The organism is Streptomyces sp. NBC_00154, from assembly GCF_026342835.1.
Lineage (GTDB): Bacteria > Actinomycetota > Actinomycetes > Streptomycetales > Streptomycetaceae > Streptomyces.
In genome coordinates, this window is sequence record NZ_JAPEMI010000001.1 from 4,848,522 (window position 1) to 4,963,389 (window position 114,868).

Genomic DNA, 114,868 nt, shown 5'->3' on the forward strand with positions numbered 1-114,868 from the left:
CGGCAATGCCGCGCAGCGACGGCTTCCGTGCGTGCTCGGCGGGCGGTGCGGGCGCCAGCCGCAGACAGAGGAGCACGGAGACGGTGAACGTGACCACGGTGACCGTGTACGCCGTGGCGTGCCCCGCATAGGCCACCACCAGACCCGCCACCGCCGGGCCGGTGATCGCGCCGAACTGCCAGCGCAGCGAGTTCAGGGCGGCGGCCGCGGTGAGCTGGTCGTGCGGCACGATCCGGGCGATCAGGGAGTCCAGTGCGGGCCGCTGGAGCCCGGCGAGCGCGGAGACGCCGCCCGCGACGAGATAGAGAGGCCAGAGCATCGGGTCGGGCAGCGCGGCGTTCACCAGGAGGACGAGCGCGAGCAGCCCCAGCCCCGCCTCGGTGCCCAGGATCACCTTGCGGCGGTCCGCGGAGTCGGCGAGCGCCCCGCCGTACAGACCGAAGACGACCAGCGGCACCAGCTCGACCGCACCCATCGCGCCGACGGCGAGCGGCGAACCGGTGAGCTCCTTGATCTGGAGCGGCAGCGCGATCAGCGCCATGAAGCTGCCGAAGTAGGTGACCAGGCCCTGGACCCACAGCAGTCGGAAGTCGGCCGAGGAACGCCAGGGCGAGAGGTCGGGCAGGAGCGCGGAGAGCCTGGCGGGCAGGGCGGTGGCAGAGGTCACGAGGGGTCATGGTCCGGCGCCGTACGTGCCCTGTGCAACCGGTTTTGCCGGGGCCTGCGGCGGCCTCGTCCTCGTCACCATCGCGCGGGCGGCGGCGCGGTCAGCTGGTCGGCGAGCCGGGACAGCCGGTCCCGGAAGCGATGGCGGCCGCGCGGTGCGGGGACGCTGTTCTCCCCGGCCGCCGCGCTCACCAGATGCTGCACGGTGTCCAGGTCCACATCGTCGCGGCAGGTCACCGCGAGCGTCTCATGGGCGAGCCCCCGCACCTCCGGGTCGCCGTTGTCCAGCGACAGCACCGTCGCCCCCGCCCGGCGCGCGTCGTGCACCCGCTCCAGCAGCCCGTCCCCGGGCCGCTCCGGAGCCACCAGGAACAGCGTCTCGCCCCGCCCGGCCGCCTCGATCCGGCCCAGCCCGACGGCCAGATGCGCCGGGTCGCCCGGCTCCACCCGGTGCCGTACGAGCGTGGGCGTCAGCTCCGGCAGCCCGGACCAGGTGGACTCGTCGACCAGATGGGCCGCCAGGTGCCACGGCTCGTACGCCGCCGTCCCCACCAGCAGCAGCCCGCCGCGGTGCGGAACGACGGACGACCGGAGGGCCCCCGCGAACCGGCGGGCCGCCGCGGGCCACTCGGTCCCGGCGAGCACTTCACGGAGCAGGGCGACGCGTACGGCATCCATGGCCCGGCATCATGCCGCAGGACCCGTCCCCCGCACCGGCGAACGGCACCGAACCAGCCGAACGGGGGCAGGTGCAGTGACGGATGTCGCAGGGGTGACACGCTGCGTTCCCCTCCATCGCGCGCAGTAGTGTCGGGACCATGACTACGAATGACAGCGGCAGCGCGCCCAAGCCCCCCGCCAAGGACCCCTGGGACCTTCCCGACGTATCCGGGCTGACCGTCGGCGTGCTCGGCGGCACCGGCCCGCAGGGCCGCGGTCTCGCCTACCGGCTCGCACGCTCCGGGCAGAAGGTGATCATCGGCTCCCGCGTCGCCGACCGCGCCCGGACCGCCGCCGACGGGCTGGGTCTCGGCGTCGAGGGCGCCGACAACGCCGAGTGCGCCCGCCGCAGCGACGTCGTGATCGTCGCCGTGCCGTGGGACGGCCACGCCAAGACGCTGGAGTCGCTGCGCGACGAGCTCGCCGGGAAGCTCGTCATCGACTGTGTCAACCCGCTCGGCTTCGACAAGCAGGGCGCGTACGCCCTGAAGCCCGAGGAGGGCAGCGCCGCCGAGCAGGCCGCCGCCCTGCTGCCCGAGTCCCGGGTCACCGCCGCCTTCCACCACCTCTCGGCGGTACTGCTCCAGGACGAGGCGATCGAGGAGATCGACACCGATGTGCTGGTGCTGGGCGACGCCCGCGCCGACACCGATCTCGTGCAGGCGCTCGCCGGCCGGATCCCCGGCATGCGCGGCATCTTCGCGGGTCGGCTGCGCAACGCCCACCAGGTCGAGTCGCTGGTCGCCAACCTGATCTCGGTCAACCGCCGCTACAAGGCGCACGCCGGGCTGCGTACCACCGACGTCTGAGCCCGAGGGCACCCGCGGCCGCACCCTGCGGAGAGCGGAACGGGGCATGAGGGACACTGGACGGGACCGTGCGCCACCCCGGACAGGAGCCGCCCCCCATGCCCCGCCTCGCTCTCTACGCCCTCGCCGTCTGCGTCCTGGCCGTCGGTGCGGCCGTGATCTCCTTCGTCCAGGGCACCTGGCTCGGGATCATCTGGGTGCTGCTGGCCGGACTCTCCTCCAACATGGCGTGGTACTACCTGCGCAAGCACCGCGCAGAGACCGCCGCCGGCTGACCGCGGCCGGACTCCCTAACCGGCGACGCAGGACGGATTCGACTGCTGCCAGAACTGGTAGGCGTCGAAGCCGCAGTACGTGTCGGACTCGCTGACGCCCAGCGACTGCAACAGGCTGTGGATCGCGTCGAAGAAGAAGATGTTGACCTCGGGGATCCACAGCAGCCCGAACACCGCGAACAGGCCGAACACCGCGAACGGCTCCACCTGACGGCGGATCCGGTGCGACAGCCACGGCTCGATCACCCCGTACCCGTCCAGCCCCGGGACCGGCAGGAAGTTCAGGATCGACGCGGTGACCTGGAGCAGCGCCAGGAACGCCAGCGCGTACCGGAACCCCAACGGGACACCGTCCAGCGCGTGCAGCCAGAACGGCGCCGTGCAGACGACCGCGAACAGTACGTTCGTCAGGGGGCCCGCCGCAGAGATCAGGCTGTGCTTCCAGCGGCCGCTGATCCGGCCCCGCTCGATGAAGACCGCGCCACCGGGCAGCCCGATCCCGCCCAGGATCACGAACAGCACCGGCAGCACGATGCTCAGCAGCGCATGCGTGTACTTGAGCGGGTTCAGCGTCAGATAGCCCTTCGCCCCGATCGAGATGTCCCCGCTGTGCAGTGCGGTGCGCGCGTGCGCGTACTCGTGCAGACAGAGCGAGACGACCCAGGCCGCCGTGACGAAGAGGAAGATCGCGAGCCCCGGCGGCTCGGCGAAGTCCGTCCACACGGCCCAGCCGGAGACCGCCATGACGGCGGCGATCCCGAGGAAGATGGGACTGATTCGCCGGTCGCTGCGGGCAACTGCGGTGGTCATCAGCGGACTCCAAGTGGCTCGGGGGGCAGGGGGCGAAGCGCGTCACGGGCAGGGCGAGTCCCGACCGTACAGTCGACACGGCGGAAACGACTCGCATCCGGGTGGTGGTTCCGGACAGGGTGGACACATGACGAGCAACACGGGGGAACCGTCGGGCAGCGCCGAGGACCGGAACGGACCGCCGCTGCCGGGCGCCTGTCCGATTCCCGATTCCGGTCACGGAGAATAGGCGCGTGCGCTACAGCATCCTCGGCACCACGCAGGCACTCCACGACGACGGCACGGCCGTCGCCATCGGTGGGGCGCGGCTGCGCGCCCTGCTGACCGTTCTGGCGCTGAGCCCCGGCCGTGCGGTCCCGGCCGCGGTGCTCGTCGACGAGGTGTGGGACGGCGAGCCGCCCGCCGACGCGGTGGGCGCTCTGCAGGCGCTCGTCGGCCGGCTCCGGCGGGTTCTCGGCCATGAGGCCATCACCTCCGCCGAGAGCGGCTACCGGCTTGCCGCCGATCCCGACGCGGTCGACCTGCACCGCTTCGACCGGCTCACGGGGGAGGGTGTGCGGGCCCTGGACTCGGGTGATCCGGCCAAGGCCGTCACGGTCCTCGACGATGCGCTCGCCCTGTGGCGGGGCCCGGTCCTCGCCGATCTGCCCGACCGCGGCGCCGTCGCCGCCCGCTGGACGGCCCGCCGACTGGACGCCCGCCGCACCCGGCTCGCCGCGGCGCTGGCGCTGGGCCGCGCCGACGAGGTCCTGCCGGAACTGGTCGCGCTCTGCGCCGACCACCCGATAGACGAACCGCTCCAGGCGTTGCGCCTGCGGGCGCTGCGGGACGCCGGACGTACGGCGCAGGCGCTGGCGGCGTACGAGGAGGTACGCACCGTACTCGCCGCCCGCCTCGGCACGGACCCGGGCCCCGAACTGCGTTCTCTGCACGCGGAGTTGCTCCACCAGGGACCGGTGCGGGCGCCGTCGAACCGAGGGGCCGGACGAGGCCGGGCGCCCGCGCCGGGTCGCACGCCCGGGCTCGATCGGACGCACGGACAGGGCCCGGCCACCGCGCCGCACCACGCGCCTGCGCCGAACCGGCCGCCGCTGGCGGACCCGGCCGCCGTGCCGAACCGGGCCCCCCGGCCGACCCGTACCCCCGCGCCGGCCCCCGCCCTCGACGGCCCGCCGGCCCCGTACGCTCCCGTCGCCGCCCACGGCAACCTGCGCGCCAGGCTCACCAGCTTTGTCGGGCGCGAGGCCGATATCGAGGCGCTCCGGGACGACCTCGCGCAGGCCCGGCTCGTCACCCTTCTCGGGCCCGGGGGCGCGGGCAAGACCCGGCTGTCCCAGGAGGCCGCCGAGTCCGCCGCGCCCGCCTGGCCGGACGGCGTCTGGCTGGCCGAGCTCGCCCCCGTGGACGACCCCGAGGCCGTGCCCGAAGCGGTACTGACCGCGCTCGGTGCGCGCGAGACCGTGCTGCGCGGGGCCGGCGCCGAGGAACTGCGGGCCGCCGAGCGGGGCACCGGGGATCCGCTCGTCCGGCTCACCGAGCACTGCTCCCGGCGCCGGATGCTGCTCCTCCTCGACAACTGCGAGCACGTCATCGAGGCCGCCGCGGCGCTCGCCGACCATCTGCTCGTCCACTGCCCGGACCTCACCGTCCTGGCGACCAGCCGTGAACCCCTCGGCGTGCCGGGCGAGTTCGTCCGCCCCGTCGACCCGTTGCCCGACCCGATGGCGCTGCGCCTGCTCGCCGACCGCGGCGCCGCCGCGCAGCCCGGCTTCCGGACGGACAGCGACGAGGAGACGGCGGCTGCCGCCGCCGAGATCTGCCGTCGCCTCGACGGCCTGCCGCTCGCCATCGAACTCGCCGCCGCCCGGCTGCGGATGCTCAGCCCGCGCCAGATCGCGGACCGGCTCGACGACCGGTTCCGGTTGCTGACCAGCGGCAGCCGTACCGTTCTGCCGCGCCAGCAGACCCTGCGTGCCGTTGTCGACTGGTCCTGGGACCTCCTCGACGCGCCCGAACGCGCCGTCCTGCGCCGCCTGTCCGTCTTCGCCGGCGGCTGCACGCTGGCCGCGGCGGAGTCGGTCTGCGCCCACCCCGCCCCGGACGCACCCGTCGTCGCCGACGATCCGGTCGAGCCCGTGGACCCGCGTGATGTCGCCGTCCTGCTCGGCTCGCTCGTCGACAAGTCCCTTGTCGTCGCCGCGCCCGCCGACGACGGCGAGATGCGCTACCGGCTCCTGGAGACCGTGGGCGAGTACGCCGCGGGACGGCTCGACGAGGCAGCGGAGCGAACCGCCGTCGAGCGGCAGCACCTGGTCTTCTACCGGGAGCTGGCCCGTACCACCGACCCCGAGCTCCGGGGCTCGGGACAGCGGGCCGCCATCGAGCTCCTGGAGCGCGAGTACGAGAACCTGCGCACGGCCCTGCGGCGCGCCGTCGCCGCCCGTGACGAGCAGGAGGTGCTCTGCCTGGTCCTCTCCCTCGCCTGGTACTGGCAGATGCGTGACCTGCGGACCGATGCACTCCAGTGGTCCGACGCGGCCGCCGAGCTCGGCCCCGACCCGTTCGCCCCGCCCGCCCGGCCCGCGCCCTCTCTCCACGAGCGGTGCACCGACGCACCGCCGCCCATGTCGCCCGAGCTGCTCGAAGAGGCGCGGCGCGGGGTGCGGCTGATCCAGCTGGTCAGCATGGACCATGCGATGGACGAGTGGACCACCGAGCAGAGCATGGAGCGGCTGCGCGTCATCGCGGGCACCTACCGGGCGGGTCAGCCGCAGACCTGCCGCGCCCCGGCGTCGCTCTGGTTCTTCGCGGTCCTGCTCACCGGGGACGTGGGCCGGCTGCGCGAGCTGCTGGACGAAACGGTCCGTTCCTGCCGGGAGTTCGGCTACGAATGGGAGCTCGCCGCCGCTCTCCAGATGCGCGCCAATGTGCTGGCCAATCGCCCCGACTGGGCGGGCGAGGCCCGAGGGGACGCCGACGAGAGCCTGGAGATCTTCAACCGGCTCGGCGATGCCTGGGGTGCCGCGGAAGCGCTCTCCTGCCGGGGCGAGGCCTATGAGAAGAAGGGCGAATACACCAGCGCGGCGGACGACTTCCTCGCTGCGATCGGCTGGGCCGAGCAGCTGGGGGCCCGCTCCCAGGTGTCGCTTCTGCGCACCCGGTACGCCTCCGTGCTGACCGAGCTCGACCGTGGCGCCGAGGCCGAGACGATCCTCCGTGAGGTGCTCACCGAGGGCCGTCAGGCGGGGCACGAGGCGATGCCGGCCGCCCGGCTCCATCTCGCCATGTGGCTGGGCCGCTCCGGGCGTACGGCCGAGGCCCGGGAGCAACTCATCGAACTGCGCGAGGAGTTCCGGTCCGAGACAGTGGCGATCTTCGACGGGTTCGTGCTGGGCGGCATGGCGTGGCTGGACAACGAGGACGGCCTGTACGCCGACGCCCTCGACCGGGGGCGGCAGGCTCTGGTCAGGTCCCAGGACCCGCTGTCGCAGATGGTGGCACCCCAGATGTCCGCCCTTCATCTCGTCACCGTGGCCTGGGCCCTCGGCGGACTCGGCGGCGAGCGCCGGGCGGCGGACGCGGCGCGGCTGCTGGGTGCCCGGGAGGGTCTGCTGCCGGCCGGTCATGTCGAGGCGTCGCTGGAGCGCGACAACCACGAGCGGGCGGTGGAAGTGGTCCGCGGCGTCCTCGGGGAGGCCGCCTACGCCGCCGCGTACGCCGAGGGCGGCGGCCTCACACTGGAGGAGGCCGCCGCCCTCGTGGACGCGTATCGGGACTGACCCAGGACGTCCCGTTCTCAGGTCTTCTTGCGGAACTTGGAGACCGCGAGCGGCGCCGTCACCAGGGTGATGGCCGCGGCCCAGCCGAGCGTCAGCCACACCGAGTGCGCCACCGGACCGCCGAGCATCAGCCCACGCGCCGCGTCCGCGAGATTGGACAGGGGGTTGTAGTCGGTGAACGACCGGAGCCAGCCGGGCATCGTCGTCGGCGGTGCGAAGATCGAGGAACCGAACTGCAGGGGCATCATCACCAGGAACCCCATTCCCTGAACCGCCTGGGCCGTCTTCAGGGACAGGCCCAGCAGCATGAAGATCCACATGATGGCGACGCCGAACGCCGCCGAGAGACCGACGGCCGCGAGCAGACCGAACACCGAGGTCTTGAGCTGCATGCCGATCAGGAAGCCCATGCCCAGCAGGATCACCGTGGCGACCATCATCCGGCCGAGCTCGACCACGATCTTCGCGATGAGGACCGAGGAACGGGCGATCGGCATCGTCCGGAACCGGTCCATGACGCCCTTGCGGAAGTCGTCATTGACACCTGTGCCGACCGCCATGGCGATGTTCATGCCCATCATCGCCATCAGCCCGGGGATCACGTAGTTGATGTACGTCTGCCGGTCCCCGCCCAGGCTCGCGCCGACGGAGCCGCCGAAGACGTACACGAACAGCAGCGTGAAGACGATCGGCATCAGGAGCGCGTCGAACATCGACTCCGGGTCCTGCTTGATCTGGAGCAGATTGCGCCGCACCAGCGCGCCGATGTGCCGCAGATTGCTGCGCAGCCCGATCCTGCCCTCGTCGTGGAGGACCTTCGCCGGGGCGGAGCCGGTCGGGGCGTCGGGGGTCAGAGTCGCCGTGCTCATGCCGGGACCTCCTCGGGGATCGTGTCGGTCACGGACGGCGAGGTCTTCTCACCGGTGATGGCAAGGAACACCTCGTCCAGGCTGGGCAGCGCGGTGGCGATGTGCGCGACGGAGAGACCCCGGCCGGCGAACAGGCCGATGACGGCGGTCAGTTGGTCGTCACTGAGGATCGGTACGTACAGCATTCCCTCGTCCGGGACGGCCTGCGAACCGGCGACCCCGTCGAGACCGGCCTCCGCGAGCGCCTGGACCATGCCGGGCAGCTGGGCCGGGTCCGTGGGCCGGATCTGCAGAGTGCGGCCGCCGACCTTCGCCTTGAGCTCGTCGACCCCGCCGTTGGCGATGATCCGGCCCTTGTCGATGACGGTGAGCTCGTTGGCGAGCTGCTCGGCCTCTTCCATGTACTGGGTGGTGAGCAGCACGGTCGCCCCCTCCGCGACCATCCGCTGCACCTCGTCCCAGACCTCGTTGCGGGTCCGGGGGTCGAGTCCCGTCGTCGGCTCGTCCAGATACAGCACGGCCGGGCTGCCGATCATCGAGGCGGCCAGGTCGAGCCGGCGCCGCATGCCGCCGGAGTAGTTCATCGCGGGCCGTTTGGCGGCTTCGGTGAGCGAGAACCGCTCCAGCAGCTCGTCGGCGCGGGTCCGCGCGGTCTTGCGGGGCAGGTCGAGGAGGCGCCCGATCATATAGAGGTTCTCCCAGCCGGAGAGCTTCTCGTCGACCGAGGCGTACTGGCCGGTCAGGCCGATGATGCGGCGCAGCTGGCGGGGCTGCTTCACCACGTCGTAGCCCGCGACGGTGGCGTGGCCGGCGTCCGGCACGATGAGGGTGGAGAGGCAGCGTACGAGGGTGGTCTTGCCGGCGCCGTTGGGGCCGAGCACACCGAGGACGGTGCCCTCGCGCACGTCGAGGTCCACGCCGTCCAGTGCCTTGGTCTCGCCGTAGTGCTTGACCAGCCCCCGCACCTCGACGGCGTTGCCGCCGGTCCTGGGGTTCTTGTCGATTCGCGTCATGCCCACTATGGGAACATCCGCCACCGACAGTCCACCGACATTCTGCCGACAGGGGCCTGCGGTCGCACCTGCAGGCCACCGATACGCGCCGACAGCCCGCCGATGGGGGAAGTCGGCGGGCTGTCGTGGTGCGGGCAGTGGTCAGTGATCCCCCGGAGGGGACAGGCCCTAGTGGAAGGTGTGTTCCGGCGCCGGGAACGTGCCGCCGACGACCTCGTCCGCGAACTCCTTGGCCGCGTCGCCGAGCACCTTGCGCATGTTCGCGTACTGCTTGGTGAAGCGCGGCACCTTGCCGCCGGTCAGCCCGACCATGTCGGTGTAGACCAGCACCTGGGCGTCGGTGTCCGGACCGGCGCCGATGCCGACGGTCGGGATCTGCAGACTGCGGGTGATCTCGGCGGCCACCTCGGCCGGTACGAGCTCCAGGACGACGGCGAACGCCCCCGCGTCCTGTGCCGCCTTGGCGTCCCGGATCAGTCGGTGCGCGGCCTCGTCGCTGCGGCCCTGCACCCGGTAGCCCATGGTGTTCACGGACTGCGGGGTCAGCCCGAGGTGCGACATGACCGGGATGCCGGCCGACACCAGCAGCTCGGTCTGCGCGAGCGAACGCTCGCCGCCCTCCAGCTTCACCGCACCCACGCCGGCCTCCTTGACCAGCCGGGTGGCGTTGCGCAGGGCCTGGACGGGCCCTTCCTGGTACGCCCCGAAGGGCAGGTCGCCGACGATGAGGGCGCGCTTGGTGCCCCGTACGACCGCGGCGGAGAGGATGGCGATCTCGTCCATCGTGACGGGCACGGTGGTCTCGTAGCCGAGATGACAGTTGCCCATGGAGTCGCCGACGAGCATGACCGGGATGCCGGCCTCATCGAAGACGGACGCGGTCATCGCGTCGTAGGCGGTCAGCATGGGCCACTTCTCGCCACGCTCGGTGGCGGCGGCGATGTCATGGACGGTGATGCGGCGGGTGCTCTTGCCTCCGTACAGCGCCTTGCTGCTGTCGGTGGGGGCCCCCGCGGGGGTTGCGGGCTGGTTCTGCGCAGCCTGAAGCGTCATTGCCAACGGCTCCTTCGTCATCTCGAGGCGCCCTGACGGCGTCCCCGGACCGGTTCCATGGTGGCATCCCGGGCCGTCCTCGGGAAGTGGGCCCTCTCGGCAAAGACTTTCCAATACGAGACGGTCTCGTATCGAAAAAGGACTAGGCTCCCTGCCATGTCGATACCGTCCGGTCCTCCCGCGGCCGCGTCCCAAGTTCCCGAAGAGATCCACCGTCGCCGCTGGGCGATCCTCGTCGTTCTGATGTTCAGCCTGCTCATCGTGGTGCTGGACAACTCGATCCTGAACGTCGCGGTCAAGACCATCGCATCCCCGGCGCCCACCGGGCTCGGAGCCACCCAGAGCGAGCTGGAGTGGGCGATCAACTCCTACACGCTCGTCTTCGCCGGACTGCTCTTCACCGCCGGTCTGCTCGGCGACCGCATCGGACGCAAGAAGGTCCTGCTCTTCGGCATCCTGCTGTTCGGTATCGGCTCGGCCCTCGCCGCGATGTCCGGCTCGCCCGGCGAACTCATCACCTGGCGCGCCGTGATGGGCTTCGGCGCCGCGTTCGTGATGCCCGCCACCCTCGCCATCCTGATGAACGTCTTCGAGCGCGACGAGCAGCCCAAGGCGATCGGCATCTGGGCCGGCAGCGTCGGCCTGGCCATCGCCATCGGCCCGATCACCGGCGGACTGCTGCTCGAACACTTCTGGTGGGGCTCGATCTTCCTGGTCAACGTGCCCGTGGTGATCGTCGCGCTGATCGCGATGGTGGTACTGGTACCGGACTCCCGGGACCCGAAGCCGGGCCGGATCGACCCGCTCGGCGTCGTACTCTCCATCGTCGGCCTGGTCCTGCTGGTGTTCGGCATCATCCGCGGCGGTGAACTCGCCGACTTCGCCGACCCCGTCGTGCTTCTGTCGATCATCGGCGGCCTGGCCGTCCTGGCCGGCTTCGTCTGGCACGAGAAGCGCAGCAGCCACCCGGCCATCGATGTCTCGTACTTCAGGAACGGGGCGTTCTCCGCCGCCGTCGCCGCCGTGGCGCTGGTCTTCTTCGCGCTGATGGGGGTGACCTTCTTCTCCGCCTTCTACCTGCAGAGCGTGCGCGGCTACAGCGCCCTGCAGTCCGGGCTGCTGATCGTGCCACTGGCGGCCGCACAGATGATCTTCGCGCCGCGCGCCCGGCTGGTCGTCCAGCGGTTCGGCGCCCGCGCGGTGTGTGCGGTCGGGATGCTGCTGGTCGCGGCCGGACTGCTGGCCTTCACACTGTTCGACGCCGATACCCCCGTCTGGGTGCTGTGCGTGGTCTTCTTCGTCCAGGGCACCGGTATGGCGCACGTCATGCCGCCCGTCACCGTCGCCGTGATGCAGGCGCTGCCGCGCGAGAAGGCCGGCTCCGGCTCGGCCATCAACAACACCTTCCGGCAGGTCGGTGGGGCGCTCGGGATCGCCGTCCTGGGCTCGGTGCTGTCCACCGTCTACCGCGGTGACATCGAGGGCCACCTCGGTACGCTGCCGGCCCCGGCCAGGGACGCGGCGGGGGAGTCGATCGAGGCGACGCTCGCCGTCGCGGAGAAGCTCGGCCCGGCGGGCCGCCCGCTGGTCGCCGCGGCGAACGACGCGTTCCTCGGCGCCATGCATGTCACCGCCGTCGGTTCGGCCTCCGTCGCCCTGCTCGGCGCGCTGGTGGTCGGCCTGTTCCTGCCGGGCAGGCCGCCCGCCGGGCAGCCGGCCGGCGAGGGCGAGGGTGACCGGACTGTGCCCGCGGGCGGGCCGATGACGACCACGGCCGCCGACAGCTGAGAACGGACGCCCCGGGCGGCCCAGGACACTCCGGGCGCCCGGGGCTTCGAGCAGGACACCTCCCGCGTCGGCGAGAATCGGGGTGGGGGAGGCGGACGGGTGCGGCGAGAGGTGGAACCACGTGCAGATGCAGGACGAGGAGCTGGAACCGCGGCGCGGCCGACCGCGCAGCGTGGCTGCCGAACGGGCCATCCTGGACGCCGTCGTCGAGCTGCTGGAGGCCGGTGAACCGCTGGCCGGCCTGTCCATCGAGCGCATCGCCCGGACCGCGAAGGTCGGCAAGGCCACCATCTACCGGCGCTGGAGCGGCAAGGAAGAGCTCTTCGTCGACGTACTGCGGGACATCGAACCCCCGGAACCGACAGTCTCCGGCACCGCCGGGCTCACCGATCTGCGGCTGATGCTGGAGTCGCTGCGCAGGCGCGGACTCGCCCAGCGCTCCTCGGTCTTCCTCCACAACGTTTTCGTGCAGATGAAGAGCCACCCCAAGCTGTGGTCCGAGTACCACTCCACGGTGATCGAACCCCGCCGCGTCGCGATGCGGGCCGCCGTACAGCGGGCGGTCGACGCGGGAGAGCTCCGGGCGGACCTGGATGTGGAGCTGATGGACGACCTGTTCGTCGGTCCCATGCTGGTACGGACCATTCACCGGCCCGATGCGCCACTGCCGGAGGATCTCGCCGACCGCATCATCGGGGCCCTGGTGGAGGGCCTGGCGCCACGGCCCGCCGCTGTCCCCGAACCCGCACGGGCCCCCGCCGCATCCGGCAAAAGCGCAGGCCACGGCTGACTCGCCCGGATCCGCCCGAGTGTGCGCGTTCTGTTACAAGGCCCCGCAGAGCCCTTCCGGCCGGAACCCGCCGGTCCACGTCCTTCGTCCTCGTGGCAGTACAGCCGTCGTCGACGGCAGGAAAGACATCGCTCATCCCCTAGGGTCAGGGGCGCGGCGATGTGCACGGCAAGGCAGTGAGGACAGCGCGATGGTGCAGGCGTACAGGGCGGACACCGAGAACGGCAGCGCGGAACCGCAGCGCACCGGATCCCGGTTCCAGGGCCTGCGCGACAGATGGACCGACGGCAGAGGCATGTGGCGGCGCGGCATCGTCCTCGCCGTCTGCGCGGTCCTGCTTACCCTCGTGATGATCTTCCACGCGGAGATCCCGAACACCATCGGCAACCTGGGCAGCCTCTCCGAGACGTTCCTGCCGTGGTTCGGCCTGTTCATTCCCGTGCTGCTGATCCTGGGCCTGGTGCGCCGCTCCGCGACCGCGCTGATCGCCCTGCTGCTGCCGGTCGTGGTCTGGCTCAATATCTTCGGCGGGCTGCTCACCGACAAGTCGGGCAGCGGTGGCGACCTCACAGTCGCCACCCACAACGTCAACGCGGGCAACCCCGACCCCGCGGGCACCGCCCGGCAGGTCGCGGGCTCCGGCGCGGACGTCATCGCCCTGCAGGAGCTGCCGCCCGGCCAGGTTCCGGCGTACGAGTCGGCGCTCGCCGCCCGCTATCCGTACCACTCGGTCGAGGGGACGGTCGGCCTGTGGAGCAAGTACCCGATGAGCGGCACCCGGCCCGTCGACATCCGGATGGGCTGGACCCGGGCGATGCGTTCCACGGTGACGACACCCGACGGCGAGGTCGCGGTCTATGTGGCCCATATGCCGTCCGTACGGGTCAAGCTGAACGCCGGATTCACCGCCAGCCAGCGGGACGAGAGTGCGGACGCGCTCGGTGAGGCCATCGCCGACGAACGGCTCGGCAGGGTGATCCTGCTCGGCGACCTCAACGGCACGATGAACGACCGCTCGCTGAACGCGGTCACCTCCCAGATGCGGTCCACCCAGGGCGCGGCGGGCGACGGCTTCGGCTTCAGCTGGCCGGCCTCGTTCCCGATGGCCCGGATCGACCAGATCATGGTCAAGGGCGTCGAGCCGATGTCGTCCTGGACCCTTCCGGCGACGGACAGTGACCACCTGCCGATCGCCGCCCGCGTCGCACTCTGACGAAACGGTCCGTTCACCTCGTGGCACAAACCGTCTGAGAGTATTTGTTCCAATCGGGAACAAGGACCGGCCGGCGAGAGAGCCGGTGGGCCGGGATCCCCTGCGGAAAGGTCTCTCCTCATGCCACTGGCTCTTCTAGCGCTGGCCATAAGCGCCTTTGGCATCGGCACCACGGAGTTCGTGATGATGGGCCTGCTGCCCAATGTCGCGGACGACCTGGGCACATCCGTGCCCACCGCGGGCTATCTCGTATCGGCGTACGCGCTCGGTGTCGTCCTCGGTGCCCCCCTGCTCACCGCCGTCGGCTCCCGGGTCCCGCGCAAGCGGATGCTCCTGCTGCTGATGGCGCTGTTCACCCTCGGCAACCTCGCCTCCGCGCTCGCCCCCGGCTTCGGCTGGCTGGTCGCCGGCCGGTTCCTCGCCGGGCTGCCGCACGGCGCGTTCTTCGGCGTCGGCGCGGTCGTCGCCGCGCGGCTGGTCGGCGAGGGGCGGCAGGCGAGGGGCGTCGCGACGATGTTCCTCGGCCTCACCGTCGCCAACATCGTCGGCGTACCGGCGGCCACGCTGCTCGGTCAGCACCTCGGCTGGCGCGCGACCTTCCTGGTCGTCGGGGTGATCGGGCTCGGCTCGATGGCCGCGCTCGGCCGGCTCGTTCCGCACATACCGGTCGACGCGCAGCAGGGCCTCGGCCGCGAACTGCGCGCCCTCGGCAACCGGCAGGTGCTGCTCGGCCTGCTCACCGCCGTCCTCGGCTTCGCCGGGGTCTTCGCCGTCTACTCGTACCTGTCGGCCATGACGACCGAGGCGATGGGCTTCGGCGAGTCCTCGGTGACGCTGGTGCTGGCGCTGTTCGGTATCGGCATGACACTCGGCGCACTCGCCGCCGGACCCCTGACCGACCGCGCGCTGCGGCCCACGCTGTACGGCTCCCTGACCGCACTTGCGGTGGTCCTGGTGGTCTTCCCGTTCGCCGTGCAGATGAAGTGGGCGGCGCTGGTGATGGTCGTCCTGCTCGGCGGAGTCGGGTTCATGACCACGACGCCGCTGCAGATGCTCGTCATGAAGAAGGCGAAGGACGCCCCGACGCTGGCCTCCGCCTCCAACCACTCGGCGTTCAACCTCGCCAATGCGGGCGGCGCCTGGCTGGGCGGCGCCGCGATCGCGGCGGGCTGGGGCTGGACGTCCCCGGCGCTGGTGGGCGCGGTCCTGACGGTGGCGGGCCTGGCAGTGGCGGTCACGGCGGGCGTGCTGGACCGTGGCGGGCCGGGCGAGTCCCGGGTGGTGGCCGGCGCGGGTACGCGGGGTGCGCGGGACGGGTGCCACGCGGACGTGGCCTGAGGGCGGCGCCCGGCCCGGGTCAAGTCCTTCGAGGGGGTCCCCCATGCCCTTCGGGCCATGGGGTGAGGACGAAACGGCTGCCGGGGCGGCCCGGCTCTCATCGAAACCGGCCCGCCCCGCTCCGTTCACCCCGACTCGCGCCACCGATTCGTGATCGGCAGCCGCCGGTCCTTGCCGAACCCCTTGGCCGAGATCTTCGTACCCGGCGGGTACTGCCGCCGCTTGTACTCCGCCGTGTCCACCAGCCGCAGCGTCTTCGTCACCAGCGCTTCGTCGAACCCGGCTGCCACGATGGTGTCCAGCCCCAGGTCCCGGTCGACGTACATCTCCAGGATCCGGTCCAGTACGTCGTAGTCGGGCAGCGAGTCCGTGTCGACCTGGTCCGGCCGCAGCTCGGCGCTGGGAGGCTTGGTGATGGAGGCCTCCGGGATCGGCGGCGTCCGGCCGCGTTCCTCCGCGGCCCGGTTGCGCCACTTCGCCAGGCGGAAGATCGACGTCTTGTAGACGTCCTTGATCGGCCCGTACGCGCCGACGGAGTCCCCGTACAGCGTCGAGTAGCCGACCGCCAGCTCCGACTTGTTGCCCGGCGCCAGGACGATCTGGCCCTCCTGGTTGGAGACGGCCATCAGCATCGTGCCGCGCAGCCGCGACTGCAGGTTCTCCTCGGCGAGACCGGTGAGCCCCAGCGACTCCATGTACGCGTCGAACATCGGCTCGATCGGCACGGTGCGGAAGTTCAGCCCGGTGCGCCGCGCCAGCTCCGCCGCGTCGCCCTTGGAGTGGTCCGAGGAGTACTTCGACGGCATCGAGATCCCGTACACGTTCTGCGCACCCAGCGCATCGCACGCGATGGCGGCGACGAGTGCCGAGTCGATCCCGCCGGAGAGCCCGATCAGCACACTGCTGAAACCGTTCTTCGCGGCGTACGCGCGCAATCCCACGACGAGTGCGGAGTACAGCTCCTCGTCGTCGTCGAGCCGCTCGGCATAGCCGCCGGTCAGCTCGGCCTCGTACGCCGGGACGGGCTTGTCGGAGAGGACGACATGGTCGATCCGCAGACCGTCGTTGACCACCCCGGACGGCGCCTCGGGCGCGGCAGCCGGCAGGTCCAGGTCGAGGACGACGCTGCCCTCGGCGAACTGCGGGGCCCGGGCGATCACCTCGCCGTTCTTGTCGACGACGATCGAGTCGCCGTCGAAGACCAGCTCGTCCTGGCCGCCGATCATCGCCAGATAGGCGGTGGTGCAGCCGGCCTCCTGGGCCCGCTTGCGGACCAGTGCCAGCCGGGTGTCGTCCTTGTCCCGCTCGTACGGCGAGGCGTTGATCGACAGCAGCAGCCCGGCCCCGGCGGCCCGGGCGGCCGGCACGCGGCCGCCGTCCTGCCAGAGGTCCTCGCAGATCGCGAGCGCCACATCGACACCGTGGACCCGCATGACGGGCATCGAGTCGCCCGGCACGAAGTACCGGAACTCGTCGAAGACGCCGTAGTTGGGCAGGTGGTGTTTGGCGAAGCTCAGGGCGACCTTCCCGCGGTGCAGCACCGCGGCGGCGTTCTGCGGCGCCCCGGCGGGCTGGCCGTAGCGCGGCTGGGCCTTCTCGGAACGGTCGAGATATCCGACCACGACGGGCAGCTCCCCGAAGCCCTCCGCGTCGAGACGGGCGGCGAGCGCACGCAGCGCTTCCCGCGACGCCTCGACGAAGGACGGCCGCAGGGCCAGGTCCTCGACGGGGTAACCGGTCAGCACCATCTCGGGGAATGCCACCAGATGGGCGCCCTGTTCGGCGGAGTGCCGGGTCCAGTGGACGATCGCCTCGGCATTGCCGGCGAGGTCACCGACGGTCGAGTCGATCTGATTGAGTGCGAGGCGTAGTTGAGGCACGCGGCTCAGTCTAATCGTCTTTCTGACGCGATGTCCTGGCGGGCCGCTCCACCGCAGCCGCGGCCCGCCGGGGCCGGGTCAGCGGCGGTAGCCGAGGACCGTCATCATGTTCGCGTTCGAGTGGTAGACGTTGTGGCAGTGGAGCATCCACAGCCCCGGGTTGTCCGCGTCGAACTCCACGGCCACCGAGCTGTTCGGCAGGACGACCGCCGTGTCCTTGCGCGCCCCGGGAGCCCTGTCGAGCACCGAACGCGGTCCCGCAGATCCCGCGAGCGCGAACGTGTGCCCGTGCAGGTGGATCGGGTGCCACATCTCCGTGATGTTGTAGAACTCCAGCCGGACCCGCTCGCCCGCCTTGACCGGATGGCGCCAATCGGGGTCGTACCTCCTGTGGTCGAAACCCCAGTCGAACGCCCTCATGCTGCCGGTCAGCTTGATCCGGATCGTCCGGTCGGGCTCCCGGGCGGCCAGTGCCACGGACTTGTCCGCCTTCAGCTCGGGGGCCGACACCAGCTGCCCGTTCAGCTCCTTCGGCCATACGGAGGCCTTCGGCGCCGCGCCACCGCCGGTACGGAGCAGGGCCAGCGCCGACATGTTCCTCCCCTCGGCGACCGCCGTCAGCGGGAACACCCCGTCCCCGGCGGTGACCAGCACGTCGTACCGCTCGCCCATGCCCAGCAGCAGTGCGTCCGTGGTGGTGTGCCGGACCGGGAAGCCGTCCGCGTGCGTGATGGTCATCCGGTGGCCGCCGAGCGCGACGCGGAAGGGGGTGTCGCCGCCCGCGTTGATGATGCGCACCCGGATCCGGTCGCCGGGCTTCGCGGTGAATGTGCTCGGGTCCTTCGGGATGCGGCCGTTGATCAGGTAGTGCGGGTAGGCGACATCGGTCGCGGCGCCGCGGAGCAGTTCGCTCCTGGCGTCCATCAGCACCCGCGAGGGCCCGGACCGGGAACCGGACTTGTCATCGGACCCGGAGGACCCGTGATTCATTCCCTCCATGCTGCCCATACCGTGGGAGAGCTCGTTGAGCACCGCGTCCGGCGTGGAACCCCCCACCCCGTCGACCCAGTCGTCGAGCATGACGACCCACTCCCTGTCGTACGACAGGGGCTCCTTCGGGTCCTCGACGATCAGCGGAGCGTACAGGCCACGGTCCTGCTGCACGCCCACGTGTGGATGGAACCAGTACGTCCCCGTCTGTCGCACCGCGAAGCGGTACGCGAACTCCGCGCCCGCCTTGACGCCCGGCTGTGTCAGACCGGGAACGCCGTCCATGTCGTTGCGCACATGGAGGCCGTGCCAGTGCAGCGTGGTCGACGTCGGCAGGTGGTTGGCGAGGGTGACGGCCAGAGTGTCGCCCGCGGTGATCCGAATCTCTTTGCCGGGCAGCCGGTCCCCGTACGCCCAGGAGGGGACGGTGAGACCGCCGCCCAGATCGAGGCGGGCCGGGGTGGCGGTGAGGTGGAACTTCCGTACGGGACCGGAGCCCCGCTTGGCCTCGACTGCCGCGACCTCCTCGCCGTTGGGCGAAACGTACTCACCGTGGCTCTTCACCGGGGACGACGGCTTCCGGGTCATGTCGTCGTGGTTCATGCCGCCGGGGTTCGCGAGGGGCTTGTCCACGTCCTTGCCGCTGGAGCAGGCAGCCAGAACTCCCGTTCCGGCCAGGGCGATTCCGGCGCCGAGCACGGCGCGTCGAGTGTGCTGAGTGCGCATGACTGGGTACACCTCATAGTGTCGTCGGGGTGCTGGGGAGGGATGCGGAGCGCGCCGCTCCTTATATCCGCAGCACCGACGACCTGCCGTGCGCAGTCATTGCGGGTGGGGAAAAAGACCACAGGAAGCGCAACAGCGGCGCCCCGGCGGCCCGGAGGAGATGATCCGCGGGCCGCAGCGCCATCAGCCAGACGGCCAGCAGGGTGACACCCCAGGCGCCCAGCACCGCGAGACAGACCCCCATGAGGTCCATGCCGTCGCCCGTCGGCGCGGGCAGGACGGAGGCGTGCCCGGGCGAGGGCTCAGCCACTGAGCGTGCCCCGTGAGGCCCGCTGTCCATCGACACCACGCTGTTCCGGCCGTGGTGTCCCGTCGGATGCCCGACGGTATGCATGGTGAAAATCCCGAACAGCAGCGCAGCGAACAGCAACAACTGTCCGTACGTCGCACTCCTCTTCGGGCCCATGTCGAGCACACTACCCCCGCCGGGTATACCCCGCACGGCGGCCCGACACCCCCCGTCGTACCGGGCGCCGGGCCGCCGGTCGGTCAGCTCGGGGCGTAGACCTTCTCGACCCAGAGCGCGATCTGGTCCTCGGAGAGGTGCTGCGCCAGATCCGCCTCGCTGATCATGCCGATCAGCTTCTTGTTCTCGACCACGGGAAGCCGGCGGATTCGATTGCTCTGCATTTCCTCCAGGACCTGGTCCACGCCCGCGTCGGCGTCGATCCAGCGGGGCGTGCCCTGGGCGAGGTCACCGGCCGTCACCTTCGACGGATCGTGGCCCACTGCCACGCAGTCGAGCACGATGTCGCGGTCCGTGAGGATGCCGATCATCCGGTCCTGCTCGCCGCTGGCCGAGATGGGCAGAGCACCGACGTTGTGCTCGCGCATCAGCTGGGCGGCCCGGTCGAGCGTTTCGTGCGCCGGGATCCACTGGGCCCCGGTGTGCATGATGTCCTTGGCGGTGGTCATGGGGATTCCTCCTGGTGCCGGTGGGCATGCCATTACGACCCCGAGAGAACCATCGTCATGCGGCCGTTCGGGTTACGCGACCGGTGTCACTCATTCGGGTGCATCCCCCGGCGCCACGGGCGCCGGGGGACCGGTGACTACCTGGGCTCGGCCCCGCGCGCCGACAGCATCTGCGCCATCGCGTCCAGCTCGGACTGCTGGGCCTCGACCATGCCCTGGGCGAGCCGTCTCTCCGTTTTCACCGTGCAGAGCTCGGCGCAGCCGCGCGCCATGGCGACGCCGCCCTTGTGGTGGTCGGTCATCAGCTGGAGGTAGAGGATCTCGGCCTGCTTGCCGTCGGCCTTCCTCAGCCGGTCGAGCTCCGTCCGGGTGGCCATGCCGGGCATCAGAGCCCCGTCGTGCGCCGTGAACCCACTGCCCGACCCGGCCGTCATGTCACCCATACCGGCCATGTCGTGGCCGTCGGCCGCGCTGTGCTCATCGTCACCGTGGGTCGCCATCCACGCCATCGGCTCCTGCCCGGCGTCGGCCACCTTCGGTAGTTCCCACAGATCCAGCCAGCCGAGCAGCATGCCCCGCTGATTGGCCTGCGTGTTGGCGATGTCGTACGCGAAGCGGCGTACCTCCTCGTCCTGCGTACGGTCACGCACGATGAAGGACATCTCCACCGCCTGCTGATGGTGGACCGCCATGTCGCGCGCGAACCCGGCGTCGGCCGAATCGGTGGCGGGCGCCCGGACCGCCGCCGAGGCGGCTTGCGGCTGCGTCCCGTCCGCCGTGTCGCCCCGCGCCGCGGCGACCGTCGCCACGGCCGCGAAGAGCAGCGCGAGCGCGACGGCGGAGCCCGCCGCCCACTGGGTGCGGCGGGCACCTCGCGCAGCGGTCACTGCGCCAGTCCGCCCGTGCACGCGGCACCCGGCTCAGGTGTCTGTGCCCCCTGCACGAACTTGGCGAAGAACTGGTCCACCCGCCGGTCGTCGGCGCTGTCCACGGTGACCTGGTTGCCCCAGGCGCTCAGTGTGATCGTGCCGGCCTGGTCCTGATACGGACTCATCAGCGAGTACGGCGTCTTCCCGACCCGCTCCGCGAGCGCGGCGACATCGGCGTCCGACGCCTTGTCCGTGTACGTCACCCACACCGAACCGTGCTCCAGCGCGTGCACGGCGCTCATGTCGGGGATCGCCTTTTTGTATACCTCGCCGTCGCAGTTCATCCAAACGGGGCTGTGGTCACCGCCGACCGGAGGCTTCATCGGGTACGTCACGGTCTTGGTGACGTGGTTACGGGTCAGCTTCTTCGCGTCCCACGTCTTCAGCCCCTTGATCGGCTCGGAGGCCAGCTTCTCCTTCTCCGTCGCGGCCGCCTTCGCGTCCTGCGCCGCGTCCGCCTGCTTCTTGTCCGCGGCCTCGGACTTGTCCAGCAGCACGGACGTACCGAAGCCGACCAGACCTGCGACGACGACGATGCTCAGCCCTATGGCCAGGACACGGTTGCGGCGGTCACGCGCCCGGTCGGCGTTGCGCATCTGCTCTATGCGGGTCCTGCGGTCGAAGCTCATGTCGTCAGGTCCTTCTGCGAAGGGGAGGGGGCAGGAACAGGTCAGGAATCCGGTACGCACGGGGCAGTTGCGAGGCCGCTCCACCCCTTCGGTTCCATGGGCGCAGATCGTAGTGGGTGGCCGAGTGCTCCATCTCACGTCGAGTGCGTAATCTGGGTGAAATCCCGGGTCGTGATACTGGAGTCTGTCCCCTACCCCGGGCGGTGGTGCACAGACCGTCTGAACTGCAAGGATGTGGCTATGGACAAGCAGCAGGAATTCGTCCTCAGGACACTCGAGGAGCGCGACATCCGCTTCGTGCGCCTGTGGTTCACCGATGTGCTCGGCTACCTCAAGTCCGTTGCCGTGGCGCCCGCCGAGCTGGAGCAGGCGTTCGACGAGGGCATCGGCTTCGACGGATCGGCCATCGAGGGCTTTGCCCGGGTCTACGAGTCCGACATGATCGCCAAGCCGGACCCCGGCACCTTCCAGATCCTGCCCTGGCGTGCGGAGGCCCCCGGCACCGCGCGGATGTTCTGCGACATCCTGATGCCCGACGGCTCGCCGTCCTTCGCCGACCCGCGCTATGTACTCAAGCGCATTCTCGCCAAGACCTCAGACCTGGGTTTCACCTTCTACACCCACCCGGAGATCGAGTTCTTCCTGCTCAAGAACAAGCCGGTCGACGGCAGCCGGCCCACCCCCGCCGACAGCTCCGGCTACTTCGACCACACCCCGCAGAACGTCGGCATGGACTTCCGCCGACAGGCGATCACCATGCTCGAATCCATGGGCATCTCGGTCGAGTTCAGCCACCACGAGGGCGCTCCCGGCCAGCAGGAGATCGACCTGCGGTACGCGGACGCGCTCTCCACCGCCGACAACATCATGACGTTCCGTCTGGTCATGAAGCAGGTCGCGCTGGAGCAGGGCGTGCAGGCGACCTTCATGCCGAAGCCGTTCTCGGAGTTCCCCGGCTCCGGTATGCACACCCACCTCTCCCTCTTCGAGGGCGACCGCAACGCGTTCTACGAGTCGGGCGCCGAGTACCAGCTGTCCAAGGTCGGCCGCTCCTTCATCGCGGGCCTGCTCAAGCACGCCGCGGAGATCTCCGCCGTGACGAACCAGTGGGTCAACTCGTACAAGCGCATCTGGGGCGGCTCGGCCCGCGCCGCGGGCGCCGGCGGCGAGGCCCCCTCGTACATCTGCTGGGGCCACAACAACCGCTCCGCCCTGATCCGCGTCCCGATGTACAAGCCCGGGAAGACCGGTTCGGCGCGCGTCGAGGTCCGTTCCATCGACTCCGGCGCCAACCCCTACCTGACCTACGCGGTGCTGCTCGCCGCGGGCCTCAAGGGCATCGAGGAGGGGTACGAACTCCCGGCCGGCGCCGACGACGACGTCTGGGCGCTGTCCGACGCCGAGCGCCGCGCGATGGGCATCGAGCCGCTGCCTCAGAACCTGGGCGAGGCGATCTCACTGATGGAGAAGAGCGAACTGGTCGCCGAGACGCTCGGTGAGCACGTCTTCGACTTCTTCCTGCGCAACAAGAAGCAGGAGTGGGAGGAGTACCGCAGCGAGGTCACGGCCTTCGAGCTGAAGGCACTGCTGCCGGTGCTGTAGGACCAGGTCAGCATTGGTTTGAAAACGTATGTGGCTTCGGGCCGACGGTCTCGTACCGTCGGCCCGAAGTCGTCTTGCTCGCCCTGGGCAGTCTGCGGGCCGTCCGTTGCGAAGCAGGCGGATCGGGCGGAAGCAGCCCGGCCGCTGCGGGAACGCGCGGGACCGGCCCGGGACCGGCCGGGGACTCTGGACGAGGTGTGTCCTGCGGGCGACAATGCGGCCAGGGCAGGGGTGTGGGCCCGGATCCGGGGGGATTCATGGCAAGCGTGTTGGTGCTGCTCGGTGGGCTGCTGGCGCTGATCGTCGCGCTCGTCGTCAGGCTGCAGCTGAAGGCGCGGCGCAGGACCGAGAACTTCGACGGGCAGGAGATCGAGCGGCAGGCCCGCGAAGCGATCCGGCACACCCGCGCGAACAACACCTCGGCGGCGGTCCACAACCGGTTCCTCGACGGCGGTGGCGGCCGCCGTTCATGACCGGCCGTCCAGGCGTCCGGCCCGTGGCAGGCACCGGGACTCGATTCCGGTAGTGTTGCCGACCCCAGCACGGGGACATACCGAGGAGGTGAGACCCATTACCGCTGTATCAGGCTGGGTGCTCACCTCTCGCGATTGCGTGGTCGGACCGGTATAGGCGGACCGCGGAGCACCCATCGGCATCCCGAAAGGCTCCGCTCCATGTCGCTTTCCTCGACACCGCTCCCTTACTCCGTCATCGTCACCAGACTTCGCGCCGCCGGCTGTGTATTCGCCGAGGACGAGGCGGAGTTGATCCTCTCCACGGCCGCGGACCCGGCCGAGCTCGCCGTCATGGTGGACCGGCGGGCAGCCGGACTTCCCCTCGAACACGTCCTCGGCTGGGCCGAGTTCCGCGGTCTGCGGATCGCTGTGGACCCCGGTGTCTTCGTTCCCCGGCGCCGTACCGAATTCCTCGTCGACCAGGCCATCGGCCTCACCCGTCCCGCGGACGGACCCGCCGTCGTCGTCGATCTGTGCTGCGGTTCGGGTGCGCTGGGCGCCGCGCTCGCCGCCGCCCTGGACCGGGTCGAGCTGCACTCCAGCGATGTCGAACCCGCCGCGGTGCGGTGCGCGCGTCGCAATGTCGCCGGTGCGGGAGAGGTGTACGAGGGCGACCTCTTCGAACCGCTGCCCGCCTCGCTGCGCGGGCGCGTCGGGATTCTGCTCGCCAATGTGCCGTACGTCCCCAGCGAGGACGTCGAACTCCTGCCCGCGGAGGCCCGGGTCCATGAACCGAGGGTGGCGCTCGACGGTGGAGGCGACGGGCTCGATGTACTGCGCAGAGTGACCGCCGAAGCGCCTCAGTGGCTGGCGCCGGGCGGACATCTGCTGGTCGAGACGAGCGAACGGCAGGCGGCACGGGCCGAGGAGACCGTCGCCCGGAGCGGACTGAGTGCGCGGGTGGTCACCTCCGACGAGCTGTACGCGACCGTCGTCATCGGCACCAGGCCCGGTACCGGGGACGGCAGGTAGTCCGCCCGGGGCGGCTGAGCGGCCCCCGCTCAGCCGCAGTGCGGATCCGCGTCGGCAGGCTTCGCGGGGGCGGCGGTGGTACGGGCCCGGCACACCGCACCGGACACCGTTCAGCCGAAGCGCCAGCGGGTCTGGCTGTACGGTTCGCCCTTGCCGAAGCCGAACGCCGTGCGCGGGACCACCTCGAACACCTCCGCGCGGTCCCCCGCAGCGCTGGCGAACGCGCCCGCGCGGACCTCGAAGTGCCAGTCCGCGCGGTACTTCGCCTCCCAGAGTTCGGCCAGCCGGGTCAGCCGCGCCTCGTCCGTCGGCGACGGGCTGGTGTACGGACACGGTGACCTCCTCCTGAGCGGGTCCTGAAAGCGATCGTGTCTGCGAAGTGTGGACCGCGCACCCGCTCCGAATTCATCGGCGCGGGGCTAGGCTCGGAAAGCTGGAAAGTGATCGGGCGGCGAGCAGGAGAGCACGGAATGACGACGGTGCCGGGGCGCAGAAGCAGTACGTTCACCAGGCTGCTGCGGCACGGTTTCACCGACCCGTCCGCCGCCGAACGGCTGCTGGACCTGCCGGCTCTGTCGACCGTACGCACCGACTCGGTCCTGCTCGACGCGCTCGGGGCGACCGCCGACCCCGATCTGGCGCTGAAAGGGCTCGTCCGGCTGGTGGAGGCCGTGGAGGCCGACGAGCGGCGGGTCCTGCTGGACACGCTCATCACCGCCAAGCCGCTGCGGGACCGGCTGCTCGGGGTGCTCGGGGCGTCCGAGGCGCTCGGCGACCATCTGGCGCGCCACCCCCGCGACTGGCACGCGCTCGTCACGTACGAGGCCACCGATCTGCACCCCGGGGTGGCCGAGTTCGAGCACGAGCTCGCCCGGGCCGGCGATCCTGACTCGCTGCGCGTCGCCTACCGCCGGTGCCTGCTGGCCATAGCGGCCCGTGATGTGTGCGGTACGACGGATGTCGCCGAGACCGCCGCCGAACTCGCCGATCTGGCGACCGCGACGCTGCGCGCGGCGCTCGCCATCGCCCGCACGGCGGCCCCCGAGGACGCCGCCGTGTGCCGCCTGGCGGTCATCGCGATGGGCAAGTGCGGCGGCCACGAACTGAACTACGTCTCCGACGTCGACGTGATCTTCGTGGCGGAACCGTTCGACGGCGCCGAGGAGAGCAGGGCCGTGCAGGGCGCCACCCGACTGGCGGCGCACATGATGCGGATCTGTTCGGACACGACCGTCGAGGGCACCATCTGGCCGGTCGACGCCAACCTCCGCCCGGAGGGGCGCAACGGGCCGCTCGTACGGACACTGTCCTCGCATCTCGCCTACTACCAGCGCTGGGCCAAGACGTGGGAGTTCCAGGCGCTGCTCAAGGCCCGGCCGGTGGCCGGCGACCCGGAGCTGGGCGCGGAGTACGTCGACGCCGTCTCGCCGCTGGTGTGGCAGGCCGCGGACCGGGAGAACTTCGTCGGCGACGTACAGAAGATGCGCCGCCGCGTCGTCGACAATATCCCCGCCGACCGTGTCGACCGGGAGATCAAGCTGGGACCCGGTGGACTGCGGGATGTCGAGTTCGCCGTACAGCTGCTCCAGCTCGTGCACGGCCGCAGCGACGCCTCCCTGCACAGCGGCTCGACCCTGGAGGCCCTGCGGGCGCTCGCCCAGGGCGGTTACGTCGGGCGGGTGGACGCCGCGCAGCTCGACGACGCGTACCGCTTCCTGCGCGCCATGGAGCACCGCATCCAGCTGTACCGGCTGCGCCGCACCCACCTCGTCCCCGAGGACGAGGCGGATCTGCGCCGGCTCGGGCGCTCCCTCGGGATGCGTACGGACCCCCTCACGGAGCTCAACCAGGAGTGGAAGCGGCACGCGTCCGTGGTGCGGCGGCTGCACGAGAAGCTGTTCTACCGGCCGCTGCTGGACGCGGTCGCCCAGCTCGCGCCCGGCGAGACCCGGCTCAGCGCGAAGGCCGCCGGGCACCGGCTGGAAGCGCTCGGGTACGCCGATCCGGCCGCCGCGCTCCGGCACCTGGAGGCGCTGTCGTCCGGGGTCTCCCGCAAGGCCGCCATCCAGCGCACCCTGCTGCCGGTGCTGCTCGGCTGGTTCGCGGACTCCGCCGACCCGGACGCCGGGCTCCTCGGCTTCCGCAAGGTGTCCGACGCGCTCGGCAAGACCCCCTGGTACCTGCGGCTGCTGCGCGACGAGGGCGCGGCCGCGGAGAACCTCGCCCGCGTCCTGTCGGCCGGCCGGCTCGCCCCCGACCTGCTGCTGCGGGCCCCCGAGGCGGTGGCGATCCTCGGCGATCCGCAGGGGCTGAAGCCGCGCAGCCGCACCCATCTGGAGCAGGAGGTGCTCGCCGCGGTGGGGCGGGCGGACGGCGCCGAGTCCGCGGTCGCGGTGGTCCGCGGGGTGCGCCGGCGCGAACTGTTCCGTACGACGGCCGCGGACCTCATCGGCTCGTACGGCACGGAGGAGAACCCCGCCGAACCCGACCCCGGCGCACTCGTCGACCGGGTCGGCAACGCGGTCACCGATCTGAACGCCGTCACACTCGCGGGCGCGCTGCGGGCCGCCGTACGCGAACAGTGGGGCGACACCCTCCCCACCCGGTTCGCGGTCATCGGTATGGGGCGGTTCGGCGGCCACGAACTCGGTTACGGCTCCGACGCCGACGTCCTGTTCGTGCACGCGCCGCGCGAGGGCGTCGACGAACAGGAGGCCGCCCGGGCCGCCAACACCGTCGTCGGCGAGATGCGCAGGCTGTTGCAGCTGCCCACCGCCGATCCGCCGCTGATGATCGACGTGGATCTGCGGCCGGAGGGCAAGAGCGGCCCGCTGGTCCGGACGCTGAAGTCGTACGAGGCGTACTACCGGCGGTGGTCGCTGGTCTGGGAGAGCCAGGCCCTGCTGCGCGCCGAACCGATGGCGGGCGACGAGGACCTCGGCAGCGAATTCATCGAGCTGATCGCCCCGCTGCGCTACCCGATGGAGGGGCTGGGGGAGGACGCGGTCCGCGAGATCCGCCGCCTCAAGGCCCGGATGGAGTCCGAGCGGATGCCACGCGGCGCCGACCCGACGCTCCACACGAAACTGGGGCGCGGCGGGCTGAGCGACGTCGAGTGGACGGTCCAGCTGATGCAGATGCAGCACGGCTGGGTGGAACCCGGCCTGCGCACGACCCGCACCCGCGAGGCGCTGGCAGCCGCGTGTGCGGCCGAACTGATCTCGGCCGAGGACGCGCAGACCCTGGACGAGGCCTGGGTGCTCGCCACGCGGGTCCGCAACGCGGTGATGCTGGTACGCGGCCGCCCCGGGGACACCTTCCCGTCCGGCCCGCGCGAGCTGACGGCCGTGGGGCGCTATCTCGGATACGAACCGGGTCATGTCGGCGACATGCTCGACGACTACCGGCGGATCACCCGGCGGGCGCGGGCGGTGGTGGATGAGCTGTTCTACGGGGCGTGAGGGCGTCGACGAACCACGGCAGGCGGCAATTTCGAGGCCGGGCGGCCATGTCTGCCCGTCCGGTGATTCGAGGGAGAAAGCCGGTTACCGGCGCACCGGTGCCTCCGCGGCCGGCTGCCCGACCCTGATCGGCGCTCCCGGGCCGAGCGCCGAGAGTCTGGCCCCGGCAGGGCGCGTGACCCGCTTCTGAAGGTGGTGCGGCAGCGCCCCGTACCAGGCGAACGACACCGCGTAACCGAACGCCAGGCAGGTCATGCCGCCCACCGCGTCCAGCCAGAAGTGGTTGGCGGTCGACACGATCACGATCAGTGTGGTCGCCGGGTACAGCAGGCCCGCGATGCGTGCCCACGGCGCCGACGCCAGCGCGTAGATGGTCAGGCCGCACCACAGCGACCAGCCGATATGCATCGACGGCATCGCCGCGTACTGGTTCGACATGTTCTTGAAGTTGCCCGAGGCCATCGAGCCCCAGGTGTGGTGCACCAGCACGGTGTCGATGAAGTGGCCGCCGTTCATCAGGCGCGGTGGCGCCAGCGGATACAGGTAGTACCCGAGCAGCGCGACGCCCGTGGTCGCGAACAGCACCAGGCGCGCTGCCGCGTAACGTCCGGGATGGCGACGGAACAGCCACATCAGCACACCGATGGTGACGACGAAGTGCAGCGTCGCGTAGTAGTAGTTCATCGAGACGATCAGCCATGTCACGGAGTTCACCGTGTGGTTGACCGACTGCTCGACGGCGATGCCCAGGTACTTCTCCACCGACCAGAGCCAGTCCGCGTTGCTGAGTGCCGCGGCCTTCTGCTCGGGGACGGCGTTGCGCACCAGCGAGTAGACCCAGTAACTCACCGCGATCAGCAGGACTTCGAAATAGATGCGCGGCCGACGTGGGTACCGCAGCGAACGCAGCCGTGCCAGCCTGTCGTTCCGCTGCACCTCGGGAGCCGCCTCGTCCGCGATGGGTGACGGGGTGGCCGCCGGTCGGCCGTCCTGTGACTTCACGCTCACTTCACCCATAGGCGTCGATTCTTTCAGTTGCGTCCCACTTCCCGATCATCCTCCGGTCGGGTTCCGGTTGCACATCATGCCCGCTACAGGCGCGCGTGCGCCCCTGACTCCGTTCCGGAAGCAGAGGCCGGATGGGGGCCGGGGCCCGCGGCCGTCGAACCGCGGACGACCAACTCCGGCATGAAGACGAACTCGCTGTGCGGGGCCGGTGTGCCGCCGATCTCCTCGAGCAGGGTGCGCACGGCGGCCTGGCCCATCGCCGTCACCGGCTGACGGATCGTGGTCAGCGGCGGATCGGTGAACGCTATGAGCGGCGAATCGTCGTAGCCGACGACCGACAGGTCGCGCGGCACCTCCATCGACAGCCGGCGCGCGGCCCGGATCGCACCCAGCGCCATCATGTCGCTCGCGCACACCACCGCCGTGCACCCGCGCTCTATCAGCGCCGAGGCGGCCGCCTGGCCGCCCTCCAGCGTGAACAGCGAGTGCTGGATCAGCGCCTCCACCTCGTCCGAGGTGAGGTTCAACTGCTCCTGCACGGTGGAACGGAACCCCTCGATCTTGCGGAGCACCGGAACGAAACGCTTGGGCCCGACCGCAAGGCCGATCCGCTGATGGCCGAGCGAGACCAGATGCGTCACCGCGAGCCGCATCGCCGCCCGGTCGTCGGGCGAGATGAACGGTGCCTGCACCTTCGGCGAGAAGCCGTTGACCAGCACGAAGGGCACACCCTGGGCGCGCAGTTGCTCATATCGCTGCATATCGGCCGACGTGTCGGCATGCAGCCCGGAGACGAAGATGATGCCGGAGACGCCACGGTCGACGAGCATCTCGGTGAGCTCGTCCTCGGTGGAACCGCCGGGGGTCTGCGTCGCCAGCACCGGCGTGTAGCCCTGCCGCGTCAGCGCCTGGCCGATGACCTGGGCGAGCGCCGGGAAGATGGGGTTCTCCAGCTCGGGCGTGATCAGCCCGACCAGTCCCGCGCTGCGCCTGCGCAGCCGTACCGGCCGTTCGTAGCCGAGGACGTCGAGCGCGGCGAGGACGGATTCGCGGGTGGCTGCAGCAACACCTGGCTTGCCGTTCAGTACACGGCTGACCGTAGCCTCGCTGACCCCCGCCTGAATTGCGATATCGGCAAGCCGTGCGGTCATGGGAGTGGACTGTACCGGGCGCGTGTCGGATTGCCCACCATGCGCGGGAATCGGGCGACTGCGGTGCTGTCCGGAGGGTGGCGGTGACCGACGGTACCGGCGGCGGTACGTACCGCCGTGGACCGATCGGCAGTGCCGCCGCAACATCTTGCAAGGTCTTGCGAGGCCGAGCTGCGGGCTGCAATCGGATCGTCGCACTGCGAATTCACGACCGGCCCCTTCTCCTGTCAGGGGCGAGACGCTCCCGTCAAGAGGCTTGACGGCAACCGTGAGGACACGCGAATGTAACGATCGTCGAAGCTTGCAGAAATCTTCCGCAAACTCTTTCGGCCATCTTTCATCCTTGTTACGTTCCTCGTCGACCCGGCGCCGCGATGGAGCGGTACGGCAGTTGAAGGAGTTCAGATGCGACGTGGCATAACGGCCACCGCCCTGGTCGCGGCCCTGGCGCTTGCGGCGACCGCCTGCGGCAGCGATGACAAGTCCGACGGCTCGAGCAAGAGCTCCGGCGAGCTCTCCGGGACCGTTACATGGTGGGACACCTCCACCGTGGGCAGCGAGGACAAGGTCTTCAAGAAGATTGCCGAAGACTTTGAGAAGCAGCACCCGAAGGTCGACGTCAAGTACGTCAACGTGCCCTTCGGCGAGGCGCAGAACAAGTTCAAGAACGCTGCCCAGTCCGGCTCCGGTGCGCCCGACGTGATCCGCTCCGAGGTCGCCTGGACCCCCGAGTTCGCGGACCTCGGCTACCTCGCCCCGCTGGACGGCACCCCCGCCCTGCAGAAGGCGGACGACTTCCTCAAGCAGGCCGCCGCCTCCACCAAGTACAACGGCAAGACGTACGCGGTGCCGCAGGTCATCGACTCCATGGGCATCTTCTACAACAAGAAGATCTTCAAGGAGGCCGGCGTCGAGGTTCCCACCACTGTCGCCCAGCTGAAGACCGTCTCCAAGAAGATCAAGGAGAAGACCGGCAAGACCGGCCTGTACCTGCGCGGTGACGACGCGTACTGGTTCCTGTCCTTCCTGTACGGCGAGGGCGGCGACCTCGTCGACGCGTCCACCAAGTCCGTCACCGTCGACAACCCCGAGGGCGTCAAGGCGATGAAGGTCGTCAAGGACCTCGTCGACTCCGGTGCGGCCAAGACCGACGCGACGGACGGCTGGGAGAACATGCAGTCGTCCTTCAAGGACGGCAAGGTCGCCATGATCATCAACGGCCCGTGGGCCGTAGCCGACACGTACGCCGGCGCGGAGTTCAAGGACAAGGCCAACCTGGGCGTCGCTCCGGTCCCGGCCGGCTCCGCCGGGCAGGGCGCCCCGCAGGGCGGTCACAACCTGGCCGTCTACGCGGGCTCCAAGAACCTCGACGCCTCCTACGCCTTCGTCGACTACATGACGTCCACGAAGACCCAGGCCCAGGTCACCAAGGAGCTGAACCTCCTGCCGACCCGTACCTCCGCCTACTCGCAGGAAGCCGTCGTCGACAACGAGATCGTCGGCTTCTTCAAGCCGGTCGTCGAGACCGCCGTCGAGCGCCCCTGGATCCCGGAGACCGGCAGCCTCTTCGCCCCGCTCGTCACCGAGTACACCAAGGTCCTGACCGGCCAGACCACGCCGGAGAAGGCCGCCAAGGCCACCGGTGACTCCTACCGCAAGCTCCTCAAGGGCTGGAAGTAGCCAGAGAAAGGCAGGCCGACTGATGGCTGTCCACACCAGCCAGTCGGTGGCAACGGCCGCGGGCGACAATGTCGCCCGCGGCCGGAGCCGCGGTACTGGTACCCCACCGCCGAGCAGGTTCCGGCGGGCTCTGTCGACCCACTGGTACGCCTGGACGATGGTCGCCCCGGTCGTCGCCGTGATCGGCGTGATCATCGGCTACCCGCTGGTCCGCGGCATCTACCTGTCGCTGACCGACGCCAATGAGCGCAACGTCGAACGGTCCATCGGCGTCAACCACATGCCGGCGACGTACAAGTTCGTCGGCCTGGACAACTACGCCGACGCGCTCACGGGCAACCAGTTCCTCGGCACGCTCGGGTGGACCCTGGTGTGGACGGTCTCCTGCGTGAGCATCACGTTCGTCCTCGGCATGGCCCTGGCCAACATCCTCAACCGCCGGATCGCCGGCCGCTCGGTCTACCGGATGGCGCTGATCCTGCCCTGGGCCATCCCCGGCTTCGTCTCCGTCTTCGCCTGGCGCTTCCTCTACAACGAGGACCGCGGGCTGCTCAACAAGATCCTCTCCGGTGCCGGCGTCGACGGTATTCCGTGGCTCAACGACCCCACCTGGGCGAAGTTCTCCGTCATCGCCGTCAATGTGTGGCTCGGCGTGCCGTTCATGATGGTCGCCCTGCTCGGCGGTCTGCAGTCCATCCCCAGCGAGCAGTACGAGGCCGCCGAGATGGACGGTGCCACCGCCTGGCAGCGGTTCCGCCACATCACCCTGCCGGGGCTCCGGCCGGTCTCCACCACCGTGATCCTGCTGTCGACCATCTGGACGTTCAACATGTTCCCGGTGATCTTCCTGCTGACCCGCGGCGGACCGGGCGAGGCCACCCAGATCCTGGTCACCCAGGCGTACAAGTTCTCCTTCGAGATCAGCCCGCGCGACTTCGCGCAGTCCTCCACCTGGGGCGTGCTGATCCTCGTCCTCCTGATGCTCTTCGCCGCGGTCTACCGGCGAGTCCTCCGCACGCAGGGAGATAACTGGTGACCACCGCCCCCGCAACCACCGTCCGCCGCGCCGCCCCGGCCGCGCGCCACTCGGCCCGCAAGGTCCGGCCGCGCGGCGAGCGCTCGCCGCTCGCCTCCGTCGGACTGCACCTCACGCTGATCGTGGCGTCCGTGATCGCCGTGTTCCCCGTGCTGTGGGTCCTGCTGACCTCGCTGAAGCCCGCCGCGTACGCGACGACGACGGACTTCTTCAAGGACACGACCTTCGAGAACTACACCGGCCTGATCAAGGACACCGAGTTCCTGACCTGGTTCGGCAACTCGCTGGTCATCGCCGGGCTCACCACCGTCCTCGGTGTCTTCGTCTCCGCCACCACCGGCTACGCCGTCAGCCGCTTCCGGTTCCCCGGCAAGCGCGGGCTGATGTGGACGCTGCTCATCACCCAGATGTTCCCGGTCGCCGTCCTCATCGTGCCGATCTACAACATCATGTCGAGCCTGGGCCTGCTCAATCAGCCCGCCGGCCTCGTCATCACGTACCTCACCATCGCGGTGCCGTTCTGCGCCTGGATGATGAAGGGCTTCTTCGACACCATCCCGCGCGAGATCGACGAGTCGGGGCAGGTCGACGGCCTCACCCCGTTCGGCACGTTCTGGCGGCTGATCCTGCCGCTCGCCAAGCCCGGCCTCGCCGTCACCGCGTTCTACTCCTTCATCACCGCCTGGGGCGAAGTTGCATACGCCTCGGCCTTCATGGTCGGCGACGAGAACCTCACGCTCGCCGGCGGGCTGCAGAAGTTCGTCAACCAGTACGGAGCCCAGTGGGGGCCGATGACCGCCGCGTCCGTGCTCATCGCGATACCCGCGGCCCTGGTCTTCCTCTTCGCCCAGCGCCACCTGGTGACCGGCATGTCCGCCGGGGCCGTCAAGGGCTGACGCACCCAGCAGCACGACCCGCACGCACCAAGGAACGGCGGCGCCGGATCCCCGACCCGGTCCCGGCGCCGCTCCCCACCCAGACACCTCAGGGACGACATGACCCAGCACCTCGCTGCCCCCTCCACCGGCACGTCCGACGCTGCTCCGGGCCACCGCACCGGCTGGTGGCAGGACGCGGTGATCTACCAGGTCTATCCGCGGAGCTTCGCCGACGGCAACGGCGACGGCATGGGCGATCTCGCAGGCGTACGGGACAGACTTCCGTACCTCAAGGACCTCGGCGTCGACGCGGTCTGGCTCAGCCCGTTCTACGCGTCGCCGCAGGCCGACGCGGGCTACGACGTCTCCGACTACCGCGCCATCGACCCGATGTTCGGCACGCTGCTGGACGCCGACGCGCTGATCCGGGACGCCCACGACCTCGGCCTGCGGATCATTGTCGACCTGGTGCCCAACCACTCCTCCGACCAGCACGAGTGGTTCAAGCGCGCCCTCGCCGAGGGCCCCGGCTCCGCACTGCGCGAGCGCTACCACTTCCGCCCGGGCAAGGGCGCGGACGGCGAACTGCCGCCCAACGACTGGGAGTCCATCTTCGGCGGCCCCGCCTGGACCCGGACCACCGACCCGGACGGCACCCCCGGCGACTGGTACCTCCACCTGTTCGCGCCCGAGCAGCCCGACTTCAACTGGGAACACCCGGCCGTCGCCGACGAGTTCCGCTCGATCCTGCGGTTCTGGCTCGACATGGGCGTCGACGGTTTCCGCGTCGATGTCGCCCACGGCCTGGTCAAGGCCGAGGGCCTGCCCGACCTCGGCACCCACGACCAGCTCAAGCTGCTCGGAAACGATGTCATGCCGTTCTTCGACCAGGACGGCGTGCACGAGATCTACCGCTCCTGGCGCACCATCCTCGACGAGTACCCCGGCGACCGCATCGCCGTCGCCGAGGCCTGGACCCCGACCGTCGAGCGCACCGCCAACTATGTGCGCCACGACGAGATGCACCAGGCGTTCAACTTCCAGTACCTGTCCACCGACTGGGACGCCGCCGAGCTGCGCAAGGTCATCGACGTCTCGCTCGACGCGATGCGCCCGGTCGGCGCCCCCACCACCTGGGTGCTCTCCAACCACGACGTCACCCGGCACGCCACCCGGTTCGCCAACCCGCCCGGCCTCGGCACCCAGATCCGCACCGCGGGCGACCGCGGGATGGGCCTGCGCCGGGCCCGCGCCGCCAGCCTGCTGATGCTGGCGCTGCCCGGCTCCGCGTACGTCTACCAGGGCGAGGAACTCGGCCTGCCCGACGTCACCGACCTGCCCGACGAGGCCCGCCAGGACCCGTCGTTCTTCCGCGCCGACGGCCAGGACGGATTCCGCGACGGCTGCCGGGTGCCGATCCCGTGGACCCGCGAAGGCAGCTCCTACGGCTTCGGCAGCGGCGGCAGCTGGCTGCCCCAGCCGGCCAGCTGGGGTGAGCTGAGCATCGAGGCCCAGACCGGCAGGGCCGGCTCGACACTGGAGCTGTACCGGGCCGCGCTCGCCGCCCGCCGGGTGCACCCGGGGCTCGGCGCCGGGACCGCAGTGGAGTGGCTGGACGCACCCGAAGGGCTGCTGGCCTTCGCCCGCCCCGGCTTCGTCTGCACCGTCAACACGACCGGCCGGCCGGTTCGCATCCCGGTCCGCGGCCAGGTGCTGCTGTCCAGCAGCCCCGTCGTCACCGACGGCGCCGAGATCGAGCTGCCCGCGGACACCACGGTGTGGTGGACGGTGTGACCGTCCCTCTGCCCAGGACCGGCGGTGCGCTGAGGCTCTCGGACATCGCCGGTCAGGCCTCGGTCAGCGAGGCAACCGTCAGCCGGGTCCTCAACGGCAAGCCGGGCGTCGCCGACACCACGCGTCAGCGGGTGCTCGCGGCGCTCGACATCCTGGGCTACGAGCGTCCGGTACGGCTGCGGCAGCGCAGTGCCGGGCTGATCGGACTGGTGACCCCCGAGCTCACCAACCCGATCTTCCCGGCGTTCGCGCAGTCCGTCGAGCAGGTCCTGGCCGGGCACGGCTACACCCCGGTGCTCTGCACCCAACTGCCCGGCGGCGCCACCGAGGACGAGCTCGTCGAGCAGCTCGTCGAACGCGGCGTCGGCGGCATCGTCTTCCTCTCCGGGCTGCACGCCGACCTGTCGGCCGACCCCTCCCGGTACGCCGCGCTCACCGACCGTGGCGTGCCGTTCGTCCTGATCAACGGCTACAACGAGCGGATCAGCGCCCCCTTCGTCTCGCCCGACGACTCCGCCGCCGTGCGGATGGCCGTCGGACATCTCGCCGAACTCGGCCACCGCAAGGTCGGCTTGGCCATCGGGCCGCAGCGCTATGTGCCGTCCCGCCGCAAACGGGACGGCTTCGTCGACGCCGCCGTCAAGCTGCTGGGCCTGCCCCGCGCCGAGGCGGAACTCCTCGTCTGCTCCACGTTGTTCAGCGTCGAGGGCGGCCAGGTGGCGGCCGGGGCGCTGCTCGACCAGGGGTGCACGGGCATCGTCTGCGGCAGCGACCTGATGGCCCTGGGCGTGGTGCGTGCCGCCCGGGACCGCGGGCTCGACGTGCCGCGCGACGTGTCGGTGGTCGGCTTCGACGACTCGCAGCTCATCGCGTTCACCGATCCGCCGCTGACGACGGTGCGGCAGCCCGTGCAGGCGATGGCGGCGGCCGCGGTCGGCGCGCTGCTGGAGGAGATCGGCGGCAGTCCCGTGCAGCGCACGGAGTACGTGTTCCAGCCGGAGCTGGTGGTACGGGGGTCCACCGCCGCGGTCCGTCCCGCGTGACGGCCTGACCGAACGCACAGCGGCACGCACAGGAGAGGCACCGGGAGTCGGCCCTGGACAGGGCCGGCGGGGAGTGAGCGACTCCGGGTGCCTCTCTTGCCGTGACCGGCCCGGCCGGCCGGGCGCGTGGGACCCCTGGGGTGCCGGGGCCCCCGGCCGACCGGGCCGGAGTCGGGATGAACTTAACAGTGCCGCAATATTTTGCGTAAGTCCTTGCAGGAAGAAAAATGCAAGATTTCGTCGATGTGAGCGGGATGTAAGCGGGTCGTGTCCAGGGGGTTGACCCGGATGGGGTGGGCTCGTACGGTCAGCTCCGCGGCAAGCTTTGCATTCTTGCAGCAAGAACCTTCAGGAGCCTTGAGGGCAGGGCGCGTTGCCACGTGAGGCTGCACCGTCATCCCCGCATTTCCCCCCACCGCAGGAGGAAAGACATGGCACGCAGACCACTGTCTGCAGCGCTCGCTCTGATAGCCGGCGCCGCCGCCCTCATCCCCACCGCCACTCCCGCCCAGGCGTCCGCACCCGGCAACAAGGACGTCACCGCCGTGATGTTCGAGTGGAAATTCGACTCCGTCGCCAAGGCCTGCACGGACTCCCTCGGCCCGGCCGGCTACGGCTACGTCCAGGTCTCGCCGCCCCAGGAGCACATCCAGGGGAGCCAGTGGTGGACCTCGTACCAGCCGGTCAGCTACAAGATCGCCGGACGGCTCGGCGACCGTACCGCCTTCGCCGCCATGGTCAGCACCTGCCACAGCGCGGGCGTCAAGGTCGTCGCCGACTCCGTCATCAACCACATGTCGGCCGGCTCGGGCACCGGCACCGGCGGCTCCTCGTACACGAAGTACAACTACCCCGGCCTGTACTCCTCGTTCGACATGGACGACTGCACCGCACAGATCAGCAACTACCAGGACCGGGCCAACGTCCAGAACTGCGAACTCGTCGGGCTCGCCGACCTCGACACCGGTGAGGACTACGTCCGCGGCAAGATCGCCGGATACCTCAACGACCTGCGCTCGCTCGGCGTCGACGGCTTCCGCATCGACGCCGCCAAACACATGCCCGCGAGCGACCTCGCCAACATCAAGTCGCGGCTGACCGACCCCGGCGTCTACTGGAAGCAGGAGGCGATCTACGGGTCGGGCGAAGCCGTCTCGCCCGACGAGTACACCGGCACCGGGGACGTCCAGGAGTTCCGTTACGCCCGCAGCCTCAAGCAGGTCTTCAACAACGAGAACCTCGCCGAGCTGAAGAACTTCGGCGAGGGCTGGGGCTTCATGCCGTCCTCGAAGGCCGGGGTCTTCGTCGACAACCACGACACCGAGCGCGGCGGCGACACCCTGAACTACAAGGACGGCGCCAACTACACCCTCGCCAACGTCTTCATGCTGGCCTGGCCGTACGGCTCGCCCGACGTCCACTCCGGCTACGAGTGGTCCGACAAGGACGCGGGACCGCCCAACGGCGGCACGGTGAACGCCTGTTACAGCGACGGCTGGAAGTGTCAGCACGCCTGGCCGCAGATCTCCTCCATGGTCGGCTTCCGCAACACCGCGCGAGGCGAGGCCGTCACCGACTGGTGGGACAACGGCGGGGACCAGATCGCGTTCGGCCGCGGGTCGAAGGCGTACGTCGCCATCAACCACGAGGGCTCGTCGCTGACCCGTACGTTCCAGACGTCGCTGCCCGCCGGCAACTACTGCGACGTCCAGTCCGGCAACGGGGTGACCGTCAACGGCTCCGGACAGTTCACCGCGACGCTCGGCGCGAACACGGCTGTCGCACTGCAGGTGAACGCGCGTACCTGCACCGGCAGTGGCACCACCGACCCGGGTACGGGTACCTCCGGCGCCTCCTTCGGTGTCAACGCGACCACCCAGCTCGGCCAGAACATCTACGTCACCGGGAACCAGTCCGCGCTCGGCAACTGGAACACGGACAGCGCGCTCAAGCTCGACCCGGCGACGTACCCGGTCTGGAAGCTGGACGTGAGCATGCCCGCCGGTACGTCGTTCGAGTACAAGTACGTCCGCAAGGACGCGAGCGGCGTCGTCACGTGGGAGAGCGGCGCCAACCGCACGGCGACGGTGCCGTCGTCGGGCAAGGTGTCGCTGACGAGCGACGTCTGGCGAAGCTGAACCCGGCGTCCGGGCCGGGGCGGCTGACCATGTCGTCCCGGTCCGGGGGCTGAACCGGGGGGCGGTGCGCCTGGGGCGTCTCCTCGGGTGCCGCAGACCCGACACCGTGCGCAAACCGTCCATTTACTGCGTCACCCTGCGGGGATCGCCCCGATACGTCCCCTCCCGGCGTACCGCCGCCGACTCGGGGGCGTCCAGTGCCGGAGGCCCCTGGTTCCCCGGGGCGGGGTGTACCAGGGCGATCCCCGCAGGACGACGCAGTAAGGGCGCGGCTTCCCCGCGGTGTCGGGGAGTCTGCGGCGTCCGAGGAGACGCCCTGGTGGACCCCGACCCCCCGGCCCACCCCACGAGTCCGTCCGCCCCGAGAACCCCTGCAACACCGATCAAGGAGACCTCACCCGTGTCCCGTACCTCCCTCAGACGGGGAGCCGTCGCCGCTCTGTGCGCGGCGCTCATACCCGTCGTCCCGGCGGCAGCCACCTCCGCTGCGCCGAGGCCCCCGGGCCCGCCGTCGGACGCGGCGCTCGCCGCCGAGTCCGCCCGGCACGATCTGACCCGCGAGCAGTTCTACTTCGTCATGCCCGACCGGTTCGCGAACGGAGACACCTCCAACGACCGCGGCGGGCTCACCGGTTCACGGCTGGAGACCGGCTACGACCCCACGGACAAGGGGTTCTACCAGGGCGGCGATCTCAAGGGCCTGACGGACCGGCTCGACTACATCAAGGGCCTCGGCACCACTGCCATCTGGCTCGCCCCGATCTTCAAGAACCGCCCCGTGCAGGGCACCGGCAAGGACGCATCGGCCGGGTACCACGGCTACTGGATCACCGACTTCACCCAGGTCGACCCGCACTTCGGCACCAACGCCGACCTGTCGAAACTGATCGACAGGGCCCACGGCAAGGGCATGAAGGTCTTCTTCGACGTCATCACCAACCACACCGCGGACACCGTCGACTACGCCGAGAAGAAGTACGGGTACAGGCCGAAGGGCGCCTACCCGTACCTCGACCGGGACGGCCGCCCGTTCGACGACAGCAAGGGCCTGGCGAAGGTCGACGCGGACTCCTTCCCGTACACGCCGAAGAACACCGGGGAGAAGGTCCCGGCCTGGCTCAACGACCCGACGATGTACCACAACCGCGGTGACTCGACCTACGCCGGCGAGTCCACCACGTACGGTGACTTCTCCGGCCTCGACGACCTGTGGACCGAGCGTCCCGAGGTCGTCTCCGGCATGGAGAAGATCTACGAGAAGTGGGTCCGCGACTTCGATATCGACGGGTTCCGGATCGACACGGTCAAACACGTCGACCTGGACTTCTGGACCCAGTGGGCGACCGCCCTCGACACCTACGCAGCGCGGCACGGCCGCGACGACTTCTTCATGTTCGGCGAGGTCTACTCCGCCGACACCGCCCTCACCTCCCCGTACGTCACCCAGGGCCGGCTCGACGCGACGCTCGACTTCCCGTTCCAGGAGGCGGCCCGGCAGTACGCCTCGCAGGGCGCCCCGGCCTCGAAGCTCGCCGCCGTCTTCGGCGACGACTACCGGTACACCACCGACAAGGCCAACGCCTATGAGCAGGTGACCTTCCTCGGCAACCACGACATGGGCCGCATCGGCGCGTTCCTGAAGCAGGACAACCCGAAGGCCGACGACGCCGAGCTGGTCGACCGGGCCCGCCTCGCCAACGAGGTGATGTTCCTCAGCCGCGGCAACCCCGTCGTCTACTACGGCGACGAGCAGGGCTTCACCGGCGCGGGCGGCGACAAGGACGCCCGCCAGACGATGTTCGCCTCGAAGACCGCCGACTACCTCGACGACGACCAGCTGGGCACCGACCGTACGCACGCCTCCGACGCGTACGACACCGGCCACCCGTTGTACCGGAACATCGCCGCGCTCTCCGAGCTGACCAGGAAGAACCCGGCCCTGCGTGACGGCGTCCAGACCGAGCGGTACGCGGAAGGATCCGTCCTCGCCTTCTCGCGGACGGACCCCGAGCGGTCGAACGAGTACGTCGTGGCCACCAACAACGGCACCGCTGCCAGGACGGTCGAGCTGCCCACCGCGTCGGCCGCCATGAACTTCCGTACGCTGTACGGCGGTTCCGGTACGGTCCGCAGCGGCGCCGACAAGAAGATCACCGTCACCGTGCCCGCCCTCTCCAGCATCGTGCTGCGCGCCGAGAAGCGCCTGGGCGCCCCGGCCGCCAAGCCCTCGATCACGCTGACGGCACCCGCCGCCGGAGCCACCGGCACCGTGGAGATCTCCGCGGATGTCGACGGCGGATCCCTCAACCGGGTCGTCTTCGCCGCCCAGACCGGCAACGGCACATGGGTCACCCTCGGCTCCGCCGACCACGCCCCGTACAAGGTGACCCAGCACCTGGACAGCAAGGTGGCGGCGGGAACACCGCTTCGCTACAAGGCCGTTGTCGTCGACCGCACCGGACGCACCGCGAGCGCCCTCGCCTCGACGACCGCGGGACAGGCCCCGGCGGACGGAAAGCCCGTCGCCGTCGAGCGCGACTACGCCGTCGTCCACTACAAGCGCGCGGACGGCGACTACGACGGCTGGCAGATCGAGTCGGGCGACAGGTCCGCCGAGTTCACCGGACGCGACGCCTACGGCGCGTTCGCCTGGATCAAGCTCGACGAGGGCGTGTCCTCCGTCCCGTACACCGTCGAGAAGGACGGCACCGCCGACGGGCCGCAGCGCACCGTCGACCTCGCGAGGACCGGGCAGGTCTGGATCGAGCAGGGCAAGGACGGCCAGGCCGACGAGGCCCCCGAGGGCGCCTACCCCGCGCAGGACCCGACGAAGGCCGTCCTGCACTACCACCGGGCCGACGGCGACTACGACGGCTGGGGACTGCACACCTGGACCGGCGCCAAGGAACCCACGGACTGGTCCAAGCCGCTCCAGCCGGTGAAGAAGGACGCCTACGGCGTCACCTTCGAGGTGCCGCTCACCGACGGCGCCACCTCGCTCAGCTACATCCTTCACAAGGGCGACGAGAAGGACCTCCCCAGCGACCAGTCGCTCGACATCGCCACGTACGACCATGAGGTGTGGATGATCGCCGGCCAGCCCGGCTATCTGCTGCCGCAGACCGGCGGTGTGCCCACCCCCGACCTCACCAAGGCCGAGGCACAGTGGATCGACTCCGACACCGTCGTGTGGAAGGTGAAGGCCGGCGACGCCACCAGCCAGCAACTCGTCTACGCGAAGGACGGCGGGATCTCCGTCGTCGACGGGGCGCTCTCCGACGAGGGCCGGTGGCTGCGGCTCACCCCGTCCGCGCTGACCGACGTCCAGAAGGCGAAGTACCCGCACCTCAAGGACTACCCGGCGTTCACCGTCGACCCGCGTGACCGGGACAGGGTCCGCGAGGCGCTGCGCGGCCAGCTGATCGCCACCCAGCGCGCCGCCAACGGCGCTCTGCTCGCCGCCACCGGCGTACAGAGCGCAGGCGTGCTCGACGACCTGTACGGGAAGAACGCGAGCACCACGGCGCTCGGCCCGGTCTTCGGCCACGGCCGTCCCACCCTCTCCGTCTGGGCTCCCACCGCGCAGACCGTCGCCCTGGAGCTCGACGGGAAGAACATCCCGATGCGGCGCGACGACCGCACCGGAGTCTGGTCCGTCACCGGCACCGCGCAGTGGACCGGCAAGCCGTACCGCTACGTGGTGAAGGTGTGGGCGCCCACCGTCCAGAAGATCGTCACCAACAAGGTCACCGACCCGTACTCCACCGCCCTGACCACCGACTCGGCCCGCAGCCTCGTCGTCGACCTCGACGCCCCGGGTCTCGCGCCGAAGGGCTGGACCGGCCTGAAGAAGCCCGCCGCCGTCCCGCTGCGGGACGCCCAGATCCAGGAGCTGCAGATCCGCGACTTCTCGATCGCGGACCCCACGTCCAGGCACCCGGGCGAGTATCTCGCCTTCACCGACACCCGCTCGGACGGGATGAAGCACCTCAAGGAGCTCGCCGACTCCGGCACGAGCTACGTCCACCTGCTGCCCGCCTTCGACATCGGCACCATCCCCGAGAAGAAGTCGGCCCAGCAGAAGCCGGCCTGCGACCTGTCCGTGTACGCCCCCGACTCCGAGGAGCAGCAGGCGTGCGTGGCGAAGGCCGCCGCGAACGACGGGTTCAACTGGGGCTACGACCCGCTGCACTACACGGTCCCCGAGGGCTCGTACGCCTCCGACCCCAACGGCACCGGGCGCACCGTGGAGTTCCGGCAGATGGTGCAGGGACTGAACGGCGCCGGGCTGCGGACCGTCATGGACGTCGTCTACAACCACACCGTCGCCTCCGGCCAGGACGACAAGTCCGTCCTCGACCGGATCGTGCCCGGCTACTACCAGCGGCTCCTGGACGACGGCACCGTCGCCACCTCCACCTGCTGCGCCAACACCGCGCCCGAGAACACCATGATGGGCAAGCTCGTCGTGGACTCGATCGTCACCTGGGCCAAGGAGTACAAGGTCGACGGCTTCCGCTTCGACCTGATGGGCCACCACCCGAAGGCGAACATCCTCGCCGTCCGCAAGGCGCTCGACGCGCTGACCGTGGCCAAGGACGGCGTCGACGGGAAGAAGATCATCCTGTACGGGGAGGGCTGGAACTTCGGTGAGATCGCCGACGACGCCCGTTTCGTCCAGGCCACCCAGAAGAACATGGCCGGCACCGGCGTCGCCACCTTCTCCGACCGGGCTCGCGACGCCGTCCGCGGCGGCGGCCCGTTCGATGAGGACCCCGGCGTCCAGGGCTTCGCCAGCGGCCTCTACACCGACCCCAACACCTCGACCGCCAACGGCACCCGCGCCGAACAGAAGGCCCGGCTGCTCCACTACCAGGACCTGATCAAGGTGGGCCTGACCGGCAACCTCGCCGACTACACCTTCACCGACTCCTCGGGCCGTACGGTCAAGGGTTCGGGTGTCGACTACAACGGGGCCCCCGCCGGATACGCCGCGGTCCCCGGCGACGCCCTCGCCTACGCCGACGCCCACGACAACGAGTCGCTGTACGACGCGCTCGCCTTCAAACTCCCGGCAGCCACCTCGGCGGCCGACCGCGCCAGGATGCAGGTCCTGGCGATGGCGACCGCCACCCTCTCGCAGGGCCCGTCGCTCTCCCAGGCGGGCTCGGACCTGCTGCGCTCCAAGTCCCTGGACCGCAACTCGTACGACAGCGGTGACTGGTTCAACGCACTGCACTGGGACTGCCGGGACGGCAACGGCTTCGGCCGCGGACTTCCCCCGGCAGCCGACAACAAGTCCAAGTGGTCGTATGCCAAGCCACTGCTGACCGCCGCAGCGCTCAGCCCCGGCTGCGCGCAGATCAACGGTGCGTCCGCCGCGTACCAGGACCTGCTCACCATCCGCACGACGGAGAAGGAGTTCGACCTCTCCACCACGGAGCAGGTGCAGTCCGCCCTGTCGTTCCCGCTCTCCGGGAAGGACGAGACGCCCGGCGTGATCACGATGCGGCTCGGAAAACTGGTGATCGTCCTCAACGCGACCCCCGGCACCGAGCACCAGCAGATCGCGGAGCTGGCCGGGAAGGACTACGCCCTGCACCCCGTCCAGGCCACGGGGGCGGATTCTACTGTCAAGAAGGCTTCGTACGAGAGGAGTTCGGGAAGCTTCACCGTCCCGGGACGCACGGTGGCCGTGTTCTCCCTGAGGTGACCTGGACAGGACTACGTTGAGGGCAGCCGTCGGGGAGTGAGCCACATCCCACACTCCCGGGCGCGCCCCTCCCACCACATGGACCGGTCACGGCCCGCTGTCCCGTACGCACAGGCGATGGGCGCATGCCCGCGCCGTACGGGCCGGCGGGCCGGTTCAGCCCGCCCCGGCCGCCCGGGGGGAAGGAGCAGGGCGCCCCGGCACTCCACCGGCGGAGCAGGTTTCGATCGTGCCGCGTGCCGGACAGTGACAGTGACGGTGACCATGGTGGGAAACATTCCCGAGGAGACAACGAGCTTTGTCGGACGCAAGGCGGAACTCGCCCGGCTCGAACACATGCTTGGTGCCTGTCGGCTGACCACACTCGTCGGCGCCGGAGGCGTCGGCAAGACCAGACTCGCGGTCCGCGCCGCCCGGCAGGCCGCACCCGCCCATCGCGACGGAGCCTGGTGGGCGGATCTCTCCCCGCTCCAGGGCGACGGACCACTCGTCGCGACCGTGTGCGACGCCGTCGGGCTCCCCGACCACACCCTGCGCATGCCCATCGACGCCCTGTGTGAATGGCTGACCGACAAACAGCTGTTGCTCATCCTCGACTCCTGCGAACATCTGCGCCCCTCCTGCGGTCATCTGCTCGGCGAGATCCTTACCACGTCGCCCGGCCTCACCGTGCTCGCCACCAGCAGACAGCCCCTCGACATCAAGGGCGAGCAGCTCATCGAGGTGGCACCGCTGCCGGTCGAAGGGGCGGCCGACGCACTCACCCTGTTCCGGGACCGGGCCCGCGCCGCGGACCCCGACGTCACCTTCGACGCACCGGGCGACGCCGAGGCCGCCGCCGAGATCTGCCGCCGCCTGGAAGGCATTCCGCTCGCCATCGAACTGGCCGCCGGAGGCATCGGCCGGCACACCGTCGAGCAGGTCGCCGCACGGATCGGCTCCCGCTTCGACGTACTCACCGACTCCTCGCTGTGGCCGCCGCGCCACCGCACCCTGCGCACCACGATCGGCTGGAGCCACGAACTCTGCACCCCGCTGGAACGGCTGCTCTGGGCCCGGCTGACCGTCCTGCGCGGCGACTTCGATGAAGCGGCCGCCCGTGAGGTCTGCGCCGAAGGACCGCTCACCGAGGACGGCGTGGTCACCGCGCTGAGGGGACTGGTCGCCAAGTCCGTCGTCAAACGGGACGGAGGGCGGCACCGGATGCTCGACACCATCCGTGAGTACGGGCGGATGTGGCTCGCCGAGCTCGGCGAGGAACCTTCGACGCCTCGCGACGCGCCTCACCGTACGCCGTAACCTGTCCGACCCTGACCTTTCGGACACCGCGCGGCCCCAGGTGCCGTCGAGGACACCCGCAGCAGCGGCTCGGGCCAGGTGCCGTCGAGCGTCCCTTGCAGGAGGTTGCCCGGCGGTGATGCGAGCCCCGAGGAGTCCGGGGCGGGTAGTGAATTCCCTTGTGTGGTCGCGCTGATCACCGTAAAGGTGGGTCTGACAACGGTCCGTACCGCACCCCGGAGCCTCAGATGCCACAGATCACCGTCGACTACTCCGCCGAGCTCGACGACGCCTTCGACCGCCGCGGCTTCGCGCAAGCCCTGCACCCGCTGGTTGCCGAGACGGTCACCACGAAGATTGCCGCCTGCAAGACCCGCTTCCGCCGGGTCGACGAGTCCGTCGTGGCCGACGCCGCCACCGGCGACGCGATCCTGCACATCTCGATCGGCCTGCTGCCCGGCCGCACCGACGAGATCAAGGCACAGCTCACCGAGTCCGTACTGGAGCTGCTGACCGCCCACCTCAAGGACGCCGAGGGCCTCACGGTCCACGCCTCCGCCGAGACCCGCGACCTGGACCCGTCCTACCGCAAGCGTTGACCCGTACGGTCGTCAGGACAACCGCTGCGAGGGCACAGCCGGCACGGCGGGCGCGAAGGCGGAGAGCCGCGCCAGCAGATCTCCGAACGGCCCGTCGACCGGCTCCTCGGCGAGGACCCGCAGCACGATGGCCGCCATCTCCGTGTCGTACGCCGCACTCACCGCGGCCAGCGCCGCGAAGTCGTGCACCAGCTGCATCTCCAGCTCGGCGCGGGGAATCCGCCGCCCGTCCAGCCAGATCAACGCCGTCGACTCGGCGAGCGAAACCCACGACCGCACGACCAACTCCAGTCGCGCCGGCGAATCCGTCACCCCAAGGTGGGCGATGATCTGCTCGTACGCCGCCTGCCGCACTCCGTCGATCATCGCGTTCGCCGTCGACGACCCGACCGCGGGCCCGCCCCGCATCAGCGCGGAGAACCCGGGTCCGTGCTCGTCGACGAAGTCGAAGAACCGCCCCATGACCCGCAACAGCCGTGCTCCCAGGGGTCCTTCACGCGGCTCCAGGAATCGCCCCGCCAACTCGTCGGCCGCCCGCCGCAGAGCCGCCTCGTACAGGCTCTGCTTCCCCGGGAAGTAGTGGTAGACGAGAGGCCGGGAGATCCCGGCGGCGGCAGCGATCTCATCGATGGACACCTCGTCGGGGGCGCGGTGGCTGAACAACTCCAGCGCGACACCGATCAGCTGCTGCCTGCGCTCATCGACGCCCATCCTGCGCCGCACCCCGGTCGTCATGCCACCAGCGTACCGACCGGGCCGGGAAGGGGGCTCGGTGGTGTCCGGGCGGCCCTGCGCCCGCACCTCCCTACAGATCCAGTACCAGCCGCTCCCCCCGGCACCGCGACACGCAGATCAGCATCGAGTCGTCGCGTTCCGTGTCCGTCAGGAGTTCGTCGCGATGGTCTATCTCGCCCTCAAGTACGCGCTGTTGGCACGTTCCGCAGAAGCCCTGTTCACAGGAGTACGAGACATACGGGAGTTCCTCGCGGACCGCGGCCAGGATCGACTGGCCGGCTGCGACCCGGACCGTACGGCCGGTGCGGTGCAGTTCCACGTCGAAGGAGCCGGAGCCGGCCGGTGATGTGGCCGCTGCCGTGAAGCGTTCCAGGTGCAGGGCGCAGTCCGCCGGGAGTGCGGCCGCGACCGCGTCCATCAGCGGTTCCGGGCCGCAGCAGTAGACCGCCGTGCCGGGCGCGAGGTCCATGAGGGCTGCCGCCGCGTTCGGGTGGCCGGATTCGTCCTCCGGTACGACCGTGACGCGGTTGCCTTCCGCGCCGAGCTTCTCGATCTCGTCCAGGAACGGCATCGAGGTGCGCGTACGGCCTCCGTACAGCAGTCGCCAGTCGGCGCCGGAGGCGGCAACCGCCCGCAGCATCGGGAGGATCGGGGTGATGCCGATGCCGCCCGCGACGAAGACGTACGCGGGCGCTTCGGCGACGAGCGGGAAGCGGTTGCGGGGGCCGCGGACCTCGACCTCCACGCCCTCGTACAGCTGGGCGTGGACCTCTCGCGAACCGCCGCGGCCGTCCTCGACCAGTCGGGTCGCGACCGTGTACGTGTCAGGCGCGGCCGGGTCACCACAGAGCGAGTACTGACGTACCAGGCCCGAGGGGAGGACGAGGTCCAGGTGGGCTCCGGGCTGCCAGGCGGGGAGATCCGGGCCCTCCAGCCGGAGTTGGACCACGCCGTCCGCGGGCGTGGTCCGCTCGGTGATCAGGAGACGGCGGGTGGTGGGGGAACGGCGGCCGGAGTGACCCGAGACCGGTTCCTCCAGGGCAGGCAGCGGCCACAGCGGGGACTTCTCGATGCGGCGGTGCAGGGCGCGCTTGGCGAGCAGCGCGGCGCCGGTCACGAGAAGGACGGTGCGCAGGCGGGGCAGGGCCATGGGTCAGTGGGTTCCCGTCATACGGGCCTCGGCGGCCAGAGCCGCGGGCGAGTGGGCGAGATAGTCGATGGCCTGCGCCGTACTGCCCTCCTGGGAGGGGTGGTAGGAGTGGCTCAGATAGCGCGGGATGGAGCGCAGCAGGGCAGGCGTGGAGGGCAGGGTGCCGCGCTTGCCGCTGTCGTAGAACGCCTTGAACGACGCCTTGCCGTCCAGCAGGCTGGGGTCGTTCTCCATGAAGAAGCGGACACCGCGCTGCCAGAGGAAGACCAGGGCGGAGAAGGCCAGTCCCCAGGTGCGCACCCGGCGCCGGTAGCCGCCGTCGACATGCATGAAGACCTCGAAGGCCACCGAGCGGTGTTCCACCTCCTCCGCGCCGTGCCAGCGCAGCAGGTCCAGCATGGTGGGGTCGGCTCCCTTGCGGTCCAGGGCCTCGGAGTTCAGGATCCAGTCGCCGAGAAACGCCGTGTAGTGCTCGATCGCCGCGATGATCGCCACCCGCTCCATCAGCCACCACCTGCGGGCGCGGCCCGGCGGCAGCGTCCGGTCGCCGAGCAGCTTCTCGAAGAACCAGTCGACCTGTGCGGTGTACGGGGTCGGGTCGAGCCCGAGCTTCTTGAGGTGGGGGAGCACGTCGTCGTGGGCCTGGGAGTGCACGGCCTCCTGGCCGATGAACCCGATCACGTCGCGTCGCAGCTGCTCGTCATGGATGTACGGAAGCACCTGCCGGTACACGTGGATGAACCAGCGCTCCCCGGCCGGGAGCAGCAGATGGAGCACATTCATCGTGTGCGTGCTGAAGGGGTCGCCCGGCACCCAGTGGAGAGGAGTCTTCTCCCAGGCGAACGAGACCTTGCGGGCCTTCAGCTCGGTTCGCTCCGACGCGACCGCCGCTGGCTGCGTGTTAGACATGTTGTCAATGTACTGACGGGTACGCAGAGGGAACAGGGGCGTGCAGCGAATTCCTGCAGTCGCTGATCGGTGGGTGACAAGGGGTGCTGTCCTTGCGTTCGTCCCGGCGACTGCCGGCACAGACCGCGCCCGGTCGGCGGCGCGGCCGAGCCGGGGCGCACGCGTCGGGCCCGTGGCGGTCCTCCTCGGTGGAGGGCGCCACGGGCCCAGTTCAAACTGCGGTTCGGATCGGATCAGCGGGAACGGTACTCCCGGTACCAGTCCTGGTCGTAGCCCCAGCCTCCGCGGTCACGGTAGTCGTGGCCCCAGCGGCCGTGCTTGCGGTGGTCGTGGCCCCAGCGGCCGTGCTTGCGGTGGTGGCCCCAGCGTCCGTGGTCGCCGCGGTCGTGGCCCCAGCGGCCGTCGTCCCGGCGGTCCTGGCCCCAGCGGCCGTCGTCCCGACGGTCGCCATCCCCGTGCCGACCGTCCTTGACCTGCACGGAGTGGGCAACGCCGACGGCGCTGGGGGCGGCGGCCTGAGCTGCGCCGGCACCGCCCAGCACGACGACGGCGGCCACACAGACGGCGGCAGCGAAGCGTGGAACATGCATAGAAATCTCCTGTCGCAGCAGGCGGCGAAGCGCCTGCTCGGATTGGACATCGCAACCGTCGCCCCCCGACGACCGTTAACGACCGCGCCACGCGCTCCAAGACACCCGATCTGCTGCAATGCCGCCGATCTTGGAACCGAGTCCTGTAGGCAATCCGTGGAGGTCCGTCCGTCCCCCCGTCCCCTCCGGCGTCCGTCGCCATCCACCTCTCAACACCCCGCCTGACCTGCTGGTTCTTGCCGAGGTATCGGGGCTCGCCCGTCCGGCAGCGACTCCGTGTACGGCTCCGCGGGCCCGCCGGACGGTCCGCCGCCGGGCGCCATTCGGCCGAGCAGAGGATCACGGCGGGCAACACGGGAAGGGGCGCGGCGGCATGGTCAGCGCAGGGCGCCCACCCGCCTCCCGTCCGCCAGCCGCCCGCTCAGCTGCGCCCGGTCGCCCGCCCGTGCCCGTACCGCGAGCAGATGCCCCTGCGCCCGGCCCCCCACCCCGCCGGACGTCGTCAGCGACGCGAACTCCTCGCTGCCCGCCGCCAGTACGTACCACCGGCCGCCGCGTGACTTCCACAGCACGCCCGCCAGCACCCGCGGATCCCGCACCCCGCAGGCCGGTGAATCCTCGGCGCGCGCCGCGATGGCTCCCGGCGACACCACCCCGCCCGCGGTGGGCGGCGTGGACGGGGCCTGGAACTGGGCGAGGACCCTGCTCCCCCTGCCCCGCCAGGTCTCCGCCCGGGTGCACAGCCACTGCGCGTAGCCGTCGCCCTCGGGCAGCCATTGCCGGGCGTACGGCCAGGAGTTCACCGATCGCACGCCGCGCGACCGGACCGCCGTCAGCAGACAGGCGGTCCGCGCCCAGCTCTGCCGCTCGGCCCGCCCGGACACGTCGTGCGGCGCCGACGGCGATCCCGAGGTCAGCCGGGCCGGGGCAAGTTCGCCGAGGTCCGTCAGCAGCCGGGTCGAGGTACCGGCGTGCATCTCGACGGCGGACCAGGAGCGGCAGCGCGAGGCCGTTGCCGGGCTCGGCAGGGCATCGGTGACGCCGTCGCGGTCGCGGTGCAGTGCCCGTGCTGCCCGGCCGGGGGCGAGCAGATCCCGTACGGACACCCCGCGCACCCAGGGTGCCGTCAGATAGCGGACCGTGCGGGTCCCACGGCTCACGATCAGGGCGTCGGCCGAGGTCGAGTCCGCGCTGTCGACCCGCGCGAAGTCGAGCGCCGCGCCCTGCGCCGGATCGGCGTTGCGTGCCTCCGCGTACCGCACGATGCGCAGCCCGTCGTAGAACAGCACGACCGCGGCCGTCCCCACCTCGCCCGCGTACAGCAGCTGCGGGGAGCCCATCGGCGGCCCGACCGGCGTCCCCGGCGTCGTCGACGACCGCACCGCTGCACCGGGGCGCGCCCAGACGGCGAGTGCGCGCCGCAGCAGCCGGGCGTCGTCGGTGCGGTCGCCGCGGGTGGGCCAGGCGGTGAAGTCGATACGAGGCGAGCGCCGCCAGAAGGCCGGCTCCACGCGCCGTAACGCGGTTGGTTCCAGGGCCTGTTCGGCCGCCGGGTTACGGGCGTACAGAGGCGCGGACGTCAGGTCCCGGCCCCAGCCGTTGCCGGGCAGCCCCAGCAGCGCCCCGCACACCAGCAGTGCGGCGACCGCCGCCAGCGCAGCCTTCGCGTGCTGGCGGCGGCGCAGCAGATCAGGCGGGCGGGCCTGCAGCGAACAGGGGTCGAACTCCGTGGAGGCCAGCAGCCCGTACGGCGCCGCCACCGCGTCGGCCTCCATCAGCGCCGCATGCGGGTCCGCCACCCCGGCGGCGGCGAGCACCCGCCGCACTTCGCCGTCCGCGAGACCCTCCAGGCCGCGCAGGACGTGTGCCGCGCGCGCCGGGCCGGACAGTGCCGACAGGGCTTGGTCCAGGGCGAGTTCGTCCGCGCCACCGGAGTGCGGGAACAGGCGCAGTCCCCAGACCAGCGGGAGCAGCGGCGGCAGTTGGGCCCGTCGCGGCCACGCCGGCCGGCGCAGGGGACGGCCCGCCTGCAGTGCGGTACGCAGCACCCGCTGCCGGATGAGCGCATAGCCCGGGTCGACCCCGGTCGCACCGACGGGCCGGCGGGGGAGCGGGACACCGTCCCCGGCGGCGAACGCCCTCCGGCGTCCCAGCGGCAGGGACCGCTGGGCGAGCGAGTGGGCGGTCAGCACACGGCGGTTGCGGCCGAGGGAGGGCGGCAGTACGAGATAGCCGAGCCGGACCAGCCGCGGATAGTGCTCGACGAGCGCCGCTTCGGCCTGCTCCACATCGACCTGCTCCCCATCCACCGGGTCGGCGGCGGTAGGTACTTCTGGCAGTGGGCGCACGTTCAGCAGAACGAGCGAATCGTGCGATGGTCACTCCGGCCTACGGTCGCTGCTGTCCGATCGGGCCGTTCGGCCGCGCCGATGGGGGTGAAGGGGCACGATGGCCGGATGGTGACGCAGTTGGAGATGCGACGAGGACGTGGTTCCGGGGCCGGTGGGTTCAAGGCCGGTCGGTTCGGGGCCGGCAGGCTCGGGGTCCGGGCAGCCGCGGCCGCCCTCGCAGGCCTGACCCTTCTCACGGGCTGTTCAGCCGGCGGGGACGGCGACAACAAGCCGGACGTCCCGCCGACCGCGACCGGCAGCCTGGAGCAGCTGGCCTCGAAGGCGCAGTGCAAGCCGAACATCCAGACCGACGCTCAGGAACTGCGCCAGGCCAACTGCACGACGGACGACGGACGTTATGTGCTGGCCACCTTCGCGACCGACCGCGGGCAGCGCGAGTGGATCAATGAGGCGAACGACTACGGCGGCTCGTATCTCGTCGGCCGGAAGTGGGTCGCCGTCGGCGAGCCCGACGTGGTCGCAGCGCTGCGCGGCCGGCTCGGGGGGACGGTGGAGACCGCCTCGCCGCACCACTCGGGGAGTAGTGGCAGTGGGGGGAGCGAGGGAGGGCACTCCGGTCACCACGGGAGCTGACCGCGCAGGTAGGGGGGTGGGGTGCTGCGGAGGGGGGATCAGCGGCACTTGCGCCCGCCGTTGATGCAGCTCACCACCTTCTTCATCAGGTTGTCGTCGAAGACATTGATGAAGTCACCGTGATCGGTGACGGGCTTGTGCAGCTGCTCCGGGAAGGAGTCGACGGCGAAGCCGGGGCCCGGCGGCACGTCGTACACAATGCGCTGGACCAGCTGCGGAATGGCTCTGAAGCCGTTCGGGCACCGGCCGTTGTCCTGGGCCAAGGCGACATGGGTGCGGTGATTGGCGGAGTCGGTGTTCTGCCCGTCCCAGCAGCTCTGGAATGCGAACGAGCGGACCACCTGGCTGCCGTCCGGGCAGATCGGGTATTTGTCCTTGAGCTGTCGGTTCTCGAATCCGGTGCAACTCCATGAGGCATTGGCGTTGGCGTCGCCGTTGGTGAATGCCTTGGCGTCCCCGGTGATGATCCGCAGGAAGCGCGGCATCGCCGTGACCTTCCCGGTGGGATTGCCGACGAATTTCAGCGTGACCTGGGACGGAGTCTGGATCTCTCCGATGTTCTGGTCCTTGCCACCGCCATCCGCGTCCGCGTCGTTCTCCGCCGTCCCGTTCTGCAGACGCAGGACAGGCCAGTAGTACGTGGACTTGTCACCCTGGTTCCGGCAACTGGTATCGGCATTGGCCAGATCGTCATCGCTGGCGAAGGCGTCGTTGGCCTGATTGCCGACGTAATCGTGCATATGGTGAGCGCCGTTGCTCACGCCCGGCGCGACGATGACATTGTCCGGGTTGAATTTGCCGTTCTCGTTACGCCCGCAGTTGGTGGTGAACGTACCGCGCGAGGCGCCGCGGCGTTGGCGTGGCCTGTCGACATTGGGCTGCACGGACTGGATGTCGACGAAGTCGGACGCCTCGGGGCCGTTGCCCTGCTGGCCCTGGTCCTGGTCCTGACCTTGATCCTGACCCTGATCCTGGCCGTCATCGGCGCCCTGGTTCGCGCCGTTGTCCTGGCCGCCGTCCTGACCGTTGTTCTGGCCGTCGTCCTGACCCTGGCCGGCGCCCTGATCGCCCATGTCATTGCTGTCGTCGGCGCGCAGACTGCACGGGGCCAGCCCGTCCAGCCCACCCGGACGGTCCGCATTGCGCCCGACGGCGGTGGCGATACGGTCGATGCTCGCCGTCCGCTTGGCTTTCAGTGGACCGAGTACGGCATTCTCGGCAAGTCCGGGGTCGCGGGAGATCTCGTCCTTCCGGTCGGCGAATTGCTGATAGGCATCGGTGATCTGGGTATCCATGGCTGCCAGTTCGCGGTCGACCTCCCAGCGCGCCTGATCGGGCACGTCGGGAAGTTCGTTACCCACGTCGGGGCAGTCGATGGTGGACATCTGGGTGCCCGCATTCCATGTCCGGCCGGGCGGCGAGCCGGAAGATCCTTCTCCCGCCGATGCGTAGACATTGACCGCGATCAAGCCACCTCCGCCCAGAATCAATGCGGCCGAGGCGACAATCGCCCGGTTGGCCAGCGTCGAACGTTTGCGTGATGTGCGTCCCATGGAACTCCTCATGCTTCGAGGGAGAAGCGTGACGTTCCATACGGGTGTGGTTCGGGGTGTGTTCAGTGAAAGGGGAAGTTCGTAGAAATCTCCATTCGCAAAACGGGTCACATGGGGGCGGGAGCGAACTCTGCGAGCTGTGGGTCGACGGGTGCCCCGGTCATCCGGTTCGCCAGCGTCGACATCGTGTACGCGCCGATGCCCAGGACCACTTCGAGGGCGTTCTGCGGGGTGTAGCCGTGCGCCAGGAAGTCCTGCAGTGCGGCGTCGTCGACCGCGCCCGCCGTCGCGATGACGGCAAGGGTGAACTGCCTTACCGCCTCGGGCCGTTCGGCCGGCAGCGGCCGCTCCGTGCGCAGTGCGGCGATCAGGTCGGCGTCCGCACCGAGTGCGGTGAGCTTCGCGGTGTGCATCGCGACGCAGACGTGGCAGTCGTTCCGGGTGGCGATCGTCATGATCAGGACCTCGCGGGAGAGCGGGTCCAGGGTGGTCGACTCGAAGATCGCGCTGATCTTCAGGAAGCCGTCGAGCAGCTGCGGCGACGTGGCCAACCGACCGACGGCGGCGGGCAGATGGCCCTGCTTGTTCACCACTGCCTCCATGGAGCGACGGGCGGCGCCAGGGGCGGATTCGAGGGTGTGGTCGGGAAACGCGGGCGCGGGCATGGGAGGACCTCTCGCGATAAACTCGACAACGTGATTGACGAAAACGTAAATCAGGTTGTCGAGTTTTGCAATGGCTGAGCCAGCGGGGCGAGTTGAAGGCGTGGCGCCCGACGGTGACGGCGCGGGCTTCGAGCTGCCCCTGCTCCTGTTCGCCGGGTTCCGGTCGATCATCGACGAGCTCCATCGCGAACTGGCCGAGTGCGGGCATCCCGAAGTCCGTCCCGCCTACGGTTTCGCGCTCCAGGCCATCGGCCGCGACGGTGCTACCGCCAGTGAGATCGGCCGACGGCTGGGCGTCTCCAAACAGGCCGCCGGCAAGACCGTCGACAGGCTGGAGAGCCTCGGCTACGTCGAGCGGGTCGACGATCCGCAGGACGGACGCCGCAAGCTGGTCCGGGTGACCCCGCGCGGTGTCGACGTGCTGGTCCGCTCCGCCGAGGGGTTCGACCGGCTGCGTGCCGAGTGGGCCCGGGTGCTCGGCGCCGAGCGGCTGTGGGCGCTGGAGTCCGATCTGCGCACGATGGCGCCCGCCGACGGGTTCCGACTGGACGCTGCGGCGTGGTTCAACGGCTGAGGCGCTTCCCCAGATGTCCGTAGCAATAGATGGGACGTATTTCGTAGACACCCTTCCCGTGGGCCTCATTGTGCGGCAGCATGCGCAAGTCGACACCCTAGAGATCCGACCAATGAGGTCGAGAATGAGAGGGAACCATGGCACGACGCACCCGGGTGCTCAGTGCGCTCGCACTGGCTGCCGCGGCCGCGCTCGTTCCCGTGCAGGCCACTGCTCAGCAAGCCGCGCAGGCGACCGGACAGGAGCCCGGACATCGGGCCGCCGCACCACCGGGCACCCCGTGCGCCGCGCCTGTGAAGCCCGCTTCGCAGATGGCCGTCGAGTCCTGTGACAGCCCTGAGCGGATCATCGAGAAGGCCGCGAACATCGTCCCCACCCCCGGTCAACTCGCCTGGCAGCAGCGGGAAGTCACCGCCTTCACCCACTTCGGCATGAACACCTTCACGGGCCGCGAATGGGGATCGGGCACCGAGGACGAAAAGCTCTTCGCCCCGAAGAGCATCGACGCCGACCAGTGGATGCGTGCCTACAAGGCGGCCGGTGCCGAGCAGGTCATGCTCACCGCCAAGCACCACGACGGGTTCGTCCTGTACCCGTCCCGCTACACCGACCACTCGGTCGAACTCAGCCCCGGCAGCCCCGATGTCGTCGGCGCCTACGTGAAGGCCGCCCGCAAGGCGGGCCTGAAGGTCGGCCTCTATCTCTCGCCCTCCGACGGCGCCGAACTCCCGCACGCCTGGCACGCCCAGTGGGTCGAGTCGATCCGAAAGAAGCAGGCGGAGGGCAAGCCACTGAGCCTGCCGGAACAGATGGCGCTGGAGGACGGCGACCGGGCACCCGCGGGCGAGGGCAGGTTCGGCAACGGCAGCGCCGTCACCGAGCGCACCATCCCCACCCTCGTCCCCGGGGACGACCGCGCCGCGGCAGTCAAGCGTCACAAGCTCCCCACCTTCACGGTGATGGCCGACGACTACGACGCGTACTACCTCAACCAGCTCTACGAAATCTTCACCCAGTACGGGCCGATCGAGGAGCTCTGGCTGGACGGCGCCAACCCCTGGTCCGGCTCCGGCATCACCCAGAAGTACAACGTCAAGCAGTGGTTCGACATGGTCAAGGCGCTGTCGCCGAACACCGTCGTCTTCCAGGGCCCGCAGGGTGTGCGCTGGGTCGGGAACGAGGGCGGCACCGCCCGTGAGACCGAGTGGAGCGTCACCCCGCACGCCACCGACCCGTGGACCGGACTCGGTAGCCTGCCCGACGACTCGACCGACGCCGACATCGGCTCCCGCGCCAGGATCCTCGACCCGACGACCAAGTACCTGCAGTGGTACCCGGCCGAGGCGGACGTCTCCATCCGGCCCGGCTGGTTCTACCACCCGGAGCAACAGCCCAAGTCTCCGGCGCAGTTGATGAACCTGTACGAGAAGAGCGTCGGCCGGAACGCCGCACTGCTGCTGAACGTGCCGCCCAACCGGGACGGCCGGATCGCCGACGCGGACGTCGCGTCACTGACGGCCTTCGGCAAGGCGGTACGCAGCACCTACGGCACCGATGTGCGGCGCACGCAGGCTCCTGGGCCGTACACCTTCGACCGGGTCGCCGTCCGCGAGGACATCCGGCACGGGCAGCGGGTCGAGAAGTTCGCCGTGGAGGCCAGGATCGACGGCAGCTGGCAGCGGATCGCCGAGGGCACCACCATCGGCAACCGGCGCATCCTGCCGCTCGCCTCGCCCGTCACCGCGACGGCGGTACGGGTCGAGGTCCTGGAGTCCCGGGCCGCACCGCACCTCGGGGCGACCACGCTGCACCTGAGTTCGACCGGATGAGCCGTCGGCCGGGGGATCGGGGTCACCCCCGGTCGAGATAGGCCAGCACCGCAAGAACGCGGCGGTTGTCGTCGTCGGACGGCGGCAGGCCGAGCTTCCCGAAGATATTCGAGGCGTGCTTGGCCACCGCCCGCTCCGTGATCACCATCTTCGAGGCGATCGCCGCGTTCGAACGGCCCTGGGCCATCAGTTCCATGACCTCCAGCTCGCGCGGCGTCAGACCACCCATCGCCCCCTCCTGGCAGGCCGCGGTCCCAGGACAGTCCCACCCGGCGGTCAGGCGCGACGCCAGCCGTTTCGCCACCCGGGAGGGGTTGCGAGCTGCTGTCGGGTTTACTGCATTGAAGTGAGTGATGGTGAGCGGGAGTGAGTCCTGTGGGTGGGTTTGTGGGGGTGGGAACGGGAGTTCTGGGGCCGAATGGGTGACCTTGGCGGTTGCGGCTCGTTGGGCTGGGTGGCAGGGGTGCGGCCTTGAGGGGGTGATGTGGTGGGTGGTGTGCGGGAGCTGGCGGCCTCGTTCGTGGTGCCCGGGCCTTGCGGGGTGGCGGTCCGGGACCGCCTCAAACACCTGACCGCCCAGGACGAGAGGGTGCTGCGGGCGGTCGGTGAGCATCAGGGTGCGCTTGCTTCCCGGGATCTCAAGGCCCGCTGTGCGGATGGTCTGGAGCACGGTGCTCAGACGTGGGCTGCGCGTAAGCGGGACCTGACGAAGGAGTCGTCGTCGCGGATCGCGGGTGCGATCACGAAGGCCACGCACGATCAGTGGGCGCTCGCACGCCGCTGCCAGGCCGCGCACGTCCAGAACCTGGCAGCCGGGATCAAGACGCTGCGGCACCGCCTGTCCCTCCCACTCGGGGAGCCCGGAACGAAGCGCGCGGCGGGTGGCTACCGCTCCCGGGGCGAGTGGTTCCGCAAGTCCCGGCGCCTCGTGATGCTGGAGGCGCGGCACGCTGCGGCGGTTCGTGACTGGCAAGCGGGACGGGTCCGGGTGGTTCGGGGCGGTAGACGTCTCCTGAACACCCGCCACCACCTCGCCGAGGCCGAGCTCACCGAAGACGAGTGGCAGCAACGGTGGGAGGCGGAACGCTGGTTCCTCGCTGCTGATGGTGAGTCGGGGAAGCGGTTCGGGAACGAGACGATCCGCGTCACCCCGGACGGCGAAGTGTCGGTCAAGCTGCCCGTTCCGCTCGCGGACCTGGCCAACACCCGGCACGGCCGGTACATCCTCACCGCCCGTATCGGGTTCGCGCACCGGGGTGCGGAGTGGGCTGACCGCATCGAAGCCAACCGGGCCGTGGCCTACCGCATCCACCTCGACACGGGCCGTGGCCGCTGGTACCTGACCGCATCCTGGCAGCGCCCCGTCGTGCAGACCATCCCGTTGGAGACCGCCCGCGCCCGGGGCATGGTCGGCGTCGACACCAACTCCGACCACTTCGCCGCCTACCGGCTCGACCGGCACGGCAACCCGGTCGGCGGGCCGCACCGCTTCGGCTACGACCTGTCCGGGACCGCCGGTCACCGCGACGCACAGATCCGCCACGCCCTGACACGGTTGATCAACTGGGCGGGGCGGGTCGGTGTCGCCGCGATCGGCATCGAAGACCTCGACTTCACGCCTGAGAAGACCCGCGAGAAGCACGGCCGCCACAAGCGGTTCCGGCAGCTCATCTCCGGCATGCCCACCGGCAAGCTCAAGGCTCGGCTCGTCTCGATGGCCGCTGAACAGGGTATTGCGGTCGTCGCGGTCGACCCCGCCTACACCTCCCAGTGGGGTGGCCAGCACTGGCAGAAACCGCTGTCCACCCCACGTCGCATCATGTCCCGTCACGATGCCGCCGGTATCGCGATCGGGAGACGCGCCCTCGGTCACCCGGTCCGGCGTCGGACGGCACCGCCCCCGCACGACCGGAGTGATCGTGCGGGGCATCGGACCGCCCAGGCCGAACCAGGTGACCGGGGGCGTGAGGGAACCCGCCCACCCACCACGGACCGGCCCCCTGGAGAGCCGTCACCGAGCGGGAAGCGAAAGCGGGAACCCAGCGCATCCAACACCGTTCGGGATGCGCCCAGTACACAGCAGTGGGTCCAAGACTCACTTACACGCACTGGCTAGGAACGGTGTACCCAGCACCACCATCGGGACCTCGCCCTACGCCTCGGGGGGAATCCGGTCGGTTCGGAGCGGCGCGGACGACACCGTACGAAGAAGCCCCGGCCGACCGGGTACGCAACCGGTCGGCCAGGGCCTCCTTGGGTGACTGCCCCGTCAGGGGGCGTACTTGTAACCGACGCGTCGCACCGTCTGGATCGCCCGGCGGTGCTCGACGCCCAGCTTGCGGCGCAGCCGCGCGATGTGGACGTCGACGGTGCGCCCGTCGCCCACATGCCCGTAACCCCAGACGGTCGTCACCAACTGGTCGCGGGTGTGCACCCGGTGCGGGTGCGCCACCAAATGCGCGAGCAGTTCGAACTCGAGGAACGTGAGGTCGAGCGTGTTCCCGTCCACCGCCGCGGTGCGCTGCACCGTGTCGATGCGCACCGGACCGGCCGAGGCCGGGGTCTCCACCGGCTGCGGCGCGATCCGCTGGGCGGCGGCCGCGGCCGCCGCTGCAACGGCGGGCTGCTGATCGGCCGGCACGAGCACCAGGTAGCCGATCATCGGCGGCCGGCCCGGCAGTGCCGGAAGGGTGTGCTGGGGTGCCGGCAGCCAGGTGGCGCCCGGCGGGAGGAAGTCGGCCACATCGGCCAGCTGGACGACCTCGTCGGGGTCGACGGCGCGCAGCCGGTGGCGGTTGGGGGAGACGGAGCGGGCGGAGGGTGGGGCCGCAGCGGTCGCCGACGATGCTGCGGTGACAGCGGTGGCGGCGGAGAAGGTACGAGTGTTCGCCATGAGGGTCAGCTCTTTCGCGCGAAGGAGTCGTCGAGGGACGGACTTGCGTCGTGCGCGCGGACCGAAGACCGGGGTGAGCGGCTTTAGAGGGCCTGCGCGTTCCACGCGCGACAACACACCCGGTCGAAGTCATGATGCTGACGGGAAGGCCAGAACGGCTCGAGGTCGCTGCGACCCGGCGCGGTGTGCTGGAGGCTGGCCATGCCCCTATTAGACCAGACAAGGCGGCGCCGCTGCAGGCCTCTCTCACCCGTCGATACGGACCCTTTGCGTTACGTTCCTCACCTCGCACTTCACCTCGTGGGCCGCCGCCTGTGCTGCCTCGACCGCCCCGGCGGCAGGTGACATGTTTCCCGGTACGGGCCGGGCACGCCGAAGGGGCACCCACCGTTTCCGGCAGGTGCCCCTTCGTACGGAATCAGATACGGATCAGACCTGGTCGGCCTTCTCCAGCGCCGTGCAGCAGGTGTCGACGATCAGCCGCGTGACGACGTACGGGTCGACGTTGGCGTTCGGGCGACGGTCCTCGATGTAGCCCTTCTGGTCCTGCTCGACCTGCCACGGGATACGGACCGAGGCGCCGCGGTTGGAGACGCCGTAGCTGTACTCGTTCCACGGGGCGGTCTCGTGCAGACCGGTCAGGCGGTCGTCGATGCCGGCGCCGTAGTTCTTGACGTGGTCCATCGGCTTCGAGCCCTCGCCCAGCGACTCGCACGCGGTGATGATCGCGTCGTAACCCTCGCGCATCGCCTTGGTGGAGAAGTTGGTGTGCGCACCCGCGCCGTTCCAGTCGCCCTTGACCGGCTTCGGGTCCAGGGTCGCGGAGACGTTGAAGTCCTCGGCGGTGCGGTAGAGCAGCCAGCGGGCGATCCACAGCTGGTCGGAGACCTCCAGCGGGGAGAGCGGGCCCACCTGGAACTCCCACTGACCGGGCATGACCTCGGCGTTGATGCCGGAGATGCCCAGACCCGCCGTCAGGCAGTTCTCGAGGTGCTTCTCGACGATCTCGCGGCCGAAGATCTCGTCGGCGCCGACACCGCAGTAGTAGCCGCCCTGTGCGGCCGGGAAGCCGCCCACGGGGAAGCCGAGCGGCCGGTGACCGTCGAAGAAGGTGTACTCCTGCTCGATGCCGAAGATCGGCTCCTGGCCGGCGAACTGCTCGGCGACCGGACGCAGGGCGGACCGCGTGTTGGACTCGTGCGGAGTCATGTCGATGTTGAAGACCTCGCACAGCACGAGCACGTCGTTGCCGCCACGGATCGGGTCCGGACAGGAGAAGACCGGCTTCAGTACGCGGTCGGAGGCGTGACCCTCGGCCTGGTTGGTGCTGGACCCGTCGAAGCCCCAGATGGGCAGCTCAGCGACACCCTGGGAGGCATCCCCTGCCATGATCTTCGTCTTCGAACGAAGCTTGGCGGTCGGCTCGGTGCCATCGATCCAGATGTACTCAGCCTTGAACGTCACGGAAGCCATCCTTTGCGGGTGTTGCGATGCTGCGGTCTGCGGTGCGGGCTCTGCAGCGCAGCTTCGCAAGACGCGATTTCCCGTCCGTTGCCCAAATGTGAACCCCGTGTTACCGAGGTTTCCTGCGTTATACCTGGGCGTTGAGGGGGTTGTACGCACGCTTGTACGCGGACCTTGAGAAGCGCCTCGAAACCGGCCGCGCGGATCCGCCGTACCAGCTCGTCCGTGATGATGCCCAGCGCCGCCGCAGCCGCCGCGAGTTGCCGGTCGGCATCGGCGAGCGTGTGCAGCGGACGGCCGCGCCGCACCTGTGCGTCGGACAGCCTGAACGTCTTCAGGTAATGCAGTGCGAGACAGCCCTCCAGGGTGACCCCGCACGTGCCCCTGACCAGTTCGCGACCAGACCGTGCGGGATGTACGAGGTGCAGTGCGACCGTGGTCCGACATCGACGACGCTGCTACCGAAGCCCGGGCCGATAGGTGTGCGCCCAAGGGCGCACCAGAAGCGGATCGTCGCCGCCCGAGGTCCACAGCGGGGTATACGAACCGGGCGGGAACGGGGGCGCGATCAGCGAAATCACTGCTTTATAGGCAAGTCCCGGAAGTCGCAGCCGGAGTCCCGTGGCCGGCTCCGCCGACGCAGCCGTGGGCCTTTGTGCGCCGCCACCCGATATGCGGACCGGGCAGACTGGTACCCATGACGACACCACCCGCTGTCCCTCTGCGTATCGGCCTTTTCGGTACGGGCCCCTGGGCCCGGAACACCCAGGCACCCGCCCTCGCCTCCCACCCCGGCGTCGTACTCAGCGGTGTGTGGGGGCGCCGACCCGAGGCGGCGAACGCGCTCGCCGCCGCCCACGGCACCAAGGCGTACACCGGTGACGCGGGCGTCGACGAACTCCTCGCCGCGAGCGACGCCGTCGCGTTCGCCCTGCCGCCGGACGTCCAGGCCCCGCTCGCCGCCCGCGCCGCGGCGGCCGGATGCCACCTGCTGATGGACAAGCCGGTCGCGACGACGGTGGCCGGGGCCCGCGAGGTCGCCGAGGCCGCCGACCGGGCGCAGGTCGCGTCCGTCGTCTTCTGCACGCTGCGGTTCGCCGAGCCGACCGCCGCGTGGATCGCCGAGCAGGCCGCCAGGGGCGGCTGGTTCACCGCCCGCGCCGCGTGGATCGGCGCGCTGTACGCCCCCGGAGCGGAGAGCGATTACGCGGCCTCGCCGTGGCGCCGCGACAAGGGAGGCCTGTGGGACGTCGGGCCGCACGCGCTGTCGATCCTGCTCCCGGTGCTCGGCGATGTGACGGAACTGACCGCCGCCCGTGGCCCCGCAGACGCCACCCATCTGATCCTCCGCCACACCTCGGGTGCGTCCAGCACGGTGACGCTCGCACTGGACGCACCCCTCGGAGCGGCGGGCACGGAGGTCGAGCTCAGGGGCGAGGCAGGAGTCGCCACGCTGCCGGGCGGGGGTGACGCGGTGGGTTCGTTCCGCGCGGCGGTGGACGCGCTGCTCGATGCGGCACGTACGGGGGTGCCGCACCCCTGCGACGTACGGTTCGGGCTGCGGCTGACCGAGCTGCTGGCCGAGGCGGAGGCCGCTGTGCGTTCCTGAACCACGAGGAATGCCGGGCGTTGCCGTGTCCCGTACCGCACGGCACCGCCCGGCCCGGGCTCGTCAACCCACGCGCTCGATGCGGGCGCGACGGATCAGGAACTTGCCCGGTTCGCGCACCTGCTCGAACGCGGCGTTGTTCAGCAGGGCGCAGCTTCCGGACGGTGAAGTGACCTGCACCGTGGTGGACTTGTCGTTGTCGAGATTGGTCACCTTGAGCCGGGTGCCGACGGGGAACTGATTGCTGGACGCGGCGGGGGCACCTCCCTCGCCGGACAGCGTCACGGTGGATCCGGCACAGACGACCTCACCGGTGGTCTGCCCCCCTCCGCCGGGCGGCGCCGGGGCCGCGGTCCCTGGCGCGGGCGCGGATGCGGAGGCCGGTGCGGAAGCGGCTGCGGACGCGGCAGGATCCACGACCGCCGATCCCTCGCCACCGCATCCCGAGGCGGCCTGTTGGCGCCGGATCTCCGCGATCACGGCTTCCCGGTTGGCGATCCGCGCAGCCGACTGGGCATCCGGATTGGCCCGCTGACCGGCGATGAACCGCTCGTTGTTGCCGAGCGCCGTGGTGAGTCCGGTGCAGACGACCGACGAGGCCCGGTCAGCCGGTGGCGACTGTGCGGCCTGGCTGGTTCCGGCCAGCACGGCAGCCGTCCCACCGGCGAGTGCGGCGGCCCCGACCAGCAGGGCGAGCTTCTTGTTGCGACTGAGGGTCTTCTTGCGTGACACGTAGGGCTCCTGTCCCCGGCCGGAACACCTGATGCACTCGGGCCGGATGTGGTGCGTGTGTCCCTACGTACGAGTAACAGGCGCGTTCGTTTCAACCGTCAGGCGGACGTAACCCTCTGTCGCCGCCCTGCCGGTCAGGGAACGGTGGTGGCCGCCCGGTGCGCGGCGGACAGGAAGCGCCGCACGGCGGCCGTCTCACTCTCGTCGAAGTCGCGCAGCACCGCGACCGTGTTGTCGATCAGCGGCCCGAAGAAGGACCGGCCCAGCTCTACCGCCCGCGGGTCCACCGTCAGCAGCACCCGACGCCGGTCGCGCGGGTCACGGGTGCGGGTGAGATGACCGAGCCGTTCCAGCCGGTCGATGACGGCGGTGGTGCCCGCGGAGTTGAGTCCGAGCTGCCCACCGAGCCATCCGGCGGTCGCGTCCGTGCCCGCCCGTTCGGCGTCGAGCAGGCAGATCAGGGCACGTACGTCGGTGGGGTGCATGCCGTGGCGGCTTGCGAATTCGGCCTGGCGCAGGCCGAATTCGACAGTCACCTTGCGCAGCAGATGGACGATCTCCATCTCGGGACTCTGCTCGCTCATCGGTCCTCCTCCCCTTATTATCTCGTCGAGCGAGATAATATCCAAGGGCACCCATCTGGGAGGCACCCCATGACGCCTACGTCATCCGGATCATCCGCGGTGGCCGCCACCGAGTCGTTCCTCGCCGCGTACGACGAGGTCCTGGCGGTCAAGTGGCCCACTGGAACGACCCACTCCGAGGCTCTCACCCCGTACGGCACCACCCGTGTCAACAGTTACGGCCCCGAGGGCGCTCCGCCCCTGATGCTGCTGGCAGGCGGCGGCTCCACCTCCACCGTCTGGTACGCCCAGGCCGCCCACCTGGGCCGCAGCCACCGCGTCCACGCCGTCGACCTCATGGGCGACCCGGGTCGCAGCGTGGTGGGGGAGCGACGGATCCGTACGGTGCCGGACCTGACGGCCTGGCTGGACGCAGTGCTGGACGCCCTGAACATCGCATCGGCAGCACTCTGCGGTCATTCCTACGGAGCCTGGATCGCGCTCCACTACGCCCTGCACGCACCCGGCCGCGTCCGGAAGCTGATCCTTGTGGACCCGACCCAGTGCTTCGCCGGGTACCGCCCCGGCTATCTGCTGCACGCGCTACCGATGCTGCTCCGCCCCAACGCACGACGCACGCGCACCTTCATGAACTGGGAGACCTCCGACGCACCGCTCGACCCGGTCTGGCTGCACCTGCGCGACACGGCTGCCGGCTTCCCGTCCGCCCGGCCGGTCACCGGCCCCCGCCCCACCCCCGAGGCGTTGGGCGCCCTGGACGTACCGACCCTGATGCTGCTGGCCGAGAACAGCCGGGCGCACGACGTCGCAGCGGTCGCCGCCACCGCGGCCCGGCTGCTCCCGAACGTGCGGACGGCGACGATCCCCGGCGCCACGCACCACACACTGCCGCTGCACGCCCCGGACGCCGCCGAACTCAATTGCAGAATCGAGGAGTTCCTGGCGGCGGGGTGCTGAGCGACTCCGCCCGGCTCAGCGCCCCAAGGCGTCCCGCACCGCTTCCTCCGTGCGCGCCACCACCGCCGTGCCGTCCTCCGCGGTGATGATCGGCCGCTGGATCAGCTTCGGATGCTCGGCGAGCGCCGTGATCCACCGCTCCCGCGAACCGGCCTCGCGCGGCCACTCCTTGAGTCCGAGCTCCTTCGCGTCCGCCTCCTGCGTCCGTGTGATGTCCCACGGCTCCAGCCCGAGCCGGTCGAGCACGGCCCGGATCTCGTCCGGCGACGGCACATCCTCCAGATAGCGGCGGACGGTGTATTCGGCTCCCTCCGCATCGAGCAACTGCACCGCGCTGCGGCACTTGGAACACGCGGGATTGATCCAGATCTCCATGGGGCCAACGATACGGGACGGAGGCCACGAAAACCCCTCTGGCCAGGGGCGATTGTCAGTGGTGGGCCGTAAAATAGAGGTAGTTCGTGAGAGTTTCACGACCGTGCCAGGAGGTTGCCCATGGCCGTTGCCGCAGTCACGACCAAGCCGCTCCACAAGCCCCTGCAGAAGAGGCCGCTCCCCGCGGGCCGGCCCCGCGAGTGGTACATCTCGCACAACCGCCGCCTGAAGGCCATGCGCCTGGCGATCGCCCTGCTCGACACGGGCGTCTACTACCCGTCCAGCGCGGACAACGCCAAGATACGCACGACTGCCGAGTACATCGGCATCCATCCGCCGTCCGACACGACCTGCCGCATGGTCCGCGCCCTGATCCGCTACGGGCGCTGACGGCCGACGATCGACAGTTGACGCACCCGAAGCCTGTGCCCCCGGACCTCGCCCGGGGGCACAGGCACGTACCCGCCCGCGACGCCGGCGCAGCCATCGACACCGTCCGCGTGCACGCAGGCCGCCTGCCGTCACTCGATCGACGTGCGCGGCATGCGGGCCGCCGCGCCTGCGTCTTGACTGGGACGGATCCGTGAGTGCTGGGAGGCGCGATGACAAGGCGATCCGTACGAGGCGTGTGGGCCGTGCTGCTGACGTCGGTCGTGGCATCGGCTGCCGCCGCCTGCACGGACGATGGCGGTAGCCCGTCCGGCACGGTGTCCAAGGCCGCGTCCGCGGTGGCGTCCGCCGCGTCCAGAGGGGGCGACGTGGCGGCCTCGGCATCAGCTGCCGCGCAGAAGAAACTCCAAAACTTCAAGAACGGCGTGAACGCGGGCAAGGACGTCAAGGCGGGCGCGGTGACCCAGCAGGGCGGCCGCGCCACCACGAAGATCACCGTGACGAACAGCACCGACTCGGCCAAGTCGTACATCGTCCAGATCAACTTCCGCGACCCCGGCGGCAATCTGCTGGACTCGACCGTGGTGACGGTCGACGACGTACAGCCGGGCACCCCCAAGGACGCGACGGCCCGCAGCAACCGCACCCTCGCCGGCGACGTCACCGCCGAGGTGGGCAGGGCGCTGCGCCACTGACAACGAGCAACGGGAGCGGCGGCCACTGAGTGCCGTCGCTCCCGTTGCTCGTCCCGCATGGCCAGGGGGACTCGACCAGGTGGCGGAATGTGGGGGCGGGATGCCGGGACGACGGGTCGCCCTCCCTCAGGAGCCCGGGGTTGCGATCTCGCGCTTGAGGATCTTGCCGGTGGCGCCCTTGGGGAGCGCGTCGAGCAGCCAGACCTCGCGGGGGTACTTGTAGGGGGCGACCTGCGCCCGTACGAACTCCCGCAGGTCGTCGGGGGTGACCTCGGCGCCCGGGAGCAGAGCCACGGCGGCGGCGACCTCCTGGCCGAGAGCCGGGTGGGGGATGCCGATCACCGCGGCCTCGGCGACCGCAGGGTGCTCGTGGAGGACCTCTTCGATCTCGCGGGGGTAGACGTTGAAGCCGCCGCGGATGATCAGGTCCTTCTTGCGGTCGACGATGAAGTAGTAGCCGTCCTCGTCGACGGTGGCGAGGTCGCCGGTGCGCAGCCAGCCGTCGAGGATGGTTTCGGCGGTGGCCTCGGGGCGGCCCCAGTAACCCTTCATGACGTTGTGGCCGCGGACGCAGAGTTCGCCGACGCCGTCCTTCTCGTCGATCAGGCACAGCTCGACGCCCTCGATCGGCGTGCCGATGGAGCCTGCCTTGCGCGGGCGGTCAGGGTGGTTGAAGGAGGCGACCGGTGAGGTCTCGGACATGCCGAAGCCCTCCAGTACGGGACAGTTGAAGGCGGCCTCGAAGCCGTGCAGGACCTCGACGGGCAGCGAGGCGCCGCCGGACGCGCACAGCCGCAGCGAGGAGGCGTCGTAGCTGCCCGGCTGCTGCGCGTGTGCGCCGAGCATGGCCGCGTACATCGTCGGCACGCCCTGGAAGACGGTGACCTGTCGCTGCTGGATGGTCTGCAGGGCCAGGGCGGGGTCGAAGCGGGGCATCAGGGTGAGGTGGGCGCCGGCGGTCACGGCGGCGTTCATGGCGCAGGTCTGGCCGAAGGTGTGGAACAGCGGCAGGCAGCCCAGCAGGATGTCCTCCGGGCTGAGCCGGAACAGCGACTTCGTGATCTCGGAGTTGCGGACCAGGTTGGCGTGGGTGAGCTCGGCACCCTTGGGCACTCCGGTGGTGCCGGAGGTGTAGAGGATGACCGCGGTGTCGTGCTCCTCGCGGATCGCGGCCGGGGCCGGGTCCGGGTGGGCAGCCAGGAGGTCCGTCAGCGAACCGGGGCCGATCGGGACCACGGTGGCGGCGGAGCCCGCTGCCCCGGCGGTCGCCGCGGCCACGGCCGACTCGTGGGCGAACAGCAGCACCGCGCCCGAGTCGCGCAGACAGTGGGCGATCTCGCGTTCCTTGAAGAGCGGGTTCATCGGCACGACGACGGCGCCGGCCCGCAGCGTGCCGTAGTACAGGGCGGGGAACTCGAGCAGGTTCGGCAGCATCACGGCGATCCGGTCGCCGGGGGTGACGCCGCGCGCGGTGAGCAGGGCGGCCACCCGGCCGGCGAGCGTGTCGAGTTCGGTGTAGGTCAGCGACCGGTCGCCGAGTTCGACGGCGATACGCGCGCCGTGGGTGGCGGCGGTGCGGCTGAGGAGGTCGGCGAGGTTCACCTGAGGCCTTTCGTTTCTGGTGCCGTGCACGGCCCGGTCGCCCGCCTCGGGCGGTGGCGCCCCGGGGGCGGGCGGCGAGCCGGGCCGTGTCCGGCGGGTGCGGAATGCGGGACGGTCAGCCGCGCAGTGCGGAGGCGAAGATGGCGGGGAGTTTGGTGATGCCGGGCGCGGTGGTGAAGCGGGTGACGCGTTCGATGGTGGTCCGGGCGGTGCGGTTGGTGACGAAGTACGGCGGGCGCGGGGAGAGCGACGGGGAGCCGGTGAACAGACCGCGCGGGGTGGGGGCGAAGGGCGCGCGCAGCACGGTCTTCTCGATGTCCTCGAGCATGAAGGCGTTGTGGACGAAACCGATGCCGCTGCCGATGTCCTGGCGGGTGTGGCCGGGGTGGGCGCCCCAGGGGGTGTAGCCGAGCAGGAAGCCGATCGCGGACCAGCAGTTGACGCCGAGGGTTCCGTAGCGCAGCCCGGCGACGGCCGCCTCGACCGCGGTGCGGTGGGTCTTCTCGGTCCTGGGGTGGACGATGAGGGTCGCGCCGAGGGTGCCGGGAAGTTCGTCGTTGGCGAAGTCGACGGCGTGGCGCAGGAATTCGGCCGGGGTGTCGCCCGGGAGTCGTACCACTCCGAGGGCGCTGCCGAAGACCTCGCCGTTGATCAGCATGTCGTCGTGGTCGGTGATGTCGGGGACCAGGATGCGGCAGTCACCGTCGCCGTGGGTCTCGGCCTGCGGGTGGGCCTCGAGCACCGAGGCGAGACGCCGGCCGGCGCCGGGGTAGTAGTCGGTGCGGGGCGGCAGTTCGCGCAGCACCTTCCGGATCTCCTCGAGCAGCCGCTCGGTGCCGTCCCAGGCCCGGGGCACCACCAGGATCTGGCTGGCGATGCAGTTGTGGCCGGAGTTGTTCATCTTGCTGGTGACGATGTGTTCGGCCTGGAAGCGGAAGTCCGCCGCGCTCCAGGGGCCGGGGGTCACGATGCAGGGGCTGACCCCGCCCAGCTCGCTGCTGAACGGCTTGCCGATCAGCGGCCTGTCGTCGCGGCGGCGCTCGCCCGCCTGCTCGTCGGTCCCCCACACGATGGCGTCGTGGGTGCGGTCGCTGCCGGTGACGTGGATGGCGTCGACGCCCTCGTGTGCGGCGAGGTAGCCGCCCTCGGCCGCACCGCCGTCGATGAAGCGCACCCAGCCGCGCGCGACGAACTCGGCGAAGACGTGCTCGAAGTGCGGGCGGAGATAGGCGTTGACCGGGTTCATCTTCGCGACGACGACCTGGCCCTCGGCGTAGAGCTTGTGGAGGATGTCGAGCGCGGTGATGGCCGCGACGTTGCCCGCACCCAGGACCAGGGCGACGGCCGGGCGTCCGGGCCGGCCGCGGTACTCGCCGGCGGCCCGGTCCCGTACCCGCTGCGCGGTGATGCCTGAGCGCATCCACACCTGGGCGGTGAACCCGTTGAGCAGCAGGGTGTCCCAGCCGGTGGCGGGGAAGACGTCGACCCGGGTGCGGCCGTCTCGCACGTGCACTGCCCCGGCCTCGACCGGATCCTTGCCCGCCGCGATCCGGCGCAGCACATGCAGGCAGGCACTGACGTTCTGGACGAGCGCCCACGGGGCGCCGATCCAGTCCTCGGCCGCCCACGGGGAGTCGGGTCCGTATCCCTTGGCGCGGGCGCCGGCTGCGGCCATCTCCGCGGCGCTGTCGACGATCCGCGGCATCAACCGCTCCAGCAGCGCGATCCGTTCGGCGATCGGGGTGGTGGTCCACGACGCGGCGCCTTCGCGCAGCTCGGCGAGGGCCTGGTCCAGCGGTTCGGTGTCGATGGCAGGGGCGGTCACAGGTGCGCTCCTAGGGCAGCAGGGGTGGTCGGGCGGGTGCCGGCGGATCAGGCGTTCAGACGAGCGGCGTCGCGAGCCGGGTCGATCAGGGTGACGGCGGCGAGCGCGCCCAGCAGCAGCAAGGCGCCCGAGAGCACGACGGCGGTCTGGTATCCCGCCGCGCCGTGGCTGTCGACCAGAGATCCCACGACGGCGGGGGCGATGAGGCCCGCGGTGGTCACGGTGGCGTTCATCGTGCCGAGGGCGCCACCACGCCGAGCGGGCGGGGCCAACTCGGCGACGGTGGTGACCGCGACGGTCGGGAACGCTCCGCCCAGGCCGAAGCCCACCACCAGCAGCGCGGTCTTCGCCCCGGCACCGTCCACCAGGGGCAGGGCCAGGCAAGCGGCCGCACCGAGCAACAGCACGCTGCCGCCGACCCGGCCACGCGCCCACCGGCTGCTGACTCCGCGGCGCATCAGCCAGCCGGTGAGCCCGGCCTGGACGAGCAGTACCAGGGCGCCCATGGCCCAGGGCAGGGCGACGAGCTTTCCGGAGGCCGCAGCGGAGTGGCCGAGACCGTTGCGCAGGTAGGAGGGCATCCAGACGAGCATCAGCGCCACGCACCAGTAGCTGGTGAAGTACGCAGCGGTGGTGCCGATCCAGGTACGGCTGCCGAAGATCCGACGGTAGGCGGGCTTCGCCGCGGACTCGACGGACGGCGTCTCCGAGGTGTCGGTACGGTACGTGCCGTCGGCACCGAGCACCGCCCACAGCAGGGCCCACAGCGCACCGGCGGCCGCGACCACCCAGAGGGCGGCGCGCCAGCCGTGGTGGTGGATGACCCAGGTCAGGCCGGGGGCGGCGGTGATCACGCCGAGGGTGACGCCGAGGGTGACCAGCGCCCCGGGGAGGTTGCGCCGGTGGTTGGGGAACCAGGACAGTGCGGCCTGCTGGGCGATGGGGAAGGCGGGACCTTCCGCCGCTCCCAGCAGGATCCGTGAGCCGATCAGTACGGCCAGGCCGCCGCCCAGGGCCGCGGGCGTCTGCGCCACCGACCAGAGCACCGCCATGGTGAGCAGCAGCCACTTGGGCCGCACCCGGTCGGACAGCAGACCCACGGCGGCTGCAGCCACCGAGAACAGCAGGAAGAAGGCGCTGTTGGCGAGCCCGAACTCGGTGGCGGACAGACCCATGTCCGCACGGATCTCGTCGGCCGCGAGGCCGAACACGGACTTGTCCGCGAAATTGACCATCATGAAGACCACGAGCAGGCCGGTGACGATCCAGGCGCGGGTGCCGGAGCTGCGGCCCGTCGGGGGCTCTGTCTTTCTGGGTGCGGTGTCGGCGGCGGTCACGGGGGTCCTCCGGAAATGGGGCGCTGACGAGGGGGTGGGCACGCGAGGAGGCGGGGCGGCGCCGCGGCCCGTGAGCGGGCCCGCCGGGGCGGGTCGCGGTGCACGGGGCCTCAGGAGAGCGGTACTCCCGCGATGGCGATCCGCTCCATGACACGCCGCTGCGGGTAGTAGTCGTTGATCGCGTAGTGCTGGACCGCGATGTTGTCCCAGATGGCGACGGAGTCCGGCTGCCAGTGGAAACGCACCTGGAACTCGGGGATACGGGCCTGGAGGACGAGCTCGGCGAGCAGCTCGAGGCTTTCGGTGTCGGACAGGCCGACAATCCGCGTGGTGAAGGGCTCGTTGACGTAGAGCACCTTGCGTCCGGAGTGCGGGTGGCGGACGACCACCGGGTGCTCCACGGGCGGCAGGGTCTCCCGGAACCGGGCGATCTGTTCCTCGGTCATCAGCGCACCCCAGCTGGGCACCCAGTCGTGCACCGCCGTGAGTCCGTCGATCCTGTCCTTCATCGACTCGGAGAGGTTGTCGTAGGCGACCGCCATGTCCGCCCACATCGTGTCGCCGCCGGCCGACGGCACCTCGACGGCGCGCAGCACCGAACCCAGGGCGGGCGCGGTCATGAAGGAGTGGTCGCTGTGCCAGATGTTCTCGCTGCCGACGGTCATGGCGTCCTTGGCCAGACGGGAGACGCCGACGGTGTCCCCCTTGGGGAAGAACGGGTTCTCCTCCGGCTCGCCCCACACCGCTGCGAGCGCGACATGGTGCTCCACCGCGAAGCGGTGCTGGTCACGGAAGAAGATCACCTTCCATTCCAGCAGGGCCTGCCGCAGCTCCTCGGCGAGGTCGTCACCGATCGGCTGCGAGAGGTCGACACCGCTGGCCTCGGCACCGATGTGGGGAGTGAGCGGGGAGATGCCCAGAATCCGGTACTCCGTCTCGGCGCTGCCCGGAGTGGTGCGGTCCAGAACGCGGCGCCCGTAGTGCATCAGGGGCTTGTCGAGGGCGGGCTTGGGGGTGGCGACGACTGCGGCCATGGGTGCTTCCTCCACGGTGAGGATTAATTCGATACCGCGAGTATCGATATTGGGGCATGCCATGGCAAGGGTCTTCGTCCACCGATTTCAAGACCGTGGAGAGAACCGGATCCCGGTCAGCGCTGCACTCCGACTGCGCGGCCGACGAGCTCGACCACCGACTCCACCAGGTGGCTGTCCGGCAGCTCCTGCTCCGCCACCAGGCGGAACACCAACGGCGCCGCCACCATGGTGGCGGCGGCCCGGACGTCGGTGTCCGGCCGCACATCCCCGCGCACGATGCCGCGCTCCAGGATGCGGCCGGTCTCGCCCATGACCCGGTTGACGTACGCCCGGTACGCGCTGCGCCCGGCTCCCGCGTCGGCCGCAGCGCTGAAGACCTCTGCGATCAGGCGGTCCATCCCGGGCGTCCGGTACACCTCGACACGAGCGGTGAGCACGACCCGCAGCTCGGCGCGGAAGTCTCCCAGATCCGGAATGGACAGGGGGCCGACGCGCGACTCGGCGGCCGCGATGATCAGGTCCTGTTTGGTCGGCCAGCGCCGGTAGATGGCGGGCTTGCTCACCTCCGCCCGCACGGCCACGGCGTCCATCGTGAGCGCGTTCATCCCCTTCTCCGCGACCAGTGCGAGCACCGCGTCGAGCACCGCGCGGGTGACCCGCTCCTCCCGGGGGCGCCCCGGCCCTCGTGCTGCGTCCCGAGTCTGCTTTTCGACCATGCCTCGACCCTATGATTTCGCCCCGCACGCCAACCAGGCCGGTCCCCGATCGCGTCCGGGGACGGAGCCGGACCCGACGTTCACCTGTTCGGGCTAGCGGGCATCGCGGCGCACGCCATGCGTTCCTACGATCGGAAGGAACGTGGTGCGGTCATCCGTTCGGGACACACCCGGCAGACCGGGCCCGCGGGAGGCAGCCATGCGCCTCATCGGAATGCCCGCCGTCGCGGGGTGCGTTGCACTGGCACTGTCGGCCCCCGCTGCGATGGCCACTGCCGGCGCCGACCCCATCGCCACCGTCAGCCCGAACACCGTACAGCCAGGCCAAACCGTGCATCTGACCTTGCGCAACTGCGAGAACCCTGGGGAGGGCGGGCTTGCCGAGGGTTCGCTCATCGGGGGCGAGACCACGGCGAGATCCCCCATCGGCATCACGGAGCTCAAGGCCGACGCCGACGGAACGCTCGTCGGCACAGCCACCATCGAGAATTCCGAGCGCGGAACCACGGGGACCGTCTACCTCGCCTGCAACTCGAACCCGGACAAGGTCGTCGAGACCACCGTCACCATCACGCGCTGACTGATGCGTCGGCTTGGTCCCTGAAATGCTGGGCAGCGTTTCCTCGTGGGCTGTGGGACTTCAGCTGTTGGCCGGTCGGCAAGGAACTGGGCCGCGCAAAGGAAGGCATTCGGTCGTCGTTTTGTCGGAATCCGAAACGCAATCAGATGCAGTCCTGTGCATTAAGTTCGGTGTACTTGGTTACGTAGGGCGAGGAATTATCGAAGCAGAGCTGCTTACAGTCGTCCGTACTGTGGCGTCCGGGTGAATTTACTTCTCCGCCCATCTCAATGGCAGGGTCCTGCCTCTCGCCGCCTCCCCGCATTGCCGGCCGCGAGAGACAGATCCTGAATCTCCCTGCCGGCGGCGCCGCAGAGCCGGGAGATCGCCGTCGAGTTGAACATCACCGAAAACACAGTACATTCGTATCTGGACCGGCTGCGGAGAAAGAGCGGATCTCACCGAAGGGCCAGATCCGGCCCGGCTCACGCTGCGCCACGGCCTGACTGGTGACTGTTTGAGCGAAAACGTTTTGCCCACACATAAGACCGGCCATTCTTCCCCTTGTATCTTCTGAGTTAACTAGACAAGCCTTGTTTATTGATCACGGGAAGAAGTAACGCCAACGGCACGTCGCCGCGTCTCAAAGCGCCCGCGGTCAGTGCGCTCAGGTGCAAGCTTCACGTCACCGGTCCTCGGGGTAATGGCCACGAAATCGTGCACGACTTCCACATCGAGATCACCCAAACTTCTCGCGAGGCTGATCATGAAGAAGCAGATATGGCAGAGCATCGGTGTCACGACAGCCGCTTGCTCGACGGTAGGCGGGTACGGCATCACAAGCGCCCGATCCAGTGGCGCGTCCGCACAGGCAGTGCAGAACCATGCCCGCGGTGCAGCCACCTACCCGAATCTGGTTCCGGACCGGGAATGCCATGCAGCCGCCTGACGTCAGGGATCCGGGCGAGGAGCTGCCGGACCCCGCGGCGGACGGACAAGCTCCGGGAGGTGCGGGTGAGAGGGCGGGGTCGCCGGCGGATCATGTCGGCAGACCGGGCGGGATGTCCGCTCTCTCACCGGTATCGGTGATCATCATCGTGCTCTCGGTGGTGGGCGTCGCGGTCGCAGCTGTCGTGCACTCGGTGATGCTCTTCCTCAATATCGCCCCTTTGAACACCCTCTCCCAGAAGCACGCCGCAGGCCTCAACAACTACATCTACCCCGAGTTCGCGCAGGACTGGAAGCTCTTCGCCCCCAACCCGACGTCGGCAAATACACATGTGCAGGCTCGCGTGAAGGTCCTGATGCCCGACGGGGCCCTCAAAACTACGGGCTGGATGGACTTGACCGCGATGGACGAGGCGTGGATCGTGCACAATCCTCTACCCAGCCAAGCGAACCAGAACCAACTTCGCGGCGCCTGGAGCAACTACGTCTCCACACTCGATGACAAGGGCCGCCCGGTCGGCTTGTTCGGAAACCTGATGCAGCAGTACCTGTTGCGCATCGCCGCCCAGCGTTTTGGACCGCACTACGACGGCGGCACCGTGCAACTCGTCCAGCTGCGCTCGGCGAGTACGCCAATCGCGGCGCCTTCGTGGAGCAATCAGTACATCGACACCACGACCGGTTATTTGGTGGAGCCGTGGTGGACCGTCAAGGCGGAGGACTTCAAGTGACCGCATACTCTCCGGCCACGTCCGGCCGCGAATCCGTACCGCCCCCTCGCGCCCGGCTGTGGCGCCGTATCGGCGCCATTATCGAGCGGGGCTTTACGCGTATCACCAGCGGTGTCATCGCGCCGTACCAGTCGGCCGTCATCCGGATCGGCTTCTCGCTCACCTGGCTCGCCCTGCTGTTGCGCGAGTGGGTGCACCGCAACCAGCTCTACGGGGCGGACAGCCCTTGGAGCTGGACCATGGCCCGTGAATGGAATGCCACAAACCACGGCTTCACCATACTCTTGTGGCATGACGGTCGGCTGTGGTTCGAGATCGTCTACCTGGCGGCGATCGCCGCGTCGGTGATGCTGCTCCTCGGCTGGCGGACCCGTACCGCCTCGCTGCTGTTCATGATTGGTGTGCTGGCGCTCCAGAACCGCAACGCCTTCGTGGGGAACGGCGGCGACAACGTCATCCACATCATGGCGATCTACATGGTGTTCACGCGCTGCGGCCAAGTCTGGTCCTTGGACGCGCGGCGCTCTGCGGACGGCCGCGATGACGGCCGGGATGTGGTCGGGATCGTCATGTGGGCGTTCTTCACTGCCGTGCTCACCCTGGTCACCGGACTGGGCAAGCTGAGCACGGGCTGGGCGTTGCTGCTCTGGGGCTTCGTCTTCGCGCAGATGGCGTGGTGGTTGGTGCGGAGCTACGCGCCCGGGGAGCCCCGCACCGTAATGGGGATGGTCGGCAACGTGGTGCACGCGGGTGCGATGCTCGTGATCGCGGTCCAGGTCTGCCTGATCTACTCGAGCTCCGGCTGGTACAAGATTCAGGGCTCCCTTTGGCAGGATGGCACGGCGATCTACTACGCGTTGCACCTCGGCAACGTCACCCCGTGGCCCGCTTTGTCCCACGCCGTCGCGAGTAGCAGCCTGATCGTCCTGCTACTGAGCTACGGCACGGTGATCGTCGAAGTCGCCTTCCCCTTCACGCTTTTCAACAGCCGTGTGAGGACCGTGATGGTCGCGATCATGATGTCCATGCACTTGGGCATCGGGATTCTGCTCGGCCTGCCTTTCTTCACGATGGCGATGATTGCGGCGGATTCGCTCTTCCTCCCGACCGCTGTTCTGCGCTGGCTGAGCGACCGCATGGCGCGCGCAGTGCAGTGGACGCGAGGCGTGGTGCCCACACCACTGGTACCCCAAGAACAGACCGAGCCCGTCCACCGCGCGTGATGGGGGAGTGAAGGACAGGTTCGATCGGCGGCCCGAAGAACTCCCATCCCAGCTCGACCGCTTGCGCGTCCACTGCCAGCAGTACCCGCCGCCGGTCGCGCGGGTGCGGGTGAGGTGGTCGAGCCGCTCCAGGCGGTCGATGATGGTGTGCAATGGCATGGCGGCTCGCGAAGTCGGGCTGCCGTGCCAGTTGCCCGTGGCCGTTGCTGCAGTCACGACCAAGCCGCTCCACAAGCCCCTGCAGAAGAGGCTGCTCCCCGCGGGCCGGCCCCGCGAGTGGTACATCTCGCACAACCGCCGCCTGAAGGCCATGCGCCTGGCGATCGCCCTGCTCGACACGGGCGTCTACTACCCGTCCAGCGCGGACAACGCCAAGATACGCACGACTGCCGAGCGCATCGGCATCCATCCGCCGTCCGACACGACCTGCCGCATGGTCCGCGCCCTGATCCGCTACGGGCGCTGACGACCGTGTGCTGCTGATCGTGGTGCTCCTGCCGGCCGATGTCGTCGCCGCGGCCGTCGGGGTGGTCGCCGGTGAGTTCGCCCCTCAAGTCCCTGCCTCGGTCCGGACAGCTGAAGTCCGTGGCTTCATGAACGGCGGATCCTTGGCCGTCACCCTCGGGAAGTCGGGTGGCGAGGTCGCCTGCGTACACGCCTGCGCCCCCGGGGCTCCGGGGGCGCAGGCTTCGGGTCCGCGGGTTGTGGGAAGCCATCAGGGTCAGAAGTGGTTGGTCCGCTGTTCCCCTGAACTCGGCTTTCGAAGCACGTGCCACGACGGATCTTGCACTTGGTGGGACTGCCAGGAAAGCGCCGTCAGCTTTTTCTCGGTGCCGGTGCCGGGTTGCGGAATCTCGAGAATGACCCGCCGGCCTGAGCGGTCGTCGACAACGAGCACGCTCTCTTCCAGCACCATGCGGCCGACAGAGGGATGCTCCACTTCCCGGGTGGTGACGTGGTGCCTTTCGATTTCGTGCTGCCGCCACCATCTGCGGAAGTCCGTGCTGTTCTGGCCCAGTTCGCGGACCAGTGTGGTGAACCACGGTTCGTGGACGTATAGTCCGGTGGCCGCGCGGAACTCGGCCAGCACGGATCGGGCGCTCGGTTCCCAGTTCTGAATCAGCTCTCGCATATGACCGCCGAAGAAGAGCCACAGCATATGGCGGTGCGCGGGTGGGATTTTGGCCAGATCGCCATAAACATCGGTTCTGGCCTGGTTCCAGGCGAGAATGTTGAAACGGGGACCGAGGGCGAATGCCGGATGTGGATGCTGGCTGTCCAGGATGCGCTGGAGAGCCGGAGGTACGCCGTCCGCGGGTACGTTCGCGCTGGAACGGGCATCCTCGTTCGCCAAAGCCAGGAGGTAGTCGCGCTCTTCGGCGTTGAGGCGAAGGGCTTCGGCCAGCGAGTTGAGGACGTGGTCGGATACCCGGATGTTCCGAGCCTGTTCAAGTTGGGAGTACCAGCAGGCGCTGATGCCCGCCAAGTCGGCGACGTCTTCCCGTCGCAGGCCCGGGGTTCGCCGTGATGTTCGTGTGGGAAGGCCGACCTCTTCCGGCTGAAGGGCCAGCCGTCGTGTTTTGAGGAAGTCCGCGAGCTCCGCTCGCCGTTGGTCGTAAGTCATCCGTTGTTCCCTCTGCTGGGCGACTATTGCGGATGGTTATTACCGGAGACCTCTACTCCTAGGATAGTCGGTTTCTTGATGCGCGCTCTGCCGAGTGTGAAGCTCCTGCTGGGAGCGGCGTTCGGTCCTACGAGGTGCTGAGAGGGGACACCGTTTGTGAACGAGCGCCTGTCTTTCGCTCCGGCAGTCGAAGGGAGAAAGTCATGCGTGGCAAGCGGTACCTCATCCGGCTCAGCCCACTGCTCATCGCTTCTCTGGCGTTCCCAGCAGGTTTCGCCGCGGAAACGGCCGGTGCCTCACCCCCAGCAGCCGTGGCGGCATCGGCCCCCGCGAAGGCAGCGCCCACGACCATCGACCAACCGCGTTTCCCGGGTCAGCAGCAACAGCAGCAGGGCGGCCGGCAGCAGCAGCAGGGCGGCCTGCCGTGCTTCTTTGCGCAGCAACAGCAGCAGGGCGGCCGGCAGCAGCAGCAGGGCGGCCTGCCGTGCTTCTTTGCGCAGCAGCAGCAGCAGGGCGGCCTGCCGGGCTTGTTTGCGCAGCAACAGCAGCAGGGCGGCGGGCAGCAGCAGCAGCAGGGATAGGTCGCGTCAGGGCTGTCCCGTAATCCCTGGTGGATCAGCGCGCGGCGTCAGATGCGGTGCATCGCAAGGCGGAGACGTCCTCGTACTGGGCGCATTCGGGCGTTCCGGCAACGCAGCGAGGTGCCGTAGCTGTCGTCGCGCGCCCGCCAGGGATTACGGGACAGCCCTTAGCCAGGTTGTCTGGCGGACGCCTTGCCGCCTGGAGGCGCGTAACCCGCGATACGGGTTACGCGTCACACGCCCCTGCTCAGCCGGTTCTCAGCGGCAGCATGACAAGGGCTGTCCCGAGGTGTGGGGAAGCGGCCTTCGTCGTTGTTTGTGAGTTCAAGTTGTGAGATCAGGTCAGGGGGCCGGCCCGGCGGTGCTCAAGTGCAGAGGGAGTGGACGCGTGCCGGAGTGGTGAGCCACGGTTCGTGGACTTACACTCCGGTGGCCGCGCGGAACTCGGCCGGCACGGATCGGGCGCTCGGCTCCCAATTCTGAATCAGCGCATATGCCCGCCGAAGAAGAGCCAGCATATGCCGGTGCTCAGAGGGATTTTATTCAGATCGCCTTGGACGTCGGTTCTGTCCTGGTTCCAAACCGGAATGCTGAAGCAGGGACCGAGGGGGGAATTCCGGATGCGGATGCCCGCTGTCCAGGAGGCGCTGGAGCGCTGGAGGTACAGCTCTGCAGAAGTACCGGTGCTGAAACGGGCGTTCTCATTCGTCGGGGCCAGAAGTGGCCGCGCTCTTGGGTGTTGAGGTGAAGGGCCTCGGTCGACGAATTCAGGACGTGGTCAATGCCCGGATGTTCCGGGCCTGTTCAAGACGGGAGTGCCAGTAGTTGCCGATGTCCGCCACGGGCCGTCGGTCCGCTGTGATGCGCGTGGTGGAAGACCGACCTCTTCCGCAAGGAAGTCTGCCATCTCCGCTCGCCGTTGATCGTAATTCATCCGTCCTTGCCTCTGCTGGGCGACCATTGCGGATGGCTATTACCGGAGACCTCTACTCCTAGGATAGTCGGTTTCTTGATGCGTGTTGTGCCGCGTGTGATCCTGCTGCTGGAAGCGGCGTTCGACCGTTACGTGGTGCTGAGAACGGGCACCGTTCGTGAACGAGCGCCTGTCTTTCGCTCCGGTGGTCGAAGGGAGAAAGTCATGCGTAACAAGCGGTACCTCGTCCCCCCAGTGCTCATCGCGTCTCTGGCGTTCCCAGCGAGTTTCGCCGGGGAGACGATCGGCGCCTCACCCCCAGCCGCTGTGGCGGCATCGGCATCGACGCCGGCGAAGGCAGCGCCCGCCGCCTTCAACCAACCCTGTTTCCCGGGTCAGCAACAGCAACAGCAGCAGCAGGGCGGCCGGCAGGGCGGCCGGCAGCAGCAACAGCAACAGCAGGGCGGTCGGCAGGGCGGCCGGCAGCAGCAACAGCAGCAACAGCAGGGCGGCCGGCAGGGCGGCCAGCAGCAGCAGCAACAACAGCAGCAACAGCAGCAGCAACAGCAACAACAGCAGCAGCAACAGCAGCAGCAGCAACAGCAGCAGCAGCAGCAACAGCAACAGCAACAGCAGCAACAGCAGCAGCAGCAGCAACAGCAGCAGCAGCAGCAGCAACAGCAACAGCAACAGCAGCAACAGCAGCAGCAACAGCAACAGGGTGGCCAGCAGGGCGGCCAGCAGCAGCAGCAACAGCAGCAACAGCAGCAACAGCAGCAGCAGCAACAACAGCAGCAGCAGCAGCAGCAGCAGCAGCAGCAACAACAGCAGCAGCAGCAACAACAGCAGCAGCAGGGCCAGCAGGGTGGCCAGGGTGGCCAGCAGCAGCAGCAACAGCAGCAGCAGGGCGGCGGCCTGCTATAGGTCGCCTAGTCAGGTTGTCTGGCTGATGCCATGCCGCCTGGGGGCTCGTAACCCGCGGTACACGCGGGTTACGCGTCATACGCCCCCGCTCAGCCGGTTCTCACCGGCAGCATGACGAGGGCCGCTGTCCCGAGGTGTGGGGCAGCGGCCCTCGCTGCTGTTTGTGAGTTCAAGTCGTGAGATCAAGCCAGGGAGCCGGCCCGGCGGTGCTCAAGTGCACAGGGAGTGGAGGACAGGCGTGGGCAACGACCCTCAAGCTCGACATGCGCGAGTCCGTCTTCCTCGGATACTGGGTCCTGGCCGAGCCCCCACCGCTCGGGCAGGGGCTCGGGGGCCCGCAGTGCGGCGGTCATTACTCGCCTCACAGCCACTGAGGCGAGAGGATGACGACATGCTCACCCCCCAAGGGATCGCGTTTGCCACCCCGGACGACCTCGGCGACCTGGAGAACTACCGCAGCTTCTGCCTGGCCGCCGGTCTCGATCCCGTGCCCGACGGCTACGGTCTCCTCCTCGTCACCGACGAGGTGGGCGACAAGAAGACGCTCGTCACCGGCGACGTCGAATACGTGCGGGCGATCGTCGGGGCCACACCCGAAGTGCTCAGTGGACTGGAACTCCCCGAGGACAAGTTCCTCGTCCGCGACGGCTGGCCCGACAGCTGGGCCTGACCCTGTAGCTGCACCGGCCCACAGCCGCTGACGAGAGGATGCCTCTCCGCGCTTCATGGCACACCGGGGCTGGCCCCCAGGAGGCAGAGCGGGGATCCGACTCATCAACTCTGGACCGGGCCCAGCTGTCATCATCGGCAGCACCGGACCCCGGCTTCACGCTCCGCACGTACCCGCACCTGATGCCGAACAGTCGGGACCGCGCGCGGAAGGCCATCGACTCCGCCTTCGGTTCGGCGGGCGCTGACGAGGATGGCGACGGCGGAGCGGTGCCTGTGGCGGCCTGTTCGGCGCCCCGCAGAAAAGGCCGTCGGCCGTGCCTTCCGAGAGCGGAAGAACACGGCCGACGGCCCACAGGCGGCCCAGGGGAGCGGAAACCCGCTCTGACCTGTGGCGTTCCTAGATGTCGAAGTACAGTTCGAACTCGTGCGGGTGCGGGCGCAGCTGGATCGGGGCGATCTCGTGAGTCCGCTTGTAGTCGATCCACGTCTCGATCAGGTCGGACGTGAAGACACCGCCGGCGAGCAGGTACTCGTGGTCCGCCTCGAGCGCGTCCAGGACGGCCGGGAGCGAGGTCGGGACCTGCTGGACGTTCGCGTGCTCCTCGGGAGCCAGCTCGTAGAGGTCCTTGTCGATCGGCTCGGCCGGCTCGATCTTGTTCTTCACGCCGTCGAGGCCGGCCATCAGCAGTGCCGAGAAGGCCAGGTACGGGTTGGACGACGGGTCCGGGGCGCGGAACTCGACGCGCTTGGCCTTCGGGTTCGAGCCCGTGATCGGGATACGCATCGCGGCCGAGCGGTTGCGCTGCGAGTAGACCATGTTGACCGGGGCCTCGAAGCCGGGGACCAGGCGGTGGTAGGAGTTCACCGTCGGGTTCGTGAAGGCGAGGAGCGAGGGGGCGTGCTTGAGGATGCCGCCGATGTAGTAGCGGGCGATGTCCGAGAGGCCCGCGTAGCCCTGCTCGTCGTAGAACAGCGGGTCGCCGCCGGCCCACAGGGACTGGTGGACGTGCATGCCCGAGCCGTTGTCGCCGAAGATCGGCTTCGGCATGAAGGTCGCGGTCTTGTTGTTGCGCCAGGCGACGTTCTTCACGATGTACTTGAAGAGCATCAGGTCGTCGGCCGCGGCGAGCAGCGTGTTGAACTTGTAGTTGATCTCGGCCTGGCCGGCGGTGCCGACCTCGTGGTGCTGGCGCTCGACCTGGAGGCCGTTCTTGTCCAGCTCCAGCGAGATCTCGGCACGCAGGTCGGCGAAGTGGTCGACCGGCGGGGTCGGGAAGTACCCGCCCTTGTAGCGGACCTTGTAACCACGGTTGTTCTCTTCCGAACCGGTGTTCCAGGCGCCGGCTTCGGAGTCGATGTGGTAAAAGCTCTCGTTCGCCGACGTCTGGAAGCGGACGTTGTCGAAGACGTAGAACTCCGCCTCGGGACCGAAGTACGCGGTGTCGGCGATGCCGGTGGAGGCGAGGTACGCCTCGGCCTTCTTGGCCACGTTGCGCGGGTCACGGCTGTACTGCTCGCCGGTGATCGGGTCGTGGATGAAGAAGTTGATGTTGACGGTCTTGTCGCGGCGGAAGGGGTCGATACGGGCGGTCGACAAGTCCGCGCGAAGCGCCATGTCGGACTCGTGGATGGCCTGGAAGCCGCGGATCGACGAGCCGTCGAAGGCCAGTTCCTCGGTCGGGTCGAAGGCCGCTGCCGGGATGGTGAAGTGCTGCATCACACCGGGCAGGTCACAGAACCGGACATCGATGAACTTGACGTCTTCGTCGGCGATGTACTTCTTCACGTCGTCGGCGTTCTGGAACATCCAACTCCTCCTACTCCCGACCCGGGAGGGGCGGGGTTGCAGCTCGTTGTGCGGCCAGTGCGGTGGCACACGCTGGACCCGACCATAGGCAGACCGGATTTCTCAAGCATGACCCATTTGTTTCGCCGAAGTTAACCGAGCCGGGTGCGGGTGGCATCTCGGAGTCGCATCCAGGTCCGGTAGCGGTCCGGTCGGGGCGGTGCAGACGCCCGGGGCCCGGGGCGGCCATGGCCCCCGGGCGGCAGGGCGCGGAGGCGGGCGCAGTACCGTGGTCGGGTGGACAATAGGCAAGCAATCGGATCGTGGCTCTCCGGGCCGCGCGCGGCAGCCGAGGAAATGGGCGTCGACTTCGGTTACCGGGGCAAGCGGCTCGGTCTGCCCGAGGAAGGCCCGGGGTCCGTCGCCCCGCTCGGCCGGCGCTTCGGCGCCCTCTTCATCGACTGGGCGCTCTGCATGCTGATCGCATACGGGCTGTTCGCTCGCGGTGACCAGCAGGCGGCCGGAAACTGGGCGCTCGGCATCTTCCTCGTACTGAGTGTGCTCACCGTCGGAACCATCGGCTGTACGCCGGGCAAGCGCATCCTGGGCATCCGGGTCGTCGCCGAGGGCGGTGGCCGGCTCGGTCTCGGGCGGGTCGTCGTGCGGAGCGTGCTGCTGTGCCTGGCGATCCCGGCCCTGGTCTGGGACCGCGACGGCCGGGGGCTGCACGACCGGCTCGCCCGCGCCGTCCAGGTGCGGATCTGAGTGTGATGTGACCGAGCGGACATGACAGAGCAGAAGAGGGCGGGTCCCTGAACCGGATTGGTTCGGGACCCGCCCTCTTGCTTGTTGTGTCCTGTGCGGTGACTGCGTCAGCGCATCTTGCCGCCGCGCGGCATCCGCATACCCTTCGGCATCGGGCCCTTCGGCAGCGGCATGTTGCTCATCAGGTCGCCCATGGCCCGGAGCCGGTCGTTGGCCGCCGTCACCTGCGGGCCGGTCAGGACCCGCGGCAGCTTCAGCATCTTGGTGCGGACCTTCTTCAGCGGCACCTGGCCCTCGCCGTTGCCGACGATGATGTCGTGCACGGGTACGTCCACGACGATGCGGGCCATCTTCTTCTTCTCGGCCGCCAGCAGGACCTTGACCCGGTTCGGGTTGCCCTCGCCGACCAGTACGATGCCCGCCTTGCCGACGGCCCGGTGGACGACGTCCTGGCTGCGGTTCATCGCGACCGCGGGCGTCGTGGTCCAGCCACGGCCCACGCGGTCCAGCACCGCCGCCGCAGCGCCCGGCTGTCCCTCCATCTGCCCGAAGGCCGCCCGCTCGGCACGCCGTCCGAAGACGATCGCCATCGCGAGGAGGGCCAGCACGAAGCCCAGGATGCCCAGGTAGACCGGGTGCTTGATCAAGAAGCCGACGGCGAGGATGACACCGAAGGTGACGATTCCCACACCCGCGACGACAAGACCGATCTTGGAGTCGGTCCGCCGGGTCATCTTGTAGGTCAGGGCGATCTGCTTGAGTCGCCCCGCGTTCTCGGCGCTGTCCGCGCCGTCAGTGTTTGCCTTCCTCGCCATGTACTGAAGTTTACGTGGCCTAGGAGCGATGGTCGGCCACGGCCTCCAGTACGTATGCGGTCTCGACCCGGTCCTTGGCCCGGCGGCGGTCCTCGAGGACCGCTGTCCAGGCGTTTCGCCGGGCTGTGCGCTGGCCGCTGCTCAGCAGCAGCGACTCGACGGCACGGAGAGCATCGGTGACGGACGGGATGGCGGTTGCGCGTACCGGCACGGCCTGCATCGTGGAAGTCCCCTCGGAACGGATGCGCGAAGTGAGTCTGTTACGAAAGCGGATTGCGCGGCTGGACACGGGGAGCAGCGACGGCGGCAGCTGTGAAAGCCACTGCGCTGCGTGAATCCAGGGTCACTGCTCGGTGTTACCAGCGCATGACCTGTCGGTCAAACACCAATGAAACCTTGATATGGGCGTCGCGCACGTCGAAGCGGCCCATACGCGTCCCCGACCTGCGGGGAGCGTATGGGCCGCGTCGTATCAGCCACTACCGCTCGGTAGCTTCTTGTGCTCGGTTTCACACAGTCCGGGTCATGCCGCGGGCGTCGGGGCGACGGCGCCACGACGCTCGATCGCCTGCTGGAAAAGCCGGCCCGCGCGGTACGAGGAACGGACCAGCGGCCCGGACATCACACCGGAGTAGCCGATCTCGTCGGCCTCCTCCTTGAGCTCCACGAACTCGTGCGGCTTCACCCAGCGCTCGACCGGGTGGTGGCGCACGGAGGGCCGCAGGTACTGCGTGATCGTGATGAGCTCGCACCCGGCGTCGTGCAGATCCTGGAGTGCCTCGCTCACTTCCTCGCGGGTCTCGCCCATGCCGAGGATGAGGTTGGACTTGGTCACCAGACCCGCCTCGCGGGCCCGCGTGATGACCTCGAGCGAGCGCTCGTAACGGAAGCCGGGGCGGATCCGCTTGAAGATCCGCGGCACCGTCTCGACGTTGTGCGCGAGCACCTCGGGGCGCGAGGAGAAGACCTCGGCGAGCTGCTCGGGCTCCGCGTTGAAGTCGGGGATCAGCAGCTCGACCTTGGTGGCGCCGGCTTCGCGCTCCGCCGTCAGTGCGTGGATCTGGCGCACGGTCTCCGCGTAGAGCCAGGCGCCGCCGTCCTCCAGGTCGTCGCGGGCGACGCCGGTGATGGTGGCGTAGTTCAGGTCCATCGTGACGACCGACTCGCCGACGCGGCGGGGTTCGTCCCGGTCCAGCGCCTGCGGCTTGCCCGTGTCGATCTGACAGAAGTCACAGCGGCGGGTGCACTGGTCGCCACCGATGAGGAATGTGGCCTCCCGGTCCTCCCAGCACTCGAAGATGTTGGGGCAGCCGGCCTCCTGGCACACCGTGTGCAGACCCTCGCTCTTCACGAGCTTCTGCAGCTGGTTGTACTCGGGGCCCATCTTCGCCCGGGTTTTGATCCACTCGGGCTTGCGCTCGATGGGGGTCTGGCTGTTCCGGACCTCCAGGCGCAACATCTTGCGCCCGTCGGGTGCGACAGCGGACACGTCCGGCTCCCTACGACTTCGATTCTTCGGCGAACACCAGGGTACGCCCGCTATTTGTACGGTCGGGGTGTGGCCCTCACCCCTGGGCAACCAGGGGACGGGTCGGGCCATTCCCGGGGCGGCCGGTCCGTGGGCATCGGGCGGGGCGGTTCCGGCCCCGGGCCCCCGCTCCTCGAACGCCGCAGGGGCCGGGTTTCGCGGATCAGGCCGAGGCGCGGTCGATCTCGCGTGGAGCGAGTTCCGCGTTCTCCAGGACGTCCTTCAGTTGCTTCTCGGCGACCGGGAGCACCTCGGCGATCGTGATGTCGCGCCCCAGCTCGTACGCGAGCGAGGTGACGCCCGCGTCGCGGATGCCGCACGGCACGATCCGGTCGAACCAGGTGTTGTCCGGGTTCACATTCAGTGCGAAGCCGTGCATGGTCACACCCTTGGCGACCCGGATGCCGATCGCCGCCAGCTTGCGGTCCTCGCGGCGCTGGCCGGCGTTGGACGGGGCGTACTCGGGGCCGTTCAGCCGCGGGTCGAACTCCTCGTCGTGCAGCCGCGGATCGAAGTCGAGCGACAGGCCGCCGAGCGACGGACGCTCCTCGACCGGGTCGCCCAGCACCCAGACCCCGCTGCGGCCCTCGACCCGGGTGGTCTCCAGACCGAACTCGGCGGCCGTACGGATCAGCGCGTCCTCCAGCCGGCGGACATGCGCCACGACGTCCACCGGCCGCGGCAGCTTCTGGATCGGGTAGCCGACGAGCTGCCCGGGGCCGTGCCAGGTGATCTTGCCGCCGCGGTCCACATCGACGACCGGAGTGCCGTCCAGGGGGCGCTCACTGTCGGTCGTACGCCGTCCGGCCGTGTAGACGGGCGGGTGCTCCAGCAGCAGACAGGTGTCGGGAACCGTGTCCTCGAACCGGGCCGCGTGCACCTCGCGCTGCTTCTGCCAGGCCTCCTGGTAGTCGACGGCCGACTCGCCGAATCCCAGCCGGACGAACCGAAGCTCACTCACGACAGATGCCTTCCTACTTGCGGTGCCGGGATCCGGGGGTGTCCCCGGAGCCACGTCACCATGCAGTGATTCGCGCCCCGGGCCACTGTACGACCGCCCCGGGAGCGGCGGCCCGGCAGGTCTTTCCCGTCAGCACCACCCCCAATCCTCACACGATCGGATGAATGTGAAGCGAAGGAGGCTTCGGCCGCCGTGGGCCCCGCTAAATTCGCGCCGTTCCATAAGGGCTGCCCGCCCGGCCCCGAAGGCAGGAGACCGTACAGCTGATGTCGGAACGACCTCCGCAGCGCACCCCCAACCGCCGGCTCGCCTCGCTCATCACAGAAGCCGGATTCTCGAACGCAGGTCTCGCCCGCCGGGTGGACCAGCTCGGCCTCGAGCACGGTCTCGATCTGCGGTACGACAAGACGTCCGTGACTCGCTGGCTGCGGGGCCAGCAGCCGCGCGGGACCACCCCCGCCCTGATCGCCGAGGTCTTCACCCGGCGGCTCGGACGCCGGCTCTCGGCGCAGGACCTGGGTCTCGACGCATGCGCGCCCGTCTACGCCGGTCTGGAGTTCGCCGCCACACCCGGCGAGGCGGTGGACATCGTCAGCGGGCTCTGGCGGAAGGACTCGGGCAGCCATGCGGAGCTGCGGAAGATCGCCTTCACCCCGGCCGGGCTGGTGGTGCCCAGCCGGGACTGGCTGATCGGACGGGCCGACGAGTGGGTGGCCCGGGGGAACGGTGAGGCCGCTGCGTCCAGCGGGGGGACCGGTGGGGTGCGCGGGACGCCGGGGGAGTCCATGGTCGGCGGGGCCCGCGGGGTGGCAGGGATCAACGGGACCCGTGGTGCCCACGGCACGCATGGATTACATGGTGTGAACGGGCAGAACGGGTCCGCGGGGCCCGGTGGCAGGTCCGGCGCCCGTGGGCCCGCACCGGTCAGGCCCCCCTCCGGACCGCTCTCCTCACCCGCACCGTCATCCGCACCTCCGGCGCACCTCGCACCCCCGGCACCAGGCGCCCCCGGGCTCCCCCGGCAGCGCCAGACCGACCGCCGCCCCGGCCAGAAGGTCAACAGCGGCGATGTCGCCGCTCTGCGTTCCGTCGGGGAGCTCTTCCGCACCCTCGACCACACCTACGGCGGTGGCCACGCCCGCCAGGCCCTCGTCCGCTACCTGGAGCACGAGGCCGAGCCGATGCTCCGCGGGACGTACGGGGAGGCGATCGGGCGGCGGCTCTTCTCGGCGGCCGCCGACCTGACCCGCCTGGCGGGCTGGACCTCGTACGACATCGCGGCACACGGACTCGCCCAGCGCTACTTCGTCCAGGCACTGCGGCTCGCACAGGCAGCGGGGGACCGGGTGTACGGCAGCTATGTCCTGATCACCATGAGCCGGCAGGCGGTGTATCTCGGGCACGGCAGGGAAGCCGTCCAGCTGGCGCGCGTCGCCCAGCAGGGCGTCGGCTCCTCGGCGCCGCCCGTCGTCATGGCCCTCCTGCACGCGGTCGAGGCGCGTGGCCACGGGGTGCTCGGTGAGGCCAGGACGTGTGCGGCCTCGCTGGCGCGGGCGGAACACGCGCTGGAGGCTGCCCGGCCCGGCGACGACGTACCGCACTGGGGACGCTACTTCGACGAGGCGCAGCTCGCCGACGAGTTCGGGCACTGCCACCGCGATCTGCAGCAGTACCGGGCCGCCGCGCAGCATGCGGAGCGCTCTCTCCAGCTGCGTGCCCCGGTGTACGCCCGGAGCAGGCTGTTCTGCCAGGTGGTGCTGGCGTCCGCCCGGCTCGGGCTCGGCGAGCTCGACCAGGCGTGCCTGCTCGGCGCGGAGGCGGCCCAACAGGCGGCGGAGATGCGGTCGATGCGCGCGACGGAGTACGTGAGGGAGTTCGAGCGTCGTCTTGAGCCGTACCGGGACGCGGCGGCGGTACGCGGCTACCGAGAGCGGGTCGCGGCCCTCGGGTGATCCCTCCCGCGCGACCGCGGGTGACACTTCGGCATGACTCCTCCGCGCGACAGAACGGGTGGCGGCCCGGACCGGAAGCGATCGGTTCGGGCCACCACCCGTTCGGGCAGGGCTCGCTCAGTGCCCGCGCACCTCGACCTCGGCGGGGGCTCGTTGGCCACTGCGACGGGAGATATAGATCCGATGACTAAGGCTACAAGGAGCGACAGACGGGCATGGCTCGGCGCACTACGGCCTCCTGAAGTCCGGTTTCGCCGGGACCGTAGTGGTAGATATGCCGCGCGACAAGGGTGTTTACGGGAGTGGTGTGGACCACTTCTGAAAACGGGAGGTGAGGTGAGAGATCCGATCTGTAAGGAGTCTTGAGGGTTGGGACCGGCCGGACCGGGGCAGGCAGTGTGCGGGCGGACTCAGGCCGCTTCGCGCAGCTCGTCCTCCACGTCGCTCCCGGACCGGATGCCCAGATCGCTCAGGATGGCGTGTGCGGCGCGGCGACCGGAGAACAGGGCGCCCTGGACCGTGCTGGTGTCCCGGTGGTCGCCGCACACGTACAGCCCGGCGAGCAGCCGCACCGAGCGGCGCAGATCGTGCGGGGGCGGCATCGCCGGGACCGCCTCCGGATCGTGGTGGGCGGCCAGCAGCTCCCAGTCGTCCGTGGAGGTGCCGTACAGCGCGGCGAGATGGGCACGGGCCGAGCGGTCGAGATCGGGAGGCGGGGTGCCGAGCACCGTCGACGTGATCAGGGTCCGGCCGTTCGGGGCGCGCGACGGGTCGACCTCGCTCATCACGCAGGTGTGCGCGACCGGACCCGATCGGTCGGCGTCCAGCAGCAGCGCGGCGCCGGTCGGCGGGGGAGCGGGAGCCGTGTGGTGCAGGACGGTCACCGGATGGAAGGACGGCACGCGCAGACCGGGCAGCAGCTCGGCGGCTGCGCCCGCGCCGGTGGCCAACAGCAGCGAGCGGCAGCCCAGTTCGCCGTGCTCCTTGGTGCGGACCGAGGTGATGTCGGCGGCGGTTACATGCACTCCGGTCCGTACGGTGCCGGGCGGCAGCGCCGCCGCCAGCAGGTCGGGGAGCGTGGCCGAACCACCGGACGGTACACACGGCCGGCCGCGTGCGTAGCCGCGCAGGACGAGATCGGCGCAGCGGCTCGATGTGGTGAGCGCGGGGTCGCTGAGCAGCGCGGTGAGCAGCGGGCGCAGAAAGCCGTTGACCGTACGGGACGGCAGGCCGCGGCCGGACAGGGCGGCGAGCGCCGTCTGTTCCGGCCGGGCCAGGATGCGGGACGCCGGGGTGGTGGCGAGCCTGGCCAGGGCGGCACCGAGCCGGGCCTGGTCGATCGGCCCGCCCATCGGCGGCCGGGGGGCGCTCGCCAGGGCGCGCGCCGCCTTGAGTGCGCCCCTTGCGCTCCGTGTGTGCCGCACGGCGCCGGTCCGGTACTGGCGGCCCTCGCTGTGGACGAGCACCCCCGGCGCGAAGTTCCGCAGCACGAGTCCTTCGAGGCCGGGCGTCGTGCGCAGTTCCGGATACGAGGTGCTGAGAAGCGGGCCGAGGTGGTCGAGCCGGAATCCGTCCACTTCCTCGGTGGCCATCCGGCCGCCGGCCCGTGGACCGGCCTCCAGGACGCTGACGCTTACCCCCGCACTGGTCAGTTGATGAGCTGCTGAGAGGCCGGCGATCCCGGCCCCGATGATGACGACGTCCGCGTGGTGTGCCGTGCTGAGCACGTGCCCCTCCCCGAGTCGGCGCGACTGCTGGGAGGGTCTTGCCCCCAACAGGCCCCCGGAATGCCCGAGTTCGCGATGAGGCTAGGAGGCGACGGGTTCGGGCACAGTCGCGCGCGGCCCGGGGCACCGTTGCACGGGGTCGCACATCCGTGTGATTCGCCCGGTCGTGGTCAGCGCAGCGCCGCGCGGATCGAGGCGTCGATGCCGGGGAAGGCGAACGAGAACCCCGACTCCAGCAGCCGTCTCGGCAGGACCCGCTGACTGCCCAGCACGTCCTCCGCGAAGTCCCCCAGGGCGATCCGAAGGGCGGGCGCCGGGACGGCGAACAGCGTCGGACGGCGCAGCACCCGCCCCATGGCGGCCGTCACCTCACCATTGGTCACGGGGGCCGGCCCGGTCAGATTCACCGGTCCCGACAGCGACGGCGTATCGAGGATGTGCCGCAGGGCGGCGATGTGGTCGTGCAGCGCGATGAAACTCCAGTACTGGTGCCCGTTGCCGAGCCGCCCGCCGAGTCCCGCCCGGAACAACGGGAACAGCCGGCCCCAGGCCCCGCCTTCCCGGCCGACCACCAGACCTGTGCGCGCGAACACCGTCCGTACGCCCGCCTCCTCCGCCGGGGCCGCAGCGGCCTCCCACTCCACGCACACGGACGGCAGGAACCCCTCGCCGTGCGGCGCGCTCTCATCGACCGCGCGGTCCCCGGTGTCGCCGTAGTAGCCGATCGCCGACCCGGACAGCAGGACCCTCGGCGGTACGTCGAGGGAGGCCACCGCCTGCGCGATCGCTTCCGTCCCCAGCACCCGGCTGTCCCGGATCTCCTGCTTGTACGCCTCCGTCCAGCGGTGGTCGCCGACCCCGGCACCGGCGAGATGGACGACGGCGTCGCAGCCGACCAGGCCCGCCCCGTCGACGTAACCCCGCTGCGGGTCCCACTCGACCTCGTCCCCGGCCCGCGCCGGGCGCCGGACCAGGCGTACGACGTCGTGTCCGTCGGCCCGCAACGAGCGCACCAGCGCCGTTCCGATGAGTCCGGTGGATCCGGTGACAGCAATACGGGAGTGCACCATGGATCCATCCTGCCGCAGCGGAGGACGCGGCGCCTCGACCGTGCCGCCCGGCGGGCCCCGGCTGTCGGCCCGGGGCCCGGCGGATATGCGGTGACGGGGCCGGGCGCGCCGTGGCACAGTGGCGCGCATGCCTGAACTCCGAACGCGCCCCGTCCGCCCCGCGGATCTCGGCGACGACACCGCACTAGGGGAGCTCGACCGGGCCACCTGGTCGACCCTGCACTCGGTGCAGTCGCGGCCGCAGCCGCCGTACGAGCCGTTCTTCAGCGAGCGCGACCGGCCCGAACACCTGCTCGTCGCCGAGGCGCAGGACGCGACGGGCGAGGTGCGCATCGCCGGGTACATCAGGGTCGTCCCGCCGACCGCACTGGCCTGCAACACGCATGTGCGCCAGATACAGGGCCTGGCGGTGGCCGACTGGGCGCGCGGCCGCGGTGTCGCCAGGGGGCTGCTGCGGGCCGCGCTCGCGGCGGCACGGGGCGAGGGCGCGAGCCGGATGACACTGCGGGTGCTCGGGCACAACGCGCCCGCGCGTGCGCTGTACGAGTCGGAGGGATTCGTCGTCGAGGGCGTGCTGCCCGGTGAGTTCTTCCTGGCCGGGCGTTACGTGGACGACGTACTGATGGGCCGTTCGCTCACCCCGTGAGGAATCCCGGACGGCCCGGTACCGGACAGCGCAGCGCGGGGCGGGAAGGGGTGGGTCAGCCGGCGCCGAACCGCTCCCAGAGCAGCGGGAAGCGCGCGGCCAGGGCCGCGTCGTCCTCGAAGCCGAACGGGGTGCCCTCCGGCTCGGCCGACTGCGGCGGAAGGCCGAGATCCGGGGTGACGATCCCGGTGAGCTGCTCGTACGCCTCGTCGGCGGCGTAGCCGAGGTCCTCGGCGTCCCCGTCGATCTCATCGTCGAAGTCGTCGAGGAATTCGGCGAGACTGTCCGGATCGTGCACCGCCGCCTCGAAGATCTCCCGACCCTGGCCGATCAGCCAGCAGCGGAAGAAGTCGAATGCGTCGTCGCTCGCACCGCCGAGCAGCACGGCGGCGGCGCCCCACACGTCCCATCGGTACGCGCGGTTGAAGCGGGCCTCGAAGTGCCGGGCGAAGTCCAGCACGGATTCGGGATCGAGCTGCACCAGCCGTTCGACGAGCAGGTCGGCATGTTCGTCGGGGTCGCCCTCGGCGGCCTCGCGGGTGCTGTCGATGATCTCCCAGAATTCCGTCTCGTCCATCACGGGACAAGCATCGGCCTTGGCGGCAGGCGATGCACGCGGAGACGCCGAAAAGAAGCCTTCAGCGATAGAGATCGCTCAGCCGTTCGGCGGCAGCGCCGAACCGGGTCCGCAGAGCGGCCGGTTCGAGCACCTCCAACTCCGGTCCCAGGGAGAGCAGCTGGCTGTACGCGACATCCAGCGACTCGACCGGCAGGACGACCGTGCGCCACCCGTCGGCGTCGGGCGGGCCGGCCGCGTCCAGCGCATCGAGGGCGGCCGAACGGTCCACGAGATGAGGCAATCGGCCTACGCCCGCCTCCGACACCCGTACCGTCACCTCGGTCCGCAGGATCGACCTGGCGAACTGCGCGGCCCGCTCGTCCCAGAACCCCGGCAGGTCGAAGTCCTCGTCCCGGACGAACCGTTCGTCCGTCACGGCCACCGCCGCGAAGCGGTCGATCCGGTACACCCGTAAGTCGGTCCCGGCGCGGGCGCACACGTACCAGACCCCGGCCTTGAGAACGAGCCCGTACGGTGCCAGCTCCCGCTCGACCTCGCTACCCGGCCCGCCGCGCCGGTAACGGGCCTTGACCATCCGGTCGTCCCACACGGCCTCCGCGACGGCGGGCAGCAGCTCGGGCGTGACGGGCTCCTGATACCAGCCGGGCGCATCCAGATGGAACCGCTGGGCAGCGGTGTCCGAGGCGTCCCGAAGCGAGGGCAACAGGGCGGCGGACACCTTGAGCCGGGCGGCCGACGCGGCATCCTCCAGCCCCATCTCGCGCAGTGCGGACGGCAGGCCGGAGAGAAAGAGCGCCTCGGCCTCGTTCCGGGCCAGACCGGTGAGCCGGGTGCGGTACCCGCCGACCAGCCGGTACCCGCCCGCCCGGCCCCGGTCCGCGTACACCGGAACACCCGCCTCGGAGAGCGCCTGGGCGTCGCGGGTGATGGTCCGCTCGGAGACCTCCAGTTCCCGGGCCAGCTCGGCGGCGGTCATCGCGGGCCGGGACTGGAGGAGCAGCACCATCTTGATGAGCCGGGCAGCGCGCATGGGGCAAGTGTGCCTTGCCTCGGTCGCCGGGCAGGCTCGCAGAGATGCCCTAGAGCGCCGGGCGGGCACGGGAAACAAGCCCGCCCGGCGATCGAGGGCGACATGGCGGCCGGGAGTACCCGGCCGCCCTCATCTCACAGCCCGTACTTCTCCCGGGCCTCCTTGACCGCCGACGCGGGTACCTCGCCGCGCCGCGCCAGCTGGGCCAGTGCCGCGACCGCGATCGACGGGGCGTCGACGCCGAAGTGGCGGCGGGCCGCGTCACGGGTGTCGGACAGACCGAAGCCGTCCGTACCGAGCGAGGACCAGTCCTGCTCCACCCACTGGCTGATCTGGTCCGGGACCTGACGCATCCAGTCGCTGACCGCGAGGACCGGACCCGGCGCACCGGACAGGGCTTGCGTCACGTACGGCACCCGCTGCTCACCGCGGAGCAGCGCCTCGTCGCACTCCAGCGCCTCGCGGCGCAGCTCGCCCCAGGACGTGGCGGACCAGACGTCGGCCGTGACACCCCAGTCCGCGGCGAGCAGCTCCTGGGCCTCCAGGGCCCAGTGGATCGCCGTGCCGGAGGCCAGCAGCTGCACGCGCGGCGCGTCCGCCGAGGCGGGCGTGCCCTCCTTGAAGCGGTAGAGACCCTTGACGATGCCGTCCTCGACGCCTTCCGGCATCGCGGGCTGCCGTTTCGGCTCGTTGTAGACCGTCAGGTAGTAGAAGACGTTCTCGGCCTCGGGGCCGTACATCCTCCGCAGACCGTCCTTGACGATCACCGCGATCTCGTACGCGAACGCCGGGTCGTAGTTGAGCGAAGCCGGGTTCGTGGCCGCGATCAGTTGCGAGTGGCCGTCCGCGTGCTGCAGGCCCTCACCGGTGAGCGTCGTACGGCCCGCCGTGGCGCCGACGATGAAGCCCTTGCCGAGCTGATCGGCGAGCTGCCACATCTGGTCGCCGGTCCGCTGCCAGCCGAACATCGAGTAGAAGATGTAGAAGGGGATCATCGTCTCGCCGTGCGTCGCGTACGACGTGGCGGCGGCGATGAAGTCGGCCATGGCGCCGGCCTCGGTGATCCCCTCGTTGAGGATCTGGCCGTCCTTGGCCTCCTTGTAGTACATCAACTGGTCGCGGTCGACCGGCTCGTACCTCTGGCCCATCGGCGAGTAGATGCCGGCCGACGGGAACAGCGACTCCATGCCGAAGGTACGGGCCTCGTCGGGGACGATCGGAACCCAGCGCTTGCCGGTCTCCTTGTCCCGCATCAGATCCTTGGCCAGGCGGACGAAGGCCATGGTGGTGGCCATCTCCTGCTTGCCGGACCCCTTCTTCAGCGCGGCGAACGCGCGCTCCTCCGGCTCGGGCAGCGCCACCGCGTGCACCCGGCGGGCCGGGGCGGGGCCACCTAGGACGGCGCGGCGCTCCTGGAGGTAGCGGACCTCGGGAGAGTCCGCGCCCGGGTGGCCGTAGGGCACCAGGCCGTCCTCGAAGGCACTGTCCGGGATCGGGAGTCCGAGCAGCTCGCGCATGCCCTTGAACTCGTCGATCGACAGCTTCTTCATCTGGTGGTTGGCGTTCTTGGACTCGAAGCCCTTGCCGAGCGTGTAGCCCTTCACCGTCTGGGCGAGGATCACGGTCGGCGCGCCCTTGTGCTCGACGGCCGCCTTGTACGCCGCGTACACCTTGCGGGCCTCGTGGCCGCCGCGGGAGGTGTAGAAGCACTCGGCGATCTTCGCGTCGGTGAGCAGCTTCGCCAGCTCGGCGAGTGCCGGCTCGGCGCCGAAGAAGTGCTCGCGGATGTACGCGACGTCGCGGGTGGCGTATGTCTGGAACTGGGCGTCCGGGACCTCCCGGAGCCGACGGATCAGCGCGCCCGTGGTGTCCAGCTGGAACAGCTCGTCCCAGGCGTTGCCCCAGAGCGTCTTGATGACGTTCCAGCCGGCCCCGCGGAACGCACCCTCCAGCTCCTGGACCACCCGGAAGTTGGCGCGGACCGGGCCGTCCAGGCGCTGCAGGTTGCAGTTGATGACGAACGTCAGGTTGTCGAGCTGCTCACGCGCCGCGAGGGCGAGGGCCGCGGTCGACTCGGGCTCGTCCATCTCGCCGTCGCCCAGGAAGGCCCAGACGTGCGAGTTCGACGTGTCCTTGATGTTGCGGTTGGTCAGATAGCGGTTGAAGCGCGCCTGGTAGATCGCCGCGAGCGGGCCGAGGCCCATCGAGACGGTGGGGAACTCCCACAGCCAGGGCAGCCGCCGCGGGTGCGGGTAGGACGGCAGCCCGTCGCCGCCCGCCTCCTGGCGGAAGTTGTCGAGCTGCTGCTCGCTGAGCCGGCCGTCGAGGAAGGCGCGGGCGTAGATGCCGGGGGAGGCGTGGCCCTGGATGTAGAGCTGGTCGCCGGAGCCGTCCCCCTCCTTGCCGCGGAAGAAGTGGTTGAAGCCGGTCTCGTAGAGCCAGGCCGCCGAGGCGAATGTGGCGATGTGGCCGCCGACGCCGTGCCGGGCGCCACGGGTGACCATCGCGGCCGCGTTCCAGCGGTTCCAGGCGGTGATCCGGGACTCCATCTCCAGATCGCCGTCGAACGCGGGCTCGGCGGCGGTCGGGATGGAGTTGACGTAATCGGTCTCCAGCAGTTTGGGCAGCGCGAGACCGGCACCCTCGGCGTGCTGGAGCGAGCGGCGCATCAGGTACGCGGCGCGGTGCGGGCCCGCGGCCTTGGTGACGGCATCGAGGGAGGCCGCCCATTCGGCGGTCTCCTCCGGGTCACGGTCCGGGAGCTGGTCGAGCTCGCTCGGAAGCTTTCCTACGGGGTCGGTCATGATCGCCGCCTTCCGGAGAGGAGGGGGGTGGAGAAAGGCCCTGACTGGCAGGACAGGGCGATGGGGCCGGTGGGCCCGCGAAATGAACTCTAAGTCGCTGATCGATGATCGATCAAAGGATGAAAGGCAAAACTTCTCGATATGAAGAAATTGGCATCCGGTGCCCTGTTTCGCGGCACGGAGTGACGCGACAAATGAGGGTAAACCGGGCGCCCGACTGCACGGTCGAGCGCCCCCGCCCCCATTTGCGCACGGGCCTCAGGCGCGCGGCGCGCACCCCAGGACATGCGCTTTCACCAGCACACCGATGTCCGGGTCCTTGCGGAGGAACGCGTCGATGAGCGCCTCGTGCTCCTCCGCGTACGACTTCTGCACCGTCCCCAGCCAGCGGATCGAGAGCGCCGTGAACACCTCGATGCCCAGCCCCTCCCAGGTGTGCAGCAGCACGGCGTTCCCGGCGGCCCGCACCATCTCCCGGTGGAACGCCACCGTGTGCCGTACCTGCGCCTCGCCGTCGGCCAGCCGGTCGGCCTCGTACAACGCCGCCACATGCGGCGACAGCCGCGAGCAGTCCTCGCCGAGCGTCGGAGCCGCCAGCTCCGCAGCGATCTGCTCGAGGCCGGCCCGGACCGGGTAGGACTCCTCCAGATCGGCCGCGGTCAGATTCCGTACCCGTACGCCCTTGTTGGGCGCCGACTCGATCAGTCGGAGGGTCTCCAGCTCCCGCAGGGCCTCGCGTACGGGCGTCTGACTGACCTCCAGCTCGGTGGCGATCCGTCGCTCCACGATCCGCTCGCCCGGCTTCCAGCGCCCGCTGACGATCCCGTCCACGATGTGCTCGCGGATCTGTTCGCGCAGCGAGTGGACGACGGGCGGGGTCATGAGGGGCTCCTTCGGGGAAACCGACGCTGCGACCGGTCGGCAGCGGAGCGGCGACCGGTGGTGTCTAGACAATACGGCGGCGCCCCCGCCCGGAAGTGGTCCGGACGGGGGCGCCGCTGGTGAGGCTGGTTACAACGAGTCGTACTCCGCCTTACAGGCCGAGCTCGACCTCGAACTCGCCGGCCTCCAGGATCGCCTTGACCGCGGTCAGGTAACGGGCGGCGTCCGCGCCGTCCACCAGACGGTGGTCGTAGGAGAGCGAGAGGTACGTCATGTCGCGCACCGCGATGGTCTCGCCGAGGTCCGGGTGGTCGATGACCACCGGGCGGCGGACCGTGGCACCGATGCCCAGGATGGCGGCCTGGTTCGGCGGCACGATGACGGTGTCGAACAGCGCACCGCGCGAACCGGTGTTGCTGATGGTGAAGGTGGCACCGGACATGTCGTCCGGGGTCAGACCGCCACCGCGGGCCTTGCCGGCCAGCTCGGCGGTCTTCTTCGAGATACCGGCGATGTTCAGGTCGCCCGCACCCTTGATGACCGGGGTCATCAGACCCTTCTCGGCGTCCACGGCGATGCCGATGTTCTCCGAGTCGAAGTACGTGATGGTGCCCTCGTCCTCGTTGATCCGGGCGTTGATGACCGGGTGGGCCTTCAGCGCCTGGGCTGCCGCCTTCACGAAGAACGGCATCGGGGACAGCTTGACGCCCTCACGGGCGGCGAACGCGGCTTTCGCCTGGTTGCGCAGCTTCATCAGCTTCGTGATGTCGACCTCGAGGACCGAGGTCAGCTGGGCCTGCGAGTGCAGCGCCTTCATCATGTTGTCGCCGATGACCTTGCGCATGCGGGTCATCTTGACCGTCTGACCGCGCAGCGGGGAGACCTCGAGCTTCGGCGCCTTCGCGGCCGCCGGGGCAGCCGCGACGGGGGCCGGAGCAGCGGCGGCGGCCTTGGCGGCCTCCGCGGCGGCGACGACGTCCTGCTTGCGGATACGGCCACCGACGCCGGTGCCCTTGACCGCAGCGAGGTCGACACCGTTCTCGGCGGCGAGCTTGCGGACCAGCGGCGTGACGTACGCGCCTTCGTCACCGGAGGCCGGCGCCGGAGCGACCGGGGTGACCGGAGCCGGGGCGGCGACCGGAGCAGCGGCCACCGGCGCCGGAGCGGCAACCGGGGCGGCGGGCGCCACCGGGGCCGGAGCCGGAGCGGGGGCAGCCGGCGCGACCGGTGCGGGGGCAGCGGCGACCGGGGCCGGAGCAGCCGGGGCGGCCACGGGAGCCGGAGCGGCCGGGGCCGGGGCAGCGGCCGGAGCGGCGCCCGCGGCACCGATGACGGCGAGCTTGGCGCCGACCTCGGCGGTCTCGTCCTCGGCGACCACGATCTCCAGCAGCACGCCGGAGACCGGGGCGGGGATCTCGGTGTCGACCTTGTCCGTGGAGACCTCGAGCAGCGGCTCGTCCTCCGTGACCTCCTCGCCGACCTCCTTCAGCCAGCGGGTGACGGTGCCCTCGGTGACGCTCTCGCCGAGCGCCGGAAGGGTGACATCGGTACCGGCGGCGCCACCGGCCGGGGCGGCGGCCACGGGGGCCGGGGCAGCGGCAGGGGCCTCGGCGACCGGGGCCGGTGCGGCAGCGGCAGGCACGGCCACGGGCTCGGCGGCCGGAGCCGCGGCCGCGGCGGGTGCGCCCGTGCCGTCGTCGATGATGGCCAGCTCGGCGCCGACCTCGACGGTCTCGTCCTCGGCGACCTTGATGGAGGCGAGGATGCCGGCGGAGGGGGCCGGGATCTCGGTGTCGACCTTGTCGGTCGACACCTCGAGCAGCGGCTCGTCGACCTCGACGCGCTCGCCCTCGGCCTTCAGCCAGCGGGTGACAGTGCCCTCGGTGACGCTCTCGCCGAGCGCCGGAAGGGTTACGGAAACCGACATGGTTTCAGTTGCTCCTAAGGATGTGGTCTCCCCGGCTCGCGAGCGGGACCGCGAGCTCGGGGAAGTGCGGAAGTGTCGGTCGTCGCGCCCTGACCGGATCAGTCGTGGGAGTGCAGGGGCTTGCCGGCCAGGGCCAGGTGGGCCTCGCCGAGCGCCTCGTTCTGCGTCGGGTGGGCGTGGACGAGCTGCGCGACCTCGGCCGGCAGCGCCTCCCAGTTGTAGATCAGCTGAGCTTCACCGACCTGCTCGCCCATACGGTCACCGACCATGTGGACGCCGACCACGGCACCGTCCTTGACCTGGACGAGCTTGATCTCGCCCGCGGTCTTCAGGATCTTGCTCTTGCCGTTGCCCGCGAGGTTGTACTTCAGAGCGACGACCTTGTCCGCGCCGTAGAGCTCCTTGGCCTTCGCCTCGGTGATGCCAACGGAGGCGACCTCGGGGTGGCAGTACGTCACCCGGGGGACACCGTCGTAGTCGATCGGAACGACCTTCTGACCGGCCAGCCGCTCCGCGACCAGCATGCCCTCGGCGAAGCCGACGTGCGCGAGCTGGAGGGTCGGGGCCAGGTCGCCCACGGCCGAGATGGTCGGGACGTTGGTCTGCATGTACTCGTCGACGAGGACATAGCCGCGGTCCATCGCGACGCCGGCCTCCTCGTAACCCAGGCCCTGCGAGACCGGACCGCGGCCGATCGCGACCAGCAGCACCTCCGCCTCGAAGGTCTTGCCGTCGGCGAGGGTGACCCGCACACCGTTCTCGGTGTACTCGGCCTTCTGGAAGAAGGTGCCGAGGTTGAACTTGATGCCGCGCTTGCGGAAAGCGCGCTCAAGAAGCTTCGAGCTGTTCTCGTCCTCGACCGGGACGAGGTGCTTCAGACCCTCGACGATGGTGACGTCGGTGCCGAAGGACTTCCACGCCGAGGCGAACTCGACGCCGATGACGCCGCCGCCCAGCACGATCGCGGACTGCGGGACGCGGTCCAGCTTCAGCGCGTGGTCCGAGGAGATGATGCGGTTGCCGTCGATCTCCAGGCCCGGCAGCGACTTCGGCACGGAGCCGGTCGCCAGGAGCACGTGGCGGCCCTGGATGCGCTGGCCGTTCACGTCCACAGAGGTGGGGGAGGAGAGCCGTCCCTCACCCTCGATGTACGTCACCTTGCGCGAGGCGATCAGACCCTGCAGGCCCTTGTACAGGCCGGTGATCACCTCGTCCTTGTACTTGTGGACGGCCTCGATGTCGATGCCCTCGAAGGTGGCCTTGACGCCGAACTGGCCGGCCTCGCGTGCCTGGTCGGCGATCTCACCGGCGTGCAGCAGCGCCTTCGTGGGAATGCAGCCGTTGTGCAGGCAGGTGCCGCCGACCTTGCCCTTCTCGATCAGAGCGACGTCCAGGCCCAGCTGCGCTCCGCGCAGGGCCGCGGCATAGCCGCCGCTACCACCGCCGAGGATCACTAGGTCGAAAACGGTGCTGGCGTCGTTCGCCACGTCACGTCCTCCATGCATGTGCGCCGTACGCCGGGCCCCGTCGCTGGGGTGTGACCGGCCGGTCGGCTGGTGTTCGGCCGCTTTTGTCTTTCGGCCCTGTGGTGGGGGCCCTGTCCTGCCGAGAACCCATCTTCGCACTTGTTGACGGTGGGCGGGACGCGGGGCCCTGGTCTGGGACGGCTGATGGTCCGTTCCAGAGGGTTACCGCTGCGTAGAGACATACGGATTTCGTCGAGAGCGAAACCTGCGTGACGCAGTGCAGCGGTGTCAAGGAGGGAACACGTACGGCCCCGGACGTATGCCCGGGGCCGTACGCACACAGCTGCCTCAGCCGAGGTCGCCGGTCGCGGTGCGCTCCGCCAGCTTCACCAGCGTGCGGACCGCGGAACCGGTGCCGCCCTTCGGCGTGTAGCCGTACGGCGCGCCCTCGTGGAAGGCCGGGCCCGCGATGTCCAGGTGCGCCCAGGCGATGCCCTCGCCCACGAACTCCTTCAGGAACAGACCGGCCACCAGGCCGCCGCCCATCCGCTCACCCATGTTGGCGATGTCGGCGGTCGGGGAGTCCATGCCCTTGCGCAGGTCGGCGGGGAGCGGCATCGGCCAGGAGGCCTCGCCGACCTCCTCGGCGATCTCGTGGATGGAGGTACGGAAGGCGTCGTCGTTCGCCATGATGCCGAAGGTGCGGTGGCCCAGCGCCAGCACCATCGCGCCGGTCAGGGTCGCCACGTCGACGATCGCGTCCGGCTTCTCCTCGGAGGCGCGGGTCAGCGCGTCTGCGAGGACGAGCCGGCCCTCGGCGTCCGTGTTGAGGACCTCGACGGTCTTGCCGCTGTACATGCGCAGCACGTCACCCGGGCGGGTCGCGTTGCCGGACGGCATGTTCTCGGCGAGCGCCAGCCAGCCGGTGACGTTGACCTGGAGCCCCAGGCGGGCGGCCGCGACGACGGTCGCGAACACGGCGGCGGCGCCGCTCATGTCGCACTTCATCGTCTCGTTGTGACCGGCCGGCTTCAGCGAGATGCCGCCCGAGTCGTACGTGATGCCCTTGCCGACCAGGGCCAGGGTCTTCTCCGCCTTCGGGTGCGTGTACGCGAGCTTCACCAGGCGGGGGCCGTGGGTCGAGCCCTGGCCGACGCCCAGCAGACCGCCGAAGCCGCCCTTGACGAGCGCCTTCTCGTCGAAGACCTGCACCTTGATGCCGTGCTCCTTGCCGGCGGCCGTGGCCACAGCGGCGAAGGACTCGGGGTACAGGTCGTTCGGCGGGGTGTTGATCAGGTCGCGGGCGCGGTTGATCTCCTCGACGACCGCGACGGCGCGCTCGGCGGCCGCCTTGAAGGCCTTGTCGCGCGGCTTGGCGCCGAGCAGGGCGACCTCGGCGAGCGGCGACTTCGGGCCGTTGCCGTTCTTCTTGTCCTTCGAGGCGAGCTTGTCCTCGCCGCCCTGGTACGCGGTGAAGGCGTACGCACCGAGGAGCGCGCCCTCGGCGACGGCCTCGGCGTCCTCGACCGACGCGACCGGCAGTGCGAAGCCGGCCTTCTTCGAACCGGCCAGCGCACGCGAGGCGGAGCCGGCGGCGCGACGAAGCGCCTCGGCGTCGAACGCCGCGTCCTTCTCCGGAACCGAACCGAGCCCGACCGCGATGACGACGGGGACCTTGAGGCCGGCCGGCGCGGGGAGCTTGGTGACTTCGCCCTCGGCACCGGAGGCGCCCAGGGTCTCCAGGACGGTGGCGAGCTTTCCGTCGAACGCCTTGTCCACGGCCTCGGCGCCCGGTGCGACGACCGGACCCTTGGCGCCCTTGGCGACGCCGACGACGAGTGCGTCGGCGCGCAGCGTCGCCGCACCGGCAGTGCTGAGAGTGAGAGCAGTCACGGTGGTGAAATCTCGCTTCCGTTGAGTTCATTTATCGGTCGAGGGGTGGGCCGACCGTGCCCGGCGCATCGTAGACGCCGCCGCAATGTGCCGGTAATGAGCCTACGCGCGCCTTTGCTGCCGGATCACGTCGGCGGGCCGTTGGCGACCCGTTCCGGCGGTACGGCTCCGGCGCCGGCCGGTCCGGGCCGGGGCCGCGGAGCCGCGAACGCCCCTGCCAGTAGGGTCGGTTGGGAGTGCCGGAGCGAGCGGGGGGAGAGCGATGCGCGCCCAGTGGGCTGCACGCATGTCGGGACCGGGGCCGGCGCTGCCCGCCGTACTGATTCTGTTGGCAGTCCTGGCCGGCTGCACCTCGGCGCCGGAAGCCGCCCCCGCGGAGCGCTGGAGGCCGAGGCCCGGCGCCGACTGGCAGTGGCAGCTCTCCGGCCGCCTCGACCCCACCGTGGACGTCCCGGTGTACGACATCGACGGCTTCGAGCACGACGCGTCGGCGGTCGCCGATCTGCACCGCCGGGACCGCAAGGTCATCTGCTACGTCTCCACGGGCGCCTGGGAGGACTTCCGCCCGGACGCCGCGAAGTTTCCCGCCTCGGTGCGGGGAAGGGGCAACGGCTGGCCGGGGGAGCGCTGGCTCGACATCCGCCGCACGGGCGTGCTGGAACCGCTGATGGAGGCCCGGATCGAGATGTGTGCGAAGAAGGGCTTCGACGCGGTCGAACCCGACAACATGGACGGCTACCGCAACCGGACGGGTTTCCCGCTGACCGCCGCCGACCAGCTGCGCTACAACCGGCTCGTCGCCCGCATCGCGCACCGGCACGGACTGGCCGTCGGCCTGAAGAACGACCTGGACCAGATCCCGCAGCTGGAGCCGGACTTCGACTTCGCGGTCAACGAACAGTGCGCGCAGTACGACGAGTGCGCCGCCCTCACACCGTTCATCGAGGCGGACAAGGCGGTGTTCCATGTGGAGTACGAGGTGCCGGTGGCGCGGTTCTGCCCGCAGTCGAAGAAGCTGCGCCTGAGCTCACTGCGCAAGAAGTACGAACTCGGAGTCTGGCGCCGGAGCTGTACGTCAAACACGTCCGGCAATTGAGGACATATCGACAATCGGGCCGCCTCGCGCTCTCTCAGCCCAGGGCCAGCCCCACCAGCGTCCCCGTTGCGGCCACCTCCGCAACCGCCCCGAACACATCCCCCGTGACCCCGCCGAACCTCCGTACGCAGTGCCGCAGCAACACCTGCGCGCCGGCCAGCCCGCCCACCACGGCAAGTCCCTGGTGCAACGGCGCGTACCCGCCGAACACCGCCCCCGCCCCCGCGCACGCGGCCACCACCACCACGGCCGCACCTGCCGCCGCCCGCAGCGGAACCGTGCCCGCCACCGCCGCGCCCAGCCCCTCCGGCCGGGCCGGCGGTACGCCCTGACGGGATGCCAGCGTGAGCGCGAGCCGGGCGGTGACCCCGGCGACGACCGCCGCCATCGCGCCGTGCGCCCAGCCCTGCCCGTACAGCTGGTGGAGGACGGCGACCTGGGCCAGCAGCACGAACAGCAGAGTGATCACGCCGAATGGCCCAATGTCCGACTGCTTCATGATGCGCAGCGCGTCCTCAGCTGGTTTTCCGCTGCCGAGCCCGTCCGCCGTGTCCGCGAGGCCGTCGAGATGCAGTCCCCTCGTGAGGACCGCGGGCACCGCGGCCGAGGCGACCGCGGCGAGGAGCGGCCCCGAGCCGAACAGCAGCAACAGCCCGCCGGGCACCGCCGCCGACAGCCCCACCACCAGACCGGCGAACGGGGCGCACAGCATCCCGGCACGGGCCGCTTCACGGTCCCAGCGGGTGACGCGGACGGGGAGGACGGTCAGGGTGCCGAAGGCGAAACGTATGCCGTGGCTGTTCGGGGAGGTCACGGCGCGCAGGCTAATCGCTCCTCCGGGTCGATAGATTGGCCGAAACGCTGCAGAATGCCACAAAATGGATCATCGAGAGAGGGTGGCATGGGTCACTGGTTCGATCAGAACTTCGTCGAGCCGGGGAAGCTGCCCCTGCTCCTCGCGCTGGCCGCCTTTGTGCTGACCTTCGCCATCACCCGTCTCATCACCCGGCTGATCAGGGCGGGGAAGGGCCCGTTCCGCAACGTCACGCCCGGTGGCCTGCACGTCCACCATGTGGTGCCCGGTGTGGTGCTGACGGTGATCGGTGGCTTCGGCGCGGTCTCCAGCGGGCGGCACGGTGTCACGGCGGGCATCTGCGCGGTGATCTTCGGGATGGGCGCCGGTCTGGTGCTGGACGAGTTCGCCCTGATCCTCCATCTCGACGATGTGTACTGGACCGAAGAGGGCCGGCAGAGCGTGGAGGTCGTCGTCCTCACCGCGGCGCTCGTCCTGCTTCTCCTCGGTGGCTTCTCGCCGCTCGGGGTGAACGAACTGACCAGCGATCAGGAGCAGGGACGGCTCGGCATCGTCCTGACCCTGGTGGTCAACTTCTGTTTCGTGCTGATCGCGCTCTTCAAGGGCAAGGCCCGGATGGCGGTGATCGGCGCCCTGGTGCCGTTCGTCGCTCTGTTCGGCGCGATCCGGCTGGCCCGGCCGACGTCGATGTGGGCGAAGCGCTTCTACCGCAACCGGCACCGCGCCCGTTCCAGGGCGGTGCTGCGCGCGTACCATCACGACCGGCGCTGGGTGGCGCCGCGCCGCAGATTCGAGGATCTGATCGGCGGCGCGCCGGACCGGAACCCGGCCCCGACGCGCAAGTCCTGACCGCGGCGGGCGCGCAGATGACGGCGCCGGTCGCGCCGGACCGTGAAGCCGCACAGGATCAGCACCCCGACGATCGCCGCGAGATGCTCCTTGCCCGCCAGGTTGTTCTTGAGGACCACCTCGACGACCATCGCCGTGATCACCACCGCCCCGGTGAACCAGGCCCGGTAGGCGTGGCACAGATACACCGCGATCCCCACCACCGCCGCCGACGGGCCGGTGTCGACGACATGCGCGTCCGATGCGGGCAGTCCGAACAGCCCGTCGGTGCCTACCGCGACCCCGGCCCGTGCGTACAACGTCCCGGCCAGCGTGGCGACGTACGCGATCAGCAAGGTGCGCCACCGGCCCCGACAGATCTCGGCGATCCCGAAAACCACCAGGACCTGCGCCAGCGCACCCCACACCGGGAGATCCGGCGCGGGTACGAACAGCGAAAGTGGAGTACGCAGCAGGGCGATCCACAGCGGGTCCTCGGCCCGCACCGAGCCGAGGACGTCCACCGGCCGACGGCCCCAGGGCTGGTTCTGCACCACCTGGAGCAGCGCCGTCAGACAGACCGCCCCCAGCGTCATCGGGACGGCCCGCAGCCGGGAGCCGCTGAGCGCGCAGCTTACGGTCGACAGCAGCGGCCCCCACTCGCGGCGGGCGGCCGTGCGCAGCGAGGTCCCCGGTCTCATCTACGGCTTCCCAGATGCGAGCGGTGCATCCACTTGGGCAGGCCGGGGGCCTCCAGAAACCCTTCGGCGCGGGCTGCGGCGATGCCGATGCGCAGCAGGTCGGAGCTCTTCTCGAAGAGCATGAAGCGCGGCTCCCAGATCGGTCGGTACTTGGCGTTGGCGCGGTAGAGCGACTCGATCTGCCACCAGCGCGAGAAGAAGCTGAGCAGCGAGCGCCACAGCCTCAGCACCGGTCCGGCGCCGAGCCGTGATCCCCTCTCGAAGACGGACCGGAACATCGCGAAGTTGAGCGACACCTGGGTGATCCCGATCTTCGGTGCGCGCTGCAGGAGTTCGATGACCATGAACTCCATCAGGCCGTTCTCGGAGTTCCGGTCACGGCGCATCAGGTCCAGCGAGAGACCGTTCGGACCCCAGGGGACGAAGCTCAGTACGGCACGCAACTGGCCCTGGCCCGGGGTGTCACCGCTGTCCCGGCACGCCAGCATCACGCACTGCCCGTCCGCTGGATCGCCGAGCCGTCCGAGCGCCATCGAGAAGCCGCGCTCGGTCTCCCCGTCGCGCCAGTCGTCGGCGCAGCGCAGCAGTTCGGCCATCTCGGCGTCGGGGATGTCCGCGTGGCGGCGGACGGTCACCTCGTACCCGGCGCGCTTGACCCGGTTGTACGCCTGGCGGACGGTCCGCATCGCCCGCCCGTCGAGGGTGAACTCGGCCGTCTCCACGATCGCTTCGTCGCCGAGTTCCAGTGCGTCGAGGCCGTGCCGGGCGTAGACCGTGCCGCCCTCCTCGCTCACCCCCATCACCGCGGGGATCCAGCCGTGCTCGCGGGCCTCGGTGAGCCACGGCTCGATCGCGCCGGGCCAGGCCTCCGGGTCGCCGATCGGGTCACCGGAGGCGAGCGAGACCCCGCCGACCACCCGGTAGGCGACGGCGGCTTTCCCGGTCGGCGACCAGACGACGCTCTTCTCCCGGCGCAGCGCGAAGTAGCCGAGCGAGTCGCGGTCGCCGTGCTTGTCGAGCAGGACGCGGAGCCGGTCCTCGTCCTGCGGGGTGATCGGGTCGACGGCCCGGCGGGAGCGGAAGGCCGCGTACACGACGGCGATCAGCAGCAAGGTGGAGAGGATGTTGATGACGACATTGACCCAGCCGGGCACGGTGATGCCGGGGAAGCGGGAGTTGTCGGCGGCGACCGAGATCAGCCGCAGCGCGCCGTAGCGCCAGCGGTCGAGGAAGGTCGAGCGGTACTCGTCGTGCGCCGTGTTGGTGACGGTGACGAGCAGGGTCGCGATCAGTGAGGTGAGCAGCAGCCCGCCGACGGCGACCACGGCTGCCAGCTTCGGGTTGGATCTGTCGCCCTTGGCGTAGAACTCGCGCCGGCCCAGGAGCAGCGCCAGGACGAACGCGGCGGTCAGTGCCAGGGAGATCCAGTTCTGCGGGTACTGCCGGATCTCCGGGAAGGAGATCACAAAGGCGAAGAGCAGCAGCAGCAGACCGCTCAGCACCAAATTGACGATCCACGCGGCCCGCTTGCGGCGGCGCATGGTGACGGCCAGGAAGAGTGCGACCACTCCGGAGGAGAAGCCCGCGGTGAGCAGATAGGGCGTGAAGTAGTTATCGGTGTTGTGCCGGCGGAGGTCCTGGCCGAGCGTGACCCAGACAGCGCTCAGGAAATTGATGAACGACACGGCGCGCAGATACCAGATGGCGAATGCCGCGCCGCGTCGTGAGCGGACGGTGCTCCGCCGGACACCCCCACCGACCAATCGGACCTCTCCCATGAAAAGCGATCATATGGGGCATCGCGCTTCACAAGAGACTGTGCTGCGGCCGGTGTCCGTGGCCGGCGGCCGCAGCCCGGCAGGGTCGGTCAGTCGTCGACCGTCTCGCCGCTCGCGTCGGTCGTCCCGGCCTCGTCGCCGTCCTTCTCGCCGTCCTCGCCGGTGCCCGCCGGAGCGCGCTCGGGCAGCTCCGCCGCCAGCGCGGCCGCGGCCTGCACGAGCGGAAGCGCCAGCAGGGCCCCGCTTCCCTCGCCCACGATGACGCCGTGGTCGAGCAGCGGGTTGAGCGCCATCCGGTCCAGCGCCTTCGTCTGCGCCGGCTCGCCGCTCACCTGGCCCGCCAGCCACCAGTCCGGTGCCCGGAAGGCGGCCCGCTGGGCGACCAGTGCACACGCCGACGAGACCACGCCGTCCAGGATCACCGGCAGCCTGCGCACCGCGCACTGCAGCAGGAATCCGGTCATCGCCGCCAGGTCGGCGCCGCCGACCGTGGCCAGCAGCTCCAGCTGGTCACCGAGGACCGGCCGGGCCCGTCGCAACGCGTCCCGGATCGCCGCGCACTTGCGCATCCAGGCGAGATCGTCGATGCCCGCACCGCCGCGCCCGGTCACCACCGAGGCGTCCGTGCCGCACAGCGCCGCGATCAGCGTGGATGCCGCAGTGGTGCCGCCGACGCTCAGGTCGCCGAGCACCACCAGATCGGTGCCCGAGTCGGCCTCCTCGTCGGCGATCGCGATCCCGAGCCGCACCGCCTGCTCGGCCTCCTCGGCCGTCATCGCGTCCTCGATGTCGATCCGGCCGCTGCCGCGCCGCACCCGGTGACGTACGACCGACTCGGGCAGCAGTTCCGGATCGCAGTCCAGGCCGGCGTCGACGATCCGCACCGGTACGGAGAAGCGGCGGGCCAGCACGGCGAGCGGTGTCGCACCGTCCAGCGTGGCCCGCACCAGCTCGTGCGCGCTCCCGGCCGCCCGGCCCGAGACGCCCAGCTCGGCCACCCCGTGATCACCGGCGAAGAGCACCACGCGCGGCTGCTCGATCGGCTTGACCGGTACGGCCTGCTGTGCGGCGGAGAGCCATTCGCCCAGCTCGTCGAGGCGGCCGAGGGCACCCGGGGGCACGATCAGCCGCTCCCGGCGTTCCTCGGCGTCGCGCCGTACACCGCCGTCGGGGCGTTCGATCAGGTCGGAGAAGTCGTCCAGATTCACGGGGGTCTGCCTCGCGGGTCGTTACGTGGTGTGGGCCGGTGAGCCCGCCGCGGGGCTCATTGCGGAACAGTACCTGCCACATTTCTGACGCCCCATCAGTGCGGCGGGTGGTGGATCAGGCCCCGAACCGCAGCAGCGTCATCGCGGGGGTCAGCGTCCGCAGCCCCGGGGTCAGGTGCTGGATCCGGATCAGCTCGCCCATCGCACCCCGCCCGCGTGGCAGCCCCAGGGCGTGCACCTCGGTGATGTTCGGATGCGCACTGCGCAGCTTCTTCCGCTCGTGAGGGTCCATCGCCCAGCGCATCGGCGGGATGGTCATGGAGCCGACCTTCGACGTACCGGCCACCGTCCCTCGCGCCAGCCAGCGCGCCATCGAGTCCAGGACGAGTACGCCGCCCGGCAGCCGTTCGGCGCAGCCCGCCAGGATCTTCCGTACCTCGGCAGGTTCCAGATACATCAGCAGCCCCTGCGTCGTGACGGCCACACCCCGGCCGGCCGGGTCCTCGATCTCGTCCAGCCAGGAGAGATCGGTCGCCGAACGGGTCAGCGTCCGCAGCCGGTCCGACGCGGGCAGCAGCGTACGGCGCAGCGCGGCGACCTCCGGCAGCTCCACGCTCAGCCAGTTGAGCCGGCCGTTGTCGACCCGCCAGAAGCCGGTCTCCAGGCCTTCGCCGAGCGCGACCACGGTGGCCTGCGGATGGGCGCGCAGATAGCCCTCCACCGCCAGGTCGAAGCAGCGCGAACGCAGCGCCTGAGCCTGCGAGTGGAACGCGTTCGGCCGCCCGAACCGCTCCTCGAAGGGGTAGTCGAGGTCCGCCACCAGCTGCAGCGCCATCGGATCGTCGATGACGGGATAGGGCTGCCCCGCCTCGTACGCCCGGTTGTAGAGCGTCCACAGCAGGGTCTCCGGAACCCCGTTCAGCATCGGCCGTACACGGGCCATGTCCGCTCCTCTCCCGCTCTGCCGTTCCGTCCACTCAGCCGCGCAGTGTCACTGCCTGCCCGGCCACCACCAGCAGTACGTGCTCGCACTCGTCGGCGAACGCCGCGTTCAGCCGCCCCAACTCGTCCCGGAACCGCCGCCCGGAGGCCGTCGCGGGCACCACGCCGGAGCCGACCTCATTGGTCACGGCGACGACGGTACGCCGCGTCCCGCGCACCGCGCCGACCAGTTCGGCGATCCGCTCCCGCAGCGCGGTCTCGCCGCCGTTCGCCCACGCCGCGTCGGACCAGGCGTCCACCCGGTCCATCGCGTCCGTCAGCCACAGCGACAGGCAGTCGATCAGCAGCGGCGGCCCGTCCGACTCCAGCAGCTCCACCAGTTCACAGGTCTCCTCGGTGCGCCAGGCGGCCGGCCTGCGCTCCCGGTGCAGACCGATCCGGGCAGCCCACTCCGCGTCGCCGTCCCGGCCGCCGCCGGTCGCCACGTACACCACCTCGGGGAACGTCTCCAGGCGCCGCTCGGCCTCCACCGACTTCCCGGACCGCGCACCGCCCGTCACCAGCGTGCGCCGCGGGACATCCGGTACGGCTCGGTAATCGCCGACCACCAGCGTCGTCCCGTCCGGCACGATCCGCGCCCCGGACGCCGCGAGCCGTCGGTCCAGCTCGGGGCCGGGCGGCGCGTCGTGGTCGATATGGACGGCGATGACCTCGGTGGCCGGCCCGATCGCCTCGACGGCCCGCAGCCGGGCCACCGCGTCCGGCCGCCCGGTCACATCGCCGACGACCATCTCGTACGGCTGCGCCACCCGGTCCGTGAGACCGGCGGGGGCGGCCCCCGGGGGCATGTACAGCAGCCGCTCGCCCTCCGGGGCCGTCACCTCGTATCCGGTCCCCGGCGCGTCCATCGACACCGCCCGGATCCGGTGCCCGCTGATCAGCGTCAGCTCCTGCCCGTCCGGCACCCGGGCGGCCGGGGGCAGCCCGGCGGGCAGCTCCATGGCTGGCCCGTCGTGCGGATGGGTGAGCAGGATCTGCCGTACGCCGGTCAGCGAATGCCCCGCACGGGCGGCGGCGAACACGGCCCCCGGAGTGAGATCGAGCAGCAGCGCATCGTCGACCAGCAACGCGGTCGCGGCCCGCGCCCGCGGCCCGCGGGCGGTGGCGCAGGCGGCGCACGGACATTCGGGGCGAGGCAGCCCGTCGGGAGCTCCGGTGCCGAGCAGAGTCAGTTCCACGCTCCTGATCCTCCCGCGTCCCCGCACCGACTGCGCGACCAACCCTGCGCGTCCAGCCACTAGGCTGCGGGCAGCAACGTGACCCAGGAGGCGGACATGGCGTGGACGTGGCGGTTCGAGAAGTCCGACGGTACGGAGACGGAGCCGGCCCTGCAGCCGGAGGAATTCACGACCCAGGGGGACGCGGAGTCCTGGATCGGCGAGTTCTGGAAGGAGCTCCTCGACGGCGGAGCGGACCAGGTGACGCTGTTCGAGGACACGACGAAGATCTACGGCCCCATGAGTCTCCAGGCCGACCAGGGCTGACCCGTTCCACCGGCATGCACGGGCCCCGGGTGCCGTTCGTCGGTACCCGAGGCCCGCGCGCGTGCGGTTCCGCAGGCGGTCAGATCTCGCCCAGCGTGACGTCCGCGGTCCGCTGCGCGGTGTTGCGCAGATACGTCACCGTGACCTTCTGGCCCGGCTTTTTGACGGCCAGTTCCTCCGACAGCGAGGCGATCGTGGTGACCTGAGCGTCGCCGATCTTCGTGATGATGTCGCCGACCTGCAGCCCCGCCTTGTCGGCGGCGCCGCCCTTCGTGACGCTGACCAGCGCCACCCCGGCCGGCTGGTAGTTGTCGTCGACGACCGTGCGGCCGGTGATGTTCAGTGCCGCCCGGCCCGAGTCGGTGACCTTGCCGTTCTTGATGATCTGGTCGGCCACCGTTTTGACCATCGAGGCGGGGATCGCGAACCCGATGCCCGGCGCGGCGCTGTCGCCCATTGCGGGGTCCACCGCTCCCAGGGTCGGGATGCCGATCACCTCGCTGTCCAGATTGACCAGTGCGCCGCCGCTGTTGCCCGGGTTGATCGCCGCCGAGGTCTGCACCATGTTCGCGATGGTCGCCCCGGTGCCCCCGCCCGCGCGGCTCTCGGTCACGGTCCGGCCGACCGCCGACACGATGCCCTGGGTGACGCTGCTGGACAGCCCGAGCGGCGAGCCCATCGCCAGCACGATCTGACCGACCTCGACCTTCTCCGAGTCACCGAACGTCGCCGGCTCCAGCCCGCTCGGCACGTCGTCGAGCTTGATGACGGCCAGGTCCTGTTCCGGATATGCGGCGACCAGCGAGGCGCTCAGCACCTTCTCGCCGGTGGCGATGGTGACCTTGAAGGTCTTCTCCTCGCCCACCACATGGGCATTGGTGACGATATGGCCCTTGTCGTCATAGATGATGCCCGAGCCAAGACTGTTGGAGGCGTCGATCTGCACGACCGAGGGCAGGACGTTCTTGATGACGGTCTGGAAATCGGCCTGCAGATCGTCGGCGGACGGGGTGGTCAGAGCCTGCTTCGCGCCCGACGGCGTTGCACCGGCCTGCGACGCGTTCGATTTCGATCCGGAGCAGCCGCTCACCAGGGCGATGGCGCAGAGGCCTGCGGCCAGTGGCAGCAGCAACCGGCGGGCACGGGTACGCGAGTGGGAAGCATCCATGTCCGGATTATTACTTTTAACCCCATTGGCGGCCTGTTGGGCGCAGCCGATCGAGCGGGGCGCCCGCCAGGGATGCGGGGTGCCTGCCAGGGATTACGGGACGGCGCTCAGCCCCGCACGCCGCACAGATGGAGCAGTGCCGCCACGCCGCGGTACGGGTCCGTCCGCCCGGCCCGGTCCTCCGCGGCCAGCACCCGGTCCAGTTCCGCCGCGGCCGGCAGTTCCACGTCATTGCTCATGTGGTCCGTGAAGATCCGCACCCCGTACCAGGCATGCAGCGGCGCGGCGATCCCGGCGAGTGTGGCGGTGAGGTCGTCCAGCCGGTCGGCCCGGACCGTCAGTCCCAGCCGATTGGTGTAGGCGTCCGTGTCGAACGCGGCAAGCGCCGTGTCCCAGTCCCCGGCGATGCCGGGCCGCATCGCCAGCGCGTCCCCGTTCCGTACGACCAGGGACAGCAGTCCGCCGGGCGCCAGCATCCGGGCCAGGCCCGCCAGCATCGCGTCCGGCTCCTGGACGTACATCAGCACGCCGTGGCAGAGCACCACATCGAAGCTGCCCGGCAGGAAGTGCACCCCGGTCTCCAGGCCGTCGCCCTCGATCAGCCGGACCCGCTCCCGGATGCCCGCGGGCTCGTCGGTGAGTGCCTCGCGAGCCACCCGCAGCATCTCGGCATCGGACTCCAGACCGGTCACCGTGTGACCGGCCCGGGCCAGCCGCAGTGCCTGGGTGCCCTGCCCCATGCCCACATCGAGGACCCGCAGCCGTTGCCCGACCGGGAAGCGCGCGGTGATCTGCTCGTCGAGCTGCCGGGCGACCAGCTCCTGGCGGACGGTGTTGCGCAGCCCGCCGAGCCCTTTGAGCCAGGTGGAAGAGGCCCCGGAGAACGGGGAGGTGCCGCGGCGAGGCGGACCGACGGACGGACCGGCCACCGAGCCGGAAACCTCCGTGCTCAGGGCCGCTCTCCGCGCTTGACCTGCGGCTTCGGCAGGCGGAGCCGGCGCATCTGAAGCGTACGCATCAGGCCGTAGGCCACCGCGCCGCGCTTCGGCGTATCGGGGAAGCGTGCGTTCAGCTGCTTCTTCAGCCGGAACGCGAGCCCGATCGAGTCGATGACGATCAGCACGATCACACCGAGCCAGAGCAGCAGCGAGATGTTCTGGATGTTCTGCACCTGGATCACGCTGAGAATCAGAATGATCACTGCGAGCGGCAGGAAGAACTCCGCGATGCAGAAGCGCGAGTCCACGAAGTCGCGGACGAAGCGACGCACCGGCCCCTTGTCACGGGCCGGCAGGTAGCGCTCGTCGCCACTCGCGAGCGCCTCCCGCTGCTTGGCCATGTCCACGCGGCGCGCTTCGCGCTGGCGCTTCATGGCCTCCTTGCGGTCGAGCGGCGCACCACTGGAGGCACGACGGCGCTGCGACTGGGCATCGCTGCGCTTGGGGGTGGGGCGACCC

At 70.0% G+C, this 114,868-nt stretch carries 96 protein-coding genes and 4 pseudogenes (2 of these 100 only partly in view); 41 read left to right on the forward strand and 59 right to left on the reverse strand.

What is annotated here, in order from left to right:
- A protein-coding gene (locus OHA03_RS21735; protein ID WP_267005463.1) for an MFS transporter crosses the window boundary here: on the reverse strand, positions 1–667 show its 5' portion. Its footprint begins 626 nt before the window's first position; only the first 667 of its 1,293 coding nucleotides appear in the window; the start codon lies at positions 665–667; its stop codon lies off the left edge, out of view.
- 74 nt (positions 668–741) lie between these two features.
- Positions 742–1,344 (reverse strand): hypothetical protein, encoded by a 603-nt coding sequence (locus OHA03_RS21740; protein ID WP_267005464.1) that lies wholly within the window; start codon positions 1,342–1,344, stop codon positions 742–744.
- Positions 1,345–1,484: 140 nt separating this feature from the next.
- Between OHA03_RS21740 and npdG the strand changes: the two genes are divergently transcribed.
- Together npdG and OHA03_RS21750 are read left to right on the forward strand one after the other, a co-directional pair.
- Positions 1,485–2,195, forward strand: a complete 711-nt coding sequence (gene npdG, locus OHA03_RS21745; RefSeq protein ID WP_267005465.1) for an NADPH-dependent F420 reductase — start codon at positions 1,485–1,487, stop codon at positions 2,193–2,195.
- A gap of 98 nt (positions 2,196–2,293) precedes the next feature.
- A complete protein-coding gene (locus OHA03_RS21750) occupies positions 2,294–2,470 on the forward strand; it encodes a hypothetical protein (protein ID WP_267005466.1) in 177 nt (58 codons plus the stop codon).
- A 15-nt stretch (positions 2,471–2,485) separates the two neighbouring features.
- Here the strand turns inward: OHA03_RS21750 and OHA03_RS21755 are convergent, their stop codons facing one another.
- Positions 2,486–3,280 carry a site-2 protease family protein gene (locus tag OHA03_RS21755; protein WP_267005467.1) on the reverse strand — a complete coding sequence of 265 codons (795 nt, stop codon included), beginning with the start codon at positions 3,278–3,280 and terminating at the stop codon, positions 2,486–2,488.
- A gap of 233 nt (positions 3,281–3,513) precedes the next feature.
- Here OHA03_RS21755 and OHA03_RS21760 point away from each other — a divergent pair, with 233 nt between their 5' ends.
- On the forward strand, positions 3,514–7,059 hold the full coding sequence (locus OHA03_RS21760) for a BTAD domain-containing putative transcriptional regulator (RefSeq protein WP_267005468.1): 3,546 nt from the start codon (positions 3,514–3,516) through the stop codon (positions 7,057–7,059).
- Positions 7,060–7,076: 17 nt separating this feature from the next.
- Here OHA03_RS21760 and OHA03_RS21765 read toward each other — a convergent pair whose 3' ends face one another.
- The 3 genes from OHA03_RS21765 to panB form a co-directional block, all read right to left on the reverse strand.
- On the reverse strand, positions 7,077–7,928 hold the full coding sequence (locus OHA03_RS21765) for an ABC transporter permease (protein ID WP_267005469.1): 852 nt from the start codon (positions 7,926–7,928) through the stop codon (positions 7,077–7,079).
- The gene (locus OHA03_RS21770; RefSeq protein ID WP_267005470.1) at positions 7,925–8,941 is read right to left on the reverse strand and encodes an ATP-binding cassette domain-containing protein; all 1,017 of its coding nucleotides are present in this window, start codon (positions 8,939–8,941) and stop codon (positions 7,925–7,927) included. Before OHA03_RS21770 ends, OHA03_RS21765 begins: the two co-directional genes overlap by 4 nt.
- 168 nt (positions 8,942–9,109) lie before the next feature.
- The gene (gene panB, locus OHA03_RS21775) at positions 9,110–9,994 is read right to left on the reverse strand and encodes a 3-methyl-2-oxobutanoate hydroxymethyltransferase (RefSeq protein ID WP_267005471.1); all 885 of its coding nucleotides are present in this window, start codon (positions 9,992–9,994) and stop codon (positions 9,110–9,112) included.
- 156 nt (positions 9,995–10,150) lie between these two features.
- On the opposite strand from panB, the gene OHA03_RS21780 reads away from it, so the two are divergent.
- From OHA03_RS21780 to OHA03_RS21795, 4 genes are all read left to right on the forward strand, one after another.
- A complete protein-coding gene (locus tag OHA03_RS21780) occupies positions 10,151–11,782 on the forward strand; it encodes an MFS transporter (protein WP_267005472.1) in 1,632 nt (543 codons plus the stop codon).
- Positions 11,783–11,909: 127 nt separating this feature from the next.
- Positions 11,910–12,572, forward strand: a complete 663-nt coding sequence (locus OHA03_RS21785; protein ID WP_267008122.1) for a TetR/AcrR family transcriptional regulator — start codon at positions 11,910–11,912, stop codon at positions 12,570–12,572.
- Positions 12,573–12,762: 190 nt separating this feature from the next.
- Complete coding sequence (locus OHA03_RS21790; RefSeq protein ID WP_267005473.1) at positions 12,763–13,785, forward strand: endonuclease/exonuclease/phosphatase family protein; 1,023 nt, start codon at positions 12,763–12,765, stop codon at positions 13,783–13,785.
- Between the two features lie 120 nt (positions 13,786–13,905).
- Positions 13,906–15,123: an MFS transporter gene (locus OHA03_RS21795; RefSeq protein ID WP_267005474.1), complete on the forward strand. Its 1,218-nt coding sequence runs from the start codon at positions 13,906–13,908 to the stop codon at positions 15,121–15,123.
- A gap of 125 nt (positions 15,124–15,248) precedes the next feature.
- Here the strand turns inward: OHA03_RS21795 and OHA03_RS21800 are convergent, their stop codons facing one another.
- The 6 genes from OHA03_RS21800 to OHA03_RS21825 form a co-directional block, all read right to left on the reverse strand.
- On the reverse strand, positions 15,249–17,003 hold the full coding sequence (locus tag OHA03_RS21800; RefSeq protein ID WP_267005475.1) for an NAD+ synthase: 1,755 nt from the start codon (positions 17,001–17,003) through the stop codon (positions 15,249–15,251).
- 78 nt (positions 17,004–17,081) lie between these two features.
- Positions 17,082–18,719: a multicopper oxidase family protein gene (locus tag OHA03_RS21805; RefSeq protein ID WP_267005476.1), complete on the reverse strand. Its 1,638-nt coding sequence runs from the start codon at positions 18,717–18,719 to the stop codon at positions 17,082–17,084.
- Positions 18,720–18,780: 61 nt separating this feature from the next.
- Positions 18,781–19,185 (reverse strand): hypothetical protein, encoded by a 405-nt coding sequence (locus OHA03_RS21810; RefSeq protein ID WP_267005477.1) that lies wholly within the window; start codon positions 19,183–19,185, stop codon positions 18,781–18,783.
- Positions 19,186–19,268: 83 nt separating this feature from the next.
- Positions 19,269–19,694 (reverse strand): CBS domain-containing protein, encoded by a 426-nt coding sequence (locus OHA03_RS21815; protein ID WP_267005478.1) that lies wholly within the window; start codon positions 19,692–19,694, stop codon positions 19,269–19,271.
- Positions 19,695–19,831: 137 nt separating this feature from the next.
- Positions 19,832–20,581, reverse strand: a complete 750-nt coding sequence (locus OHA03_RS21820; protein WP_267005479.1) for a DUF305 domain-containing protein — start codon at positions 20,579–20,581, stop codon at positions 19,832–19,834.
- Entirely contained in the window at positions 20,578–21,252 is a 675-nt protein-coding gene (locus tag OHA03_RS21825; RefSeq protein ID WP_267005480.1) for a DUF3105 domain-containing protein, read from the reverse strand. Before OHA03_RS21825 ends, OHA03_RS21820 begins: the two co-directional genes overlap by 4 nt.
- Positions 21,253–21,492: 240 nt before the next feature.
- On the opposite strand from OHA03_RS21825, the gene glnA (OHA03_RS21830) reads away from it, so the two are divergent.
- From glnA (OHA03_RS21830) to OHA03_RS21840, 3 genes are all read left to right on the forward strand, one after another.
- The gene (glnA, locus tag OHA03_RS21830; RefSeq protein ID WP_030926187.1) at positions 21,493–22,854 is read left to right on the forward strand and encodes a type I glutamate--ammonia ligase; all 1,362 of its coding nucleotides are present in this window, start codon (positions 21,493–21,495) and stop codon (positions 22,852–22,854) included.
- A gap of 257 nt (positions 22,855–23,111) precedes the next feature.
- Positions 23,112–23,327: a hypothetical protein gene (locus OHA03_RS21835; RefSeq protein ID WP_267005481.1), complete on the forward strand. Its 216-nt coding sequence runs from the start codon at positions 23,112–23,114 to the stop codon at positions 23,325–23,327.
- Positions 23,328–23,528: 201 nt separating this feature from the next.
- Positions 23,529–24,341 (forward strand): putative protein N(5)-glutamine methyltransferase, encoded by an 813-nt coding sequence (locus OHA03_RS21840; RefSeq protein WP_267005482.1) that lies wholly within the window; start codon positions 23,529–23,531, stop codon positions 24,339–24,341.
- A gap of 110 nt (positions 24,342–24,451) precedes the next feature.
- On the opposite strand, the pseudogene OHA03_RS21845 reads toward OHA03_RS21840, so the two are convergent.
- Positions 24,452–24,649: pseudogene (locus OHA03_RS21845) on the reverse strand (pyridoxamine 5'-phosphate oxidase family protein); the annotation flags it as partial.
- Between the two features lie 162 nt (positions 24,650–24,811).
- Between OHA03_RS21845 and OHA03_RS21850 the strand changes: the two are divergent.
- A complete protein-coding gene (locus OHA03_RS21850) occupies positions 24,812–27,802 on the forward strand; it encodes a bifunctional [glutamine synthetase] adenylyltransferase/[glutamine synthetase]-adenylyl-L-tyrosine phosphorylase (RefSeq protein ID WP_267005483.1) in 2,991 nt (996 codons plus the stop codon).
- An 84-nt stretch (positions 27,803–27,886) separates the two neighbouring features.
- Here the strand turns inward: OHA03_RS21850 and OHA03_RS21855 are convergent, their stop codons facing one another.
- The gene (locus OHA03_RS21855) at positions 27,887–28,819 is read right to left on the reverse strand and encodes a phosphatase PAP2 family protein (RefSeq protein ID WP_267005484.1); all 933 of its coding nucleotides are present in this window, start codon (positions 28,817–28,819) and stop codon (positions 27,887–27,889) included.
- Positions 28,820–28,893: 74 nt separating this feature from the next.
- Positions 28,894–29,961, reverse strand: coding sequence for a LacI family DNA-binding transcriptional regulator (locus OHA03_RS21860; RefSeq protein WP_267005485.1), 1,068 nt, complete (start codon positions 29,959–29,961; stop codon positions 28,894–28,896).
- Between the two features lie 405 nt (positions 29,962–30,366).
- Here OHA03_RS21860 and OHA03_RS21865 point away from each other — a divergent pair, with 405 nt between their 5' ends.
- From OHA03_RS21865 to OHA03_RS21905, 9 genes and pseudogenes are all read left to right on the forward strand, one after another.
- Positions 30,367–31,641 (forward strand): extracellular solute-binding protein, encoded by a 1,275-nt coding sequence (locus OHA03_RS21865; protein ID WP_267005486.1) that lies wholly within the window; start codon positions 30,367–30,369, stop codon positions 31,639–31,641.
- A 22-nt stretch (positions 31,642–31,663) separates the two neighbouring features.
- Positions 31,664–32,677: a carbohydrate ABC transporter permease gene (locus tag OHA03_RS21870; protein WP_267005487.1), complete on the forward strand. Its 1,014-nt coding sequence runs from the start codon at positions 31,664–31,666 to the stop codon at positions 32,675–32,677.
- Positions 32,674–33,573, forward strand: a complete 900-nt coding sequence (locus tag OHA03_RS21875) for a sugar ABC transporter permease (RefSeq protein WP_267005488.1) — start codon at positions 32,674–32,676, stop codon at positions 33,571–33,573. The genes OHA03_RS21870 and OHA03_RS21875 overlap by 4 nt, the downstream gene beginning before the upstream one ends.
- 99 nt (positions 33,574–33,672) lie before the next feature.
- Entirely contained in the window at positions 33,673–35,349 is a 1,677-nt protein-coding gene (locus OHA03_RS21880) for a glycoside hydrolase family 13 protein (RefSeq protein WP_267005489.1), read from the forward strand.
- A complete protein-coding gene (locus OHA03_RS21885) occupies positions 35,334–36,392 on the forward strand; it encodes a LacI family DNA-binding transcriptional regulator (protein ID WP_267005490.1) in 1,059 nt (352 codons plus the stop codon). The genes OHA03_RS21880 and OHA03_RS21885 overlap by 16 nt, the downstream gene beginning before the upstream one ends.
- 431 nt (positions 36,393–36,823) lie before the next feature.
- A complete protein-coding gene (locus tag OHA03_RS21890) occupies positions 36,824–38,530 on the forward strand; it encodes a carbohydrate-binding module family 20 domain-containing protein (RefSeq protein WP_267005491.1) in 1,707 nt (568 codons plus the stop codon).
- 400 nt (positions 38,531–38,930) lie between these two features.
- Positions 38,931–44,243: a pullulanase-type alpha-1,6-glucosidase gene (gene pulA, locus OHA03_RS21895; RefSeq protein ID WP_267005492.1), complete on the forward strand. Its 5,313-nt coding sequence runs from the start codon at positions 38,931–38,933 to the stop codon at positions 44,241–44,243.
- A gap of 264 nt (positions 44,244–44,507) precedes the next feature.
- Positions 44,508–45,503: pseudogene (locus tag OHA03_RS21900) on the forward strand (regulator); the annotation flags it as partial.
- Between the two features lie 266 nt (positions 45,504–45,769).
- Positions 45,770–46,120, forward strand: a complete 351-nt coding sequence (locus OHA03_RS21905) for a 5-carboxymethyl-2-hydroxymuconate Delta-isomerase (RefSeq protein ID WP_267005493.1) — start codon at positions 45,770–45,772, stop codon at positions 46,118–46,120.
- Between the two features lie 12 nt (positions 46,121–46,132).
- On the opposite strand, the gene OHA03_RS21910 is transcribed toward OHA03_RS21905, so the two are convergent.
- The 5 genes from OHA03_RS21910 to OHA03_RS21930 form a co-directional block, all read right to left on the reverse strand.
- On the reverse strand, positions 46,133–46,855 hold the full coding sequence (locus tag OHA03_RS21910) for a TetR/AcrR family transcriptional regulator (protein WP_267005494.1): 723 nt from the start codon (positions 46,853–46,855) through the stop codon (positions 46,133–46,135).
- Positions 46,856–46,925: 70 nt separating this feature from the next.
- Positions 46,926–48,005, reverse strand: coding sequence for a PDR/VanB family oxidoreductase (locus OHA03_RS21915; RefSeq protein ID WP_267005495.1), 1,080 nt, complete (start codon positions 48,003–48,005; stop codon positions 46,926–46,928).
- A gap of 3 nt (positions 48,006–48,008) precedes the next feature.
- Positions 48,009–48,914: a metal-dependent hydrolase gene (locus OHA03_RS21920; protein ID WP_267005496.1), complete on the reverse strand. Its 906-nt coding sequence runs from the start codon at positions 48,912–48,914 to the stop codon at positions 48,009–48,011.
- A gap of 233 nt (positions 48,915–49,147) precedes the next feature.
- Entirely contained in the window at positions 49,148–49,504 is a 357-nt protein-coding gene (locus tag OHA03_RS21925; protein ID WP_267005497.1) for a hypothetical protein, read from the reverse strand.
- 377 nt (positions 49,505–49,881) lie between these two features.
- Positions 49,882–51,843 carry a hypothetical protein gene (locus OHA03_RS21930; protein ID WP_267008123.1) on the reverse strand — a complete coding sequence of 654 codons (1,962 nt, stop codon included), beginning with the start codon at positions 51,841–51,843 and terminating at the stop codon, positions 49,882–49,884.
- Positions 51,844–51,960: 117 nt separating this feature from the next.
- Between OHA03_RS21930 and OHA03_RS21935 the strand changes: the two genes are divergently transcribed.
- Positions 51,961–52,488: a hypothetical protein gene (locus OHA03_RS21935; RefSeq protein WP_267005498.1), complete on the forward strand. Its 528-nt coding sequence runs from the start codon at positions 51,961–51,963 to the stop codon at positions 52,486–52,488.
- A gap of 38 nt (positions 52,489–52,526) precedes the next feature.
- On the opposite strand, the gene OHA03_RS21940 is transcribed toward OHA03_RS21935, so the two are convergent.
- Positions 52,527–54,041 carry a DUF1996 domain-containing protein gene (locus OHA03_RS21940; protein ID WP_267005499.1) on the reverse strand — a complete coding sequence of 505 codons (1,515 nt, stop codon included), beginning with the start codon at positions 54,039–54,041 and terminating at the stop codon, positions 52,527–52,529.
- Positions 54,042–54,148: 107 nt separating this feature from the next.
- A complete protein-coding gene (locus tag OHA03_RS21945; protein ID WP_267005500.1) occupies positions 54,149–54,706 on the reverse strand; it encodes a carboxymuconolactone decarboxylase family protein in 558 nt (185 codons plus the stop codon).
- Positions 54,707–54,776: 70 nt separating this feature from the next.
- On the opposite strand from OHA03_RS21945, the gene OHA03_RS21950 reads away from it, so the two are divergent.
- Positions 54,777–55,280 carry a MarR family winged helix-turn-helix transcriptional regulator gene (locus OHA03_RS21950; RefSeq protein ID WP_267005501.1) on the forward strand — a complete coding sequence of 168 codons (504 nt, stop codon included), beginning with the start codon at positions 54,777–54,779 and terminating at the stop codon, positions 55,278–55,280.
- Positions 55,281–55,417: 137 nt separating this feature from the next.
- A complete protein-coding gene (locus tag OHA03_RS21955; protein WP_267005502.1) occupies positions 55,418–57,109 on the forward strand; it encodes an alpha-L-fucosidase in 1,692 nt (563 codons plus the stop codon).
- 22 nt (positions 57,110–57,131) lie between these two features.
- On the opposite strand, the pseudogene OHA03_RS21960 reads toward OHA03_RS21955, so the two are convergent.
- A pseudogene (locus tag OHA03_RS21960) lies at positions 57,132–57,338 on the reverse strand (response regulator transcription factor); the annotation flags it as partial.
- 258 nt (positions 57,339–57,596) lie between these two features.
- Between OHA03_RS21960 and OHA03_RS21965 the strand changes: the two are divergent.
- Positions 57,597–59,225, forward strand: a complete 1,629-nt coding sequence (locus tag OHA03_RS21965) for an IS200/IS605 family accessory protein TnpB-related protein (RefSeq protein WP_267005503.1) — start codon at positions 57,597–57,599, stop codon at positions 59,223–59,225.
- Between the two features lie 153 nt (positions 59,226–59,378).
- On the opposite strand, the gene OHA03_RS21970 is transcribed toward OHA03_RS21965, so the two are convergent.
- Together OHA03_RS21970 and glnII are read right to left on the reverse strand one after the other, a co-directional pair.
- Positions 59,379–60,002 (reverse strand): winged helix-turn-helix domain-containing protein, encoded by a 624-nt coding sequence (locus OHA03_RS21970; RefSeq protein WP_267005504.1) that lies wholly within the window; start codon positions 60,000–60,002, stop codon positions 59,379–59,381.
- Between the two features lie 429 nt (positions 60,003–60,431).
- Positions 60,432–61,466 carry a glutamine synthetase gene (glnII, locus tag OHA03_RS21975; protein WP_267005505.1) on the reverse strand — a complete coding sequence of 345 codons (1,035 nt, stop codon included), beginning with the start codon at positions 61,464–61,466 and terminating at the stop codon, positions 60,432–60,434.
- A 697-nt stretch (positions 61,467–62,163) separates the two neighbouring features.
- Between glnII and OHA03_RS21980 the strand changes: the two genes are divergently transcribed.
- Positions 62,164–63,075, forward strand: a complete 912-nt coding sequence (locus tag OHA03_RS21980) for a Gfo/Idh/MocA family protein (protein WP_267005506.1) — start codon at positions 62,164–62,166, stop codon at positions 63,073–63,075.
- 63 nt (positions 63,076–63,138) lie between these two features.
- Here OHA03_RS21980 and OHA03_RS21985 read toward each other — a convergent pair whose 3' ends face one another.
- A complete protein-coding gene (locus OHA03_RS21985) occupies positions 63,139–63,807 on the reverse strand; it encodes a hypothetical protein (protein ID WP_267005507.1) in 669 nt (222 codons plus the stop codon).
- Between the two features lie 134 nt (positions 63,808–63,941).
- The gene (locus OHA03_RS21990) at positions 63,942–64,391 is read right to left on the reverse strand and encodes a MarR family transcriptional regulator (protein ID WP_267005508.1); all 450 of its coding nucleotides are present in this window, start codon (positions 64,389–64,391) and stop codon (positions 63,942–63,944) included.
- Between the two features lie 69 nt (positions 64,392–64,460).
- Here OHA03_RS21990 and OHA03_RS21995 point away from each other — a divergent pair, with 69 nt between their 5' ends.
- Positions 64,461–65,348 (forward strand): alpha/beta fold hydrolase, encoded by an 888-nt coding sequence (locus OHA03_RS21995; protein ID WP_267005509.1) that lies wholly within the window; start codon positions 64,461–64,463, stop codon positions 65,346–65,348.
- 15 nt (positions 65,349–65,363) lie between these two features.
- On the opposite strand, the gene OHA03_RS22000 is transcribed toward OHA03_RS21995, so the two are convergent.
- On the reverse strand, positions 65,364–65,723 hold the full coding sequence (locus OHA03_RS22000; protein ID WP_030926242.1) for an arsenate reductase family protein: 360 nt from the start codon (positions 65,721–65,723) through the stop codon (positions 65,364–65,366).
- 120 nt (positions 65,724–65,843) lie between these two features.
- On the opposite strand from OHA03_RS22000, the gene OHA03_RS22005 reads away from it, so the two are divergent.
- Together OHA03_RS22005 and OHA03_RS22010 are read left to right on the forward strand one after the other, a co-directional pair.
- Positions 65,844–66,113 (forward strand): hypothetical protein, encoded by a 270-nt coding sequence (locus tag OHA03_RS22005; RefSeq protein ID WP_267005510.1) that lies wholly within the window; start codon positions 65,844–65,846, stop codon positions 66,111–66,113.
- 212 nt (positions 66,114–66,325) lie between these two features.
- Positions 66,326–66,808 carry a hypothetical protein gene (locus OHA03_RS22010; RefSeq protein WP_267005511.1) on the forward strand — a complete coding sequence of 161 codons (483 nt, stop codon included), beginning with the start codon at positions 66,326–66,328 and terminating at the stop codon, positions 66,806–66,808.
- Between the two features lie 126 nt (positions 66,809–66,934).
- Here OHA03_RS22010 and OHA03_RS22015 read toward each other — a convergent pair whose 3' ends face one another.
- The 5 genes from OHA03_RS22015 to OHA03_RS22035 form a co-directional block, all read right to left on the reverse strand.
- Positions 66,935–68,410, reverse strand: a complete 1,476-nt coding sequence (locus tag OHA03_RS22015; protein ID WP_267005512.1) for a long-chain fatty acid--CoA ligase — start codon at positions 68,408–68,410, stop codon at positions 66,935–66,937.
- 115 nt (positions 68,411–68,525) lie between these two features.
- Entirely contained in the window at positions 68,526–70,235 is a 1,710-nt protein-coding gene (locus OHA03_RS22020; protein WP_267005513.1) for an aldehyde dehydrogenase family protein, read from the reverse strand.
- A 47-nt stretch (positions 70,236–70,282) separates the two neighbouring features.
- Positions 70,283–71,572 (reverse strand): MFS transporter, encoded by a 1,290-nt coding sequence (locus OHA03_RS22025; protein WP_267005514.1) that lies wholly within the window; start codon positions 71,570–71,572, stop codon positions 70,283–70,285.
- 110 nt (positions 71,573–71,682) lie between these two features.
- Positions 71,683–72,606, reverse strand: coding sequence for a TauD/TfdA family dioxygenase (locus OHA03_RS22030; protein WP_267005515.1), 924 nt, complete (start codon positions 72,604–72,606; stop codon positions 71,683–71,685).
- Positions 72,607–72,722: 116 nt separating this feature from the next.
- Positions 72,723–73,325, reverse strand: coding sequence for a TetR/AcrR family transcriptional regulator (locus tag OHA03_RS22035; RefSeq protein ID WP_267005516.1), 603 nt, complete (start codon positions 73,323–73,325; stop codon positions 72,723–72,725).
- A gap of 199 nt (positions 73,326–73,524) precedes the next feature.
- Here OHA03_RS22035 and OHA03_RS22040 point away from each other — a divergent pair, with 199 nt between their 5' ends.
- The 4 genes from OHA03_RS22040 to OHA03_RS22050 all read left to right on the forward strand — a co-directional run bounded on the left by OHA03_RS22040 (position 73,525) and on the right by OHA03_RS22050 (position 76,786).
- Positions 73,525–73,905 carry a hypothetical protein gene (locus OHA03_RS22040; RefSeq protein ID WP_267005517.1) on the forward strand — a complete coding sequence of 127 codons (381 nt, stop codon included), beginning with the start codon at positions 73,525–73,527 and terminating at the stop codon, positions 73,903–73,905.
- Between the two features lie 363 nt (positions 73,906–74,268).
- Positions 74,269–74,397 carry a hypothetical protein gene (locus OHA03_RS48010; protein ID WP_354006166.1) on the forward strand — a complete coding sequence of 43 codons (129 nt, stop codon included), beginning with the start codon at positions 74,269–74,271 and terminating at the stop codon, positions 74,395–74,397.
- Positions 74,398–74,945: 548 nt separating this feature from the next.
- Positions 74,946–75,563, forward strand: coding sequence for a DUF5819 family protein (locus OHA03_RS22045; RefSeq protein ID WP_267005518.1), 618 nt, complete (start codon positions 74,946–74,948; stop codon positions 75,561–75,563).
- Positions 75,530–76,786, forward strand: coding sequence for an HTTM domain-containing protein (locus tag OHA03_RS22050; RefSeq protein ID WP_267005519.1), 1,257 nt, complete (start codon positions 75,530–75,532; stop codon positions 76,784–76,786). Before OHA03_RS22045 ends, OHA03_RS22050 begins: the two co-directional genes overlap by 34 nt.
- 22 nt (positions 76,787–76,808) lie before the next feature.
- On the opposite strand, the pseudogene OHA03_RS22055 reads toward OHA03_RS22050, so the two are convergent.
- Positions 76,809–76,930, reverse strand: a pseudogene (locus OHA03_RS22055) (MarR family transcriptional regulator); the annotation flags it as partial.
- 52 nt (positions 76,931–76,982) lie between these two features.
- Here OHA03_RS22055 and OHA03_RS22060 point away from each other — a divergent pair.
- A complete protein-coding gene (locus OHA03_RS22060) occupies positions 76,983–77,252 on the forward strand; it encodes a hypothetical protein (RefSeq protein WP_267005520.1) in 270 nt (89 codons plus the stop codon).
- Between the two features lie 255 nt (positions 77,253–77,507).
- Here OHA03_RS22060 and OHA03_RS22065 read toward each other — a convergent pair whose 3' ends face one another.
- On the reverse strand, positions 77,508–78,410 hold the full coding sequence (locus OHA03_RS22065; protein WP_267005521.1) for a helix-turn-helix transcriptional regulator: 903 nt from the start codon (positions 78,408–78,410) through the stop codon (positions 77,508–77,510).
- A gap of 203 nt (positions 78,411–78,613) precedes the next feature.
- On the opposite strand from OHA03_RS22065, the gene OHA03_RS22070 reads away from it, so the two are divergent.
- Complete coding sequence (locus OHA03_RS22070; protein ID WP_267005522.1) at positions 78,614–78,991, forward strand: hypothetical protein; 378 nt, start codon at positions 78,614–78,616, stop codon at positions 78,989–78,991.
- Positions 78,992–80,216: 1,225 nt separating this feature from the next.
- Here OHA03_RS22070 and OHA03_RS22075 read toward each other — a convergent pair.
- On the reverse strand, positions 80,217–80,798 hold the full coding sequence (locus OHA03_RS22075) for a hypothetical protein (protein ID WP_267005523.1): 582 nt from the start codon (positions 80,796–80,798) through the stop codon (positions 80,217–80,219).
- Positions 80,799–81,219: 421 nt separating this feature from the next.
- Here OHA03_RS22075 and OHA03_RS22080 point away from each other — a divergent pair, with 421 nt between their 5' ends.
- Positions 81,220–81,498, forward strand: coding sequence for a hypothetical protein (locus OHA03_RS22080; protein ID WP_267005524.1), 279 nt, complete (start codon positions 81,220–81,222; stop codon positions 81,496–81,498).
- 399 nt (positions 81,499–81,897) lie between these two features.
- Here OHA03_RS22080 and glnA (OHA03_RS22085) read toward each other — a convergent pair whose 3' ends face one another.
- The gene (gene glnA, locus OHA03_RS22085) at positions 81,898–83,307 is read right to left on the reverse strand and encodes a type I glutamate--ammonia ligase (protein ID WP_267005525.1); all 1,410 of its coding nucleotides are present in this window, start codon (positions 83,305–83,307) and stop codon (positions 81,898–81,900) included.
- Positions 83,308–83,583: 276 nt separating this feature from the next.
- Between glnA (OHA03_RS22085) and OHA03_RS22090 the strand changes: the two genes are divergently transcribed.
- Positions 83,584–84,051 (forward strand): RDD family protein, encoded by a 468-nt coding sequence (locus OHA03_RS22090; protein ID WP_267005526.1) that lies wholly within the window; start codon positions 83,584–83,586, stop codon positions 84,049–84,051.
- A gap of 107 nt (positions 84,052–84,158) precedes the next feature.
- Here the strand turns inward: OHA03_RS22090 and OHA03_RS22095 are convergent, their stop codons facing one another.
- The 4 genes from OHA03_RS22095 to lipB all read right to left on the reverse strand — a co-directional run bounded on the left by OHA03_RS22095 (position 84,159) and on the right by lipB (position 87,355).
- A complete protein-coding gene (locus OHA03_RS22095; RefSeq protein ID WP_267005527.1) occupies positions 84,159–84,866 on the reverse strand; it encodes a DUF4191 domain-containing protein in 708 nt (235 codons plus the stop codon).
- 19 nt (positions 84,867–84,885) lie between these two features.
- On the reverse strand, positions 84,886–85,086 hold the full coding sequence (locus tag OHA03_RS22100) for a hypothetical protein (protein ID WP_030970723.1): 201 nt from the start codon (positions 85,084–85,086) through the stop codon (positions 84,886–84,888).
- A 303-nt stretch (positions 85,087–85,389) separates the two neighbouring features.
- Positions 85,390–86,355, reverse strand: coding sequence for a lipoyl synthase (gene lipA / locus OHA03_RS22105; RefSeq protein ID WP_267005528.1), 966 nt, complete (start codon positions 86,353–86,355; stop codon positions 85,390–85,392).
- A gap of 202 nt (positions 86,356–86,557) precedes the next feature.
- Positions 86,558–87,355 (reverse strand): lipoyl(octanoyl) transferase LipB, encoded by a 798-nt coding sequence (gene lipB, locus OHA03_RS22110; protein WP_267005529.1) that lies wholly within the window; start codon positions 87,353–87,355, stop codon positions 86,558–86,560.
- Between the two features lie 266 nt (positions 87,356–87,621).
- Here lipB and OHA03_RS22115 point away from each other — a divergent pair, with 266 nt between their 5' ends.
- Positions 87,622–89,307, forward strand: a complete 1,686-nt coding sequence (locus tag OHA03_RS22115; RefSeq protein ID WP_267005530.1) for a collagen-like protein — start codon at positions 87,622–87,624, stop codon at positions 89,305–89,307.
- Between the two features lie 410 nt (positions 89,308–89,717).
- Here the strand turns inward: OHA03_RS22115 and OHA03_RS22120 are convergent, their stop codons facing one another.
- A complete protein-coding gene (locus OHA03_RS22120) occupies positions 89,718–91,034 on the reverse strand; it encodes an NAD(P)/FAD-dependent oxidoreductase (protein ID WP_267005531.1) in 1,317 nt (438 codons plus the stop codon).
- Between the two features lie 170 nt (positions 91,035–91,204).
- Positions 91,205–92,104, reverse strand: a complete 900-nt coding sequence (locus OHA03_RS22125) for a TIGR01777 family oxidoreductase (protein ID WP_267005532.1) — start codon at positions 92,102–92,104, stop codon at positions 91,205–91,207.
- 127 nt (positions 92,105–92,231) lie between these two features.
- Between OHA03_RS22125 and OHA03_RS22130 the strand changes: the two genes are divergently transcribed.
- The gene (locus OHA03_RS22130; RefSeq protein WP_267005533.1) at positions 92,232–92,750 is read left to right on the forward strand and encodes a GNAT family N-acetyltransferase; all 519 of its coding nucleotides are present in this window, start codon (positions 92,232–92,234) and stop codon (positions 92,748–92,750) included.
- Between the two features lie 55 nt (positions 92,751–92,805).
- Here OHA03_RS22130 and OHA03_RS22135 read toward each other — a convergent pair whose 3' ends face one another.
- The 7 genes from OHA03_RS22135 to OHA03_RS22165 form a co-directional block, all read right to left on the reverse strand.
- Positions 92,806–93,327, reverse strand: coding sequence for a DUF4240 domain-containing protein (locus OHA03_RS22135; protein ID WP_267008124.1), 522 nt, complete (start codon positions 93,325–93,327; stop codon positions 92,806–92,808).
- Positions 93,328–93,388: 61 nt separating this feature from the next.
- On the reverse strand, positions 93,389–94,360 hold the full coding sequence (locus OHA03_RS22140; RefSeq protein WP_267005534.1) for a YafY family protein: 972 nt from the start codon (positions 94,358–94,360) through the stop codon (positions 93,389–93,391).
- 134 nt (positions 94,361–94,494) lie between these two features.
- A complete protein-coding gene (gene aceE / locus OHA03_RS22145; RefSeq protein WP_267005535.1) occupies positions 94,495–97,164 on the reverse strand; it encodes a pyruvate dehydrogenase (acetyl-transferring), homodimeric type in 2,670 nt (889 codons plus the stop codon).
- A gap of 258 nt (positions 97,165–97,422) precedes the next feature.
- Complete coding sequence (locus tag OHA03_RS22150; RefSeq protein WP_267005536.1) at positions 97,423–98,046, reverse strand: GntR family transcriptional regulator; 624 nt, start codon at positions 98,044–98,046, stop codon at positions 97,423–97,425.
- Positions 98,047–98,197: 151 nt separating this feature from the next.
- On the reverse strand, positions 98,198–99,973 hold the full coding sequence (sucB, locus tag OHA03_RS22155) for a 2-oxoglutarate dehydrogenase, E2 component, dihydrolipoamide succinyltransferase (RefSeq protein WP_267005537.1): 1,776 nt from the start codon (positions 99,971–99,973) through the stop codon (positions 98,198–98,200).
- Between the two features lie 98 nt (positions 99,974–100,071).
- Positions 100,072–101,460, reverse strand: coding sequence for a dihydrolipoyl dehydrogenase (gene lpdA / locus OHA03_RS22160; protein WP_267005538.1), 1,389 nt, complete (start codon positions 101,458–101,460; stop codon positions 100,072–100,074).
- A 327-nt stretch (positions 101,461–101,787) separates the two neighbouring features.
- Positions 101,788–103,332 (reverse strand): leucyl aminopeptidase, encoded by a 1,545-nt coding sequence (locus OHA03_RS22165; RefSeq protein ID WP_267005539.1) that lies wholly within the window; start codon positions 103,330–103,332, stop codon positions 101,788–101,790.
- A 262-nt stretch (positions 103,333–103,594) separates the two neighbouring features.
- On the opposite strand from OHA03_RS22165, the gene OHA03_RS22170 reads away from it, so the two are divergent.
- Complete coding sequence (locus OHA03_RS22170; protein ID WP_267005540.1) at positions 103,595–104,428, forward strand: endo alpha-1,4 polygalactosaminidase; 834 nt, start codon at positions 103,595–103,597, stop codon at positions 104,426–104,428.
- Between the two features lie 34 nt (positions 104,429–104,462).
- Here the strand turns inward: OHA03_RS22170 and OHA03_RS22175 are convergent, their stop codons facing one another.
- Positions 104,463–105,242 carry an adenosylcobinamide-GDP ribazoletransferase gene (locus tag OHA03_RS22175; RefSeq protein WP_267005541.1) on the reverse strand — a complete coding sequence of 260 codons (780 nt, stop codon included), beginning with the start codon at positions 105,240–105,242 and terminating at the stop codon, positions 104,463–104,465.
- 87 nt (positions 105,243–105,329) lie between these two features.
- On the opposite strand from OHA03_RS22175, the gene OHA03_RS22180 reads away from it, so the two are divergent.
- Positions 105,330–106,091, forward strand: a complete 762-nt coding sequence (locus tag OHA03_RS22180) for a hypothetical protein (RefSeq protein ID WP_267005542.1) — start codon at positions 105,330–105,332, stop codon at positions 106,089–106,091.
- On the opposite strand, the gene OHA03_RS22185 is transcribed toward OHA03_RS22180, so the two are convergent.
- The 5 genes from OHA03_RS22185 to OHA03_RS22205 form a co-directional block, all read right to left on the reverse strand.
- On the reverse strand, positions 105,998–106,771 hold the full coding sequence (locus OHA03_RS22185; protein ID WP_267005543.1) for a hypothetical protein: 774 nt from the start codon (positions 106,769–106,771) through the stop codon (positions 105,998–106,000). The genes OHA03_RS22180 and OHA03_RS22185 overlap by 94 nt on opposite strands.
- On the reverse strand, positions 106,768–108,549 hold the full coding sequence (locus OHA03_RS22190) for a phosphatidylglycerol lysyltransferase domain-containing protein (RefSeq protein ID WP_267005544.1): 1,782 nt from the start codon (positions 108,547–108,549) through the stop codon (positions 106,768–106,770). The genes OHA03_RS22185 and OHA03_RS22190 overlap by 4 nt, the downstream gene beginning before the upstream one ends.
- A gap of 89 nt (positions 108,550–108,638) precedes the next feature.
- Positions 108,639–109,757, reverse strand: coding sequence for a nicotinate-nucleotide--dimethylbenzimidazole phosphoribosyltransferase (gene cobT / locus OHA03_RS22195; RefSeq protein ID WP_267005545.1), 1,119 nt, complete (start codon positions 109,755–109,757; stop codon positions 108,639–108,641).
- Between the two features lie 115 nt (positions 109,758–109,872).
- Positions 109,873–110,700: a class I SAM-dependent methyltransferase gene (locus OHA03_RS22200; protein ID WP_267005546.1), complete on the reverse strand. Its 828-nt coding sequence runs from the start codon at positions 110,698–110,700 to the stop codon at positions 109,873–109,875.
- Positions 110,701–110,734: 34 nt separating this feature from the next.
- Positions 110,735–111,937, reverse strand: coding sequence for a bifunctional adenosylcobinamide kinase/adenosylcobinamide-phosphate guanylyltransferase (locus OHA03_RS22205; protein WP_267005547.1), 1,203 nt, complete (start codon positions 111,935–111,937; stop codon positions 110,735–110,737).
- A gap of 96 nt (positions 111,938–112,033) precedes the next feature.
- Between OHA03_RS22205 and OHA03_RS22210 the strand changes: the two genes are divergently transcribed.
- Positions 112,034–112,243, forward strand: a complete 210-nt coding sequence (locus tag OHA03_RS22210) for a hypothetical protein (RefSeq protein ID WP_267005548.1) — start codon at positions 112,034–112,036, stop codon at positions 112,241–112,243.
- Between the two features lie 79 nt (positions 112,244–112,322).
- Here the strand turns inward: OHA03_RS22210 and OHA03_RS22215 are convergent, their stop codons facing one another.
- The 3 genes from OHA03_RS22215 to OHA03_RS22225 form a co-directional block, all read right to left on the reverse strand.
- On the reverse strand, positions 112,323–113,411 hold the full coding sequence (locus tag OHA03_RS22215) for a S1C family serine protease (RefSeq protein WP_267005549.1): 1,089 nt from the start codon (positions 113,409–113,411) through the stop codon (positions 112,323–112,325).
- Between the two features lie 107 nt (positions 113,412–113,518).
- Positions 113,519–114,253 carry a bifunctional 2-polyprenyl-6-hydroxyphenol methylase/3-demethylubiquinol 3-O-methyltransferase UbiG gene (locus OHA03_RS22220; protein ID WP_267008125.1) on the reverse strand — a complete coding sequence of 245 codons (735 nt, stop codon included), beginning with the start codon at positions 114,251–114,253 and terminating at the stop codon, positions 113,519–113,521.
- A gap of 107 nt (positions 114,254–114,360) precedes the next feature.
- A protein-coding gene (locus OHA03_RS22225; RefSeq protein ID WP_030933626.1) for a DUF3043 domain-containing protein crosses the window boundary here: on the reverse strand, positions 114,361–114,868 show its 3' portion. Its footprint extends 92 nt past the window's final position; only the last 508 of its 600 coding nucleotides appear in the window; the start codon falls outside the window, past its right edge — the gene reads right to left on this strand; its stop codon occupies positions 114,361–114,363.

What these genes read in the sequence shown, in the direction of transcription:
- OHA03_RS21950 (WP_267005501.1), top strand. Translation starts at nt 54,777, where the DNA reads ATGGCTGAGCCAGCGGGGCGAGTTGAAGGCGTGGCGCCCGACGGTGAC.
- OHA03_RS21890 (WP_267005491.1), top strand. Translation starts at nt 36,824, where the DNA reads ATGGCACGCAGACCACTGTCTGCAGCGCTCGCTCTGATAGCCGGCGCC.
- OHA03_RS21850 (WP_267005483.1), top strand. Translation starts at nt 24,812, where the DNA reads ATGACGACGGTGCCGGGGCGCAGAAGCAGTACGTTCACCAGGCTGCTG.
- panB (WP_267005471.1), bottom strand. Translation starts at nt 9,994, where the DNA reads ATGACGCTTCAGGCTGCGCAGAACCAGCCCGCAACCCCCGCGGGGGCC.
- OHA03_RS22180 (WP_267005542.1), top strand. Translation starts at nt 105,330, where the DNA reads ATGGGTCACTGGTTCGATCAGAACTTCGTCGAGCCGGGGAAGCTGCCC.
- glnA (WP_030926187.1), top strand. Translation starts at nt 21,493, where the DNA reads ATGGACAAGCAGCAGGAATTCGTCCTCAGGACACTCGAGGAGCGCGAC.
- OHA03_RS21840 (WP_267005482.1), top strand. Translation starts at nt 23,529, where the DNA reads ATGTCGCTTTCCTCGACACCGCTCCCTTACTCCGTCATCGTCACCAGA.
- OHA03_RS21990 (WP_267005508.1), bottom strand. Translation starts at nt 64,391, where the DNA reads ATGAGCGAGCAGAGTCCCGAGATGGAGATCGTCCATCTGCTGCGCAAG.
- OHA03_RS22000 (WP_030926242.1), bottom strand. Translation starts at nt 65,723, where the DNA reads ATGGAGATCTGGATCAATCCCGCGTGTTCCAAGTGCCGCAGCGCGGTG.
- OHA03_RS21980 (WP_267005506.1), top strand. Translation starts at nt 62,164, where the DNA reads ATGACGACACCACCCGCTGTCCCTCTGCGTATCGGCCTTTTCGGTACG.
- OHA03_RS21935 (WP_267005498.1), top strand. Translation starts at nt 51,961, where the DNA reads ATGGTGACGCAGTTGGAGATGCGACGAGGACGTGGTTCCGGGGCCGGT.
- OHA03_RS21920 (WP_267005496.1), bottom strand. Translation starts at nt 48,914, where the DNA reads ATGTCTAACACGCAGCCAGCGGCGGTCGCGTCGGAGCGAACCGAGCTG.
- OHA03_RS21870 (WP_267005487.1), top strand. Translation starts at nt 31,664, where the DNA reads ATGGCTGTCCACACCAGCCAGTCGGTGGCAACGGCCGCGGGCGACAAT.
- aceE (WP_267005535.1), bottom strand. Translation starts at nt 97,164, where the DNA reads ATGACCGACCCCGTAGGAAAGCTTCCGAGCGAGCTCGACCAGCTCCCG.
- OHA03_RS22065 (WP_267005521.1), bottom strand. Translation starts at nt 78,410, where the DNA reads ATGACTTACGACCAACGGCGAGCGGAGCTCGCGGACTTCCTCAAAACA.
- OHA03_RS21750 (WP_267005466.1), top strand. Translation starts at nt 2,294, where the DNA reads ATGCCCCGCCTCGCTCTCTACGCCCTCGCCGTCTGCGTCCTGGCCGTC.
- OHA03_RS21995 (WP_267005509.1), top strand. Translation starts at nt 64,461, where the DNA reads ATGACGCCTACGTCATCCGGATCATCCGCGGTGGCCGCCACCGAGTCG.
- npdG (WP_267005465.1), top strand. Translation starts at nt 1,485, where the DNA reads ATGACTACGAATGACAGCGGCAGCGCGCCCAAGCCCCCCGCCAAGGAC.
- OHA03_RS22200 (WP_267005546.1), bottom strand. Translation starts at nt 110,700, where the DNA reads ATGGCCCGTGTACGGCCGATGCTGAACGGGGTTCCGGAGACCCTGCTG.
- OHA03_RS21790 (WP_267005473.1), top strand. Translation starts at nt 12,763, where the DNA reads ATGGTGCAGGCGTACAGGGCGGACACCGAGAACGGCAGCGCGGAACCG.
- OHA03_RS21925 (WP_267005497.1), bottom strand. Translation starts at nt 49,504, where the DNA reads ATGCATGTTCCACGCTTCGCTGCCGCCGTCTGTGTGGCCGCCGTCGTC.
- OHA03_RS21825 (WP_267005480.1), bottom strand. Translation starts at nt 21,252, where the DNA reads ATGAGCTTCGACCGCAGGACCCGCATAGAGCAGATGCGCAACGCCGAC.
- OHA03_RS21915 (WP_267005495.1), bottom strand. Translation starts at nt 48,005, where the DNA reads ATGGCCCTGCCCCGCCTGCGCACCGTCCTTCTCGTGACCGGCGCCGCG.
- glnA (WP_267005525.1), bottom strand. Translation starts at nt 83,307, where the DNA reads ATGTTCCAGAACGCCGACGACGTGAAGAAGTACATCGCCGACGAAGAC.
- OHA03_RS22150 (WP_267005536.1), bottom strand. Translation starts at nt 98,046, where the DNA reads ATGACCCCGCCCGTCGTCCACTCGCTGCGCGAACAGATCCGCGAGCAC.
- OHA03_RS21795 (WP_267005474.1), top strand. Translation starts at nt 13,906, where the DNA reads ATGCCACTGGCTCTTCTAGCGCTGGCCATAAGCGCCTTTGGCATCGGC.
- OHA03_RS21835 (WP_267005481.1), top strand. Translation starts at nt 23,112, where the DNA reads ATGGCAAGCGTGTTGGTGCTGCTCGGTGGGCTGCTGGCGCTGATCGTC.
- OHA03_RS21780 (WP_267005472.1), top strand. Translation starts at nt 10,151, where the DNA reads ATGTCGATACCGTCCGGTCCTCCCGCGGCCGCGTCCCAAGTTCCCGAA.
- OHA03_RS21865 (WP_267005486.1), top strand. Translation starts at nt 30,367, where the DNA reads ATGCGACGTGGCATAACGGCCACCGCCCTGGTCGCGGCCCTGGCGCTT.
- OHA03_RS22010 (WP_267005511.1), top strand. Translation starts at nt 66,326, where the DNA reads ATGACAAGGCGATCCGTACGAGGCGTGTGGGCCGTGCTGCTGACGTCG.
- OHA03_RS22185 (WP_267005543.1), bottom strand. Translation starts at nt 106,771, where the DNA reads ATGAGACCGGGGACCTCGCTGCGCACGGCCGCCCGCCGCGAGTGGGGG.
- OHA03_RS22030 (WP_267005515.1), bottom strand. Translation starts at nt 72,606, where the DNA reads ATGGCCGCAGTCGTCGCCACCCCCAAGCCCGCCCTCGACAAGCCCCTG.
- OHA03_RS22070 (WP_267005522.1), top strand. Translation starts at nt 78,614, where the DNA reads ATGCGTGGCAAGCGGTACCTCATCCGGCTCAGCCCACTGCTCATCGCT.
- OHA03_RS21880 (WP_267005489.1), top strand. Translation starts at nt 33,673, where the DNA reads ATGACCCAGCACCTCGCTGCCCCCTCCACCGGCACGTCCGACGCTGCT.
- OHA03_RS21755 (WP_267005467.1), bottom strand. Translation starts at nt 3,280, where the DNA reads ATGACCACCGCAGTTGCCCGCAGCGACCGGCGAATCAGTCCCATCTTC.
- OHA03_RS21945 (WP_267005500.1), bottom strand. Translation starts at nt 54,706, where the DNA reads ATGCCCGCGCCCGCGTTTCCCGACCACACCCTCGAATCCGCCCCTGGC.
- OHA03_RS21770 (WP_267005470.1), bottom strand. Translation starts at nt 8,941, where the DNA reads ATGACGCGAATCGACAAGAACCCCAGGACCGGCGGCAACGCCGTCGAG.
- OHA03_RS22210 (WP_267005548.1), top strand. Translation starts at nt 112,034, where the DNA reads ATGGCGTGGACGTGGCGGTTCGAGAAGTCCGACGGTACGGAGACGGAG.
- OHA03_RS21955 (WP_267005502.1), top strand. Translation starts at nt 55,418, where the DNA reads ATGGCACGACGCACCCGGGTGCTCAGTGCGCTCGCACTGGCTGCCGCG.
- OHA03_RS21740 (WP_267005464.1), bottom strand. Translation starts at nt 1,344, where the DNA reads ATGGATGCCGTACGCGTCGCCCTGCTCCGTGAAGTGCTCGCCGGGACC.
- OHA03_RS21855 (WP_267005484.1), bottom strand. Translation starts at nt 28,819, where the DNA reads ATGGGTGAAGTGAGCGTGAAGTCACAGGACGGCCGACCGGCGGCCACC.
- OHA03_RS22140 (WP_267005534.1), bottom strand. Translation starts at nt 94,360, where the DNA reads ATGCGCGCTGCCCGGCTCATCAAGATGGTGCTGCTCCTCCAGTCCCGG.
- OHA03_RS22035 (WP_267005516.1), bottom strand. Translation starts at nt 73,325, where the DNA reads ATGGTCGAAAAGCAGACTCGGGACGCAGCACGAGGGCCGGGGCGCCCC.
- OHA03_RS22170 (WP_267005540.1), top strand. Translation starts at nt 103,595, where the DNA reads ATGCGCGCCCAGTGGGCTGCACGCATGTCGGGACCGGGGCCGGCGCTG.
- OHA03_RS22190 (WP_267005544.1), bottom strand. Translation starts at nt 108,549, where the DNA reads ATGGGAGAGGTCCGATTGGTCGGTGGGGGTGTCCGGCGGAGCACCGTC.
- OHA03_RS21910 (WP_267005494.1), bottom strand. Translation starts at nt 46,855, where the DNA reads ATGACGACCGGGGTGCGGCGCAGGATGGGCGTCGATGAGCGCAGGCAG.
- OHA03_RS21815 (WP_267005478.1), bottom strand. Translation starts at nt 19,694, where the DNA reads ATGACCACCGCCAAGGACATCATGCACACCGGGGCCCAGTGGATCCCG.
- OHA03_RS22100 (WP_030970723.1), bottom strand. Translation starts at nt 85,086, where the DNA reads ATGCAGGCCGTGCCGGTACGCGCAACCGCCATCCCGTCCGTCACCGAT.
- OHA03_RS22130 (WP_267005533.1), top strand. Translation starts at nt 92,232, where the DNA reads ATGCCTGAACTCCGAACGCGCCCCGTCCGCCCCGCGGATCTCGGCGAC.
- OHA03_RS22215 (WP_267005549.1), bottom strand. Translation starts at nt 113,411, where the DNA reads ATGGATGCTTCCCACTCGCGTACCCGTGCCCGCCGGTTGCTGCTGCCA.
- OHA03_RS22040 (WP_267005517.1), top strand. Translation starts at nt 73,525, where the DNA reads ATGCGCCTCATCGGAATGCCCGCCGTCGCGGGGTGCGTTGCACTGGCA.
- OHA03_RS21940 (WP_267005499.1), bottom strand. Translation starts at nt 54,041, where the DNA reads ATGGGACGCACATCACGCAAACGTTCGACGCTGGCCAACCGGGCGATT.
- OHA03_RS21785 (WP_267008122.1), top strand. Translation starts at nt 11,910, where the DNA reads ATGCAGGACGAGGAGCTGGAACCGCGGCGCGGCCGACCGCGCAGCGTG.
- OHA03_RS22125 (WP_267005532.1), bottom strand. Translation starts at nt 92,104, where the DNA reads ATGGTGCACTCCCGTATTGCTGTCACCGGATCCACCGGACTCATCGGA.
- OHA03_RS22080 (WP_267005524.1), top strand. Translation starts at nt 81,220, where the DNA reads ATGCTCACCCCCCAAGGGATCGCGTTTGCCACCCCGGACGACCTCGGC.
- OHA03_RS21905 (WP_267005493.1), top strand. Translation starts at nt 45,770, where the DNA reads ATGCCACAGATCACCGTCGACTACTCCGCCGAGCTCGACGACGCCTTC.
- OHA03_RS21970 (WP_267005504.1), bottom strand. Translation starts at nt 60,002, where the DNA reads ATGGCGAACACTCGTACCTTCTCCGCCGCCACCGCTGTCACCGCAGCA.
- sucB (WP_267005537.1), bottom strand. Translation starts at nt 99,973, where the DNA reads ATGTCGGTTTCCGTAACCCTTCCGGCGCTCGGCGAGAGCGTCACCGAG.
- OHA03_RS22135 (WP_267008124.1), bottom strand. Translation starts at nt 93,327, where the DNA reads ATGGACGAGACGGAATTCTGGGAGATCATCGACAGCACCCGCGAGGCC.
- OHA03_RS22115 (WP_267005530.1), top strand. Translation starts at nt 87,622, where the DNA reads ATGTCGGAACGACCTCCGCAGCGCACCCCCAACCGCCGGCTCGCCTCG.
- OHA03_RS21810 (WP_267005477.1), bottom strand. Translation starts at nt 19,185, where the DNA reads ATGGGCCCGAAGAGGAGTGCGACGTACGGACAGTTGTTGCTGTTCGCT.
- OHA03_RS22095 (WP_267005527.1), bottom strand. Translation starts at nt 84,866, where the DNA reads ATGGCGAGGAAGGCAAACACTGACGGCGCGGACAGCGCCGAGAACGCG.
- OHA03_RS21860 (WP_267005485.1), bottom strand. Translation starts at nt 29,961, where the DNA reads ATGACCGCACGGCTTGCCGATATCGCAATTCAGGCGGGGGTCAGCGAG.
- OHA03_RS22045 (WP_267005518.1), top strand. Translation starts at nt 74,946, where the DNA reads ATGTCCGCTCTCTCACCGGTATCGGTGATCATCATCGTGCTCTCGGTG.
- OHA03_RS21765 (WP_267005469.1), bottom strand. Translation starts at nt 7,928, where the DNA reads ATGAGCACGGCGACTCTGACCCCCGACGCCCCGACCGGCTCCGCCCCG.
- OHA03_RS22005 (WP_267005510.1), top strand. Translation starts at nt 65,844, where the DNA reads ATGGCCGTTGCCGCAGTCACGACCAAGCCGCTCCACAAGCCCCTGCAG.
- OHA03_RS21805 (WP_267005476.1), bottom strand. Translation starts at nt 18,719, where the DNA reads ATGCGCACTCAGCACACTCGACGCGCCGTGCTCGGCGCCGGAATCGCC.